The following is an 85,498-nucleotide window of genomic DNA, read 5'->3' as shown; positions in this document are numbered from 1 at the left end:
TAGCAAGAGTGAACCACCTGATCCCTTCCCGAACTCAGAAGTGAAACCTCTTAGCGCTGATGGTAGTGTGGGGTTACCCATGTGAGAGTAAGTCATCGCCAGCTCATTATTCGAAAACACCCCCTGATATCTCAGGGGGTGTTTTTTTTTGTACGGTGAAAAAGGGAAAGAGGGAAGAAAAATGGAGAGGGAAATAGAGTGAAATTAATAATATATCAAACTAAATAATTCATTTATAAGGCGAATTGTTCCTAATAAAAGAATAAATTAGCTGAATAATGAGTCTACAAAAGACAAAAAATCGGGCGTTCTGTTCAAAATTATGCTATAAAAAATAAAACGGCATAAAAATTGCTTATAAAGTGCGGTTAATTATAGGGGGAGTTATTAATGAAATTAGCGATGGGGTTAAAGGTTGCCAATTCCTTATCATTAACACCTCAATTACAACAAGCTATTCGTTTATTACAGCTTTCAAGTTTGGAATTGGAACAAGAAATTCAAATCCAACTCGACAGTAATCCTCTATTAGAGAAAGTTGAAGAACAGAATACCGTTGAAAGTTTAAATAGCTTGCAAGAACAAGAACGGGAAAATAAAGACTTAACCAATGAATTAAATGCCGATCATTTACCTGATGAGTTACCAGTGGATACAGAATGGGATGATGTATATACCCATCAACCCACAAGTTTAGGTGCTGCTGAATTTGAAGAGCGCGAAGATAATCGGCAGGGGCATCAAAGTTTACAAGCGCATATGCTTGAGCAAGTTAATCTTTTACACTTTTCTGTGATCGATAAATTAATTGCGCACTGTATTGTCGATGCACTAGATAACAAAGGTTTTTTAGATTGCGAATTAAATGAAATTACACAATCGGTTCAGCATCTTTTAGACTCTATGGATTATGAAGAAGAAGTCGAAGATGACGAAGTTTTGGTGGTTTTAAAGCATATTCAGCGTCTAGATCCTGTAGGGGTAGGCTCACGTAATCTTGCTGAATGTCTAATGGTACAAGTTGAAAATCTTCCTGAGCATATCGAATATCGATATGAAGCTATTTTATTATTGAAAAATTATGAATTGCTGATTAGTAATGAATTACCCAAGTTGATTAAGCAAACCGGTTTAAATACGGAACAGCTTAAACTAGCCATTTCTTTGCTAAAAACATTAAAAGCGCATCCAGGGCAAGAATTTGAAGATAAAGATTCAGACTATCAAATTCCAGATGTTGTGGTCTTAAAAAAGAATGAACATTGGTTGGTTCAATTAAATCCTGATGTGATGCCAAAACTGCGGGTAAATTCTTTTTATGCCAATATGATCAAGCGTGCAGATCAAAGTGATGATAATCAATATTTACGTAATCAAATGCTTGAAGCTAAGAATTTCATTAAAAGCATTGATGAACGACATAAAACTTTATTAAAAGTAGCAACCTGTATTGTGGAGCATCAACGAGCGTTCTTTGAACAAGGTCCTGAGGCAATGAAGCCTTTAGTACTACGTGACATTGCCGAAGAAGTCGAACTCCATGAATCCACAGTTTCCCGTGTAACCACAAATAAATATATGCTCACACCACGTGGATTATTTGAGTTGAAATATTTCTTCTCAAGTCATGTTGGAACGTCATCGGGTGGGGAAGCGTCTTCGACTGCAATTCGTGCAAAAATTAAAAAGCTGATTGCAGAAGAAAATACACGTAAGCCTTTGTCTGATAATGCAATTGCAGTTTTGCTTAATGCGGAAGGTATTGATGTTGCTCGTCGTACGGTTGCGAAGTATCGTGAATCGTTACATATTCCATCATCTTCAGAGCGAAAAGTGTTGATCTAAAATTGAAAATCTGACTATTCTAGAGGTTCATTATGACGAAATAATGAATCTCTTTTTTATATAAGGAATAGCCGAAATGATCTGATCGTGTAAATGTATGCTTCGCATATTGAGTTGGATAATTCGGCTTGAACTTTTCAGGTCCTGAAAGAAGGTGAGGGATAGAATTATGCAGATTACAATTCGTGGCCACCATTTAACAATTACGCCAGCAATAGAAGAAAATATTCGTCTTAAATTTGCGGAAATGACCAAACATTTAGATCAGGTCAATAGTATGCAAGTTAAGTTGACTAAAGATCATCAAGTTGATAAACGTTCAAAAAAAGGCAGTGATAATCATATTGCAGAAGCGATTATACGATTACCCGGGACCGAACTTTTTGCGCAAGCTTGCGCTGATGATATGTATACCTCGATCAAAAAATTGTCTGAAAAATTAAAAAAACAATTGCATAAACATCGAAAAATGCAGCTCATTTATATGCCTTTAACGGTTTAGATTGTACATTGTACAAAAAGAGGTTTTTTATAACCTCTTTTTTTATATATATAATGTATGTGACTAATGAATTATTTTTTAGATTTATAGTAAAATGACGGGTTTTACACCGTTAGTCCTATATGGGGTCTTGTGATGAATAGTGAACAGCTCACTGAAATTTTAAAAGCTGCTTTTCCAGAAGCTGAGGTTGCAGTTAGTGGGCAAGGCGGCAAATTTGATCTTCGCATCGTCGATGATCAATTTGAAGGCAAACGTCCTGTTGCTCGTCAACAATCTGTTTATGCACCTTTGAACTCCTACATTGCCAGCGGTGAAGTACATGCAGTAACAATTCGTGCAATGACCAAAGAAGAATGGCGCAAAGCAAGCTTATTCGGAGCTTAATAATTAATGGATAAATTTCTGATTCAGGGCGGTACTCAGCTCGAAGGTGAAGTTCGTATTTCTGGTGCGAAAAATGCTGCATTGCCATTACTCGCTGCAACTATCCTTGCGGATACACCTATTACATTAACCAATGTTCCAAATCTAAAAGATGTGAACACCTTAGTGAAATTGATCGCAGGTTTAGGTGTTCAAATCAGTTATGAAGGTGATACGGTTAAGGCAGATACTTCTAGCTTAGATAACCAATTTGCACCATATGAACTCGTGAAAACCATGCGTGCATCTATTTTGGTGCTTGGGCCGTTATTGGCGCGCTATGGTAGTGCAAAAGTGTCTTTGCCGGGTGGATGTGCAATTGGTTCACGCCCTGTAGATCAACATTTAAAAGCTTTAGAAGCACTTGGTGCTGAAATTGAAGTTGAAGCTGGCTATGTGCATGCCAAAGTGGATGGTCGTCTAAAAGGTGGCGAAGTTGTCTTTGATATGGTCACAGTTGGTGGTACTGAAAATATTCTAACTGCTGCGGTTCTTGCAGACGGTGTCACCACGATTCGTAACGCGGCTCGTGAACCTGAGATTACTGATCTTGCTAATATGTTGATCAAGATGGGTGCAAAAATCGAAGGTTTAGACACAGATACTTTGGTTGTTACAGGTGTTGAAAGCTTACATGGCTGTGAATATGCCGTTGTTGCAGATCGTATCGAGACAGGTTCTTATCTTGCTGCTGCGGCAATAACTGGCGGTAAAATCAAAACCACGCATACAGATCCAAACTTGTTGGAGTCTGTGCTGGATAAATTTGAAGAAATGGGCGCGGAAGTTACGCGCGGTGAAGATTGGATTGAACTGGATATGATGGGTAAACGCCCGAAAGCAGTAAGTTTCCAGACTTTACCACACCCAGAATTTCCAACCGATATGCAAGCACAGCTTATGGCGGTGAATGCAATTGGTCGTGGTTTTGCCACAATTTCAGAAACGATTTTCGAAAACCGTTTCATGCATGTACCTGAATTAGCACGTATGGGTGCCAATATTCAGGTTGAAGGTAATGATGCTGTTGTTACAGGTGTAGAGAAATTATCTGCTGCACCGGTGATGGCAACTGATTTACGAGCTTCTTTCTCATTGGTTTTAGCAGCACTTGCCGCTGATGGGGAAACGTTGATTGACCGTATCTATCATATTGACCGTGGTTATGAAGATGTTGAAGCGAAGTTACAAGGTTTAGGTGCCCAAATTAAGCGAGTAAGTTAATGAGCGATATGAGAAACGATGATCCCAATTTTGACGTAATGGGCAATTTTGATCATGGTTTAACTTTAGCATTAAGTAAGGGACGTATCTTAAAAGAAACTTTGCCATTGTTGGAGACAGCTGGCATTAACTTATTGGAAGATCCGGATAAATCTCGTAAGTTAATTTTTCCAACGACCCATAAGCACGTACGTATTTTAATTTTACGTGCTTCTGATGTACCAACTTATGTTGAAAATGGTGCTGCAGATATTGGGGTGGCAGGTAAAGATGTGCTGATGGAACATGGTGCACAAAATGTGTATGAACCATTGGACTTAAAAATTGCCAACTGTAAGTTAATGACGGCTGGTAAAGTCGGCATGGTTCGTCCGAAAGGTCGTTTAAAGATTGCAACTAAGTACGTCAATTTAACCCGTCAATATTATGCAAGCTTAGGCGAGCAAGTTGATGTGATCAAACTGTATGGTTCTATGGAACTTGCACCTTTGGTTGGTTTAGGTGATTACATCGTCGATGTTGTGGATACAGGGAACACTTTACGTGCCAATGGTTTAGAGCCTTTGGAAGAAATCTGTAAAGTGTCTTCACGTTTAATCGTGAACAAAGCAAGCTTTAAACGTAAACAAATTTTGTTGAATCCAATTCTTGCACAGCTAGAAAAAGCCGTGGAAGAACGCGAGCAAGCAAAAAAAGCATAAGTTGTTAAGTTTCTAGCTATGCTGATCAAACCGCTCAAATTTGGGCGGTTTTTTTATGAAAACTGAAAAATAATGATAAAACTGTATTTTCATCAATTTTAACGAAAGTTATTTTCAATAAAACTCCACATGAACACATGCGATAGATGTCCACAAGCTGCTGTAAAACAGGTAAACTAATCTTTTCCAATAGATTACCTTGTGGGTAAATTGATGCGACGTTTATCGACTCAAGATCAAAACTTCAAGCAAGCTTTTGCTGACTTGTTGGCTTTTGAAACTGTGAATGATCCAGAACTTTTAAAAACCGTTGACCAAATCATTGCTGATGTTCGTCAGTATGGTGATGCTCATGTTCTTAAATTGACACAGCAGTTCGATCGACATCCAGCGCATCAATTCTCAGAATTAGAGCTGACGCAAGCACAACTGAAAGCAGCATTTGAGGGTTTAAGTTCAGAAGTGCGTGAAGCCTTAGAACTTGCTGCGAACCGTGTTCGTGAATTTCACCAAGCGCAAAAGCAAGACGGCTGGACCTATGTTGATGCTTTAGGAAATACCCTTGGTCAAAAGGTCACACCGCTGGACCGTGTAGGTATCTATGTACCAGGCGGTTTAGCTTCTTATCCGTCTTCTGTATTGATGAATGCTGTACCTGCGCATGTTGCTGGCGTGCCTGAAATTATTATGGTGGTGCCTGCGCCGAATGGTGATTTGAATCCATTGGTTTTGGCAGCAGCTTACTTAGCCGGCGTACACCGTGTATTTACCATTGGCGGCGCGCAAGCGGTTGCAGCATTGGCTTATGGTACACAAACCATCCCATCTGTGGATAAAATCACAGGCCCGGGCAACCGTTTTGTTGCTGCAGCAAAACGTGCGGTATTTGGTCAAGTCGGTATTGATATGATTGCAGGGCCATCCGAAATTTTGGTCTATGCAGAAGGTCAAAACAACGCTGAATGGCTGGCTATGGATTTGTTGTCGCAAGCGGAACATGACACTGTGGCTCAAGCGGTGTTCATTACGCCAGATGCGGATCTTTTAGATCAAGTGGAACAATGGATTGAAAAGCATTTAGAAGCGTTACCAAAAGCGGATATTGCGCGTACTTCAATCGAAAACCGCGGCGCATTGGTTTTAGTCAAAGACCGTGCTGAAGGCGCCGAATTGATTAACCAAGTTGCGCCTGAACATTTGATGCTGTGCTTAGATGAAGCTCAAGAAATGGCTGAAGATATCCGCCATGCCGGCGCGATTTTCATGGGGCGATATACACCGGAAGCGATTGGTGATTACTGTGCAGGTCCAAACCACGTGTTGCCTACATCGGGCACAGCGCGTTTTTCATCACCGCTCGGTGTTTATGATTTCCAAAAGCGTTCAAGTTTAATCATGTGCTCTGAAGATGGCGTGAAAACTTTAGCGAAAACGGCTGATACATTAGCACAGCAGGAAAATTTAGATGCGCATGCGCGATCTGCGAGATATCGTTATTAGTAATAAAATATAGACTAGGTGAAAAACTTAGTTTTCCAAAACTATAAACCTCTCCCTAACCCTCTCCTGAAAGGAGAGGGAGTTTTATACTGTTAAAAACTGAAATAGATCGAAAGCTATTTAAAAGTATATTTGAAGATTCCTCTCTATTTGGGAGAGGTTAGGAGAGGGTGAAAAAGAGCAAAATAAAATGCCAAATATTACCTCTGAACAAATGCGTTTTTGGAGCCCTAATGTACGTGAATTAGAACCGTACACACCGGGTGAACAGCCTAAAATCCAAAATATTTTAAAACTCAATACCAATGAAAACCCATATCCGCCATCGCCAAAAGTGGTGGAAGCTGTACAAAAAGTGTTAGCAAATTCTGCTGATGTTTTACGTTTATATCCAGATCCAGATGCGTCTGAGTTAAAGCAAGCGATTGCAAAACAGCAGCATGTGCCTGTTGAACAGGTCTTTGTTGGTAATGGTTCGGATGAGGTGCTGGCGCATATTTTTAAAGCCTTTTTTGTGCAAGAGCTGCCGGTTTTGTATCCAGATATTACCTACAGTTTTTATCCGGTTTATAGCCAATTTTTTGGCATTGCGGCCAATACTAAAATTTTACCGCTCAATGATGCCTTTGAAATTGTGGTGGATGACTATAAACAGCCGAATGGCGGCATCATTATTACCAATCCGAATGCACCAACCAGCATTGCTTTAGGTTTGTCTGCAATTGAGGAAGTGTTGCAAGCCAATCCAAATTCAGTGGTTGTGATTGATGAAGCGTATGTCGATTTCGGTGCGGAATCTGCTGTGGCTTTGGTTGCGAAATATGAAAACCTTGTAGTTTGTCAAACCACGTCTAAGTCGCGTTCACTTGCTGGTTTGCGTGTCGGTTTCGCGATTGCACAGCCGCATTTAATCGCAGCGCTTGAGGCGGTAAAAAATAGCTTTAACTCTTATCCGATGGACCGTTTTGCGATTGCAGCAGCCGTGGCGTCATTTGAGGATCAAGCCTATTTTGAAGCGCAAAATGCCAAGGTGATTGCGAGCCGTGAAAAACTTGTAGGTCAGCTGTCTGAGCTGGGCTTTAAGGTATTGCCGTCTGCGGCAAACTTTATTTTTGCCTCATTGCCAAATAAAGATGCAGGTGAGTTGGCTGCTGAATTGCGTGAACGCGGGATTATTGTGCGTTACTTCAATAAGCCGCGGATTAATCAATTCCTGCGGATCACCATTGGCACAGATGAACAAAATCAGCGCCTTGTAGATACTTTGAAAAACGATATTTTGGCTTGATTGCTGCAAGTTACTATAAATTTAAATCTACCCTAATCTTCCTTTCGAAAAGGTGAGAAGCACTGCTTCGCAAGGGGAGGGTTATAAAAAAGCGATTCAATTGAATCGCTTTTTTGTTTAATCTTCCGTATACCACGTGTTTAACAAATCCAGCATCGCTTCGACTTTATCAAAGCATTCTTGATATTCAGCATCGCAATCAGACGCGATGGTGATTCCGCCACCTGCCCACAGCGAAACCTGATCTTGGTATTTTTGAATAGAGCGGATTAAAATATTCCAAGAGCCCGTGCCATCGTGATTAAAATAACCCATCGAGCCGCAATAGGCGCCGCGAGGAGCACCTTCAAGTTCATCAATGATTTGCATCGCGCGAATTTTAGGCGCGCCGGTAATCGAACCGCCCGGCAGTGCTGACATCAGAACCTCAAAAGGGTTTACATCGGTTTTCAGCACGGCCTCAACTTCACTGACCATGTGATGCACCTGATTAAAGCTTTCAATATCAAAAAGTTTTGGTGTTTTTACAGAGCCTGTTTCAGCATAAACACTCAAATCATTACGCAGTAAATCGACAATCATGACATTCTCAGCCATATCTTTTTCAGATGATTTTAATCGTTGTTTTGAGTGCGCATCTAAAACTGGATCTTCATAGCGAGGCATCGTGCCTTTGATTGGTTTAGTAATAATCTTGCGTTTAGGCTTAAAATCTATAAAAAGTTCAGGCGAACAACTTAAAATTTCAAAATCATTAATACGTAAGTAGCCTGAATATGGTGCATCAGTCAGTGACCAAAATTCTTGAGCGGTATCTAAGAGTGAACCGTTTGCTTGAGCTGTGAATTCTTGTGTTAAATTAATTTGATAGCAATCGCCCGCTTTAATATATTCCTGAACTTGATCAAAGGCTTTTGTGTAGTCTGACTTGGACCATCTTGCAGTACATTTTTGCGTTAATTTAAATCGATCTTGAGCGATTTCGGTTTGAATTAGGTGATCAATGTAGTCGTAAATCTTAGCTGCAGAATGATCAGAACTATAAAAATACCAACCATCATTTTCTAGTCTTAAGAAACTAGAAAATTGTCCTAAAAACAAGCGAGGTTGCGCTTTGGCATGCAGGTAAATCTGTTGCTGCGCTGCATAATCATAGCTAATAAAACCAGCCCAGCCCCCAGAAAACCCGCTGCCTAAGTTTGAACATAAATCTTGGAAGGCAATATTTTGCAAGGGCTGAGTATCAGATTCCTCATATTGATCTAAATTGGTACGGACATAAGCTTTAAGTTCATCATTCTTCAATTGTTGATATTGATTTGCCAAAAAGCAAATAACAGGTTGGTTTTGATCTTCTAAAAAAATCACATGTGACAAGGGTGCAAGCGCTTGCAAAATATTTTGAGCACTAACATTTTGTTTGAGAATAAATTTTTTAAAAGAAATCGGTTTTTGCATCAACAGAGAAATTAAATTTAAAGACTAAAATGGATTTTATACCATTCCTAATTCATTTGGTTTGCAAATACCGTTTATCGGTAAGAATTAGATTGCGACCAACGACAGTTGAACAAATTTCAGCTTGGATATAATTTAATCGAGCGAGCAAACAACTCAAGGAAAGATTTAACAGTTGTCACAAAATAATATTACAGCTGAATAAATCGAGTGGTTGAAAATCAAAAAAAATAAATACTCTTGGGAGAGTACCGTATGAAAAATTTCACTAAATTAGCTCTAGTTTCTTCAATCGCATTTAGTGCGAATGCTATGGCTATGCAAGCAATGGACGATGCTGCACTTAGTTCAACCACTGGTCAAGATGGTATTAACATCGGGATTGGTATTTCTAAAATTGAAATTGAAAAGCTTTTCATTCACGATAACGATGGTTTAGCTGCAAAAGGCACAGCAGGTGTTAATGCTGGTTCGGGCGGTACAAGCACTGCTGGTGCGATCGTTATTCAAGGTAACGGAATTGCTGGTGATGCATTAGAAAACAAAGGTATCATCATTGGTGCAAACTATGATAACGGTGGTGCTTATCTTCTAGCTTCTCGTAATTTAGCTGATTTACGTATCGATACTGATGCGGGTACTGGTGCAAATGGTGCATTCATTAACATCGCAGCGGATGTGTCTGGTTTAGATATCAAAATTGGTGAAATTGGTGTAACTGCATCTGGTACAGCGGGTACTACGGGTATTCGTCGTGGCGGTGATGATAACAACTACAATGCAATTTTATCTGGCCTTTCTCTAAAAACGGGTCCAATGACTGCAAATGTTCAGTTGGGTGCTGCTCCACAAGGTGCAATGATTAAACTGAGTACAACTATGACAGGTGGCTTAGAAATTAAAGATCTAGGAATCCTTGATGCATCAACTAAAACGGCTACACGTGAAGCAGGTGAAATCTTCATTGAAAGCATCAAAGTTGCTGATGCGGGTAAATCTGATTTAACCATTAACCAAGATGTTCGTGTTTATGGTAAAGAAGGCACAAACAATGGTTATATTCAAATGGTAAGCAACTCTGGGCCAATTGATAACTATGTGAAAGGTGTTCATCTAGGTAGTAAAGACGCTGGTTCAATCGGTGATATCGAAGTTCAAGGCTTACAAACGTTCTACAGCCCAGCTATGGGTGTATATAACCAAGGTTCTGTAATTACAATTTCTAGTAAATAATCTAGAATAAAAATAAGGCGCGTGTTGATCACGCGCTTTTTTTTACAAAAAAGTGCGGAATGACCCAATAAAGCATAAAAAAATGCTGTTTTTTTATAAAAAAAAAGGTATCTTGCATAATACATGGATGTAGAGCATTAGCTCTAAAAAATAATGAAAAAAGGCACATCATTGCCGATAACTAAAAGTTAGAAGATATGTTAGAGATAGCTGTAGGCTCGGCATTGATGTATTACTTTGCCAAAGAGTCCTTCGATTTAAAAGAAAAGCCAGTCGGAACAGTTCACTATACTGAAACATTGGATTCACGAAATGATTCCTTTACTCGGATGCACCGTGAATCTGTAAAAATTAAACCTGCCATAGAAGATCAATTTCGAGGCATCGTTCGGCAAGCCTATGACTACAGTTGTGGTTCGGCGGCCTTAACCACTTTATTAAATGGTTATGTCGGGACACAGCTAACTGAGCAACAGACCATGAATGGTTTGCTGAAATTTGGTGAAACTGAAAAAATTATCGAACGTCGAAGTTTCTCCTTATTAGACATGAAACGTTTTGTCGCTGCTGTCGGGCTAGACAGTGGGGGCTACAAAGGTGAGTTTTCAGATCTAGTTAAGCAAGGTCAGCCTGCGATTGTTCCCATTTCATATGCTGGTTTTAAACATTTTGTGGTTTTTAAAGCCTATAAAGATGGGCGTGTTTATGTTGCAGATCCAGCTCTGGGCAATATCAGTTTCGATGAAGTTAGATTCCAAGAAATATGGGAAAACAACACATTATTCTTAATCAACGTTGCGCCTGAGCAACGTAAAAATTTATTAGCTTTGCAAGATTCAGACTTGCGACATGTTGAAGATGCAACCGTGAACCGTTATGCATTGGTTGATATTCAATATCCGCAGTTTTACATGGAAAAAATTGCAGACAAGGCATCTACGATACGACTTGATAAAAACATGAATGAAGAGTCGGAGTCTTATGGTAAATCGAATTACAACTTTCTAAGGCTTTACTACAAGAGTAAATAATTAGATGAATGCGTATAACAAAGTGTCAGGATTAAAAAAATAAAAACGGTGGGAAGGAACATGAATCGTAAATGGATGAACAAAACACTACTAGCCATGAGTATTCAGGTGGTGATGGGGGTTGCCTATGCAGCTGAAGAGCCAAGCCTTGGAGAATATGATCCGGTTGAACAAGAGACAGTCGTAGAAGAGTCTGTATCTCCTGCTGCTGTAACTCAAGCTGATACTGCACAAGAAGCTGCTGCCGAGCCAGAAATTGGACAGTATGAATCTGTTGAAGAGCCAGTACAAGCTGAGGCACCACAAGTAGAAAGTGCTACTGCCACTGAAAAGGCATCGACAGCACTTCAACAGCAAGAGGGTGATGCGAGTCAAGAAGCTAACTTACAGGAAGTATTTAGCTCGAATGAACGTCAGTATTCATTGATTAAAAAAGGTGAAATATCATCTTTTTACGATATCGATTATACCTATTACCGTGATACTCAACTTGATATGGAAATGGCACAAGGCCAACTTTATCAACTCCGTGTACAAGAGAATGCAACACACTCAATGAACAATACATTTACCGTGCAATACGGTGTAATGGACAATTTGACATTCTCTGCATCTGTGCCGTTAGTGGCGAAAACTGATTTATTAAAAGATACTTCAACTGCTGGTTTAGGGGATATTTCTTTAGGCGCACGTTGGGAACCCTTCCCATTGAAGCAAGGTCGTTTGCCACTGATTTTATTTGGTAATTTATCTACGAAAACAGGTGATAGTCCATATGAAGTCAACGCGGTAAATGATCTAGCAACAGGTAAAGGTTACTATTCGGCAGGTATCGGTGCGAGTACGCGTAAATATATTGACCCCGTTGTGTTGTTTGCATCTGTCTCAGCTAACTATGGTTTCAAAGAAACGGGTTTAAACCAACGTCGTGGTACGCGTGTCATTGAAGAGTTTGAACCGGGAATTAGTGGTGGTTTTGCATTCGGTTTTGCATACTCGTTTAACTACGATGTTTCCCTCACCATGTCATATCAACAAAGTTTCAACACTGGCGCAGAATTTACGTATAGCAGTGGCGAATCCTATTCACCTGCAGACCAAACCAGTTCAACTCTAGCAATTTCTTTAGGTGTACGTGTATCTCCAGATACGATTGTGAATGGTACGGTGGGGCTAGGTTTAACTGAAGATGCACCAGATGTGTCATTAGGACTTTCTTTCCCGTTAGATATTCTAGGTTTTGGAAAAAAACTTCGTTAAGAGGGCTGTCGTATGCGTAAAATTCGACTCAGCCCACTTGTTAGTGCGATCGTTTTAACGGGCTGTTCTAGTGCTGCTTTTGCACAATTGGGTACCAATCTTTCAGTTGATGTACGGTCACTTGCATTAGGGAATGCAGTAACTGCTGATCCTCCGGGGATTAGTGCCGTGCATTTTAACCCTGCAGCATTAACCAAAATTGAAGGTTTGCAAACCGATATGCAGGGGATCATTGCAAACTTTGATATTCAACGTGAATTTACCGTCCCTGCGGGTTATAACGTCTTTGGTTATTCTGATGACCCAATGGTCTGTAATGATGGCCCTGAAGTAACGGCAGATATATGTACGGACTTTAAAGATAAGGTTTCTGGTGATGTTGAATATGCATCCCTATATGTACCTGTCTTAAAAAAGATGGTGGATTTTGGTGCCGGACAACCCATTGCCGCGCCAACGATGGGAATTGCCTACAATCCACCAGGTTCTAAAGCAACATTTGCATCAGCCGTTTATGCGCCTTTGATTGCGGGTTTTGGTGCTGAAAATGGCAACCCAGGTAATTTCATGGGGCAACAAGTTGCTCTAGAGCGTATTACTTATCTATCGCCAACTGTGGGTTATCAAGTTAGTGATGAGTTATCGATTGGTGGTGGTGTAGGGATGTCCTATCAAGCCATTGGATTGAAATCAGATCTACGATTTCCCAATGAGTTGATCGGTATGTTAAGGATGATTGATGAAGTCGTCTGTACGCCATTCAAGGAAAATTCGGACATTATTACCGACATCTTGCTATTGGGGATGTGTAATACCGAAGAAGGGATGAACCCATTTGGCAAATTTGGTCAGATGGAATTGGCTTTAGAGCAGTCACTGAGCCCAAGTTATAACTTAGGGGTTTTGTGGGAGCCACGCGAAGATTTTAGTTTTGGTATGGTGTACCAAAGCGCTGCGAAAATGCGCATGAAAGGCCGTTATCGCATTCATAATGCAAAAGCGCCTCAGGAGATGATTAAGGGATTAATGTCATCACCAACAGGTCAAATTTTAGCTGCCATTTTAGGTTTCCCAAATGCCGTGCCTAACTCGGAGTCGGGTTTGGTTTCGATGGATTTTGAGTATCCCCAGCACGTACAGGCCGGGATCAAATATAAGGTCATGCCTGATTTACAAATCAATTTTGATGTGGGCTGGACCGATTATCGTGCTTGGGACAAATTCCGTTTTGAATTCGACCGTCAAATTTCAGCGCTGAAAATTGCAAAATTATTATCTGAAAATGTGACCGATAATTCTTTGGCCTTACCTTTGAAATTTACATCGCCTTGGAACTGGGGTATTGGTATTGAATATTCTGCAACAGATCGTTTGAAATTACGTGCAGGCTATGAACCACGAAGTACGTCTATTCCTGATGGTAAGCGAAATACCATGGTCCCAATTAATGGTGCGCAGCTCTTTGGTATGGGGATTGGATATCGTTTTGATGCAGATACGGATTTAGATTTATCAATCGGCTTTTTACGCAGTAAAGATAACATTCCAGCGAATACTAGTAGTCTTGCAAACTTAACCGGTGTGAATAACTTACTTTTAAACCCATATGCTGGACTGAATGTAAAAACCGATACGAAAATCACCATCCTAGGATTAAATTACAGAACTCGTTGGTAGGATAAGCAGACAGAATGAAAAGGATTTTATTCATAAAAACGTTACTTGCACTGTCTGTGGTGCAAGTGTCGTATACCAACGCTGGGGCGTTTCATACCATTATTGGGCCAGATGGGCGCCCAATGGTGGTACAAGTGCAAGAAAAACCAGCAAAGAAACCTAAAGAAAGTCCAACTGCTAAAACGATAGACTCTCAACCTGTACAACAAATTATTCAACCATCCGTAAGCATTAGTCCGTCTCAAACCAAGACACCGATGACACGTCAAATGAATCCAATAGCACAGGCTGTTGGACCGGTGAATTCTCAACATTTAAGTATACGCGAGCCGGAAAAACGGGATGAAATTAAAGCTGTCACAGTAGATAAAATTAAAGACGTCTCAGGGGATAAAGTTCGCAAATCTGAAAAGTCAGCACAAGCGGCAGATACGACAGCAAAAGTGGTACCTTCAACCGCATGGACAGAAAATTTACAGCAATCAGAGCTAGCCCAACCTCGTGAAGCGTATCAGTCCAAAGTTCTAGCTGGAAAAGATAAACCTGTCGTTGAGAAAAAGATCCTTGCTGAGAAAGTAGTCAGTACTGATCAATCCGTACGATCTTCAGGTGAAAACTTAGAAAATAATCCTTCAAAACAATCGGCTAAGGCAAAACAAGAGCAAGGCTTTTCGACCATGGCTGGTGAAAAGTATGTCAATAATGAATATCTTGAAGATAAAGAGTTTAACTTAGAAGGCAAAAAGCGCTTTTACACCATGCCCGAAGGCGTTATTGATAGCAAGATGGGGCAAACGCGGATGCAAACCATTGAACGTGAAAAAGGTGTCAGTCGCTCCGTCATTGATAATTTATTTAAACGTAATCAACCCGAAGATACAGGCCCAATCACTTTAGCCACATCATATTATCGGGTGTCACAAGCTGACACCATTCAAGGTTTAGGTCAGCAATGTTTTTCGAATAAAAAAATGAAGAAAGCCAAAGAGCTCGACTTAGCTCAAGATATTAACTTATGGCCTCGAGCACCATTATCTGACGAATTTGACTATGAAGTCGTAAAACTAAAATCACCATTACAAAATATTCGTATACATTCATTTGCATCCAAAGTACAAAATCCTACATTTTATTGGCCATTTGCGGTATTTTTAGACAAAAATGGATGTGTCATGGAAGGCGCAGGTGGATTCAAAAATAACCAAGGTGAAGCGGATCATCTTTACCATGAAAAAATTGAAGGCGTGATTCAAGTGCCTAAAGGTAGCCAGTATTTATTTTTAACGCCTTTAGCAACAGCAATTGACGTCGATGGTCGCGTATTAACCAATCAAGGCCAACTTAAATTAACAGCAATCCGTTAAGGACATAAAAAAGAGAATTAGGATGAAAAATAAAATTTTATTACCGTTTGCTTTAACGGCATTGGTTGCAGCGCTCAGTGGCTGTGGCGGTGAAAGTGCAAATGTGAATCCTGAAATTTATGATACCAGTACAACCAATGGTACCTGTAAAAGTAATACCGAAGGCTGTGTTGAGTTCGTTTTAGATTATCCAATTGAAGGTCTGAATTTTAATTGTTCGAGCGACGTTAAAAATACCTACATTACTTTATTTGATCTAAAAGAAGGTGTTTCGACAGGTGCCTGTAAAATTGGCGATACGGTGACTTTCTTTGTTCAAGGTGAAAAATCACGTCGAATTGATTTGGGTAAAGTAGATTTGAAACAAATTTCAAATGTAGCCAGTGGTACGACACCCCCACGTTTGACCTTATTGGATTTGGCTGCCGGCATCGCGGGTAAACCTGCTGCAACGATTTCAAATACCGACGCAACAGTTAAAGTGGCCATGCGTTTGGCTAAAATTATTCAAGCCTTGGCTTTGAAAAATAACAGCGCAGTTACAGCTACAGATATCCAAGCGGTTTATATCAACAATGCAGATAAAGTATTGATTGATCAAATCATTCGAAATGTCGCGACAGCAGATTTCAGTATCAGTTCAGATACGGAATTTAATGACCTGTTTACACCTTGGCTAGACCTGTCCGAAGTCAGCAATGAAAATGCATTTACCTTAGTTTCAAAACTCATGAATATCTCAACGGCTGCGGTATATCAGCCTGAGTTTGCGTTATTTTCAACTGATGGCGTAATTACCAATGCCAGTGGTTCAAATGGACTGGTCGGCTGTGACAAAAATGAATGTTTGCCGACCGATAGTTCAAAAGTCAATTTATTTGGTCATTTCATGTTAATGACGGACCGCCAAGGCATGACTTTTGGTAGTGGTTTACAGTGGAAGGGCAAAGTTGATCAACAGTTGAGTACCATTGGTGGTGTGAATGTCTTGCTCTTGACACAGGTACGACCAACACGTTTAACAGCAACGCCACAGGACAATTGGATCGATCCGCTTACCAAGCAAATTGATAAACCTGGCATTCTGGGTTTCCGTTTTGATGCAGAAGAAGCCAACTCTGGCCCTTTGATTATTAAACAAGGGACGCTACTTGCCGACAAAATGGTGGTCGGTACAGGTGGAAGTTTATATAAAACGTTAACGGCTAAAAAAGATGATTATGTTCTGACGGCCGATGATAAGAAAAAATTAGGTCTTTGGGAGCAAAATATTAACCAAGTGCAATTTAAAGGCACGATGGATTTATACAAGCTTTATCCGCTGTCGTATTTAGACAAAAAAGTCTTTAAGTCTGTTGAAAATGTTGCTGCTGGACAAAATTATATCTTCCCCTTGTATGCAGATTTAACCTTTAAATTTACCGATACTTCGATTAAAACAGTGAAATTGGGTGTGGTGATTGACCGTAATGGTGATATTCGCACAAATATAAAATCTGGCGTGCCAGACGATGTATTTACTCGTCAAGATAGCCAAATTGTCGATTTGTCTACACACGCGACGGAAGGCTGTAGCGGAAAGGATGTGCTCGATCCACTGCTAATGAAAGATGAAAAAGGTGTACAGCAATACCGTATTGGAACGACAACACGGACATTTACGCCTGAAGGAAATATCAATCCAAATACCATTTCGATTCGTATGATTTTAGCTGACCCATATTTCCATACCCTTGATGGCGCGCTGATTGGAATGAACTCAAGTGTGAAAACTTCAGCGGATACCACAATGGTTGTGGGCGGTGCTTTAGTGCAGTTACACAATATGATCAATGCCAATGCAGGCACGCGTCCATCTGGCGTTGCTTTGACAGATTCGGATAATAAAGTGGTGAAGTGGGGGAACAGTTTGGCCAGCTTTAGTTATATTTATAGCTTAAAAAATCCAAATGATACTGCTGCGGCTCAAACAGCGAAGTTAAGCGGTGGTGATATTTCTTTAGAATTGGCCCCGTGTTACACCATCAAGGCTAAATAATCGTCAAATATGAGTAAAATAAAAAAGCCCATCAGTGATGGGCTTTTTTAATATTGAGAGCAGCAAATTAACCTGTGTGATCGAGTCGCGTACCAAGGGTTTCGAGATGCATTTCAAACTGACCAGTTTTGCGGTCAGCAAAATAATGCCGCAGCGTTCTTTCCACACTTGGAAAGGCTAAATCATCCCATGGAATTTCTTCTTCACTAAACAAACGGGATTCAATGGTTTCATCACCCGCACCAAATTCTCCATTGATTAGTTCAGATTTGAACAAGGCATAAATTTGCCCAATACGGGGAATGTTATACATGCAATATAGTTGCTCAATGTTGACTTCTGCTTCAGCCTCTTCGCGAGTCTCACGCGCTGCACCTTGCTCCATCGTCTCATAGAGTTCCATATAGCCAGCGGGTAATGTCCACAGCCCATAGCGAGGCTCAATCGCACGACGGCAAAGTAAAACTTGATTGTCCCAAACGGCTAAAGCACCACAAATGACTTTAGGATTCACATAATGAATAAACCCACATGCGGTACAAATACGGCGTATCTGATGATCTCCAAGCGGGATCGCTTCTTTTGTTTTTTGTCCGCAGTTTGAGCAAAAGTTCATATTCATCGTCATGGATTGTGTGAACCGCCAGAATAACTTAAAAATAAAACTTTGGCATCATTTCTAACCAGCTTAGCCGAAATTCAGCTATGATGAAAATAAGATAATTATAAGGGTGTAATGTGGATGGATGAGGGTTTATTGACTCAGCGATTGCAGCAACGTTTACGTTTTTCTAAGCGTATTCAACCTGCACATGCTGCTGTATTGATTGCGATTACCCAAGAAGATAATCCACGCATTTTATTGACCCGCCGCTCACTCTATATGAATAATCATGCCGGTGAGGTGTCCTTTCCCGGTGGCAAACGTGATGCCCAAGACACCAGTAATATCGTGGTGGCGTTAAGAGAAGCTCAAGAAGAAACCGCTCTAAATCCATTTGACGTGCAACTTTTGGGTGATTTACCAATGCAAAAAGCACGGAATGGAATGTTAGTTAAACCGATCGTGGGATTGATCCCGCCTGACGTAAATTTAATACCTCAACCAACTGAAATTGATCGTATTTTTTTTGCATCATTAAGGCAGCTTTTAGAAACACCGCCAACGCCGTATGAAGTTCGTTTTGCCCAGCAATCGCTTTATTTTCCCAGTTTAAGAGTCGAAAACGAAATCGTATGGGGCTTGACTGCACGGATGCTGATTTCCTTATTTCAATATGGTCTGAATTATCAAAAAGAATGGCCTTTTTTATTAAATTCTCCTTCATTTCATTTGGGCCGTGAGCCATAAATCATTTTTAGAAAGTCAAAATAGGATGTTTGATCATGTTGTACAAATTTCAAGGATATAGCCCGAAAGCCACGCATCAACCTTGGGATGGTTGGGTTGCAGAAAATGCAACGGTCATTGGGCAAGTTGAATTAGGCCGAGAAGTGAGTGTCTGGTTCGGAGCCGTCATTCGAGGGGACAACAGTCGTATCAAACTGGGTGATTTTACCAATGTACAAGAAAATGCGGTGCTGCATACCGATGCGGGCATTGAAATGATCATTGGTGATTATGTCACGATTGGGCATCAAGCCATGCTACATGGATGTACCGTAGGAGATAATAGTCTGATTGGAATCAATGCCGTGGTTCTAAATCATGCTGTGATTGGTAAAAATTGCATCATTGGTGCGAATGCTTTAATTCCAGAAGGGAAGGTGATTCCGGATAATTCTGTTGTGATGGGTTCACCGGGTAAAGTCGTCAAGACTTTAGATGAACAAGCCGAAGCACGTCTAAAAATGAGTGCCATGCACTATGCCGCTCATTTTAAACATTTTACTCAACTCGAAGTCGCTGAACTTTAGAACGCTATACATGGCAAGCAAAAAAGCCTCGACGTTTGTCGAGGCTTTTTTATGGATTAAATGCAGAAAGCGCTGTGTCTGAGGTGGAAAATCTCGCGAACTGCGATGGAGTGGAGTATCATATTCAACGTTTTTTAAGATTAACTTTAATTAAGGTTGCGCATGAAATTACTGGCATTGGAAACTGCCAATGAGCAGTGTTCCGTCTCGATTGTAGATGAAACTCAAGAGCTTTATTTTCAACTCGATTTACGGGCAAAAGCGCAGACACAAACCATTCTCCCAATGATTGAGCAAGGGCTTAATCAAACTGCTATTGAGTTAGCGGGTTTAACTGCGATTGCATTTAGTCGTGGGCCTGGCTCATTTAGTGGTGTCCGTATTAATGCAGCGGTAACACAAGCCTTGGCATGGGCCAATGACGTACCTGTTGTTCCAGTATCGACTTTGCAAGCTTTGGCTCAAGCGGCGCATCGTCTACATGGTTTGACTGAAATAACTGCAGTCCTTGATGCACGCATGCAAGAAGTGTATATCGCAAGCTATCAACTCGATGCCAATGGCATTATGCAGGCTGTAGATGAAGAACAATTATTAAGCTACGCAGATGCCACACCACAGATCAAATTTACTGTCGTGGGTTCTGGTAGTGAGCTCATTCAATCAGAACAAACACAATACAAAGACTTAAGTGCAACAGCACAAGATATTGCTACTATTGCCCGCGAAGCGGCGCAAAGAAAAGCATGGGTGAGTGCTGAACTTGCATTGCCCGTATATTTACGAGATAACGCCTGGAAGAAAATTTCAGAACAAGGCAAGCCATAATTAGGGTTATATATGGATCTTCTACTGCTGCTCAAAGCGGCAATCATGGGTATTGTTGAAGGTATTACCGAATTTTTACCGATTTCAAGTACAGGGCATTTAATTCTGGCTTCAGAATTAATGAACTTTTGGACCAAAGAAAAAAGTGATGTTTTCGTGATCGCAATTCAAATGGGTGCGATTGCGGCGGTGATTTATGAATACTGGGGCCGCCTGTGGGGCGCAGCAACCGGTATGGTGACTGGTGAAGAAAAAGGTCGCCGTTTAGGTTTTGGCTTAATTCTCGCTTCGATTCCAATCGTGTTGATTGGTTTGACGTTTGGTCAGACGGTGAAAGAACTGCTGTTCAATAACATTGCGATTGCTATGGGGTTGATTATCGGTGGTTTGATCATTATTTGGATCGAAAAAAATCCACCGCAGGTGCGTGCCAAAGAAGTAGAAGATTTAACCATTAAAGATGCGATTTGGATTGGTTTAATTCAAGTTTTGTCTTTAATTCCAGGGACTTCACGTTCAGGCGCAACTATTATTGGTGCTATGTTCTTGGGTGTTTCTCGTAAAGCAGCCACTGAGTTTTCATTCTTTTTGGGTATTCCTGTTATTGTCGGTGCAGGTTTGCTGGATTTATATCAAAGCTATGATGTATTTCAAGGCACTCAAGATTGGACTGTGATCGCCGTTGGTTTAATCGTTTCATTTGTCTCTGCATTGATTTTAATTCGTGCGCTTGTCGCTTATGTGGCAAAACGTGATTTCATGATTTTTGCGTGGTATCGAATTGTTTCAGGTTTATTGATTTTATTGTTCGCATTTACAGGCTGGAAATTATGGTAAGCGAAATCCGCTTATACACAGAACAAGAGTTTCATGAGAAAGCACAGCAGTATTCTGCTGTGCTTTCTTCACGTGGTGTATCTGTAAATATTGAATTGATTGAAAAATTAAACGCGCGTTTTTTACGTTTAAACTCTGAACTCAGTTTGTGTGTCGACGCAGATGGTTTGTGGTTAGCGGCCAATGGCATGAAGATGCAACCCGATTGGAAAGCAGAAGTGGGGCGTTTAAAGCGAGCATCCTTAAAGTCTGAGATGATTGCACGTGCGTGTAATTTGGCTGAAAAGCCACAGCTTGTGGATGCAACCGCAGGGCTAGGGCACGATAGTTTATTGATGGCACATCTGGGTGCGCATGTGACCCTTGTGGAACGTCATCCAATTTTATTTACCCTATTGGAAGACTCACATCAACGCGCGCAGAAAGATGCATTTTTAAGTTCGGTTGTGGCACGAATTGAATTGGTCTTTTCAGATTCGGCAGACTTTTTGAAACATTTGTCGACGACCAATCAAATCTTTGATGTGGTTTATCTCGATCCGATGTTTCCACAGCGAGATCAAAACCAGCAAGCCGTCAAAAAGCAAGCTCAGGTCAAAAAACAAATGCAATTATTGCATTTGCTGTTACCTGAAGATGGTGAGATGGATTTAGGTGATAATTTACTGGATTTAGCACAAAAAATTGCTAAACGTGTCGTGGTTAAACGTCCACGATTGGCGGTTTTTTTAGCGAATCAAGAGCCACAACATCAGTGGCAAGGTGATGCTTGTCGCTTTGATGCATATTTCCAACATGATCTTGTGACTTAAAATGATATTTGCTTCAATATTGTTCAAAGATTTGTTATATAGTTAAAAAATAGCATTGCTAAAAACGACATCAGGCATAAAATTATTTGTGCAATTAAGCGAGCCAAGGCCACCATTAGAACTCTATGATTGATTTCAAACCCTCCATCAATTTTTGGCATGATTTTAAAAGCAACCAAACTGCGGGGATGTGGTTATTTTTTGGGTCTCGTCGTTCTTTACAAATCGTTCGTCCATCGATTTTACAATTGGTGTTTTGGGGGATTTTAGGTGGTTGTGCCAATAGTTTATTTAGTTGGCTCAGCACGGGGCGTATTGGTGAATTTAACGCTCAAGGTCTTATAAGTTATGCATTGTGGCCATTTATTGCTTTAATTGTGGGGATTTTCCTATCACAACGTGTAAATAATCCACGGTTAATGTTGGTCCCTGCATTGCTTTGGTTGGTGCTTGATACGCACATCATGTTGTTTCAATGTTTGATTCAATATTTGGGAGATCTCGATTTTCTCCCATATTTTCTGTATGACTACATTCCAACGTTATTCATTATTCTATTTGTTTGGCAAAGTTTGGCTGTCGTTTGGGTGTTTTCACGTGAGCTGAAATGGCCATGGTGGGAGCGTGCACTGATTATGGGTGCGACGCTATTTACTTTGGTCGTGTGGCAAGTCTCAGTCAAAGATCAGCCGATTTGGAAAGTAGAAGAAGTTCCTCCAAGCTTTGCTGAAGATGCATTTTATGCACAAAGCCGTTTACTCAATAAATCCTTAGATGCAGTGGAATATGGTGAATTTGCCCAATCCCATTGGTACTTCTTAGGGGTGGCGGGTGCGAGTTATCAAGATGTTTTTAAACTGGAAATTGAACGGATTAAAGAACAGTTTGATACACGTTTTGGCACCTATGGGCGTTCGGTTGAGCTGATCAATAACCCTGCAACGCGCACTGAAATTCCGCTGGCATCTAAAACCAGTATGGAGTTGGCGCTGCGTCGTATTGGTCAACAGATGAACCGAGAAAGTGACGTCTTATTTTTATATATGACCTCACATGGTTTACCAAATGTCTTTGAAATGGAAAATGCACCTTTGGATTTGGCGCAAGTCGATCCTAAATGGTTAAAAGAAGCCTTGGATGCATCCGGAATTCGTTGGCGTGTGATTGTCATTTCTTCATGTTATTCAGGCAGTTTTATTCCAGCACTGCAAAATGATAATACTTTAATCATTACTGCATCGGCAGCTGATCGACAGTCTTTTGGCTGTTCGAATGAAGCTGAATACACCTATTTTGGTCGTGCGTTCTTTGATCAGGCGATGCGTGAGCAGACCAGTATTCAAGCGGCATTTAATGAAACCAAAGCGACTGTAGCGAAATGGGAAGCAGCGCAAGGTTTCGAACCTTCTGAACCACAGTGGTCGATGGGGAAAAACATGGCATTAATGTTGCCTCAATTAGAACAACGATTGTTCCCGCCGACGACTACTGCACCGGCTACGACGGTTACGCCTTAAAAGATCAAAAAAGTTTAGGATAAAGATCATGGAATTAGTACAACGAAATACCTGTTTTGCGGGTGAGCAGCGCATTTATCAATTGGATTCTTCAAGTCTAAAAACCCCAACAAAGTTTGGTATTTTTCTGCCAGAAGCAGCCTTGCAAGGCCAAGCGTGTCCTGCATTGTTTTATTTGGCGGGATTAACCTGTACTGAAGAAACCTTTGCCATTAAAGCGCATGCTCAGCGTTTAGCTGCGCAGCTCGGCCTGATTTTAATCAGCCCTGATACTTCTCCACGTGGGGAACAGGTAGCGCAAGGCGATCATTGGGATATTGGGCAGGGTGCGGGCTTTTATATTAATGCAACGGAACAACCGTGGGCCGAGCATTATCAAATGGAACGTTTTCTTACTGAAGAATTGTATTCGCTGGTACAGGCTGAATTTCCGGTACAAAAAGCTGCGATTGGCATATTCGGACATAGTATGGGCGGTCATGGTGCATTAACTTTAGCGTTGAAGCATCCTGACCTGTTTAAATCGGTTTCTGCTTTTGCACCGATTTGTGCGCCGAGTCAGTGTCCATGGGGCGAAAAAGCTTTTAGTCAATATCTAGGTTCAGACCGTCAGCAGTGGCTTCAGCACGATGCTACAGCTTTAGTGCAATCCAAAGGGGCTTTGTTTAAAGCCATTTTGATTGACCAAGGCATTGATGATCAATTTTATAGCCAGTTAAATCCGGCTTTGTTTAAGAAAGCGTGTGAGCAAGTTGGGCAGCCACTCGAACTGCGTGAACATGCAGGCTATGATCATGGTTATTATTTTATTCAAAGTTTTATGGACGATCATTTGCAATTTCACGCTGTCCAATTGCAAACAGCGGTTCATTAATTCTAAAGTCAGTGGTTAAAAATATTGAGGCATAGCTTGCTTTGATATACGTATAAATAAAGCATGGTGATGAGCATTGCCATGCAAATGAATAAATTCGACATACCAAAAAAAATAATTTAGGGTACTTATGCAAAATTCACAAATTGAAACGCCGCTTCCGCCAGAGCTGCCCGTGATGAATCCACCGAGTCTATTTGGTGAGACAGAACAGGCTAATGTTTTGGGACGAAATTATCATTTTAGGTTTAAAGGTAATGCGTCTGAATATTTCGGTATTTGGATCGTGAATATCTTACTGACAATTGTCACGCTTGGACTTTATGCGCCTTGGGCAAAGGTCCGCCGTTTACGTTATTTTTACGGTAATACTTGGGTATTTCAGCGTCGTTTTGACTTTACTGGTTTGCCTACAAAAATTTTAGTTGGGCGCATCATTGCGCTAGTGGTCTATGGTGGTTTCTCTTTTGCTGCAAAATATTCTTGGGAAGCTTTCTTAGCGGGCTTTGTCCTGATCTTTTTCGCAGTTCCTTGGCTCATTCGATCTACGATTCGTTTCCGTGCTCGCAACAGTAAGTTTAGTAATAGCCGATTCTTTTTTTCAGGGACGAATAAAAGCGCGTATTGGTGCTTTGTTAAATGTCTTGCGGTGGTTGTCTTTACCCTTGGGTTGTTTACACCAGTTGCGGTCTGGCTATATAAACGTGAATGTCTGAATCATTTGTATCTGGGGCAGTTGAAATTTAATCTGAATAATACGTGGGGCGATTATATGCGCGCCATGTATGTGCCTTTATTTCTGTTTATGGGTTTTGGTGCATTGCTGGCAGTGATCTTTGCGATATTGTTTGGTAGCTCAGATGGTTTAAATGACGCATCTTATGTCTTCATTATTTTTGGTATGTATTTGATTGGCTATATGTTTATTTGGCCACTCACAGCTGCACGTATTTTTATTACCACTTGGAATAACACCACGTTGAGCCGCAGTCAGTTTCATACGGACTGTAATCAATGGCGCTATGCATGGATTGTCTTGAGCAATTGGTTGGCTAAAGTGATTAGCCTCGGTTTACTGACACCATGGGCAGTTGTACGACTATATAAATATCAGACGGAATCTTTGCATTTAATGTTGGTCGATGATCCTGATCAATTACAAAATCAAATGCAGCAAGATCACAATGCAATTGCTGAAGAATTATCCGATATTTTTGACCTAGATATTTCCTTATAACGCAGGTGAATTACATGAAAACATCAGTAGTGAATGCAACCTATTATGATGGGAAAGTGTCAAAACCCTTTGTTGCTCAAATCAGCGCAGATGGGGAACATGCTGTGATTGTGCGTTATGGTCAAGACCTAGAACAAACGCAGCATTACACCTATCAAGATATGACGCTGATTGGTGCTTTAGGGGATATTCAGCCGGTGATCGAGTTAAAGGACGATGCTCGTTTAGAGTTTCATCAGCCTTTGCCAGAGTGGTTCAATCTCGATGTAAAGTCGCGTTGGCATTCGATTTGGAAGTTAGAGCGTTCTCCCTCCTTAATCATTTTTAGTGTGATTTTCGTGGTGGCTTTTGCTTTTGTATTGATTAAATGGGGCATACCTGCGGCGTCGCATGTGGTGGCCAATCAACTGCCTGAGACAGCGTTAAAGAGTTGGGGCGATCAGGCGGAAAAATATATTATCGATATGACTGAACCCACAAAATTGCCGCAAGCACGTCAAGACAAGTTGAAGCAAGAATATCAACAATTGGTGGCTGAAAATCGTCCTGCGAAGTTGTTATTCCGCGGTGGTGCCAGCATCGGTGCAAATGCATTGGCGATACCCAATAACACCATTATCGTGACAGATGAGTTGGTTAAATTAGCGAAAAATGATTATGAGCTCATAGGTGTGCTTGCCCACGAACAGGGGCATTTAGTTCAACGCCATAGTTTGCAGCAAAGTTTGTCAGGTTTAGGCATCAGTATTATTTTGTTGATGATTACAGGGGATGGCTCAGATATTCTCACCAGTTTACCGGTTGCTGCGGTGGGTGCGAGTTACTCACGAGACTTTGAATCTGAAGCAGATTTATATGCCTTAAAACAACTTTCAAAACATCAAATTCCAACGGCACATTTTGCAAACTTCTTACAACGTATGGAAAATGAAGCTGATGGTGAAACAGCAAAAGAGAAAGGTGCAGAGGATGAAACTGCAAAAGATCAGAGATCTTGGACAGACTTCTTTGAGTCACACCCAGCGACGAAAGCCCGTATTGATGCAGTTAGAAATTATCAATCCCATCAGCATTGAGTGAAAGGCTTTGACAATATGGCGACGTAGACTACGGTTCGCGTTGCCATGTTGCACTGAGTTCTTCTTGTCCCATGCGGATCAAATGATCTAATACCACATGTTCCAATTGATCTAGATTTGTACTTGGATCTTGGGCTGAAATCACCACATCTAAAAATGCAGCTTGTGGTAAAAGACTGACCTCTGCAGAGGGCAGTTGAATCTTGAATGCAGTATTTTCTCCAATGATCTGTTCATTGACTTCAAATTTATGTTTCCAATGATTGACTAAGCGCTTAGCAACACGTGCTGCTTGGGCGGTGGTGATGTGTGTTGAGCTTTTCATAGATGCAATTTTATTGTGGAGTCGTCAGTCCTTTAACTTAGCAAAGTACATAGATACCCGTTAAGTCTAAAAATGCAACGCTGTGTTTCTATCCCAGAGATCTTTATCCATATTAATCACGGATGTTACGCAAGCAAAAAATAATTTTGCATTTTTAAAATGATATTTAAGTCAATTCGCCGGAGTCTTACATCTAGGGCTTAAATAAAGGGATTAGCCTTCGGCTGGAGGTACTCTTACGAAACGACGTTTCGCATTAGGCAAAATGAGCAGCGAAGCTTCGCAAGGAAACCATCCTGCAGAGCAATGCTCCTCACCGCAAAACTCGCTCTCTAGCGTCTATTTATTTAAAGTATTGCAAAAACATTTTTGATGAGAAGTCGTGCTGTCTCAAACAATTGCGGATGACGTTACCGCGTATCGTTTTTTTATTTGAATCAAATTTCGCGTCTGATATTACTGCGTAACATCAGTTCATCCTAGGTTTTTTTATTATAGAGATCTCAATCATCAGTATCGAAAAAACGACTGAGGGCGTGGGCAGCGAATAGGGGGACAATTTGCTATAATGCGTCAATCACTCCCTTTTCAAAGCTAGGTTTTTCATGTCCAAGCCATTCTTAATAGCACCTTCAATTTTGTCAGCAGACTTTGCGCGCTTAGGTGAAGAAGTTGAAAACGTTCTAGAAGCCGGTGCAGATGTTGTTCATTTCGATGTCATGGATAATCATTATGTACCGAACTTAACTTTTGGTGCGGGCGTTTGTAAGGCATTGAAAAAATACGGCATTAAGGCGCCAATTGATGTGCATCTAATGGTTTCACCGGTAGACCGTATGATTGGTGATTTCTTAGACGCTGGCGCAGATATCATCACTTTCCACCCAGAAGCGACTGACCATATTGACCGCTCTTTACAGTTAATCAAATCTGGCGGTGCGCAAGCGGGCTTGGTGTTTAACCCTGCGACACCTCTGCATTATTTAGACTACGTTTTAGATAAAGTTGACCAAGTCTTGTTGATGAGTGTGAACCCAGGTTTTGGTGGTCAAAAGTTCATTCCAATGACCTTGGAAAAGCTGCGTCAAGCACGAAAAATTATTGATGCTTCAGGTCGTGATATTCGCTTAGAAGTAGATGGTGGTGTTACTCCAGCCAATATTCGTGACATTGCTGAAGCCGGTGCAGACATGTTTGTTGCAGGTTCAGCGATTTTTGGTAAGCCTGATTATAAAGCTGTGATTGATGACATGCGTTCAGAGTTGGCAAAAGTGCATGCTCAAGAGGCTTAAGCCTTTGGGTATAAGTTATTCCTCACTTGTGGATAACTATATGGATAACTGTATGGATATCTGTGTAGATAACTATATGGATAACTTGGGTAAATTATAAACGATTGTGCATCAATGGTTTAATAATTAGACGTATTAAGTATAAAAAGGACTCAATTGAGTCCTTTTTTTTATGGGGTAAAGTGTTTGAAATGCTGTATGTTTATTAATCTATGGTAAATAATTAATCAGTTTAAAAAATAACTTTTATGTTTTAACTGGAAGATATGCGCTGATTTTTATGACAGCGCAATAAATTTAAAACTGTTGTGAATAACTGCACAATTAATTATGCTGTTAGCAACTATTGAGATACGCTGCGACTGGCAAAACACATCATAGATCGCACTAGATAGTGCTTTTAGATATTTCTGAATGTATCGTTCATGATGGATAAATCGGTCGAGTTGCATGTCATGTTGATACAAATGTCATGTGATTGCATTTGAATCGTAAATAATATCATCATGGTGTTTCATGCGGATTTCGGCTGAACTGATCGCGTGATGTTTCTAAAGATGTGTTAATAGGGATATGTTGTCACAGTGCATCATTGGGTTGAATTAGGATACTAAATTGTTCAATTTTTTGCGTAAGCATCTTGGCTTTGCTTGGCTCATGGCGTTTGTCATGGGGTGGAGCAGTGTGGTCAGTGCTCAGCAAAATTTTCAACATCAACAAATGATGAACGCAAATGCCCATCAGGCATCAGTTCATGCAGCACATGCTGATCCTTCGCATTTAAATATGACAAATTGCCATCAAAATCAGCGGCAAGCTGCTCCTGAGCATGCAGTACATCATGGCAAGCAAGCAACACCTGAAGTCATTTTAACGATGGATTGTCATCAATCTTTAGATTCGCCATCTGCACTGCAAGATGGTCAGGCGCATCATTCAACGACACAAAGTGCAGACTGTCAGGACTGTACACTCGCACATTGCCAAATCAGTACCTCTTATGTCGATAGCGCCTTGGTCGCATTGCAGACCTTCCATGTGCATCACTATGCAGAACCCCCTCGTTTCATTTTTGCTGGACAGCATTTAAAAGGCTTTTGGCAAGAAATTCTAAGACCTCCGCAAGCTTAACCTGAGTATTAAATACGTTTTTTCGTTATTTTATAAAGGTTAAGTCATGTCTAATTTATTTAAATCAGGCCTCGTGCTCGGGGTATGTCTGCTGTCTCCAACGTGGGCGTTTGCAGCCATTAAAGAATATCATCTGAATATTGATGAAAAGACCATCAATTTGACTGGTAAAGCGGTCAAGAAAATCAGTGTCAATGGTCAGTTTCCAGCGCCTTTACTGGAGTTTGAAGAAGGCGATGATGCGGTCATCCATGTACATAATCAGCTCAAAAAACAAAATACCTCGGTGCATTGGCATGGTCTATTGCTGCCCGGCTTAATGGATGGTGTACCCGGCTTTAATGGTTTTAATGAAATTCAGCCTGATGGTAGCTTTACTTATAAATTTAAAGTCCGTCAAAGCGGAACCTATTGGTATCACGCGCATTCCAAAGGTCAAGAACAAGACGGATTGTATGGCGCTTTAGTGATTTATCCGAAAGGTAAACAATCACTTGCCGCACATGAACAGACACAACGTGATTATGTGGTCATGCTGTCGGATTTTCATGAATCATCTAGCGCTCAGATTATGGCAAATCTGAAAAAGTCTGCCGAATACTATCAAAATCAGCGTGAAACAGTTTCAGATGTATGGACGCAAATTCAACGAACAGGTTTAAAAAACACTTGGCAAGATCGTTCGATGTGGAATCAGATGCGAATGCTGAAAACGGATTTGTCTGATGTCACGGGTTATACGTTTTTAGTGAATGGCAAAACACCACAGCAGAACTGGACGGGGATGTTTAAGCCCAATGAAAAAGTCAGACTTCGTTTTGTAAATGCTGCGGCCATGTCGTTTTTTGATGTGCGTATTCCTCAGCTCAAAATGACGGTGGTCAGTGCAGACGGCCAAGCGGTAAAACCGGTCAATGTCGATGAATTCCGAATTGGTGCTGCGGAAACCTATGATGTGATCGTAGAGCCTAAATCTGCGCACTATCAGATAGAGGCTGAGTCGATCGATCGGACAGGATTTGCGATAGGTACTTTACATGATGAAACGCAGCCTCAGCACTCAGGCATTCACATGCCAAAAGCTCGGCCACGCGCTTTGCTGACCATGGAAGATATGGGGCATGGTTCAATGTCAGGTATGGACCATAGCAACGTGGGACATACTGCTACAGGTTCAACCCAAACTTCAGCAAGCCAGCAAGCGAATGCTCATGAGCACAGCGCGCATACTGTCAATCCATCAAATATTCAGCCGAATCAAGTTCATAATCATGCAGCTATGGGACATGACATGGACCATTCTCCAGTGACTGCGCATACTACTATGCAGCATCCAGATATGCATAAACAGAATATGTCTGATTCAGCGCATGCCAATATGGATCATAGTGTGATGGATCATTCATCTATGAACCACTCCTCAATAGATTCATCCATGAAACATGATATGCATACAGCGATGGAGCATGCACAGTCTAAAGAGGAGAAGCAGGCAGTTGAAAATTCAGCAAAGGTTATGGGTTGGGCCAATGCTTCTACTCCTGTCGGTGATAAGGCACTTCAATATAGTGATTTAAAAGCGTTAACGCCACAGCCTGATACACGTGAACCGACGCAAGATTTAGTCATTCATTTGGGTGGAACGATGGAACGCTATATGTGGACCATGAATGGCAAAAAATTTAGCGAAGCTGAACCACTAAAAGTGAAATATGGTGAGCGAATCCGACTGAAATTTGTCAATGACAGCATGATGGCGCATCCGATGCATTTACATGGCATGTTTATGCAATTGGAAAATGGGCAAGTGTCTTCTGAAATGCCAAATAAACATACGGTGATTGTGCCGCCGGGGAAAACAGTGACGGCTCTGTTAACGGCCAATGAATTAGGGGAATGGGCGATTCATTGTCACTTGCTGTATCACATGTCCGCAGGGATGATGAATAAACTTGTGGTCGCAAATGTCGCGGAGAATACGAAAACAGCATCTGTGCCGAAAAAGGAGGTGTCTCATGCGCATCATTAAATCATGCACATATACAGTACTGAGTTTAGGTTTGGCATCGGTCACTCAAATGACCATGGCGCAAGATGCACATCACAGCATGCCGATATCATTTCAACATGAATCGCATTCCTCACATGATTCGTCGCATCAAGTGATGCAAACAATGATCGAATCGAACAAGATGGAGCATACTGCAGAACATGCAGAACATGCAGAACATGCAGAACATGCAGAACATGCAGAACATGCAGAACATGCAGAACATGCAGAACATGCAAATGCATCATCTATTGCGTCACGTGCTGCTTCTGCGCAGCATCCCATTGATCATAAGCGTGAACATGGTGGACAGATTTATCAAGCGACTGAGATAGACAATCGATGGCTCAATAATGCCGATGGCAGTGGAAGTTTAAAGACCGAAATTGAGAGTCGAATCGGGACCGATGAAAATAAGCTTTTCATCAAATTACATGCGGATAAAGCAGAATCTCAAGACGCTGATTATGCGGCTCAAGTGATGTATAGCCGTATGATCTCAGACTTTTGGGATGCGCAAATTGGTGCACGTTATCGGGTAGATGAACATCAAGTGACGGACAAAGAACAGTTAGATGCTGCGGTGGGTCTGCATGGTCTGGCACCGTATTTCTTTGAAACCGATGCTTATTTATATCTTGGTGCAGATAAACAGGTCAGTTTTTCTTTAGAAACCGAACGTGATTTGCTGCTGACGCAAAAATTGATTTTAAAACCATATTTGAACCTAGATGTGGTGCTGAGTGATGACTCTGCTTATGCACAAAAAACAGGACTCAGTTCTGTATGGCTAGGGCTAGAAACACGCTATGAAATCAATAAAAAGTTAATGCCATTTATCGATGTTGCTTACAGCTACGAAAAAGGAAATCAGCATACGGCATGGCAAGCTGAAACTGGAAGTGAAAAACAATGGTGGTATGGCGCAGGACTTCGTCTGAAGTTCTAATCGGCCAATAGACCGAATAAAGAGGGCATCATCAACAGGTTTTGGTGATGCCTTTTTTATTTATGAATCTGTCCTTTGAACAGACATGCTATGTTTTGGCGCAAATCATCTGCACTAGAGTTTTACTCAACTGAATAACGCCCTGAATTTGGTCAAAAAATGTAAAGACTGCACTAAAATTCAGCATATTTGCTATACTGAGACAATATTCGGAGGAACGACCTCCCTTACATCTTTGATCAAAGCCAGTAAGAAAAATCGTCAGGACGACCTGACTCTACTAATATGGAGGAAGGCATTATGGCCTGGGTTGTTCTGGTATTCGCTGGTATTTTTGAAATCGTTTGGGCCTATTCGATGAAGCTCTCAGAAGGCTTTACAAAACTTGGCCCAAGTTTAGTTACTTTATTTTTTATGATCCTGAGCTTTGGTTTATTGGCCTATGCCATGATAACGTTGCCTCTAGGAACGGCTTATACCATTTGGACAGGAATCGGTGCGATTGGCTCATTCCTCGTGGGTATTTTTATACTCGGTGAGCCTGCAACTGCCATGCGGATGTTAGCCGCAATACTGATCATTTCTGGTCTAATCTTGATGAAATTATCTTCAAGTTAATATGTTCTAAAGCACAGAGCTCATTGACCTCTGTGCTTTTTTTATGGGTAAAAATATGGCTTGGGTTTTATTAATTGTAGCGGGATTGCTTGAGGTGGTTTGGGCCTATTGTATGAAAGTCTCTGAAGGCTTTAGCAAACTGACGCCAAGTATTTTGACCATTGTTTTCATGATCGCAAGTTTCGCTTTATTGTCTTATGCAATGAAATCCTTACCGCTGGGTACAGCCTATACCGTGTGGACAGGGATTGGTGCAGTGGGATCATTTATCCTCGGCATCGTTGTATTGGGTGAGCCCGCAAATGCCATGCGCATGCTAGCTGCGGTCCTGATTATTTCAGGACTAGTCTTGATGAAATTATCGTCCTCCTGAATAATGAAGTGCTGCGATTTTGAGCTTGGAGTATGTCATGCAACTTTCTTATCAGTTTTTAGATTCACCCGTTGGACAATTAAAACTTGTTGCACATGAAACCGCATTGGTGGCCGTCCTTTGGGAAAATGAAAACCCAAATCGTGTGCGATTGGCGGCTTTGGTTGAAGATCTACAACACCCGATTTTGCTCAAAACCGCACAGCAATTAAATGAATATTTTGCGGGTAAAAGACAGCAATTTGACTTGCCGCTAGACTTTGAAGGCACCGCATTTCAGCAACAAGTTTGGCAAGCTTTACTGACGATTCCTTTTGGAGAAACTCGCAGCTATAAACAAATTGCAGAGCAGATCGGCAATGTCAAAGCCGTACGTGCTGTCGGTGCAGCCAATGGTAAAAATCCAATTTCAATTATTGCACCCTGTCATCGTGTCGTGGGGGCGAATGGAAAATTAGTGGGTTTTGCGGGTGGTCTAGAAAATAAAGAAATATTGTTAAAAATTGAGAAATTACAATAAAATAGAAAATATAATTATTTAAAATAATGAATCAAATTAATGAATATTTCTCAAATCTTTGCACCCTTCATTTCGACGTTGTGGTGGCTAATTCCATTGTTACTGATTGTGGGGGCAATCAAAGCATTTAAACCTTATTTAAAGGGGAAAATGGGGGAGTTTGCTGTCGCCGTTCATGTCAAACTTTATTTGAAAGACCATTATATATTGTTAAATGATTTGACCTTACCAGATGGCGAAGGAGCTACAACTCAAATTGATCATCTTCTGTTAAGCCCATTTGGTGTGTTTGTGATTGAAACTAAAAACTATAAGGGCTGGATTTTTGGGAGCGATAGACAAAAACATTGGACGCAAAAAATTTATAAAAAAAGTTTTAAATTTCAAAATCCAATTCACCAAAATTATAAACATATGAAAGTGTTAGAACAGGTGTTGAGCGATATTGTGGATAAAGACAATATGCATTCTGTGATTGTTTTTATGCCTGAAGCAGTGTTTAAAACAGAGATGCCGTCGAATGTATTTCGGGGTACAGCTTGGGTGGACTATGTTCAAACCTTTCAGCAACCCGTGATTTCTGAAATGAAACTTAAACGAATACAGTTGCGTTTAGAAAAAGAAATTTTAGAAAAATCGTGGAAAACAAATCGACAGCACGTTGAAGATTTAAATCAACGGCATAATTCATAAACTTCCTGTATGCTGTGGATTGTGAACAGTATCTGACTGATAAAAATAGACGGACAATAACAATGAACGACACGCTTCAACATCTTTATGAATCGACTTTAGATCATCCTGAGCAATACCAAGACTTTTATCAGCAACTTTTAGCCAGCCAAGTATATTGTTTGGGTGAGCGTGATACAGAGCAGCATTTACATTTTCAATTGATGGAAACGGAACAGGGCGAACAAGCCATTCCATTTTTTCTGAGTCTTGCGATGCTTCAACAGGATGTTGGTGCAGATGCAGAGTTTGTCATGATCAGTGCTGAAAAATTATTTGCCATTACCAAAGGCGCAAGCTTGGTGATGAACCCGACTTCGGAACATCCTAAAGAGTTCTTGGCAGATGAGATCGACGCAATTTTAGAGTTTGCCAAACAACAAAGCCTTTGAACACTGTAGGTATAATCAAAGGCTCTGCGGCTACGCTTAGATAGGTGTTTTCACACTTTTTCGTTTTAACATTGGGCGATGTGTTTTAAAACTCAAATACCGGCTTTGAGTTTTTGCACGATTTCATCGAGTGGTTTGACACGTTTTACTTCATCCCAAAGGACTTTGGCTTCTGGGTAATGTTTCGACATCATACCGAGCCATTGTTTATAACGACCGACCATATTCATTTCTTTTTTATACGAGCCGTTTAAGAAACGAATTTGTAATCCAAGTAGTTCATGCCATGTAATCAGCGGCTCATCGGTATTACGACGGATACACTGTGTAATGTCAGGAGTGGTCACCGCAGCACGACCAATCATTAGGTCTTCACAACTGGATTCGAGTTGGCACTGTTTGGCATCGGCATTATTCCAAATTTCACCGTTGGCAATCACATTGATTTTCAATGCTTTACGAATGGGTTGCAACTGATCCCAAAAGGCAGGCGGGGTATAACCATCGGCTTTGGTTCGCGCATGGACTGTAACCCATGCAGCTCCAGCATCTTCGATGGCATGCGCATTTTCCATAGTGAAGTTACGGTCCATATAACCCAAACGCATTTTTGCTGATACAGGAATATGACTCGGAACAGCATCACGCACAGCTTTGACTAACTCATACACCACTTCAGGTTCATCTAGCAGAACTGAACCACCACGGTGGCGGTTGACGGTTTTTGCAGGACAACCAAAGTTCATATCAATCGCAGGGGCACCAAGTTCTACCGCGCGTACAGCATTTGCCGCGAGCATAGTGGGATTGTTACCTAAGAACTGCACATGAACCGGTGTTCCTGCTGCAGTTTTACCTTCATTGTTTAGTTCAGGACAATAGCTATGATAAATATGATCGGGCAGGACAGAGTCCGTGACACGGATAAACTCGGTTACACACCAGTCAAAACTCCCCACATGCGTCAACACATCTCGCATAATTGGGTCGGTTAAGCCTTCCATCGGCGCAAGAACAAGTTTCACGGTCACACAGCCAAAAATTGAAAAACGGAGTTATACGTGGTTTTGAAAGGGATGTCTAGGTTTTGTGCTTAAGGTGACGCGGAATACGAAATGACAAGATTTTATGTAACTATTTGGTGAAATTAGGACCAAAGTCGTAAAGTATTGACTGACATAAAACTTTAACAATAAAATGAGTAAATACATATGGATAGTAATAATAAGAAGATGGCTTATACTGTTGTTTTTTAATGGAATCAACAACATATACTGTGCTTGAATCTTTTAAGATTTCATGTATGATGGCTGCAACTAGAAAAAAAGTATTGTTTCGTAAATTTTCTTTAAGTATCGCAGTGTTAGTCATAATCCTTCGTTTTTTACAGAAATGAAGTTCAATTCTTTATTATTTTCCAAGTTATAGTCAGTCATCATCCAATGGCTAAATCAACAAATTAATAGGTATTATTATGTCTAATACAGTTACTGGTACAGTTAAATGGTTCAACGAAACTAAAGGTTTCGGTTTTATTGCACAAGACAACGGTCCTGACGTTTTTGCTCACTTCAGCGAAATCACTGGTTCTGGCTTCAAAACTTTGCAAGAAGGCCAAAAGGTTTCTTTCAGCATCGCTCAAGGTCAAAAAGGCCCGAATGCTGTAAACATCGTTGCTCTATAATTTAGACGTAATGAAAAAAAAAGCGCTGTATAGCGCTTTTTTTATGCCTGTTGTTTTTATGTGAATAATCAAGATATAAAAAAAGAGAGCCGTAGCTCTCTTCTTAATAAAACTTAAAATCGTTTCATCGTCGACTTAGCGGCCCAAAACCATTTCTAAAATAAACTTAGATCCAATAAAGCCGACTGCCAAAAGACAAAAACCAATAATGGTAAAGCGAATAGCTTTTTGACCACGCCAGCCAAATCGATAGTGTCCAATAAGCAAAGCTCCATAGACGAACCATGAAATAATGCTAAAGGCTGTTTTATGTGCCAAATGCTGTGCAAAGAAGTTATCGATGGTGAAGAAACCAAACCCAAGCGCCACGGTCAGTAGTGCAAATCCAGCAATCAATAAATCAAATAGCAAAGATTCCATGGCTTGGAAGGATGGAAGCAGGCTCACCCATACACGCTTTTTCTGCTTGTTTTTTAGTTCACGGTCTTGTAAACGCAAAATAACCGCTTGAATTGTTGCCATCAGCAGGACGGCATATGCGGAAAGTGACAAAATAATATGGATGTCTAAACCCAGTGAATGTTGTTCTATAAATTGATTTTGTCGACTAAATGCAAAGCCCAAAATCAATCCTGTCGCTGCCACAGGAATGCCCAACAGGTTCATTGCAAGCACAGGTCGATAGGTACTAAATAACACACTGAGTAATAGCATGAGACCTGAAGTAAATGACATCAGGTTGAACACGTCATAGTTCACCCCCATAGGCGTCAACATGTCGTTATATAAAACACCTGCATGCAATAACATGCCTAAACCAAGTACAACACCAATAAACCAATGGTTCGGCGCACGTTTAGACATTAAATGGCTGAATAAATACCAAAAAGACGTGGTATAAGCGATTAATGCTAGGATCGTGTAAACCAAGGGGAGACTGATCATGTCAAACCTTTTTCAGGATGTTGAATATTCATTTATATAAATTCTGCAAGAACTAAAGTATCCTATAGCATTCTATGCATAAATTTTCTATTTTAAGAAACAATTTTTTGCTCATGGCTATTTTAAGCGGATTTTGCAATGTTTGATACCTTAACAGAACGACTCACGCAGAGTTTAAGAAATGTTACTGGCTCAGGGCAGCTAACCGAAGACAATATTAAAGATACGTTACGCGAAGTACGTATGGCACTTCTTGAAGCCGATGTTGCGTTACCTGTAACTCGTGAATTCATCGCGAAAGTTAAGGAAGAAGCATTGGGCCAAGAAGTGATGACTCAGTTATCACCGGGGCAGGCTTTCGTCAAAATCGTTCATGACGAATTGACCAAAATGATGGGTGAGGCGAATGAAAGCCTAGACCTAGCGGCAAAACCACCAGTTGTTGTGCTTCTTGCAGGTTTGCAAGGTGCGGGTAAAACAACCACTGCGGCAAAACTTGCACGTTTCTTACAAGAACGTCAAAAGAAAAAAGTAGCCATGGTATCTGCCGACGTTTATCGTCCAGCAGCGATTAAACAGCTGCAAACCGTTGCGGGTGAAGTCGGCGCGATTTTCTTTGAATCGAATGCCAATGAACGTCCAATTGATATTGCTAACCGTGCGATTGAACAGGCAAAAATCCAGTTTGCTGATGTCCTGATTGTCGATACTGCAGGTCGTCTGCATGTCGATGATGAAATGATGGACGAAATTAAAGAGCTTCATGCTGCCATCAAGCCAACTGAAACATTGTTCGTGGTTGATGCCATGACTGGTCAGGATGCGGCGAATACTGCAAAGGCCTTTAACGATGCCTTGCCTTTGACGGGTGTGATCCTGACAAAAACAGATGGCGATGCACGTGGTGGTGCGGCACTTTCTGTTCGTGCCATTACTGGCAAGCCAATTAAATTCTTGGGTATGGGTGAAAAACTCGATGCCCTAGAGCCATTCCATCCTGAACGTATCGCACAGCGTATTTTGGGTATGGGTGACGTACTTTCTTTGGTCGAAGAAGTTGAACGTAAAATCGACAAAGAAAAAGCCGAAAAAATGGCGAAAAAACTGCAAAAAGGCGGTAGCTTCAACTTTGAAGATATGCTGATGCAGTTTGAACAAATGAACAAAATGGGCGGCATGATGGGCTTCTTGGATAAACTTCCAGGCATGAGCAACTCAGGGATTCAAGATGCAATTGCACAAGCAAATCCTGAAAAGCAAGTGAAGAAAATGGAAGCGATTATTCAATCGATGACCATTAAAGAACGTCGTAACCCAGACTTGATGAATCCAAGCCGTAAAAAACGTATTGCAGCAGGCTGTGGTATGGATGTTGCAGAAGTGAACAAACTCATCAAACAACATGCGCAAATGGCGAAAATGATGAAGAAATTTGCCAACCCAACGGGTATGGCAAAAATGATGAAATCATTGGGCAATATGCAAAAGCAATTTGGTGGCGGTGGCATGGGACCATTGTTCGGCAGCAAAGATCCGAAGTAATTTGGACTTAAAAAAGGGCGCATTCAGCGCCTTTTTTTATGGCTGTAATTTGATGAAACCGTGCGCTCAAGCAAAGTGGTAGAGTGCATTTGATAGCAAGTGATGAAATAAAGGATTTGTTGACCACTACAAAAAAAGCTCCTACTCTATTTTAGTAAAGGGCTACATATAAAACACTTAGGTAGTTAGATGGAAAGTTATGATTGCTGGATTACAGTATATTCTTGTATTTATTAAATTTTAATAATTTCTTTAAGCTTGAATTCTATCTTTTTTATTAAGGATAAGATTAATAAAGTTTTGGCTTTTTTTGCCTTTACTGGTCTTTACTCTTTTATTCTAAGTTACTTTTTTAGTTATGCTTATATTGGGTATATAGAGCAAGAGCCAATGGCCAGATTTATTTATGAAGGTTTTAGATCATATCTATTCTTTGGAAACATATATATAGTTTTTAGTGTCTTCATTTTTATTACATTGTTGATCAGACTTTTTATAAATAAAATAAAAAAGCCCCTATATAAGTAGGGGGCTTTGGTTCATTCGTAGTGATAGCGACAAGCAATTATCGTTATCTCTGCGTCTGTTACTGCATAAACTAGCCTATGCTGTTCATCTATCCTTCTGCTCCAGAATCCCGATAAATCACCGAGTAAAGCTTCGGGTTTTCCAATACCTTCAAAGGGTGTACGTTGACATTCCTTTATAAGGTTATTGATTCGCTTGAGAGTCTTTTTATCTTGGCTTTGCCAATATACATAATCATCCCAAGCTGAAGGGGTAAAGCTAGTCTTCCTTTTCATCTAAAAGTTCTCTTTCGATTGCTTTAGATGCACGGAACTCTGCAATTGAGTTTGCAAGGTGTGCTGCATTCTTTGGAGAAGACATTAAGTGCAATGTCTCCATTACACTGTTGTAATAGTCTTGACCCATCACAACGGCATGTTGACCCTCTTTGCGAGTAATAATAGCTACATCTGCATCTTCAATTACAGTATCTAAAACGGATTTTAAATTCTGGCGTGCATCAGTGTATGTAAATACTTGCATGTCTTGCATTTCCTAATTAAATATTTAGCCTTAAACAATATATGGTCACTTCATTGATCTAGCATTAGTTGGTTGGCACATTGGCTCATAGATTTGCTATAGATACTTTATATGGACACTTAAATTTCAAATTGGCTGTTTTGGGTGATGTCTGCAAAAAAAACATGATTTTGTACAATATTTTGTACAACTTAAATGTACAGGATACTGTACATTATGTAAAGTAGAAATAAAAAATCGGCCATTTTTACGTTCTATAGAATAAGAATTCCTTTAATTTTTAGGTTCATACCTATGAAAAATATAGCCAAAACAAACTGAACAACAATTTTTATAATTGGAAATTTATTTCTTAAAGACATTAATATCTTGTTACTTGTTAGAAGTTCAAATTTCACATATATACAAAATTACTGATTTAAGCTCCGATCAATGGTTTGATTTTGCAGAATCTCCTACTTAAATCTTAAGAGAAATTTTACATTTAGATCCTTTTATTTTGAGGAGGAGTATCTTGTCGAGCTAAATTACGTTCAGTTACACCAGCCGATAAATACCGAACTGAGCTAAATCATTACAAAAACATGCCAAATTGAGATTGAGACCGTGTAGATGACAGGTCTAAAACAGAGGTGAAAGTTTGCCTAACTGCAAATTGAAAGCTTTACCCAAAATAAGAATCAAATAATGAATACACCTTATACGCCAGAGAGCCAAAACATCTATCTGATTCATGCTCATCAGGCTTCCCCTAATGAGTATTAGTTTCCTTATTGAGACAAAAGCAGCAAGGGGTAGGACATTATTCTTGGCGCATTGATATGGCAAATGCAGTACAACCAGATTTTGACGATTGTTAGAAGTTTATTTCCCTGCAAATACCTAAGCTCGATGAAAATAAAATTATTATTGCGCACAGTTTGGGTTGTCTGACAGCGCATTTCAGCCAGCGGTAAGGCAAGATTTAAGCGGACATTTTTATTTCTGGATTTGTGTATTCCTTTAATTTTTTCTGAATTAGGCAGCTTTATTTTAAAATGCTAATTGAACCGTCATATGCTGCATCAGCATTTGCCGTTGGCCGTGCGCATGCTGTCCAGCAATGATCCTTTTGTTCCGCCACCGTTCACGCTGAAGTTATCAATTGTGATCCAAGGGTGGAACACGGAAGGGAAAATACAGGACTTTTACGGCTTCATAATGTTTCCAGAATTGCTGGATATTTTGAATCAGCTCATGAAAGTGTTCTAGCAAATAGTCAAGTTTTGCAAAAATTCACAATTGTTTACCCTCAATCTCTAATTTTTATTTCAGACTGAATTCAAAAAGAGGAATGGAGCATGAAATGGCGCAAGTAATTGTGGTGCATGGCTATACCGCGAGCCCTGAAGAGAATTGGTTTCCGTGGATCGCGCAAAAGGCAAAAAAAGCGGGCGTCAGCCTCAAGGTGCTTCGGCTTGATCCATCCGAAACACCCGTCTTAAATGTGTGGATGAAGCAAATGGATGCGCAGATTGACGCATTAAATGAAAACTCTATATTAATTGCCCATAGTTTGGGATGTATCGCTGCACTGCATTATCTGTCGCAAAAACTGCAGCATCAGAACATAAAAGCTCTTGTGCTTGCGGCCGGTTTTAATGGCCGCTTGGGACGTCTAGAGCAGGTGAATCCTTTTATTGATGCGGCTAAAATAGATTTTGACTTGCTAAAACAGAAGGTTGAGCATCGGGTAGTGATCTATTCAAAAGGCGATGAGCGAGTGCAACCCGAATTCAGCTTGGCTCAGGCAAAAAGCCTAGATGCAGAGGTGATTGAAGCGCGTCATCAGGGGCATTTTATTGACTCTGAAGGCTGTACCGAATTGCCCGAAGTCTGGGATGCTGTGGAGCCGTATTTGATCCGCGCTTAATCTACGGTTGTTGGCCAATATAGCTTTGCAGGCCTTTTAAAAGCAGATCATTATGGACTTCAGGCGTAAAGCGCTGTAGGTATTTGGCAAATAGCGCAGCATCGCCCCCAGTTAAAATTAAGCGACTGGGATATTTATCAAGCACCTTTTCAATGGTGCTGACCAAACTGAGCAATATGCCATGATGAACAGCGTCGATGGTATTTTTACCAGGAGACAGCTCGTCAAAGATGGCATCTGGAATTTTAATGCCTTTGGTGTTTTGGATGAGCGAATCACGTTGCAAATATAAATTTGGCAAAATATAGCCACCTAAATGTTGTAATCCATCCGTTAAGTCAATGGTGAGTGCTGTTCCACAGCTAATCACACAGTATTTTTGTGTAGGGTCTTTGACCACAGCCAGCATTTGCAGCCAACGGTCGATCCCGAATTTACTGGTATCTTCGTAGGCACAGCGCAAGCCCGCATATTCGGCATGAACTTTGGCAATGGTGACAGGAACGGCTAAAAATTTAAGAATTTTTTGAATCCGATCATTATTTTTCTTGTCGAGTACCGAGGAAATCCCGACCTGATCTAAGTCCAAACTTTTAAAGTGCTGGATCAAACCGAGTAGAAGTTCCGCAGGCGACTGTAGATGCAGTTCCGCAGCATGTTCTATGATTTGATCGTGTTCAGTAATCCAGTATTTCAGCCGAGTATTACCGACATCGAGCCATAATTTTTTCATCAGTAGGCCTTTGCAATCCTGTTTATGATTGATCTGCTAAACGTAAGCGACCTTGGAAATGATTTTCTAAGCGCTGCGAAGTTTGGATGTTGATCGAACCATCATTTTCAATACCGAGAAAGAGACCTTGGCTTTTGCCTTGCAGGTGTTCAAGCTCAACAGGCTGTTGCATAAATGCAGCATAATGGTTGAATCGTGCAGCGAGGTTATAGCAGTTATGATCGAACCACTCACCTGCAAGTTGAATCGCTGCATAGAGTTCAGCGATTAACTGTAAACGGTTTGGTGAGGGGAGTCCGAGTTCAGATAACGAGGTTGCACGTTGCTCAATTCCTGCGGATGGAATCGGAAATAAGTTCATCCCAACGCCGACAATCGCTTGATGTGGCGAAATCGGCTCAATCAAGATCCCGCCCCATTTGCCTTGTGGGCTATACAGGTCATTGGGCCATTTCACTTGTAATGCGAGATTTTGCAAACTTGGCATTTGCAAGATATTTAAGGCAATTTCGAGTGCAAGCCGTCCATCTATTGCTGTCTGTAAATTCAGCAATGTGCTTAAATAGATATTACCAACGGGTGAGACCCATTGATGATCGCGTTGCCCACGCCCCTGAGTTTGCTCTTCACTGCATACCAAAACATGTTGAATGCCTTTTTTGGCAATCTCATGGACATCGTCATTGGTCGATGTAGTAATGGGCTTCAGTAATAAAACTTCAGGCGGTTGAGGTACTGTGCTCAGCAATTGCTGTAAGTGTCTGGTCTCTAAATCCATTTGAATCTGAGAGTTGTGGAATAATATTGATGGAGTTAATCATATATTTACTGATTGGTGCAATCGCTGGTTTTGCTGCGGGGCTATTTGGTGTTGGCGGTGGCCTGATTATTGTGCCGATTTTATTCATCGTCTTTACCCAACTTCAGTATGACCCCAGTGTGATTATGCACATGGCGGTGGGCACCTCTTTGGCCACGATTATTGTGACTTCACTCAGCTCGGTTTCGGCGCATCATAAAAAAGGTGCAGTGCTGTGGAATGTCTTTCGGAATTTGGCACCAGGTTTGGTGATCGGTTCATTTCTCGGTGCAGGTATTGCTGATTATCTCTCAGGGCAGGGTTTGCAACTGTTAATTGGCTTTTTTGCGGTCTGGGTGGCCTTTAAAATGTTTCGCGGTGCAGCGACACCAGTCGATCCGAATAAACATTTACCCTCACAAGCCATGCAAATGGCAGCAGGCGGTGGTATTGGGATTGCCTCTGCGATCTTCGGTATTGGTGGTGGCAGCTTAACCGTCCCGTATTTGAATAAAAACGGCGTCATTATGCAAAAAGCAGTCGCAACGTCTGCTGCATGTGGTTTACCAATTGCGATTGCTGGGGCCCTCGGCTTTATGTGGTTTGGTCATCAAGCCGATATCGTGGTTCCCAATACCATTGGTTATATCCATATTTATGCATTTATCGGGATTAGTGTAATGAGCTTCATTACTGCGAAATTGGGTGCGAAAGTGGCTCATATGTTGTCGCCATTTATGCTAAAGCGTTGTTTTGCATGTTTATTAACAACAGTCGGCTGCTATTTTATTTACCAAGGTATGCAAGCCTTTGGCGCATGATTGTCCGTTTTGACTGAAAAAATTGGCTTTGTTGACACAAGATTGTCAGACAATGTCATGTTCAATTAGGTTGCTTATCGTTTCTAATGCAAATAGATTGAGTGTAAATCTGAACATTGCATCTTATAAAAAAAAGATAGGAACAGTATGCAACAACAAGAAGCGGACAGTTTGTCAGAACAAATTGCCAAACACATCGGTGAACAAATCATTCGCGGTGAGTTGGTCGAAGGCGAGCGTATTCAGGAACTTAGAATTGCGGCCGAATTGGATGTGAGCCGTGGCTCTGTTCGTGAAGCTTTATTGATTTTAGAACGGACCCAACTCATTGAAATCTACCCGCGACGTGGCGCCTTAGTCTCTGAAATGTCGGCTTTACAAGTGCGCTCATTATTTGATATTGCAGCATTATTGTTGGGCCAAATTGTGCATCGTATGGCGGAAACGTGGCGCAGCCATGAAGCTGAGCGTATTCAGTTATTACTTGAACAATTAGACGTGGAAACTCGCCAAGGCAATACCGAAAAGTTTTATGATCTGATTTTTCAGGGCATGGCTCGTCAGCATGAAATGGTGGGAAATACTTACCTGATGCGTTATTACCAAGAATTGTTGCCATCACTCAGACGTAGTTATTTCCTGACACTGAATATTTCACGACGTGAATTACAAGAATCTTTTGATTTGTTTAAATTAGTGACTGATGCAGTTTTAATCAGAAAATCACATCAAGCCACTTTATTTATGGAAGATTTTTGTCGACACTTACGCAACCTTGTGTTGGAATCACTAACACGGATGAAACAAATCGAATTAGCGTGGGCGAGACGTTCACGCCGCTGATCAGGACATTATGCGTTTAAGCAGTTTAAAACTTTCCGGCTTCAAATCTTTTGCCGATAGCACAACTCTAAAATTTGAAGGCAACCGTAGTGCGGTTGTTGGACCGAACGGCTGTGGTAAATCCAATGTGATTGATGCCATTCGCTGGGTTATGGGGGAGTCCAGTGCCCGTCAATTGCGTGGTGGCACCATGCAAGATGTTATTTTTACCGGAACGGCAAAGCGTAAACCAGTCGGGATGGCGAGTGTTGAACTGCGTTTTGATAATACCTATGGCAAGCTAGGTGGCGCTTATAATGCCTATACTGAACTGGCAGTTCGTCGTCAGGTCAATCGTGATGGTAAATCCGAATATTTCCTCAACGGCACCAAATGCCGCCGTCGTGATATTACCGATATTTTCTTAGGTACCGGTTTAGGTCCACGTTCGTATGCGATTATTGAACAGGGCATGATCAACCGTTTGGTCGATGCCAAACCTGAAGAAATGCGTGTGTATATTGAAGAAGCAGCTGGGGTTTCTCGCTATCAAGCTCGTCGTCGTGAAACTTTACAGCATCTAGAACACACCACTCAAAATTTAGAACGTCTCGAAGACATTGCATCAGAACTGAAGTCTCAGTTGAAAACCTTAAAGCGTCAGTCTGAAACGGCGGTGCAATATAAAGAATTAGAAACCCAAATTCGTACTATTAAGATCGAAGTGCTGTCTTTCCAATGTGAGCAAAGTAAACGTTTACAGCAAGAATACACGCTTCAGATGAATGAGCTCGGGGAAACCTTCAAACTGGTTCGTTCTGAGCTGAATACCTTAGAACATGACTTATCTTCCACCAGTGCTTTATTTCAACGGCTTATTCAACAGTCCACTCCTTTACAAAGTGAATGGCAACAGGCGGAAAAGAAACTGTCTGAGTTGAAAATGACGCTGGAGCAAAAGCAGGGTTTATTTGCACAAAATTCGGCAAGTTTGGTGGAGCTTGAGAAGCAAAAAGCTCAAACCAAAGAACGTTTACAGTTATTAGAGTTACAACTGGAAACGCTGCAAGAACAACAAGATGGATTTGTTGAGCAGTTACAGCGCCAAGAAAGCAGTTGTCAAGATCAGACTCAGCAGTTAGCCGATTTGAAAGCTCAGCATCAACAAGCGGTTCAACAATTTGAACAATGCCGTGGGCAAGTCGAAAAGCAGCAACAGCAAAAGCTACAGATGTTGGCGCAGAGTGAACAATTGACCAAAAATATTGGTCGTATTGAGCAACAGCGTGAGACCCTGCAGCAGCAACGAGGTCAAATTCAGCATCAGGCGCAGCAAGATGAGCTGGAGCAGTATCAGCAAGATAAGCAACAGCTCGAACAACAAATTACGCAACAAGAGCAGGTGATTGCCGAAACTCAAGCACAGCTTGCAGCTGCACAAGAACAGCAGGCACAGCATAAAAATATGGTGCTGCAGCTAAAGTCAGAAATACAGGTGCTGTTGTCAGAGCAGAAAAACCTAAACCAATTGATGATTAAAGCCAGTCCAAAGCAGCAAAGCCAGCGTCAACATTTAATGCAGAAGTTGCAGTTGAGCACACAAGGTAAACAGCATGCACAACTGGTCGAGAAATTTTTGTCTAAATGGCTGAGTGCCCAAGTCTTAGGACACAGTGATAATTTTCAAGATAGTATTGCACGTCAGGTCAAAGGCAGTCATCACACAGCAGCACAAATCGTTGGATTAGAAGCTTTGGCGACGTGGATTGAAGCCCCTCAACTTTCGATCTGGCAGCAAGTCGCAATTGCCGAAACATTGACAGTGGCATTGAGCCATCAGGCTAAACTGGCCGCAGGTCAGTCAATACTCACGCTCGATGGTTATCATGTCGGTGCAGATTGGGTGATTGGTCTAGATTATGATGAGGACAGCCAAGCAGGGCAAGGTGCATTGAGCCACCGTATTCGCTTAGATGAATTGACTGAATTACTTGCAGCGCAGCAGCCAAAGCTGACACAACTAGAAGGCCAATTGCCTGAGTTGCAAAATGCCGTACAAGCTTTACAGCAAAATCTGCAACAGCAACATAGCCAATTAAAAAATTGGCAAAAAGACATTCAAAATGCTGATGTTGCCATTGCGAAGGTACAAAGTTCCAATCAGGCTTTTGCCTTACAAAAGCAGCAGTTAGAAGATCAATTGCAGCAACTTGAAGCACAGCTTGAAGAAGATGCCATGCAAAAAGACGATTTGGAAATTGATTTGCATGCGCTGACGATGAAGCTTGAGCAAGCTTTGCCCAATTATAAAACCTTGCAATTCCAAGTTGAAGAGTTGAGTCTAGCACTGGAAAGTGCTCAGCAAGTGGCATTACACAGTCAGCAAGAATTGGAAATTGTGCGTCGTCAGTCTGTACAGACAAAACAACAGATTGAATTATTAGAAAAAGACACGGTCTTTTTGAAAGCGCAAACTCAGCAAATTATTGGACAGATGGAGCAGGCAAAGAAATTTGTCGATCCGGTACAGTTAGAATTGCCTGCGCTTGAGTCACAGTATTCAGAGCAGGCTCAAGTCACTGAACGTTTACAAAAAACCTGGAATGACTGGCAGCTTGAACTCAATAATGTTCAGAGCAAACAACAGACATTGACGGAACAACGCCATTCACATCAACAGCAAGATGAAAAATTGCGTACGCAATTGGAAGAAAAGCGTCTGGCTTGGCAATCTGCGCAGTCTGATTTACAGCATTATTCTGAACAGCTGAAAGAAATGAACAGCGAAATGCTGACAGGTTTAAGCATTGATGTGGTATCCCATCAGCAAAAACTAGAAAAAGCACAGCAGCAGTTTGATAAATTGGGTGCAGTCAACTTGGCTGCGGCAGAAGAATATACTGAAGTTTCTAAACGCTTTGATGATTTAAGCCACCAAATTGATGACTTGCAAAAGACCGTTGAACAACTGCAAGCTGCGATGAAAAGCATTGATCAGGAAACGCGGAAGCTGTTTATGACCACTTTTGATAAGGTCAATACAGAACTTCAAGCGTTATTTCCGAAAGTATTTAATGGTGGTGAAGCAAGCTTAAGCCTTGAAGATGGTTGGCAATCGGGTGTAAAACTGATGGCACGACCACCGGGTAAACGAAATAGCTCTTTGGCATTATTGTCAGGTGGTGAAAAGGCACTGACCGCATTGGCTTTGGTTTTTGCGATTTTCCGCCTAAATCCTGCACCATTTTGCGTTTTAGACGAAGTCGATGCACCTTTAGACGATGCAAATGTAGGAAGATTTTGTAATCTTGTAAAAGAGCTTTCAGAACAAGTGCAATTTATCTACATTACACACAATAAACTGGCTATGACAATGGCAACTGACTTACTTGGTGTGACCATGCCAGAACCAGGAACTTCAAAATTAGTGACTGTGAATATAGAGCAAGCCAAAGAATACGGTTTAGCTGCGGAGGCATAACATGGAAATCACCACTATAGTTGGGATTGTAATCGCTGTAATTATCATGGTTGTGGGCATTCGAATGATGTTTCGTAAACCTGCAGATGCAGCGCCATCACTTGACACCGAATTACATATTGATCCTGATAGTCAGCAACCTGTTATTCCGCGCCATGTACGCAATCAGTTAAATACACCTGAAACCATGCAACGTGTAGAGCCGACTTTGGCTGAGGAAAAAGTCACAGCGGTTGAAACGACTGAAGCTGTTCAAGCGAATGTAACGCAAGAAGCAACGGTAACGGAACAAGTAGAGGAGAGCGCTGAGGCTACTGCAAAGACTGAGGCGACAACGACGGATCCCGTTTCAGTTGAAAACGCTCAAACTGCAACAGAAGACAGTACATTGTCTACAGAAGCAACTGAATCTACAACGGTTGCATCTATAGCCGCCGATGCCAATCACGCAGCGACTGCTGCGACACACGTTCAGGCTGACGCTGTTCCTGCGGAAAAAGCGCCAGAGTTTAGTGTAAATAGCGCAATTGAAAAAGCTGAAATCAGCGATTTTGATGAAGAAAGCAGTATTTTGGATGCGCATTTACATGAACAAAAAATTGTTGATGAAGAAAGTGCTTTAGCAACTGCGGAAACTTATATCGCCTTAAATGTGTTCCCAGATAGCCGTGCCTTGTCGGGTGAAAAAGCATTAAAAGTTTTACTGAAATACGGTTTACGCTTTGGCGAAATGGCCTGTTTCCATCGCTATGATGAAGAAGGTACAAAGTTATTATTCTCTGTATTGCAAATGAATAATGATGGCGCTGCGCAAGGTTTTGATCTTGAAACTTTATCGACTGAAGAAGTAAAAGGTTTGGCTTTCTTCTTAGCGCTGCCACACAGCGATGTACAAAATGCCTTTGATACCATGGATAGCATTTCACGTCTAATTGCCCGTGAAATTGACGGTACTGTGTATGATCAAAATAACCAAGAATTTACACCGCAGATGCGTGAACATTGGCGTCATCAAGCGATTGATTATCGTCAAGGTCAAGCTATCGAAGTCTAAACGTCTTTGATTGAAACTCACCGAGTGGGTTTCTATAATAGCAACAGATAATGAAATTTGAGGGCGGAGCATGAACCGCCCTTTTTTATGGTGAATGTATGACACAACAATCCACTGTCGTTGCACAGATGCGACAACTGATTCAACTATTGGCGAAACATAACCATGCCTACTATGTCATGGACACGCCAGAAATTGAGGACAGTGAATATGATCAACTTTTTCACCAATTAAAAACCTTAGAAGAGCAACATCCTGATTTAGTGCAACCTGATACACCAACCACAAAAGTGGGTGGAAAGGCCTTGTCTAAGTTTGAATCTGTAACCCATGCAGTACCCATGTTGTCATTGGGTAATGTGTTTAATGCAGAAGATTTATTTGCCTTTGCCCGTCGTGCGGAAGAGCGCTTACCGAATCAAAAAATTGAATATGATGTCGAATTAAAATTTGATGGACTGGCGATTTCTCTCTGGTATGAAAATGGCATTTTAGTCCGTGGTGTGACACGGGGTGATGGTGAAACTGGGGAAGACATTACCCAAAATGTAAAAACCATTCGTAATTTACCTAAAGTACTGACTTCTACACAGACTGATATTCCAAGTCTGCTAGAAGTCCGTGGTGAAGTCCTGATGCCAAAGTCAGGCTTTGAAAAGCTCAATGCTGAAAACGAAGCCAAAGGTGAAAAAACCTTTGCCAATCCACGAAATGCAGCAGCAGGCAGCCTACGTCAACTCGACCCTGCAATTGCGGCTTCACGTCCTTTGGCTTTTTATGCCTATGGCATTGCACAGTGCGAACCACATCATGGTCAAACCACCATGTCTGCTAGCTTAGAATGGCTGACACAGTTTGGTTTTGCTGTCGGTGAACGTCACTTTATTTGTGACAGCATTCAGGACGTACAAGCTGCGTATGAGCAAATGATTATTGATCGTCCAAGCCTGAGTGTTGAAATTGATGGCATGGTGATTAAGGTAAACAGCCTGAAGCAACAGCAAACACTGGGCTTTTTAAGTCGTGAACCGCGCTGGGCAACGGCATATAAATTCCCTGCAGTTGCAGCGCTGACGACAGTTGAAAATATTGATTGGCAAGTGGGGCGTACAGGCACTTTGACCCCAGTCGCACGTTTAAATCCTGTTGCAGTCGGTGGCGTAACGGTTTCCAATGTCACTCTACATAATATTGGTGAAATTCACCGTTTAGATGTTCGTGTGGGTGATACAGTCAGTGTCTACCGTAGTGGCGATGTGATTCCAAAAGTGGAAAAAGTATGGCCTGAATTCCGTCCTGTAGATACGGTAAAAGTTCAGTTACCTGCATATTGCCCAGTCTGCTCATCTCCAGTGGTGATGCCCGAAGGTGAAGCCTTGGCACGTTGTTCAGGTGGTTTGTACTGTGCTGCACAGCGTATTGAGGCGATTCGTCACTTTGTATCGCGTAAAGCTATGGACATTGAGGGCTTAGGCGACCGTTGGGCGGAATCTCTTTTACATTTGGATCTGCTCAAAGATGTTGCTGATATTTATAGCTTGCATAAGCATCGTGAAAAATTACTGGCCATTGAAAAAATGGGCGAGAAGTCGGTTCAAAACCTCATCGATTCTATTGAAAACAGTAAGAAAACGACACTAGGTGCATTTATTTATGCACTCGGCATTCGAGGCGTGGGTGAAACCACGGCACGCATGCTCGCCAATACCTTCCAAACCTTTGATGCGATTCGTCATGCAGATCTCGAATCCTTGAAAAAAACGCCAGACGTTGGTGATATTACCGCTGAATGGATTGTCGATTTTTTCCAAGCGCCGCATAACCTCGAAGTGGTTGATCGTTTGTTGGCAGCTGGGATTCATTGGGATGCACCCGTTGCACCAAGTCGTCAGCCGCTGAATGGCGAGAGTTGGGTGATTACTGGGACATTGAATACCATGGGGCGTGATGAAGCGACGCAAATGCTTCAAGCCTTAGGCGCACGTGTCAGTGGTAGTGTTTCGGGTAAAACCAAATGTGTAGTTGCAGGTGAAAAGGCAGGTTCTAAATTAGAAAAGGCTGAAAAGTTAGGTGTACCTGTGATGAGTGAAGAGGAGTTTATTTCCTTTGTACAACAGCAAAATGCTTCTTAAGTATTGAAAATCAAACCTGAAAAGGTGGTTAATTTTGAACAAATGCCTGATGCATTGCATTGGGCGTTTTTATTTTGCTGCTTAACATGATTGCGTCAGCCTATCAGTTGTTGATGATAGATCAGACATCATTTCTCAACATCACTCACGAAATATTTTGCTAAAGCGTGAATGTATTGAGATACAATTTTAGCCATAAAAAAAGCAGCTCTTATGCTGCTCTTTTTATTCAGTGATCACATTATTCTTGATCAACTTTCATCGGTTTTACATCCATTTCTTGATATTGAACCAACTTGGTTTTGTGTTTCCACTTATAACCGAACCAAATGGCAAGGAATAAGAAAATACCAATATAGGTAGAAACAACGGCTAACCACTCACCATCTAAAACGGCTTGATAGTTCTGACCAAGGACCACGATGGCACACAAAATAAAGGCAAACCACGGTGCAAATGGGAAGAATTTTGCACGGTAAGCAAGATCTTCTAATGTATTGCCTTGAGCCAAGTAGCCTTTACGGAAGCGATAATGTGAAACTGCAATACCGAGCCACACAATAAAGCCACACATACCTGACATGTTCAGTAACCAGTTAAATACCGCTTGTTCACCGATAAAAGTGGTTAAGAAGCACAGTGCCGCAATCGCCGTTGTTGCATAAAGCGCATTCATCGGTACGCCACGTGCATCTAAGCGACCAAAGACTTTCGGTGCACTTCCTTTACGTGCCATATCAAACAGCATACGAGTAGAGGAGTACATACCAGAGTTACCCGCTGATAAAATCGCAGTTAAGATCACCGCATTCATCACCGATGCAGCAAAGGCAAAACCTGCTTTTTCATACAGTAAGGTAAATGGTGATAGTGCAATATTTTCAGTAGATGCTGCTTGTAATAAACGTGGGTCATCATAGGCAATGAGAGTGCCGATAATGAAGATACACACGATATAAAACAACAAGATACGCCAGAAAATTTGCTTGATGGCAATAGGAATGGTCTTTTCAGGATCTTTCGATTCACCTGCAGCCACACCAACCATTTCAGTCCCTTGGAAAGAGAAACCGGCAATCATGGCCACACCAATCAAGGCAGATAAACCGCCGACAAATGGGGCTTCACCCTTGGTCCAGTTGGCAAATGTTTCTACGCCCGGTGTCAGCATGATTTTGCCAATCATAAACAGGCCGATAATGATAAAGGCAACAATTGCGAGCACTTTAACAAGCGAGAAGAAGAATTCGGATTCACCGAAGCCTTTTACGGTCAGTGCATTAATGGCAAAGACGATTGCGAGGAAAATCGCACTCCAGTAGAAGCCCGGAATATCTGGAAACCAGAATTTCATAATGAATTGGACTGCAACCAATTCAAATGCCACGGTAATCGCCCAGTTATACCAATAGTTCCAACCCAAAGCGAAGCCGAAACCACTCTCGACATATTTGGTGCCGTAGGTAAAGAATGCACCCGAAGTTGGGTTATGTGTTGCAAGCTCACCTAAGCTGGTCATCAAGAAGTAAATCATGATACCAATTAAGCAGTATGCGAGCAGGGCGCCACCCGGGCCTGCATTGGCAATGGTTGCTCCAGAGGCTAGAAATAAACCTGTACCAATTGATCCACCAATTGCAATCATGTTGAGATGGCGAGCACCCAACTTACGTTGAAGTTGAGCTGGTTTTTGAATTTCGCTCATCATTGTTCCTTAAGATTTTTTTGCGTGCTCGCAAACAAGACTTTAAATCCTTGTTGGTCGGCTTTGATTGTACATTGACCGTAATGTTGCTCAATTAAAGTCGGATAATTGAGGAATCGGTTGGCAACAATCCAAAGCTCACCCCCAGACTTCAAATGTCTGCGCGAAGTTTTGCATAGATTTTCACTGGCATTGTAGTCGGTTTGAATCCCTTGATGGAAGGGTGGATTGCTGACTATGGCATGTAAAAATAATGGAGCATCCTCGATTCCTGTGACCGCTTTAATCTCAAGTTGTTCAGGTTCAAGCAAATTTTGTTCAAATGTCATTTGTGTAGACGCCAGTGCAAAGGCATCTACATCCATGGCGAAGATACGATTTTTAGGATTCAGTTTGGCTAAATAAGCACTGATAACACCCGCACCACAGCCAAAATCTGCAATTTTGCCCGAAGTCACCTGTGATAAATAAGGCAATAAGGTAGCCGTACCCACATCTAAACGGTTCTGGCTAAATACACCCGGCAGTGCGCAAATCGTAAGCTCACCATTTGGGGTCTCTACTGGATATTTTTGCACCCATTCTTGCAGTGGCTTGAGTGTGACAGTTTTTTCCAATAGGGTTTGCCACATTTGACAGTGACGCGCACTATCAATTTTTAGGGTTTTACCAAAGGGTTGTAATTGTTTTGCTGCGCGTTCAACACCGCCTTTTTTCTCACCCACGAGGAAAATAGACGCACCTTGAGCAAGATGACTTGCGACATTTTGTAATAAATAATTTAGCAGTTCTTTTGATTTCGGAACAAAAATAACCGCTTGATCAAACTGACCTTCAGGAAAATCGACACCAAAATGGACGTTTGACTGTTGATTTTGAAAGTACTGAAAATCATTAAAATTCCAGCACCAAATTGATGGCTTAATATTGTCATTCAATTGACTGAGTAAGTCATCTGTCGGTGCATTTACGAAAAGCACGCGATCTTGTAATAAATCGATCTGTCGTATAACGACTTCACTTGTGAGATCCATAGATTTCTCCATCATAAAAAACACTGCCTAGGGCGGAACCTAGGCAGTGTTCTTTGACAAATGAACTTACTTCTTCACTTCAGGAAGAACAATATTCAAAATAAGGGCAGCGATACCACCAGTGGCAACGCCTGAACTGAAGATATTACGGAACAATTCAGGAAGATGTTCAAGGATTTGTGGTACTTGTGCAACACCTAGACCCAATGCCAATGAAATCGCAATGATTAATAGTGCGCGGCGGTCTAAATGAATGCCCGATAAGATATTAATACCAGAGGCAGCCACGGCACCAAACATGACCATTACAGCACCACCGAGTACGGCTTGTGGAACCGCCTGAATGACACCTGCTACAGCAGGAAGTAAGCCTAAAATAACCAATAAGGCAGCAATCCAAATGCCTACATAGCGGCTTGCAACACCTGTTAACTGAATAACACCGTTGTTTTGCGCAAATACAGAACTTGGGAATGTGTTAAAGATACCGGCAAGGAATGAGTTTGCACCATTCACCAATACACCACCTTTAATACGCTTCATCCATTCAGGGCCATCTACAGCTTGATTTGAAAGCTTAGAAGTCGCGGTAATATCGCCAATCGCTTCTAAAGATGTCACAAGGTAGATAAATGCCATTGGAATAAACAAGCTCCACGAGAAGCTTAAGCCAAAGTGCATCGGTGTTGGAATTTGAACCAGTGGCGCATCTTTTAAACCATCAAAGTTTAAATGACCCATAAAGCCTGCAAGGATGTAACCCACGACTAAGGCAATTAGGATGGCAGAACTTTTTACCCATGTAATACGCACACGGTTCAATAAAATGATCAGTGCCAAAACGGTACATGACATGATGAGGTTGTCTGCATTGGCAAATGTTTTATCGCCCATGGCTTGATAACCACCACCCATGCTGATCAGGCCTTCTTTAATTAAAGTCAGACCAATCAATAGCACTACAATACCTGTTACCAATGGGGTAATCAGTTTTTTCACCCACGGTAAGATCCGTGACACACCCATTTCAATGAATGAACCCGCGATCACTACACCAAAGATAGATGCCATGACTGCTTCTACAGGTGTGCCTGCTGCAACCATCGCAGAACCAATACCGATAATAGGACCAATAAAGTTAAAGCTGGTTCCTTGTACAATCAGGAGACCTGCACCAAATGGGCCGACTTTTTTACATTGTAAAAAAGTTGCGATACCAGAGATCACCAATGACATCGAAAGAATCATATTGGTGTCTTCTTTTGATACACCAAGTGCTAAACAGATCAGCAAACCCGGCGTCACAATCGGGACAATAATGGCCAATAAATGTTGGAACGCAGCGAGAAAAGCAATAAAAGGTTTTGGTCGATCATTCAATCCATAGACTAAATCGAGTTGATCTTTTGCTTCGGGAGATTGGTTTAAATCAGACATGCGGCACTGAAAATTAAGGCTAGGTGGCGCTATTCTAATCTGTTTACACAGCTTTACAAAACCAAAAGCGTACCAGTCGTCAAAAAAAATGCGATTGTCAATAAACTGTCACTACTAAAATCTATATTTTTTCTGTATAATTTGCCCTCAAACTTTAGGCGTATCGAATTCACATGTCAGATATTAAAACTCTCCGTAACATTGCCATCATCGCGCACGTCGACCATGGTAAAACTACTCTTGTAGACAAACTTTTACAGCAATCAGGTGCTCTTGGCGATCGCGCAGGCGAGATCGAACGTGTAATGGATTCTGGCGCTATTGAAAGTGAACGTGGTATTACCATTCTTGCAAAAAACACTGCAATCAAATGGTTAGACAAGCGTACTAACACTGAATACCGTATCAATATCGTGGATACCCCGGGACACGCCGACTTCGGTGGTGAAGTAGAACGTGTAATGTCAATGGTTGACTGCGTACTTCTTCTTGTTGACTCTCAAGAAGGCCCAATGCCACAAACTCGTTTTGTAACGCAAAAAGCGTTCGCACGTGGTTTGAAACCAATCGTAATTATTAACAAAGTCGACAAGCCAAACGCTCGTCCAGACTGGGTAATTGACCAAGTATTCGATTTGTTCGACAACCTTGGTGGTTCTGACGAACAGTTAGACTTCCCAGTTGTATATGCTTCAGGTCTTCGTGGTGTGGCTGGTCCATCTCCAGAAGAACTTGCTGAAGACATGACTCCATTGTTCGAAACAATTGTAGACATCGTTGAACCACCAGCGGTTGACGTTGACGGTCCATTCCAAATGCAAGTGTCTTCACTTGACTATAACAGCTTCGTAGGTGTTATCGGTGTTGGTCGTATTCAACGTGGTTCAGTGAAATTAAACACTCCTGTAACTGTAATCGACAAAGACGGTAAAACACGTAACGGTCGTATCTTAAAAATCATGGGTTACCATGGTTTAGAGCGTATCGATGTTGAATCAGCTTCTGCTGGTGACATTGTTTGTGTAACGGGTATTGATGAACTTCATATCTCTGACACAATCTGTGATCCAAAAGCAGTTGAAGCTTTACCTGCACTTTCTGTAGACGAACCTACAGTATCGATGACTTTCCAAGTAAACAACTCACCGTTTGCTGGTAAAGAAGGTAAATTCGTAACTTCACGTAATATCCGTGAACGTCTAGATCGCGAATTGATTCACAACGTAGCATTACGTGTTGAAGATACTGACAGTCCTGACCGTTTCAAAGTATCTGGTCGTGGTGAGCTTCACCTTTCAGTTCTTATTGAAAACATGCGTCGTGAAGGCTTCGAAATGGGCGTATCACGTCCACAAGTAATCATCAAAGAAATTGATGGTGAAAAACAAGAGCCATACGAAAACGTAACGTTTGACGTTGAAGAGCAGCACCAAGGCGCTGTAATGGAACAAATGGGTCACCGTAAAGGTGAAATGACCAATATGGAAGTTGACGGTAAAGGCCGTATCCGTATTGAAGCAACAGTTCCTTCACGTGGTTTGATTGGTTTCCGTTCTGAATTCTTAACTATGACTTCAGGTACAGGTATCATGACTTCAAGCTTCTCGCACTACGGTCCAATGAAACAAGGTACTGTTGCGAAACGTCAAAACGGTGTGTTGATTTCTATGGTTCAAGGTACTTGCTTGGGCTATGCACTATTCAGCTTACAAGACCGTGGCCGTCTATTCGCTAAACCTCAGTTAGAAGTTTATGAAGGTATGATCGTTGGTATTAACTCACGTTCAGACGACATGACTGTTAACCCAACTAAAGCGAAACAGCTAACTAACGTACGTGCTTCTGGTACTGATGATGCGTTGACTCTTGTTCCGCACATTGAATTTACGCTTGAACAAGCGCTTGAATTTATTGAAGACGACGAATTAGTTGAAGTAACGCCTAAGTCAATCCGTATCCGTAAACGCTGGTTGACTGAAAACGAACGTAAACGTAACCGTAACGTTTAATTTTACAGTTTCAAAAAAACCGCTGACTTAGGTTAGCGGTTTTTTTATGCATGGGCGTTTTGAATAAAAATGCAAAAATTGAATGACTTTATTCATTTAATTCGACATGCATAATTTTGATAAATCCTTTTTAATAGAATGTATTACCAAAATCAAAAATGTTTTGTGTGAATTTTTATACATGGCATTTAGAATCTAATAAAAACCAAGTAAATTAGGTGGAAATAGTTATATAGATATAATGTATACTTCGTCACAAAATTAAAGCTGAAAAAAATTTCTGGAGATCACATGAGTATTATTCAAGAATTTAGAGAATTTGCCGTAAAAGGCAACGTGATGGACTTGGCTGTCGGTGTCATCATTGGTGGTGCTTTCGGTAAAATCATCGATTCAATGGTAAAAGACATTATCATGCCTTTTATTTCTTGGATCCTTGGTGGTGACGTTGATTATTCAAATTGGTTCTTAGTATTGGGCGATAACCCAAACAATTTAACCACGCTAAAAGCAGCACAGGATGCAGGCCTTAATGTTTTGGCTTACGGTAACTTCCTAACCATCTTAATCAACTTCTTGCTTTTGGCATGGGTCGTATTCTGGTTAGTGAAATTGATGAACAAATTGCGCCGTCAAAAAGTTGAAGAGCCAGCTCCAGAGGCGACTCCAGAAGATATCGAATTACTTCGTGAAATTCGTGATGAATTAAAACGTAAAGGTTAATCCTTTAGCAGTGAAAACGGCGCTTAAAGCGCCGTTTTTTATTGTGAATTTTGTTGAGGCGTCATTTTCATAAACTTAGGTTCTGATGTCGAAAAAACAATGCCATTTCGAATGCCTGTAAATACTTCATTTGCTTCTTCAGGTGATTCGGGTGCGCAGGCTTGTTGACCTAATATAAATAAGACTAAAGGGTGATTTTTGGATAATTTGCTAATTTGCTGTATCGCATCATACCATTTTGATTCATCGTTACGATTCCCATCTAAATCTAGTGCCAACTGGACTTCACCATGAGGGTTCATATCTTGATCATCATATAATGCTTGGATAAGTGCATGCTTTCGTTCACCTCGAATGATTGTAAAATCTGTTGTATCGACAGTGCCAAGACGAAAATAGTTGTAATAGCCCAATGGAATGTCCTTTATTTATTATTAAGTAGAATTGATTTAGTGCAATGTTATCTGGTTGCTATGATTTATATTATATGATTGAAAACCGCCAGCCAATGTTCTGAACGATTGAAAAAAATACTGGGATTATGTGCTTTAAGATGAAAAGCACATATTCGCGATATACTCGTTATAGCATGTTCAATGTGGGTGCTATGTTACATCCGAAACTTAATTTCTAATAAATGCCAGCCAAATTGGCTTTTGATCGGACCATGCAGTTCACGTTCGGGTAGGGTAAATACCGCCTTATCAATTGGACCAACCAGTTGGCCTTTTTTAATGTCGCCAAGCTCACCGCCTTTTTTACCCGAAGGGCATGTCGAATGCTGCTTTGCAATTTTGGCAAAGTCCGCACCGCCTTTGATTTTCTTTTTCAGTTGCTCACATAGTTCTTTATCTTTGACTAATATGTGGCGAACAATCGCAGACTTCATGCTTTATTTCCTTTCACGGTTTTCTTAGTCAGCATTTTAACCTTTTTTAAAGGCTGACACTCTGGGCAAAACACCGATGCACGTTGCCCTAGTTTGATATTGTGCAAGATGGTTTCACAGTTGATGCACATTTCACCGGCACGTCCGTAGGCGAGCAGAGTTTGTTGGAAATAACCATTTTCGCCCATCGCATTGGTGTAATCACGTAACGTCGAACCGCCTAAATCAATTGCCTGTTTTAAAATACGTTTGATTTCGATGACCATTTTTTCAACTTGTTCAAAACTCAAACTTGATGCAGGCTGCGCAGGGTGTATGCCTAAGTTAAATAAGCTTTCCGTTGCATAGATATTGCCGACACCAACCACAATATGATTGTCCATGATCGATACTTTGATACTGGTCTGCTTATTTTTAAATTTTTGGAATAAGTATTCAGCATTAAAGTCATCACTCAGCGGTTCAGGGCCAAGCGTGTCAATCAGTTTGCTTTGAGATGATGCATCTAACCATAAAATACAGCCAAAACGTCGTGGATCGTGATAGCGTAATTGCATATCTTCAAAATGAATCACCAGATGATCATGCTTTCGTAATGCTTCATCACCTTCACAAATCCGAAAACTGCCAGACATGCCCAAATGCCACAGCATACTGTCCTGTTCAAATTCAGCCAAAATATATTTTGATCGACGGCTGAGCTGAAGCAGCTTTTGTCCGACGAGTTTTTGAATGTCGTCAGGAATAGGCCAACGCAGGCTCGACTGAAAAACCTCAACTTTGAGAACCTTTTCATTCAATAATGGCAATAAACTGGTTTTAGTGGTTTCTACTTCTGGTAATTCAGGCATAAAGGTCGAAGCAATGGATCATTCAAGTTATGCATACTATTGGGTCTAGCCCTACAGAATGCAAGTTTCATCGCGGCCTAAGGGAATGTATGAATAGGTTATTGATTATTAATTGTGAGAATAATAAACCAACAAGTCACAATAATGAGTTTGAAAAAGCGATCAGAAGTTAAACAATTGAATTAATAGATATATAAGATATTGAAAAATAATCACTAAAAATATTGCATAACAATAGATTTATTTAAAGTCACTTATTGATAAATTAAAGTTTGGTGAATGATAAAAATAATGCTGAGATAGAACGTGAAAAATTATGTAATTTTTGTGACATTAGATTTCAAGCCTTGTGGCTTGTCTAGAGACTCTCTCCAGATTTAGGTTTTACCATGAAAAAATACAGTCTAGCTCTTCTACCTGCATTTGTTGCAGCAGCCATGACACATGTTCACGCCGCAGAAGCATTCGACACTAATGGTCAGTACATGCTCGGGGATTGGGATGGTAAACGTACCGAACTTGCACAACAAGGTGTGAAGTTTGAGGCCAATATTGCTGCTGATGCTGCCTATCTTGCCGATGGCGGTCGTAATCCGGGACATTCAGCAACGGTAGCCAGCCAATTGTGGTTAGGTACACAGCTTGATATGGAAAAACTCGCAGGTTGGGATGGCGTGACTGTGCGTGCTGTAATGACTGCTCGTCAAGGTCAAAGTACCTCAGTTCGTGATTTGCAAGGGGATGTTCCTCAATTGGCAAATGCACAAGCCAATTTTGGCCGTGGTAACCAAGACAGCCGCTTAACCGAGCTTTCGATTGAAAAGAATTTCAAAGAACAAGGCATTAGTATAAAAGCAGGTCGTTTAGGTCTAGGTATGGACTTTAACGTGATGGCATGTGACTTTGCCAGCACCGCATTTTGTGCAGCGCAAATGGGTAAATGGCAAGGTTCTATGTGGATGAATACTCCAGTTTCACAATGGGGTGGACGTGTGAAATACCAAGCAACGCCAGAACTTGCGGCACAAGTCGGTGTTTACGAATTTAACCCTGACAATGGTAATGCCAAAGCAGAAGGTCAAGGTTGGAGTCTAGATACAGATCATGCTGATGGCGTAACTATTCCCGTAGAATTGGTTTGGACACCAAAATCATTGGTCAATGGCTTACCGGGGAGCTACCGCTTTGGTGCGATGTACAACACCGCAGATAATGTCAAAAATCAAAAAGACATTATTTCGGGCGAAGCAGAAGATCGTACCTTTGGTGGTTGGGTCGCGATTGAGCAACAGTTAACGTCTACAGGTGAAGGCAAACGTGGTTTGCATAGCTTTGCCAATTTTACTTGGCATGATCGTGTCACCACAAAAGTTGATAACTCACAGCAGCTAGGTTTGAAATACATTGGATTGGCCGATCGTTTGCCTAACGATATGGTTGGCTTGGGCGTGAACCGTGTGCATGTCAATGATCGACTTTCTGCTGAAAAATTTGATGCAAGCGCAGAATATAATGTCGAGTTGAACTATAGCCATAACCCTACGAAATGGTTGATGATTCGCCCAAGTTTACAATATGTGATTAACCCAGGCTCAACAAATCGGGTTGATGATGCTTTCCTAATTGGTTTAAGCTCTAAGGTAATATTCTAATGTCAAAATAGGTGCTCTATGCAAAGTAAATTTAACGTCACATCATTTAAGACACATTTACTTTGCCTGACGGCATGTATTAGCCAACAGTTGTATGCAGAAACAGGTTCTACGGAACCTGTTTTACTTCCTGAGATTACCATTGAAGCACCACGAACCAATACCACATGGTTAAAAACACCGGCATCGGTATACCGGGTACAGCAGGCTGAAAATAATAACAATACGGGTGTGAATCTGTCTGAAACCTTAAAAGGTGTGCCCGGACTACAACTGAATAACCGTGAAAACTATGCACAAGACTTGCAACTGTCTATGCGAGGCTTTGGCGCACGTTCAACATTTGGTGTGCGTGGTATCCGTTTATATGTTGATGGAATCCCTGCGACCATGCCGGATGGTCAGGGACAGACATCAAATATCGATATGAGTAGCTTAAATCATATCGAGGTATTGGGTGGGCCATTTTCCTCTTTATACGGTAATTCTTCGGGTGGGGCAATCTTAACAACAACCAAGCAAGGTACTGGAAAAGACTCTATCGAACTCGGCTATTCGGGCGGCAGTCATCATAAAAGTCGTGCTGATATTGTGCTGCAAGGTGGCTCAGAACGGGCCAATGAGCCTAGCTATGTTGTCAGTTCTTCTTATTTTGAAACTGATGGTTACCGTGATCATAGTGCTGCAAATAAGGTACTCAGCAATGCAAAACTGACTTGGGATCTGGATGATGGTTCCAAGGTTAATTGGATTGTGAATCATGTGGATATCAATGCCGATGACCCACAAGGTCTGAATCGGGAGCAATTGCGTCAAAATCCGAAACAAGTTAATGATGCCAATAATACTTATGATGTACGTAAGGAAATTAGCCAAACTCAAACTGGGTTGACGTGGAAAAAACCATTGAATGATCAGCATGAACTTAATGCAATGGTATATATGGGGCAACGTGATGTGGTGCAGTATCAGTCCATCCCCAAAAATCCACAAAATAATGCGCGCCATGCAGGTGGTGTGATTGATTTTAGCCGTGATTATTATGGAACAGATATTCGCTGGACAGGCAAAGACCTCTTGCCGAATACGCGTTTTACTGCAGGCCTTGCCTTTGATTATATGGATGAAGACCGTAAGGGCTATGAAAATTTTGATGCCAATGGAAATTTTGGCAAGAAAGGCAATATTCGTCGAAATGAAAATAACACCTTGTGGAATTTAGACCCCTATGTCCAAGCTTCGTGGAATTTTTTACCCAATTGGACTTTAGATACAGGGCTACGATATAGCAATGTTCATTATGAATCTGACGATAAATATGTCGTGGGTTTAAATAAGGATGACAGCGGTAAAACTGACTATGACAAAGTTTTACCTTCAGCAGCAGTAAGCTGGAATATTGCGCCTCAACTGAATGCCTATGCCAGTTATGCCAAAGGTTTTGAAACACCAACCTTTACAGAAATGGCCTACTCCAAAGATGACGGCATGAATTTTGATTTAAAACCAGCCAGTAGCGATAACTACGAGCTTGGGCTTAAATCACAAAATGCATGGGGGAATTTCACTGCAGCAGTATTCCAAAGTAAAACCCAAGATGACATCGTCTCTGCAGGAAGTATCAATGGTCGTGCAACCTATAAAAATGCCGATAAAACCTTACGTGAAGGTGTTGAGCTTTCATGGAATAAACAGCTATGGCGAGATTTAAGCGCGCAAGCAAGCTACAGTTATATCGATGCCACTTTTGATGCTGCAATTCCTGACAGCGATGTCGTCAAAGGCACCTATATACCGGGTATCGCCAAAAACCAAGCGTTTGCCGCACTGAATTGGCAGCCAGATATTGGCTTTAATGCCGGCCTAGATGTTCGCTATATGGATAAAGTCTATGTCGATGATGCCAACAGTGATGCCGCGTCGAGCTATACCGTGGTTTCTGCCAACGCAGGTTATGTGTGGAAACAAGCAGATTGGAAAGTCAAAACCTATGTACGTGCAGATAATTTGTTTGATGAGAACTATGTCGGTTCAGTGATCGTCAATGATGGAAACGGACGCTTCTTTGAACCCGCGGATGGGGTGAATTGGAGTGCAGGATTGAGTGTGACCAAAGCCTTCTAAAAGGAGAGTGATGTGGCGTTGTTATTTCAACCAATTCAGTTTGGAACATTGGGGCTGAGTAATCGAATCGTGATTGCACCCATGTGTCAATATTCTGCCAATGAGCAAGGGGAGTTAAGCTATTGGCATGAGCAACAATGGGCGAATTATGCATTGTCAGGTGCTGGACTTTGTATCGTCGAGGCAACAGCTGTACAGGCAGAGGGGCGCATTAGCTATGCAGACCTCGGCCTTTGGAATGATATGCAACGCGCACAGATGAAGGCACTATTGGCCAAGGTGAAATCACTTTCCCCTATGCCATTTGCTATCCAACTGGCACATGCGGGTCGTAAGGCATCGACAGATAAACCTTGGGCAGGACGTGGACAATTACCCCCAGATCATCCTCAAGGATGGCAAACTGTTTCAGCAAGTGATTTGCCCTTTAATGCCACAGATCATGCACCCCATGCTTTAAGCCGAGATGAAATCCAGCAGATCATTCAAGACTTTGCCGATTCAGCAAAACGCGCGGTAGATGCAGGCTTTGACTTAATTGAACTACATGCTGCACATGGTTATTTGCTGCATCAATTTATGTCGCCATTGTCGAATCAGCGTAGTGATGAATATGGCGGCAGTCTGGAAAATCGCATTCGGCTGACGCTTGAAGTGTTCCAAGCCATGAAAAATGCCGTGCCTGAAGATTATCCAATTGGGGTGCGTATTTCCGCAACCGACTGGATGGAATATACTGAAGCACCGAGTTGGGATCTAGACTCTGCTGTTGGTTTGTCAAAAGCGCTTGCACAACTAGGCACAGCCTATATTCATGTTTCTAGTGGCGGCTTAGATGTTGCGCAAAAAATTCAATTACAAGCCAGTTATCAAGTGCCTTTTGCAGAAGCCATTAAGCAAGCCGTTCAGGTTCCCGTAATTGCTGTGGGTTTAATTACCGAAGCAATGCAAGCCGAAGGCATCTTACAATATGGTCTGGCAGATGCGATTGGTCTTGCTCGTGCAATTCAATATGACCCGCGTTGGCCATGGCATGCCGCTGCTGAACTCGGTGAAAACCTAAAAATTTCTCCGCAGTACTTACGCTGTCAGCCGCATGCACAAAGAAGTCAATTTACGGCTTTCTAATTTTCAAAATTTATAGCGGTCCTATCTACACTCTCAGGTTGAGGGTGTGGATAGAAGAGTCTATTACACAGGATATTTCGTATGGTCTTTGAGGTGATTGGTCCAATCTTTTTTCTTTTGGCCTTGGGATATCTGTCTGTAAAATGCAGTTTATTGAGTAAAGAACAGGTCGGAACCATTGGTGCATTTGTGATTAAGATTGCACTGCCGGCTTTGTTTTTTCAGTCATTAGCATCTAAAGATTTGCATCAAATTTGGTATCCCGGCTATTTCTTTGTTTATACCGGAGTCACATTTTTATTGTATGGCATGGCCTATTGGCTATTGTCGACACATTTTAAAAATAATATGTCGCAAACAGCGGTACTTTCACTAGGCGCTGGCATGTCTAATACAGGTTTAATTGGCACTGCAGTCCTAAGCTTATTGGTCGGTCAAAATGCGATGACCTATACCTCACTAATCGTCATTATTGAAAGTGTGCTACTGATTCCAACGGTGCTGGTCCTTGCGCAATTAGGAAGTTCACAGCAAAAAGCCAATATTGGCGACATCATCAAAAATACCTTAATGACCCTGTTAAAAAATCCATTGTTTGCAGGGGTAATGTTAGGGATTGGATTTGCAATTTTCCAAATCCGTTTGCCACCTCAAATCAATGATGTACTGGCGATGTTAGGTCAAACAGCTTCACCATTGGCGCTGTTTGCAATTGGTGGGGGAGTTGTCGGTATGAGCTTAAAGTATGTGAATGCTCAGAGCTTCTATTTGGTGATTTCAAGCAACTTGGTTATGCCTTTACTGACTTATTTAGGCTTACGCTATTTGACCGATGTCAGCCAAGAGATGTTATATGCAGGGACGATTATTGCCGCATTGCCGATGCCGACGATTTTTGCCATGCTTGGGCAAGTTTATGGCTTAAATGAAAAGACCTTAACGCCTTTGTTGATGAGTACCATCTTGGGCTTTGTCGTAACAGGCATATTAATCAGTTTGTGGTGGGCGTGATTTTGATCAGCTCAAGATTTGCTAAACCCATGAAAAAGCCCTGCATGTGCAGGGCTTTTTTTAATGCTCAATTAACTCTTTTTCGCATTGGCTTTAGGTGCTTTGGCTTGTTCAGCAATCATTTTATCCACGGTTGCCAAAGATTCTTTCGCTTGCGGAATATTTTCGTTGGCTAATGCACTAAATATTTTTTTAGCTTCAGGCAAATTTTGCGGGATGATATTGCCATTTACAAACATATTGCCCACTGCCATCAATGCAGGGACATAGCCTTTTTTCGCTAACTCTTGAATGCTATTCAGACCTTGCTGAATAGGCTTTTCATTTTTAGCTTTAAAGCCTGCACTGATGTCATAAAGTGCTTTGGCATGAATCGCAGGGTAGTTGCCTTTTTTAATCAGTGGATCAAGTTTGCTGAGTGCCAATTTATCTGACTCAGGTTTATTTTCTGCAAAAAGTAAAATGGCATAGTCGATGGAGGCATCGTCAAACCCTGCCGAAGATGCGCGTTCTAAATATTGTTTGGCCTTGTTGGTGTCTTGTTTTAAGCCCAGTGTGCCCGTTGCATAATTTTTACCTAAAACATAGTTAGCAACTGGGTAGCCTTTGGCTGCAGCCTGTTCATAGAGTTGGATGGCTTTTTTCTCATCCTTCGCTACGCCTTGACCTGTTTGAGTAAGATAGCCCAAATTATAAATGGCCTGAGCATTACCTTTTGCTGCAAGCTTGCTCAGTGTTTGGTAGGCGCCATTCATATCTTTGGCCTTGACCATAGCTTCCACTTTAGCAAATTCAGGATCGACGGCATCTGTTTTAGTTTCAGCAAAAGCGAATTGAGTGCTCATTGCCAAAATGCTTGCAAGTAGGATTTTTTTCATCTTGAAACCTTTTGTAAATCATACACATAATTCCATTTATGTGTTTTGGTGGTTATTTTTGTCGGTTTTTACATCATAGGTAGATTTACGTAAATGTAAAGTGAGGAATTGTGATTTAAAGCGTTTTTATAAAATAAAGTTGATTGCCGTTAGCGCGTTAAATGCCATGACTTAATTGCATTAAAAGCCTTTGCAAAAAAGCAGGACTCTGATTTAATCGCGCATTGTTATTTTCTCAGAGGCAGCGCGATGTTTATTAAAGGCATTAAACGCAATTACGATAAAATTAATGCAGATGAATCGATTGCAGATGAAGATAAAATTGATGCGCTTTTGATGAAACTGGGCGCAGAGTTTTTAGTCAGTAAAGAGGATCGGGTTTATATTTTCAAAAAAGGCGATTTGGAAGCTAAATTTGATGCCAAACATGCGCGCGCCTATCATTTTAAAGAATATGTATGCAAAGACATGAATAAGCTGTTTCATGGATTTTGATTAAAATCATGATTTAAAAACGAAGAAGTGAGGGGGAATAAAGTTCCTCCTTATTTTTGTTTGTTGTGTACTGCACCAGCGTATATGATTTAAAAAACCTTAATTTTCAAAAGTATAATATTTTCTAAAAATATAAATTGAATAAAATAGATACAAGGCATCTATGATGAATACAGATATACATGATTCATTGAGATGTATTTAAATATGATAAAAATAAGTGCCATCTTGATCCTTAGTTTCGTCTGTTCAATAACCAGTTGGGCTCAACAACCCAAGCTTGTTCCGCATCCAATCCATTTAAAAAATGGCAAGCAGTTTTCTTTAAATTTGCCTGCAAATTTCGAGATCATTCCTGCTGCTGAAGGTCTCAAACGGGTACGCTTTTTTGCGCAAGCGCCTGATCGCAGAATGTTTGTCACGGATATGTATGATCTAACAGATAATAAAAAAGGTACTGTGTATATATTGGATGATTGGAATGCTGATACCGGTAAATTTGGCAAAATCATTCCTTATCTGACCGGTTTGAGAAATCCAAATTCAGTTCAGTTTTATACTGATGCTCAAGGACAGGATTGGCTCTATTTGGCGGAAACGCACCAACTGACACGGCAAAAATTTAGTAGAGGAGAAACTCAGCCTTCGAGTAAGGCTGAAGTTTTAGCGACATTTCCCGATTATGGTTTGAGTTATAAATACGGCGGTTGGCTTCTGACGCGGACGATTGCTATTGGTGGGAATGAAAAAGTTTATGTGTCGGTTGGTTCGAGTTGTAACGCCTGTGTAGAAAAAGGAAAAGTGCGAGCATCCGTCATCGAGATGAATCCTGATGGTTCAGAGCAACGGATTTATGCGACAGGTTTGCGTAATGCTGTTGGGCTAAAATGGATCGGCAGATTTCTATTTGCAACTAATCAAGGTTCTGATCATTTGGGACGTAAAAAGCCAGATGAAACTTTTTATGCGTTAAAACGGGATGTCGATTATGGCTGGCCCGCATGTTATTCATGGCAGGGCAAAGTATTAGCGGATCCTAAATTTAAACGTGCATCTGGCTGTAAAAATGTTCCATCGCCCTATACTTATTTCCCTTCACATTCCTCTGCATTGGGTTTTGATTATTTTGATAACCCTCATACCGATTCCACCATTAAAAATGCTTTTTTAGTGGCTTTGCATGGCTCTACCGACGAGGCGATTGGCCATGGCTATCAAATTGCAATGATGCGTAAAGGACAAAAACTTGAAACCTTTATGGATGGCTTTTTAGTCGGTAAAACGGTGCATGGGCGACCTGCTGATATTTATAAGGTCGATGAAAAATCTTTTTATTTTTCAGATGATCGGGCAGGGGTGATTTATTATGTGAGGGAAAAAATGAGTGATTAAAAAGCCAAAGTTTTTAGGCTTTGGCTTTGAGTGCTTAGGGATGGTCAGAAGATTTAGATGGTCACACCTGATGTCAGAATTCTAGTTTATATACGGTCAAAAATGGCTAATCATAGCGTTTCAGTTCTAAGTCTTCATTCTTGAAATGGGCAATCGAAATATGATTATTTGCTGCAATATTCTTAAAGCGTAACCATAGAAAAAATTCAATAAGATTGATTCCAATTCCCCAAAAAGATGTATTTAAGAGGGTGAGTTGGGTGTCGTAGGCAACATGAAACTCGAAGCCTGTGCTACTGAAGCCAAATGAGCTTTGCATAAAGAGAAAAAAGCCAGTTGTTACTTTTGGATAGTAAATGACTAAGGGTGTGATAATAATCGGGACAAGGCTTAAGCTGATCCAAAACAGTATTTTCAAGCCTAGAACATCTCTTTTCCAATATTTGATAGCGCCCATTAGCATGAAAAAGAGTTGGGCATACAGTACAAGAATAATAATCAAAACAAGTAGAGATAGCTGAATTGAAAGCAATTGATTGCCGAGTATGACCATGCCTAGAAGGGCAAAAATTCCGTAATAAAGGGCAATGATCTTGTGCTTTGGGTCTTGAAATTGTGTCTGATGCATCGTTATATAGTTTATTGTTAAAATTCGGAGTGCATTTTAGTTTAAAAATAGTCAAATTAACATGATGAATTTTAAAATTTAAAACTTAGATTTGTTATAAAAGAAGATAGCTAAATGTAGCTATCTTCTGAATTTATTTAAGCTGACTGCGGACGTGCCACATCACCATTCAATGCATCAGGCAAGGCTAAAACTGTCACATCTAACTCTTCTAAAGCTTCTGGGCGTGCCACAACTAAAGCTACATAACCATTTTCTACAGCCGCACTATTGACCACTTGTACGCCTTTATTCAGCTGTTCGCCTTGTGCAGGCGCAGTTCCTGTGCCTTGAATTGCATGCAACCAAGCTTTTGGTTTGGCTTTAAACCATAAACGTGCAATCACTTCCTGACCCAAATAACAACCTTTGTCATAGTGGACGCCTTCACGCTGATGTAGACGTAACTCTTGCGGTTGGAACACATGTTCAATGGCTTGGTCAATATAGGCCTGACCCGCTTGAATCGCTTGAACTTCCCATGCTGCAACATCCGTCGGTTCCGAAGCAAATGTCGTTTCATCACCGACTAAACTAGGAAAAACTGCACCAGTTTCTTCAAGTTTCATCTTAGAAAATGCACCATATTTTTTAATATGTTTGGCAAATTCTTCGGCTTGATCTGCTGTAGTGACAATAGAAAAACTTTCAGCACTGTGTTTGGTGAGCCATAAACCAAAATGAATACGGCCTTTGAGGTCGCAGATTGCGGTATAACGTGTTGCATTTTTTTCAAGGCGTTCAACATGCAAAGTCACTTGCCCTTGTAGAAATTTTTGTGCATCGACACCGTTGAGAGAAAAAGATGTGAATGCCATAGAAGTTGTCATGACCAGCCTCAGTATAAATTTTAGATATCATTAATCATGTTATTTTGCAGCAAGCCGCAGTGTTAGGCAAACAAAAAGCCCATATTGATATGGGCTTTTGTACAGCAGAGATCGGTCTTAGTGATTGTGTGTAGGCATATCGCTTGCAGTCATATCCATAGTGGAATGATGCGAAGGCGGTTCACTATTACAATCATATTGATCGCCACAAATACGCACGGTTTCCATCATGCCTTGATCTTCATGGTCTAAAATATGGCAGTGCAGAACGAAGTCGCCTTCAAATTTTTCGTACTTACTGCGTACAAAGATTTTATAGCCCTGTTTGACGAAGAGCGTATCTTTCCAAACGCCTTTCATTCCATGATATTGCGAGTCAATATTACCCGCACCATCTTTATCTGAGCTGCCGATCGCACTGACATCGACACCATTTTCATTCAATATTTTCACGACTTGGAATGGATTGACATGAATATGGAAGGGATGACTGGCAACATTACTGCTTAACTCCCACTCTTGAGTTTGCCCGATTGGAAGCTTGCGGACATAGCTATGGTGGGTATGGTCTTCATCATGGTAGGCATCGCCAAAGCTGATCAAGGTACCTTCTTCGGCATGACGAATACCAAATTTAAAGCTGCCATCTGTATTGAACAGAATGTCAAAGTTGGTGATTTGCTTCGCCATCGTTTTGAGCATTTCATCGACTTCAGCAGTCATTAAACTCGCATGAGAGATAAAGGCTGATAAATCACCCTGTTCGAGCTGCGCAATCACTTCTGGTGCCAGTTTTAGTTGGGTGGCCTGACTTTTTAAGAAGTTAAACGGCGTTTGCTGCGGTAGTTGAGTTGCTTGCACATTGACCCAACCGAGGAGCTGTGTATTGAGTTTTTCTTCTGGTGCGCGACGAAGTAACGGACTTGATTCAGGCGCATTAATTTCATCTTCTAGATTCAGCTTGGTATCGTATACACAGTATTTATTGGTGGTCGGGAAGGAGAGCATGGCATCAAAGCGATAACCCGGCTGAAAAATTTCAATCCCGTGCTTTTGGATTTTCCTCATGGTCAAGCCGTCTTGTGCAAGGGTATATAACGGTAATGTTTTCAGCGTTTTAAACTGTGAAGACATCGACTTGCTTTGATACTTTTGACATTCGCTCAGGGTTTGCTCTGCGGTAAAGAGCGCAGAATCAGGCAGTTCTTTGATGGTCAAACCAATGGTGTCACGGATACCGCCGTGAATCATGCGCCAGCGGTGGTATTGGTTCTGATCCACCTTAATTTCACCAAACATTTTGCCATTGATACTGGTAAAACGATTTTCATCCGCCCAAGAGGTCGGTATATCCAGTTTTGAATAATCTTCTAAGCTATAGATGCAGGGTGTGCCATTTACTTGGCTCAACGTGCTGTCGCAATCTTCGTTGTATTGAATTTGCTGGAATAGCATGATTTTTTCATGGTCATACTGCTGGGTTTTTTGATTTTTCCATAAGATGTCCAAATCACCAGTCTGTTGAATTTGCCCCTGACGAATGACAGGTTTCCGCTCGCCCTCAATAATCAAAGGGCCAGCCATGCCACTTGAGACCTGAATCGCGGTTGAACCATGCACATGTGAGTGATACCAAAATGTTCCCGCAGGATGATTCGGTTCGATCTTAAATTCGTAATGAAAATCTTGCTGAGGTTTTAAGCTCAAAAATACGTTGTCACTATTTCCTTGCGGGCTAACCCAAAGACCATGTGTATGTAAATTTGTGGTGTTAAAACAGTTCCCTTGGTTAATATTGGTCACTGGACTTGGACAGGTCTCCGTCGATTCAACAGGGAGGTGATTGACCAGATGAATTTTTAAATTGTCACCTTGTTTCGCACGAATTTGTGGGCCAACCAACACATCCGAAACACTGCCATCGCTATTTTTCGAGTTCCAGAGTTCAGGTTTAGTCAGATAGCCTCTGACCTGTAATAGGTCATTTTCACCCGTTTCAGGGTCGTATAAGGCTTGGTGTTTATAGGCAATCAGCAGTTCATGCTCACCTTGTGCATTGGCTTTCAAACGTGGTGGATTCGAGATGACAGTCGGTGAGTCTACTTCCTCTTCTTGAGTCGTCGAATCTGTTGTCGATTGGTCGTTGTCGCCACAGGCAATGAAGCTGAGACAGCTTAAGAGGCAGCCAGCCCCAATGATAGTTTTAAATTTTGTCATGATCTTTCCCCAAAGCATAATGACGGTAGAACAGTAATCGCAGATTTATTTAGCTAAGGTTTTGTAAATATTGTGATTATTTTGGCGAATACAGTGAATTACTGTGCTTGTATGTCGTGCTTTTATTATCTGAGAGTGGGGTGATTCGACGCTATCCCTGCAAATAGGGATAAATTGAGAATTAAGATAAAATAAATAATAAAACTGTGTTTTGATTCACATTATGGCTTTAAGGCGCAATGAGCTAATGAAGTAATTTAATGCCTTGATTATTAAATACTAAAATTGATAAGACTGATTTTTAATCAATTTGGTTGATATTTAGATTAAATATTATGCAGTGCAATTTACCTTAGACTAAAGAATGAGGCGGATTTGCAGCTATTTTTCAAAAAAATTCATATTTAGAGCCAATATTCCAAAGTTAGTGTAACTAAATATTTCAAAAACCCCTGTTTTTATATTTAACCCTATGAAATATATGAGATTTGGGAAATGGGTTTTCGGCAGTGTAGTATGCCTATCGAACAAAGATGAATTGTCTATGAAAAAGACAACGCAAAAAAATGAAAGACCGAGGGCAGGAACGCTATGAACAACAACTACCGTAAACCGCTGCAAGGCACCCAGCTAGAATACTTCGATGTACGCCAAGCCGTAGAAGATATTCAGCCAGGCGCATACGCAAAACTCCCATATACATCTAAAGTCCTTGCAGAGCAGTTGGTTCGTAAATGCGACCCTGCAATCTTAGAACAATCTTTAAAAGAGCTGATTAACCGCAAACAAGACCACGATTTCCCTTGGTACCCTGCACGTGTGGTGTGCCATGACATCCTCGGTCAAACCGCATTGGTTGACCTTGCAGGCTTGCGTGATGCGATTGCAGATCAAGGTGGCGACCCGTCAAAAGTTAATCCTGTTGTTCCAACACAGTTGATTGTTGACCATTCTCTAGCTGTAGAGTTTGGCGGTTTTGACCCAGACGCTTTTGAGAAAAACCGTGCGATTGAAGACCGCCGTAACGAAGACCGCTTCCATTTCATTGAATGGACTAAAACAGCCTTTGAAAATGTCGATGTGATCCCTGCGGGCAACGGTATCATGCATCAAATTAACTTGGAGAAAATGTCTCCAGTGATTCAAAACCGTGATGGTGTCGCATTCCCTGATACCTGCGTGGGTACAGACTCACATACGCCGCATACTGATGCATTGGGCGTAATTTCTGTTGGTGTCGGCGGTCTAGAAGCTGAAAACGTGATGCTGGGACGTGCGTCTTGGATGCGTCTGCCAGACATCATTGGTGTAGAGCTTGTCGGTCAGCGTCAAGCAGGCATTACCGCAACTGATATCGTGTTAGCGCTTACAGAATTCTTGCGTAAAGAACGTGTAGTTGGTGCGTATTTAGAATTCTTTGGTGAAGGTGCTGACAGCATGTCAGTGGGTGACCGTGCGACGATCTCAAACATGACCCCTGAATATGGTGCAACGGCTGCGATGTTCTACATTGACCAAAACACCATTGATTACCTGACATTGACAGGCCGTGAAGCGGATCAAGTGAAATTGGTTGAAACCTATGCCAAAGAAATTGGTCTTTGGGCGTCGGATATGACAGCGGCAGAATACCCGCGTGTACTACGTTTTGATTTATCACAAGTCACTCGTAATATTGCAGGTCCATCGAATCCACATGCACGTGTATCAACCGCTGATTTAAAAGCGAAAGGCATTGCAGGTAACTTAGAAGCGGTTAAAGCTCAGGAAGCTGAAGGTTTAATGCCTGATGGCGCAATCATCATTGCAGCAATCACCTCATGTACAAACACTTCTAACCCACGTAATACCGTGGCAGCAGGCTTACTTGCACGTAAAGCAAATGAATTAGGTTTAGTGCGTAAACCTTGGGTGAAATCATCATTTGCACCGGGTTCTAAAGCAGCCGCTTTATACCTAGAAGAAGCAGGTGTACTCGGTGATTTAGAAAAACTGGGCTTTGGTATCGTGGCATATGCATGTACCACGTGTAATGGTATGTCAGGTGCGCTCGATCCAGTGATTCAGCAAGAAATTATTGATCGTGATTTGTACGCAACTGCGGTACTTTCAGGTAACCGTAACTTCGATGGTCGTATCCATCCTTATGCAAAACAAGCGTTCTTGGCTTCGCCTCCACTCGTTGTGGCGTATGCCATTGCAGGGACGATTCGTTTTGATATCGAAACCGATTCACTGGGTAATGACAAAGACGGTAATCCAATTTACTTAAAAGACATTTGGCCGTCTGATGCTGAAATTGATGCATTGGTGAAAAAAGCGGTGAAGCCTGAACAGTTTAAGAAAGTGTATATCCCAATGTTTGATTTGGGTGAGCGTGAAAAAGCGGCAAGCCCACTATACGACTGGCGTCCGCAAAGTACTTATATTCGCCGTCCGCCGTATTGGGAAGGGGCTTTGGCTGCACCACGTACACTTGCAAATATGCGTCCGCTTGCGATCTTGCCTGACAACATCACCACAGACCATTTATCGCCATCGAATGCGATCATGATGGATTCGGCTGCAGGTGAGTATCTGCATAAAATGGGCGTGCCTGAGGAAGACTTCAACTCATACGCAACCCACCGTGGTGACCATTTGACTGCACAGCGTGCGACATTTGCTAACCCGAAATTGTTCAATGAAATGGTGGTTCGTTCTGACGGTACGATCAAGCAAGGTTCAAAAGCGCGTGTAGAGCCTGAAGGCGAAGTGATGCGTATGTGGGAAGCGATTGAAACTTACATGAACCGTAAGCAGCCGCTCATCATCATTGCAGGTAAAGACTATGGTCAAGGTTCAAGCCGTGACTGGGCAGCTAAAGGTGTGCGCCTTGCAGGTGTAGAAGTGATTGTGGCGGAAGGTTTTGAGCGTATTCACCGTACAAACCTTGTAGGTATGGGCGTGTTACCGCTTGAGTTTAAAGCAGGGACTGACCGTAAAACTTTGAAGCTGGATGGTACTGAGCTGTATAGCGTGATTGGCAATATTGCGCCTCGTTCTGACCTGACTTTGGTGGTTGAGCGTTCAACTGCAGACGGAAAAAATGAAATCATTAAAGTGCCTGTGACTTGTCGTTTAGACACTGAAGAAGAAGTGCATGTGTATGAAGCGGGTGGTGTGTTACAACGCTTTGCACAGGACTTTTTAGAAGGGAATGTGTAATTAAGTCTTTAATAAAAAAAGCCTCCTGAATAGGAGGCTTTTTTTATTAGTCTAAAGAGGAGATTACATTTTGAATATCTATATTTTTCTCACGTAGATATTTAATTAAAGTAATTTCATCTTTACCAAGCGTGGGTTGTAAAGATATACGCTCATATTCAGCAAAAACATTTGGCTGATATTCTTTTAAACACTTGAACCAAAAGTCCTGTTTGTCTAAGCCTAGTTTTTCAGCAATTAAACCTGCTTTATCCAAAGGGATTTTAGTTTTCCCCTGTTTTAGCATTGAGATAACATTAGGTGTAGAAAAGCCAGCATATTCTGCTAAATCTTTTTGTGTCAGACTTTGATTTAAATTAATTGCATCAGCTAAAATTTTTGCTACTTCGCGTTCATCAAAAAAGAGATTCATCGTGTTTTCCTTAAAAATATTTATACTCACTTAATTTGTTAAAAGAGCATATTCATTAGGATAAAAGGTTTGCATAACTTGTTTAAACAAAATTGGATATGGAATTTCATAAGTTTTAGCTATTAGAGGTAGAAAATTTAAAGGTAATTCAAAAATTCCTAACTCTAATTGTTCAATAACATTAGAACAGCTACAAGCATTTAATAATTCCTCGGGATTAAAATTTTCTTCGAGATGTAATCTAGCCTCTTTAAGCATGGTTGCAAAAGATGTAGGGGAGTTGAAAGAAAAATTTTGCGTTTGTTTTACATAGAAAGTTGGTTTAAATCCTTTTCTTTTAGATAGCCAATGCTTGAGTGAGGCAGAGGAAAGTTCATGTTTTGAAAAAGCTTCTATTTCTCCTGCACTGATAGCATTTTTTAAAGTGCGAAGATCAATATCTGCTAGATGTGCAATGGCTAAGGGGTAGTTGCACGTTTTTATATTGTAGAACATTACTTCACTATCATGTTCAAGAGCATGTCGAGCTAAAGCCATTGTAATAATGTCATTTGAACCATTAGATACATGAAAGTGATCAGAATGCAAAATATGAATAAAATCAACACAATCAGTTATTTCATCCATACTGCATCTACTTGCATCACCATTGACCGCATATTCATAGATACATTCAAAAGGACTCCAAATTAACCCATTCATAAAATGATTTTTTGCTAATTTGTCTTCAATTTCTGTTGAAAAGGTTGGTAGATCATAGGCGGTACCTAAATTTTCTATATTGTTAACTCCAAAGACCTGTCCCATGATGCCATGAATGCCCATATGCCCTTCCATTGTTGAAAAGTTACCGAGTGCACATGTATAAATATTTTGGAAAAATTCCTCTTTTGAAATAACTTTTTCTTTAGCCATTTTCTGCTTAATCAGTTGAAGATTTAAGGACAGTCTATCATGTTTGTGTGTTTTTCAAAGAAAAACACACAAATTCCTTGCAAATGAAAGCCTTTTTGATTATGATTATTTCATTGAAAAAATCATTTTAAGGTGTTTTTAATGAAAGCGGTTATTAACAAAGCAAATCTAAAGAATGATCATATTTATTTAAATTCGATGATTTCAGTGTTTCCAACAGATTGTATCGGAGGAGCTAATTCCAAAAATAAGGGAACAGAATTAAAAATTAGCTATAAATGTGGTAGTGGAACTAAGTCATTTATGAGTGATATTGCTGGGGATAAAAACATTCTACGCAAGCGTGGAAAGCAATCAGGAACAGGAATGTTATTAGCAGATTTGGATGTGAAAGATGGTGATGTTTTAGAATTTAGAAAGTTGGATGTTTATCACTTTGAAGTCGTGAAAGTTTCTTAAAGTTAAGCGCTACCTTGTATATGTAGGGCCAATGAAGTGGACTTACCTTTGTCCTGTTTCGAGTAGTAATTGGTAAGTGTGTAATATACAAAAAACAATGCAGTAGTGTGATGTTTGGAGCCGCCTTTTAGCTTTTTAAAAGGCGGTTTTTTATGCTTGGTAAATTTCACATAACACATAAAAATAAAGGTTGCACTAAGTATAGTTTAGCCCTTTCTTTAAACAATAGTTGAAGCTGATTATAAATTTAAATCAGCTACTTTTATTATGTCTCAATTGAATGTAGTGCTAAAAGAAAAAAGCAGTAAATACGAATAACAGGCTAGTTGAAAGATATGCAATAACAGATAAACAAAAACCGATGGCGTGATACTGAGTTAAAAACCAGTCCCATTTGATCAGCTTTTTTAAAGTTTTGGTGCAGATGCCAGAAGACTTTACTGCAAATGGATAATTGGCTCAGCAAATCGCTGTAAACCCACCAAAATTTCCATTCGAAATTATGCTTTGCCTAAATGCCATTATCAATTGTCGAAATGACCAATAGACATTCATCACAAGAGGGTTATACTGAATCTACCATTTCTAAAAACACATGGAGAACAAAAATGGTTACTGCTGGTCAAAAACCCGGAACAGGCTTCTATTTTTGTGTTCAATGCGGACACCGCGTCTACTTAGAAATTGGTACTGATCGTTTACCACCGTGTACCAAATGCCAAGGCAATCAATTTAACAATAAGAATGCCTAAGCTGCAAAACACTAACAGTTATCCGCTGTTTAGAAAGAAAAGCCCTATCACTCGATAGGGCTTTTTGCTAACGTATAACACAGCATAAATAAAAACAAATTGCACATTTAACTGTTCGGAGAAGCCCATGGAAACAATATTAGGACTGTGTATTGGTATTGGCTTAAGTGCTGCCTGTGGCTTCCGTGTCTTTGTACCTTTATTGGTGATGAGTGTTGCTTCCATTTTAGGATTATTCGAACCAATGAAAGGATTCGAATGGTTGTCTATGCCTGCGGTTTGTATTGGCTTAGCAATTGCGACGGTTTGTGAAATCGCCGCATACTATATTCCTTGGGTAGATAATGCCCTCGACACCATTTCAACACCTGCAGCCATGATTGCAGGGACCATCGCTACAATGGCAGTAAGCTCAGGTGAAATGTCACAGTTTGCCAGTTGGGCGGCAGCAATTATCGTGGGTGGTGGTACAGCAACAGCAGTGCAAATGAGTACCGTCGCTGCACGTGGCGTATCTACCGCAACCACAGGTGGTGTTGCAAATCCAATCTTATCTACAGGGGAATGGATTGGTGCTGCAGTCTTGTCAGTATTGGCCTTTTTAGTCCCATTTTTCGTGGTGATCTTAGTGATTGCAATCGTGATCTGGTTGGTTCGCCGCATACGCCAAAAACGAACTGTACAGGTCGATACCCCTTTATAAACCAATCAATATTTCACTCTAAAATGAATCCATCTTTTAGAGTGGGTGATCTGCGTTTTGTTTAATAAATATAAAATTAAAAATCAGAAACTGAGTATTAGCAAAGTTTGATAAAGATTATAAAAATTATAAGAAGCGCTACTGATACACAGACCATCATACAGTTAGAGACAGTACTTTCGGTTGTGTGATTTGGACGCCGTATTTGTTGATGTCAGTTCGAGTGAAAAATACCTTTACTCAACATTCCAAGCACTTGGCTTAAGCGCAAAAAATGCAATCGAGCAATCAATCGCACCTATCCGTCCTAAAAGAGCACATCATTATGCGTTTAAGTCATCCAAGAGACGCCTAAAAAAATCTTTAAATTCGATTGATTTTTGAACAATAAAGGCATAATTTTAATATGTGATTATAAATCACATAATTTTTATATGGATTTATTAATCTTTTGAATTTTATAAAAAATAAAGAGGGGAATGGTAGATGATTAAATTTATAGTGGATGAAAATGCCTTATCGAATGGCTCGCATTTAATTCACAATGGCACGCAAGGATGCGTAGATATGCCACAATTTGACCAGCAAATATTGATTGGTTATTTTGCCAATTTCGAACTCGCTTATAAGCGTGCACGTATGAGCTGGCCAACAGAAAAAGTTGTTGGTTGCGATAAATGCTGTAATCAAAACTAGAAATTCAACATGCATTAACCTTGAAATAACGCTGTATATCCAAGAAAAATGGCGCAGAAATTGCTAACTAAAACAGGTAATCGCGTTATTTATAGGATATGCAGCATGACCACAGAAACCATCCGTTCTACAAAATATCCAGCACAGGCACATACCTATGCAGCATGGCCTTTGATCCTGATCATCATTGGTGGTGCGATTGGACTGGTATATGCTGTGATTGCTTATCTGATCAATCTCAAAATATATGCATCAGACCTCAGTCCAATGAATAAAATTTTGGCCAATTTACTTTGTGGCATGGCGGCATATAGTGGTTGGTGGTTTAGCGCACAGTGGGTACAAAGCTATTTAGCTCAATGACCAATCATGCGTTGAAAAGATCAACCCTAATATCTGCAGAACATGGATAGGCTTAGATCTCTACTCAAAGGGCGGAGTTTTGTATGAAGTTAAGGGATGAATGTTCAGCGGCGATATATTTTTAAATTTGACGCTGTGTTTGGACGTTTTGTCTGTTGTAAAAGAAAATTTTCTTATAATTGGGCAAATCTGCAGATAAAAAACGCTGAAATGAGCTGAAAAGATAAAATATCCTGCTAAACCTAAAATGGCTGAAAAAATTTGCTGAATTTGCAGAAAATTAGAAAAACTTAGGAAATTAATCCCGATCCTCTTTGGTTAAAGTATATATCAAGGGTGTGATAGAGATTGAAAAGAGTAGCATGCTGTCAGTGGTGCAAAACACGAGTACAGTACTCACCCAAAAGGTCTCGATTCAGCTTAGGACGCTATAAACCAGAAGTTTATAGGCTATAAGATCATGACTTACAAAGTGATGATAGTTGAAGTAAACAATATTGTTTTCTCTTATACCACCCCAAAAATTTAAGCCAAAATAAAAAAGAATAATGAATCATTACTCCTTTAATCCGCATAAAACAAACCACACCAGTTTAATCACCATAAGCTTAAAGATCATCAGGCATCTCCCGTAAAAATAGTCCTAAGCCAAGTGTTAAATCTGAACGAATTTCATTTTCATCACATTGAATAGCTTCTGTGCTTTTTGCTACTTTTTTCAAGCACACCTCAATTTTCAAATCTCGCTGTGGTATGCATTATTGACTCTTAATCCAGTTGGAGAACTCATTTCAATACAAGTTCTCATTGGTTAAAAGTCCTGTCTAGAATTCAACTGATCCCGATGGTTTGAGTGCTAAGCTATGGCGAAAATTCTCGGGAAAAGTCATTTATCAGATGGAAAAAATGCTAAAACATGATGCAAGAAGAAAATATTTTCAATATATCTTTAAATGTGAAAAATATTTTTAAAATAAGCCAAAAACAGTGATTTTCAGGGAAACAATCCCTCATCGATACTACTACTATATATCTCAAGGGTGTGATAGAGATTGAAAAGAGTAGCATGCTGTCAGTGGTGCAAAACACGTGTACAGTACTCACCCAAAAGGTCTCGATTCAGCTTAGGACGCTATAAACCAGAAGTTTATAGGCTATAAGATCATGACTTACAAAGTGATGATAGTTGAAGTAAACAATACTGTTTTCTCTTACACCCTAAAAAATTTTTAAGAATTAAATCGAATAATAAATCCTTCCATCTTTTTCAAAATTCCAAACTTCGTATTCATTCCCAACAAATTTTGATCACTGCTGATGTAATAAATATCACTCAGAACAACTCAAACTTAATCTAAGCTTCGGATTGTCCTTTTTCACAAAGTTGTTATGCTTAACTATCTAAATTTTAAATAATTTTATTATGGGTTATCTTGATCAATTGATACAGGATTGTCTGCAGGCACAGCAGACTAAAGCTGAGCGTATATTTGAGTTTTCAAGCTTTGATGATCTTGCTCAACACGCACATTATATTTATGTGATACAGCAAGTTGGTGGGGATATACAGCAGACATATCAGGACTATGCTGCATTTAAGGCATTGAAAACCCATGCCTGTGCCAAGTTAAATCAACCCAATCACATTCTGTATGTCGGATCATCACGGACAGGTATAAAGAACCGTTTAAAACAGCATTTAGGTCTTGGGCCTAAACAAACCTATGCCTTGCATTTATCGCAGTGGTTTCAGGGCAAATATCGCATCACACTACATCAGTATCCTTTAACCACGAGTGCAAGCATCTTACAGTTACTGGAGGATGATTTGTCTCATTCATTAGCACCAGCCTTTGGTAAATTGGGGACCAATAATCGTTAGGGTTAGACCTGATCGGTTAAAGTCGATTGACAGCGAATTAGTCAGTTGTTATTTTGCCGACATTCTCCCAGTACACAGTCTGTCCATGCCTTTAGATCCCAACTTTGTCTATGCGCCGCCTCAAGGTCCTCTACGTATTTTGTATGAAGATGCAGACTTGGTTGTCATCGAAAAACCAGCGGAATTGCTGTCGGTTCCGGGACGTTTGCCTGAGCATCATGACAGTGCCTATCTTCGAGTTTTGCAACAGTATCCAGCAGCAAAGATTACCCATCGTTTAGACATGGCAACATCAGGCATTTTGATGTTTGCGAAACACCGCGATGCAGAAGTGGCGGTGAGTAAAATGTTCCAAGCGCGAACGGTTCAAAAGCAATATGTAGCTTTGGTTCAGGGCAAGCTAGAAGGTGAGGGCAGTGTTGAAGTGCCCCTCATTACGGACTGGGAAAATCGCCCACGTCAGATGGTGCATTTTGAATTAGGCAAACCTTCAAAAACCTTGTATCAAGCCATTAGCTATGACGCAAGCAAGGATATTAGCCGAGTATTATTAACACCAGTGACAGGGCGTTCTCATCAGCTACGTGTACACATGATGCATATTGGGCACCCCATTACAGGGGATCAACTGTATCACCCAAATGCCAAACATAGCTCACTCGGACGGATGGCATTGCATGCTTGCGATCTGGCATTTACCCAGCCCTTAACCCAACAAGCTGTTCATATTCATTGTGCGGCAGAATTTTAAAGCATATTCATGTGAATACTCATTGTTCATAAAATCTGCTGTGTTGAATTGAAATCTTTATGCAGCTTAGCAAGCTAAGAATAATTACAGCTTTAAATAGGTTTTTCTGCTTAAAAATGAATCACCACATGCACTATATCCCCAATTCTGGGGATTTATAATTACTCCAAATATCTCTATAAAATGTATGAAATATTTACAAATAATGGTATTAAGTTGATTTGTATCTTTTAGTAAATAAACACCTTTTTTAAATTATTATTCTATTTTCTAAAGTATATTGATTGAATATTTTTTAATATGAAAATTTTTTATTAAAATGATTTAAAACAGTATTTTAGTTAAATAGTGTTCAAGTGTGTATTTGGTCAGATAAATACGGTTTTTTGCATTTGTTCTGCTAATATGAAATGAATTATAGATTTTAACTTTTGTAACTTAGGTTTGTTTTGGGGGATAAACTTAAATTATTGAAGCTTATTTTGAGGATTGGCAAATGATCAATATTGCTTTAATCGTCCTTATCATCCTATTAATTGTGGCTCTCCTTTTTGTATATAACCGCAAATTGAAAAATGATAAAACCCTACGTTCACTGCAGGAAAACTTCGATCGTGCGCGGTTAAAACTGGCTGAAACAGAGTCTCAGCAAGATGAATTGAATTATGCAATCAGTCAATTACGTATTCAAAACTGTGGGCTCAAAATCCAAGTCGATAAAGTAGCAAAATATCAACATATTGTAGAGATTGAACAATATGTTGAGTATCGAACTTTACAGGCTGATGGTTTGGTGGAAGTCACCAAAGCCAATGCCGATATCATGTTGAATGATATTCGCGCACAGATCGAACAAGTGCGTCAGTATTTGAGCAAATATCAAGAAAGAGCTAAATCACAAATACAGGAACAAGCCCGTGCCGAGTTAAAGGGTTTGTATAGCCAAGCGCTGGATCAGCAGCATTTGGAAAACATCAACCGTGCTTTGGACAACAAAATACGGGGCTATCAGTCAGCGTTCTTTTTGCCATTACAGAGTATTTTAGATCAGCTGATGGATGGCATGAATGAATCTGCGGCAAAGCAAAATTTGACTGCGGTACGTTGCAAAATGATTGATGCAATGGAGCAGCAATCGACTGCAAAATGTAATTATGTTGATGAAGAACGTCGTTTGGCTGCGATGCAATTATTTACATTGGTGTTTAATAGTCGTGCTGATTTGTATTTAGCCCAATTAAATACCAAAAACTTAGGTGAGCTATTGCAGGCTTTGGCGGATGATTTCACCTTGCTCAATGCGCATGGTGTACATTTTAGTCAGGCACGGGTACTCGACAGTTATCTACAATTACGCTTAGAAGAATTGAAAATGGCAGCTTTGGTTTTACATCTTAAAGAAACTCAGGCCCACATGGATGTTGTGGTTTAATTTGAATTGTTATCAGAAAGATCACTTCGGCGGTCTATTTCTGATTAAAGAGATTTAGCTAATGCAAATTGCAACAATTATCCGTTAATCTAAGTCAACAGAATAAAATTCATAAACAATAAGGGAAAGTACAATGACTCGTGATTTTAAACAATTTCCAGATGATGATAATGGCAATGTGCTGTGGCAGATGCAGCAAGATGGTGATGATTTATCTGTGCCGCACGAAATCGAATATTCAATTGCCTTTTCGAACGAAGCGCAGGCTGAACAGTGTGCATTGTATTTATTGAAAGAAGAGCAAAAAATTTCGTTGTTCCAAGATGAAGAATCAGATCGCGTGGAATGGATTATCACGGTCTATGTTTATATGGAGCCTGATTATGAAGATATTGTCGATTTAGAGCAGTGGTTTATTAAAATTGCAGAACAACATTCAGGCGAATATGACGGTTGGGGTTGTATGGCTTATATCTATGAAGATGATGATCTGGATGAAGATGAAGCACAATTGAGCTAAGTCTCAGTATTACATCGAAAGTGACAAGAACCCAGTGATTCAACTGGGTTTTTATTTTTTAAATTGTAGGAATATTTGGTTAAGTATTTATTTTTAAACAGTTTAAATTTAAGTTAATATGAATGCAGCTCACAAAACATAACAAGGCGTTGCATTAAAGTGATGGGATCAATCTGTAGGATTCACTATAGTATTGAACAGCAATGACCTTTCTCGCACGTCTCAAGGCTGTCTCATTTAGAACGTTTCAGTGTGATAAAAATGGACGATAAAGCGAGGGTGAATGCATGTGGATGATTCAGTGAAAACAATGACAAAAGGACATCATCATGAGCAATACTGTTCGATTACATCGTGTT

At 40.8% G+C, this 85,498-nt stretch carries 80 protein-coding genes, 1 rRNA gene and 1 pseudogene (1 of these 82 cut by a window edge); 61 read left to right on the top strand and 21 right to left on the bottom strand.

Features of this window, described 5'->3' with window-relative positions:
* The 8 genes from rrf to hisC form a co-directional block, all read left to right on the top strand.
* A 5S ribosomal RNA gene (rrf, locus tag FTU02_RS06575) occupies positions 1–104 on the top strand; the annotation flags it as partial.
* 286 nt (positions 105–390) lie between these two features.
* Positions 391–1,845 carry an RNA polymerase factor sigma-54 gene (locus tag FTU02_RS06570; protein WP_180156392.1) on the top strand — a complete coding sequence of 485 codons (1,455 nt, stop codon included), beginning with the start codon at positions 391–393 and terminating at the stop codon, positions 1,843–1,845.
* 169 nt (positions 1,846–2,014) lie between these two features.
* Entirely contained in the window at positions 2,015–2,347 is a 333-nt protein-coding gene (gene hpf / locus FTU02_RS06565) for a ribosome hibernation-promoting factor, HPF/YfiA family (protein ID WP_078191195.1), read from the top strand.
* A 135-nt stretch (positions 2,348–2,482) separates the two neighbouring features.
* On the top strand, positions 2,483–2,734 hold the full coding sequence (ibaG, locus tag FTU02_RS06560; RefSeq protein WP_078191194.1) for a BolA family iron metabolism protein IbaG: 252 nt from the start codon (positions 2,483–2,485) through the stop codon (positions 2,732–2,734).
* 6 nt (positions 2,735–2,740) lie between these two features.
* Positions 2,741–3,997: a UDP-N-acetylglucosamine 1-carboxyvinyltransferase gene (gene murA / locus FTU02_RS06555; RefSeq protein ID WP_180156390.1), complete on the top strand. Its 1,257-nt coding sequence runs from the start codon at positions 2,741–2,743 to the stop codon at positions 3,995–3,997.
* Positions 3,997–4,698, top strand: coding sequence for an ATP phosphoribosyltransferase (gene hisG, locus FTU02_RS06550; protein WP_180103104.1), 702 nt, complete (start codon positions 3,997–3,999; stop codon positions 4,696–4,698). The genes murA and hisG overlap by 1 nt, the downstream gene beginning before the upstream one ends.
* Before the next feature lie 201 nt (positions 4,699–4,899).
* Positions 4,900–6,198 carry a histidinol dehydrogenase gene (gene hisD / locus FTU02_RS06545; protein ID WP_180156388.1) on the top strand — a complete coding sequence of 433 codons (1,299 nt, stop codon included), beginning with the start codon at positions 4,900–4,902 and terminating at the stop codon, positions 6,196–6,198.
* 190 nt (positions 6,199–6,388) lie between these two features.
* A complete protein-coding gene (hisC, locus tag FTU02_RS06540; RefSeq protein ID WP_180156386.1) occupies positions 6,389–7,486 on the top strand; it encodes a histidinol-phosphate transaminase in 1,098 nt (365 codons plus the stop codon).
* A gap of 117 nt (positions 7,487–7,603) precedes the next feature.
* Here hisC and pabB read toward each other — a convergent pair whose 3' ends face one another.
* On the bottom strand, positions 7,604–8,944 hold the full coding sequence (gene pabB, locus FTU02_RS06535) for an aminodeoxychorismate synthase component I (protein ID WP_180120400.1): 1,341 nt from the start codon (positions 8,942–8,944) through the stop codon (positions 7,604–7,606).
* Positions 8,945–9,199: 255 nt separating this feature from the next.
* Between pabB and FTU02_RS06530 the strand changes: the two genes are divergently transcribed.
* The 6 genes from FTU02_RS06530 to FTU02_RS06505 all read left to right on the top strand — a co-directional run bounded on the left by FTU02_RS06530 (position 9,200) and on the right by FTU02_RS06505 (position 17,547).
* A complete protein-coding gene (locus FTU02_RS06530; protein WP_180156384.1) occupies positions 9,200–10,177 on the top strand; it encodes a DUF6160 family protein in 978 nt (325 codons plus the stop codon).
* Positions 10,178–10,374: 197 nt separating this feature from the next.
* Entirely contained in the window at positions 10,375–11,208 is an 834-nt protein-coding gene (locus FTU02_RS06525) for a C39 family peptidase (protein WP_111884773.1), read from the top strand.
* 60 nt (positions 11,209–11,268) lie between these two features.
* Entirely contained in the window at positions 11,269–12,468 is a 1,200-nt protein-coding gene (locus tag FTU02_RS06520; RefSeq protein WP_180156382.1) for a hypothetical protein, read from the top strand.
* 12 nt (positions 12,469–12,480) lie between these two features.
* Positions 12,481–14,145 (top strand): OmpP1/FadL family transporter, encoded by a 1,665-nt coding sequence (locus FTU02_RS06515; RefSeq protein ID WP_078192369.1) that lies wholly within the window; start codon positions 12,481–12,483, stop codon positions 14,143–14,145.
* A 14-nt stretch (positions 14,146–14,159) separates the two neighbouring features.
* Entirely contained in the window at positions 14,160–15,509 is a 1,350-nt protein-coding gene (filE, locus tag FTU02_RS06510) for a putative pilus assembly protein FilE (RefSeq protein WP_180156380.1), read from the top strand.
* A gap of 22 nt (positions 15,510–15,531) precedes the next feature.
* The gene (locus FTU02_RS06505; protein WP_180156378.1) at positions 15,532–17,547 is read left to right on the top strand and encodes a hypothetical protein; all 2,016 of its coding nucleotides are present in this window, start codon (positions 15,532–15,534) and stop codon (positions 17,545–17,547) included.
* 67 nt (positions 17,548–17,614) lie between these two features.
* Here FTU02_RS06505 and FTU02_RS06500 read toward each other — a convergent pair whose 3' ends face one another.
* The gene (locus FTU02_RS06500; protein ID WP_180009934.1) at positions 17,615–18,163 is read right to left on the bottom strand and encodes an NUDIX hydrolase; all 549 of its coding nucleotides are present in this window, start codon (positions 18,161–18,163) and stop codon (positions 17,615–17,617) included.
* A gap of 126 nt (positions 18,164–18,289) precedes the next feature.
* On the opposite strand from FTU02_RS06500, the gene FTU02_RS06495 reads away from it, so the two are divergent.
* From FTU02_RS06495 to FTU02_RS06455, 9 genes are all read left to right on the top strand, one after another.
* Positions 18,290–18,898: a CoA pyrophosphatase gene (locus tag FTU02_RS06495; protein ID WP_180156414.1), complete on the top strand. Its 609-nt coding sequence runs from the start codon at positions 18,290–18,292 to the stop codon at positions 18,896–18,898.
* 35 nt (positions 18,899–18,933) lie between these two features.
* The gene (locus tag FTU02_RS06490; RefSeq protein WP_078192364.1) at positions 18,934–19,464 is read left to right on the top strand and encodes a gamma carbonic anhydrase family protein; all 531 of its coding nucleotides are present in this window, start codon (positions 18,934–18,936) and stop codon (positions 19,462–19,464) included.
* A gap of 162 nt (positions 19,465–19,626) precedes the next feature.
* Positions 19,627–20,292, top strand: a complete 666-nt coding sequence (gene tsaB, locus FTU02_RS06485) for a tRNA (adenosine(37)-N6)-threonylcarbamoyltransferase complex dimerization subunit type 1 TsaB (RefSeq protein WP_180103096.1) — start codon at positions 19,627–19,629, stop codon at positions 20,290–20,292.
* A gap of 12 nt (positions 20,293–20,304) precedes the next feature.
* A complete protein-coding gene (locus FTU02_RS06480; RefSeq protein ID WP_078191179.1) occupies positions 20,305–21,129 on the top strand; it encodes an undecaprenyl-diphosphate phosphatase in 825 nt (274 codons plus the stop codon).
* A complete protein-coding gene (locus FTU02_RS06475) occupies positions 21,123–21,941 on the top strand; it encodes a class I SAM-dependent methyltransferase (protein ID WP_218948634.1) in 819 nt (272 codons plus the stop codon). The genes FTU02_RS06480 and FTU02_RS06475 overlap by 7 nt, the downstream gene beginning before the upstream one ends.
* Positions 21,942–22,066: 125 nt before the next feature.
* Positions 22,067–23,458 (top strand): C13 family peptidase, encoded by a 1,392-nt coding sequence (locus FTU02_RS06470; protein WP_180021433.1) that lies wholly within the window; start codon positions 22,067–22,069, stop codon positions 23,456–23,458.
* 28 nt (positions 23,459–23,486) lie between these two features.
* Positions 23,487–24,332: an S-formylglutathione hydrolase gene (gene fghA, locus FTU02_RS06465; RefSeq protein ID WP_180103095.1), complete on the top strand. Its 846-nt coding sequence runs from the start codon at positions 23,487–23,489 to the stop codon at positions 24,330–24,332.
* A gap of 130 nt (positions 24,333–24,462) precedes the next feature.
* On the top strand, positions 24,463–25,569 hold the full coding sequence (locus FTU02_RS06460; RefSeq protein ID WP_180103094.1) for a YjgN family protein: 1,107 nt from the start codon (positions 24,463–24,465) through the stop codon (positions 25,567–25,569).
* 14 nt (positions 25,570–25,583) lie between these two features.
* Positions 25,584–26,645, top strand: coding sequence for a M48 family metallopeptidase (locus FTU02_RS06455; protein WP_180103093.1), 1,062 nt, complete (start codon positions 25,584–25,586; stop codon positions 26,643–26,645).
* A gap of 31 nt (positions 26,646–26,676) precedes the next feature.
* Here the strand turns inward: FTU02_RS06455 and FTU02_RS06450 are convergent, their stop codons facing one another.
* Positions 26,677–26,973 carry a DUF2218 domain-containing protein gene (locus FTU02_RS06450; protein ID WP_111884782.1) on the bottom strand — a complete coding sequence of 99 codons (297 nt, stop codon included), beginning with the start codon at positions 26,971–26,973 and terminating at the stop codon, positions 26,677–26,679.
* A 605-nt stretch (positions 26,974–27,578) separates the two neighbouring features.
* Here FTU02_RS06450 and rpe point away from each other — a divergent pair.
* From rpe to FTU02_RS06405, 9 genes are all read left to right on the top strand, one after another.
* Positions 27,579–28,265, top strand: a complete 687-nt coding sequence (gene rpe / locus FTU02_RS06445; protein ID WP_168378513.1) for a ribulose-phosphate 3-epimerase — start codon at positions 27,579–27,581, stop codon at positions 28,263–28,265.
* Between the two features lie 615 nt (positions 28,266–28,880).
* Positions 28,881–29,396: a hypothetical protein gene (locus FTU02_RS06440; RefSeq protein WP_180156376.1), complete on the top strand. Its 516-nt coding sequence runs from the start codon at positions 28,881–28,883 to the stop codon at positions 29,394–29,396.
* Positions 29,397–29,442: 46 nt separating this feature from the next.
* Complete coding sequence (locus FTU02_RS06435; RefSeq protein ID WP_180156375.1) at positions 29,443–31,425, top strand: multicopper oxidase domain-containing protein; 1,983 nt, start codon at positions 29,443–29,445, stop codon at positions 31,423–31,425.
* On the top strand, positions 31,412–32,395 hold the full coding sequence (locus FTU02_RS06430) for a copper resistance protein B (protein ID WP_180156373.1): 984 nt from the start codon (positions 31,412–31,414) through the stop codon (positions 32,393–32,395). The genes FTU02_RS06435 and FTU02_RS06430 overlap by 14 nt, the downstream gene beginning before the upstream one ends.
* Positions 32,396–32,695: 300 nt before the next feature.
* The gene (locus FTU02_RS06425) at positions 32,696–33,013 is read left to right on the top strand and encodes a multidrug efflux SMR transporter (RefSeq protein ID WP_180133840.1); all 318 of its coding nucleotides are present in this window, start codon (positions 32,696–32,698) and stop codon (positions 33,011–33,013) included.
* A gap of 55 nt (positions 33,014–33,068) precedes the next feature.
* Entirely contained in the window at positions 33,069–33,386 is a 318-nt protein-coding gene (gene sugE / locus FTU02_RS06420; protein ID WP_078191206.1) for a quaternary ammonium compound efflux SMR transporter SugE, read from the top strand.
* A gap of 37 nt (positions 33,387–33,423) precedes the next feature.
* The gene (locus tag FTU02_RS06415; RefSeq protein WP_168378519.1) at positions 33,424–33,906 is read left to right on the top strand and encodes a methylated-DNA--[protein]-cysteine S-methyltransferase; all 483 of its coding nucleotides are present in this window, start codon (positions 33,424–33,426) and stop codon (positions 33,904–33,906) included.
* A 39-nt stretch (positions 33,907–33,945) separates the two neighbouring features.
* Complete coding sequence (locus FTU02_RS06410; protein WP_180133839.1) at positions 33,946–34,599, top strand: nuclease-related domain-containing protein; 654 nt, start codon at positions 33,946–33,948, stop codon at positions 34,597–34,599.
* A gap of 62 nt (positions 34,600–34,661) precedes the next feature.
* Complete coding sequence (locus FTU02_RS06405) at positions 34,662–35,030, top strand: SseB family protein (RefSeq protein WP_180023108.1); 369 nt, start codon at positions 34,662–34,664, stop codon at positions 35,028–35,030.
* Positions 35,031–35,122: 92 nt separating this feature from the next.
* Here FTU02_RS06405 and FTU02_RS06400 read toward each other — a convergent pair whose 3' ends face one another.
* Complete coding sequence (locus tag FTU02_RS06400) at positions 35,123–36,055, bottom strand: tRNA-dihydrouridine synthase (RefSeq protein WP_180156371.1); 933 nt, start codon at positions 36,053–36,055, stop codon at positions 35,123–35,125.
* 449 nt (positions 36,056–36,504) lie between these two features.
* Here FTU02_RS06400 and FTU02_RS06395 point away from each other — a divergent pair, with 449 nt between their 5' ends.
* Complete coding sequence (locus tag FTU02_RS06395) at positions 36,505–36,714, top strand: cold-shock protein (RefSeq protein ID WP_067761877.1); 210 nt, start codon at positions 36,505–36,507, stop codon at positions 36,712–36,714.
* A gap of 135 nt (positions 36,715–36,849) precedes the next feature.
* Here the strand turns inward: FTU02_RS06395 and FTU02_RS06390 are convergent, their stop codons facing one another.
* Positions 36,850–37,659: an inner membrane protein YpjD gene (locus FTU02_RS06390; RefSeq protein WP_078191164.1), complete on the bottom strand. Its 810-nt coding sequence runs from the start codon at positions 37,657–37,659 to the stop codon at positions 36,850–36,852.
* A 138-nt stretch (positions 37,660–37,797) separates the two neighbouring features.
* Here FTU02_RS06390 and ffh point away from each other — a divergent pair, with 138 nt between their 5' ends.
* Positions 37,798–39,201 carry a signal recognition particle protein gene (gene ffh / locus FTU02_RS06385; protein ID WP_180156369.1) on the top strand — a complete coding sequence of 468 codons (1,404 nt, stop codon included), beginning with the start codon at positions 37,798–37,800 and terminating at the stop codon, positions 39,199–39,201.
* A 539-nt stretch (positions 39,202–39,740) separates the two neighbouring features.
* Here ffh and FTU02_RS06380 read toward each other — a convergent pair.
* Complete coding sequence (locus FTU02_RS06380; protein WP_180107261.1) at positions 39,741–40,004, bottom strand: Txe/YoeB family addiction module toxin; 264 nt, start codon at positions 40,002–40,004, stop codon at positions 39,741–39,743.
* Positions 39,988–40,251 (bottom strand): type II toxin-antitoxin system Phd/YefM family antitoxin, encoded by a 264-nt coding sequence (locus FTU02_RS06375; protein WP_180107263.1) that lies wholly within the window; start codon positions 40,249–40,251, stop codon positions 39,988–39,990. The genes FTU02_RS06380 and FTU02_RS06375 overlap by 17 nt, the downstream gene beginning before the upstream one ends.
* A gap of 1,056 nt (positions 40,252–41,307) precedes the next feature.
* Here FTU02_RS06375 and FTU02_RS06370 point away from each other — a divergent pair.
* Positions 41,308–41,502, top strand: coding sequence for a hypothetical protein (locus FTU02_RS06370; protein WP_180107265.1), 195 nt, complete (start codon positions 41,308–41,310; stop codon positions 41,500–41,502).
* 94 nt (positions 41,503–41,596) lie between these two features.
* A complete protein-coding gene (locus FTU02_RS06365) occupies positions 41,597–42,163 on the top strand; it encodes an alpha/beta hydrolase (RefSeq protein WP_180156367.1) in 567 nt (188 codons plus the stop codon).
* Between the two features lies 1 nt (position 42,164).
* Here FTU02_RS06365 and FTU02_RS06360 read toward each other — a convergent pair whose 3' ends face one another.
* Together FTU02_RS06360 and FTU02_RS06355 are read right to left on the bottom strand one after the other, a co-directional pair.
* Positions 42,165–42,896, bottom strand: coding sequence for a type III pantothenate kinase (locus FTU02_RS06360; RefSeq protein ID WP_111884792.1), 732 nt, complete (start codon positions 42,894–42,896; stop codon positions 42,165–42,167).
* 22 nt (positions 42,897–42,918) lie between these two features.
* Positions 42,919–43,674: a biotin--[acetyl-CoA-carboxylase] ligase gene (locus FTU02_RS06355; RefSeq protein WP_180156365.1), complete on the bottom strand. Its 756-nt coding sequence runs from the start codon at positions 43,672–43,674 to the stop codon at positions 42,919–42,921.
* 29 nt (positions 43,675–43,703) lie between these two features.
* Between FTU02_RS06355 and FTU02_RS06350 the strand changes: the two genes are divergently transcribed.
* From FTU02_RS06350 to ligA, 5 genes are all read left to right on the top strand, one after another.
* Positions 43,704–44,516: a sulfite exporter TauE/SafE family protein gene (locus FTU02_RS06350; RefSeq protein ID WP_168378525.1), complete on the top strand. Its 813-nt coding sequence runs from the start codon at positions 43,704–43,706 to the stop codon at positions 44,514–44,516.
* A gap of 147 nt (positions 44,517–44,663) precedes the next feature.
* Positions 44,664–45,359, top strand: coding sequence for a GntR family transcriptional regulator (locus tag FTU02_RS06345; protein ID WP_078191157.1), 696 nt, complete (start codon positions 44,664–44,666; stop codon positions 45,357–45,359).
* Positions 45,360–45,369: 10 nt separating this feature from the next.
* Positions 45,370–48,819, top strand: coding sequence for a chromosome segregation protein SMC (gene smc, locus FTU02_RS06340; RefSeq protein ID WP_180156363.1), 3,450 nt, complete (start codon positions 45,370–45,372; stop codon positions 48,817–48,819).
* A 1-nt stretch (position 48,820) separates the two neighbouring features.
* Positions 48,821–49,873: a cell division protein ZipA C-terminal FtsZ-binding domain-containing protein gene (locus FTU02_RS06335; protein WP_180156361.1), complete on the top strand. Its 1,053-nt coding sequence runs from the start codon at positions 48,821–48,823 to the stop codon at positions 49,871–49,873.
* 98 nt (positions 49,874–49,971) lie between these two features.
* A complete protein-coding gene (ligA, locus tag FTU02_RS06330) occupies positions 49,972–52,005 on the top strand; it encodes an NAD-dependent DNA ligase LigA (RefSeq protein WP_180156359.1) in 2,034 nt (677 codons plus the stop codon).
* Between the two features lie 241 nt (positions 52,006–52,246).
* On the opposite strand, the gene FTU02_RS06325 is transcribed toward ligA, so the two are convergent.
* From FTU02_RS06325 to FTU02_RS06315, 3 genes are all read right to left on the bottom strand, one after another.
* Positions 52,247–53,710 carry an amino acid permease gene (locus tag FTU02_RS06325; protein WP_180156357.1) on the bottom strand — a complete coding sequence of 488 codons (1,464 nt, stop codon included), beginning with the start codon at positions 53,708–53,710 and terminating at the stop codon, positions 52,247–52,249.
* Complete coding sequence (locus FTU02_RS06320) at positions 53,710–54,744, bottom strand: methyltransferase (RefSeq protein ID WP_180156355.1); 1,035 nt, start codon at positions 54,742–54,744, stop codon at positions 53,710–53,712. Before FTU02_RS06320 ends, FTU02_RS06325 begins: the two co-directional genes overlap by 1 nt.
* Positions 54,745–54,810: 66 nt before the next feature.
* Positions 54,811–56,181 carry a uracil-xanthine permease family protein gene (locus FTU02_RS06315; protein WP_078191151.1) on the bottom strand — a complete coding sequence of 457 codons (1,371 nt, stop codon included), beginning with the start codon at positions 56,179–56,181 and terminating at the stop codon, positions 54,811–54,813.
* 173 nt (positions 56,182–56,354) lie between these two features.
* Between FTU02_RS06315 and typA the strand changes: the two genes are divergently transcribed.
* Positions 56,355–58,190 carry a translational GTPase TypA gene (typA, locus tag FTU02_RS06310; RefSeq protein ID WP_078192340.1) on the top strand — a complete coding sequence of 612 codons (1,836 nt, stop codon included), beginning with the start codon at positions 56,355–56,357 and terminating at the stop codon, positions 58,188–58,190.
* Between the two features lie 291 nt (positions 58,191–58,481).
* Positions 58,482–58,913 carry a large conductance mechanosensitive channel protein MscL gene (gene mscL, locus FTU02_RS06305; protein ID WP_078192339.1) on the top strand — a complete coding sequence of 144 codons (432 nt, stop codon included), beginning with the start codon at positions 58,482–58,484 and terminating at the stop codon, positions 58,911–58,913.
* 38 nt (positions 58,914–58,951) lie between these two features.
* On the opposite strand, the gene FTU02_RS06300 is transcribed toward mscL, so the two are convergent.
* The 3 genes from FTU02_RS06300 to mutM form a co-directional block, all read right to left on the bottom strand.
* Entirely contained in the window at positions 58,952–59,326 is a 375-nt protein-coding gene (locus FTU02_RS06300; protein WP_005007840.1) for a hypothetical protein, read from the bottom strand.
* 197 nt (positions 59,327–59,523) lie between these two features.
* Entirely contained in the window at positions 59,524–59,802 is a 279-nt protein-coding gene (locus tag FTU02_RS06295) for a peptidylprolyl isomerase (RefSeq protein ID WP_078192338.1), read from the bottom strand.
* Positions 59,799–60,653, bottom strand: a complete 855-nt coding sequence (gene mutM / locus FTU02_RS06290; protein WP_111884801.1) for a bifunctional DNA-formamidopyrimidine glycosylase/DNA-(apurinic or apyrimidinic site) lyase — start codon at positions 60,651–60,653, stop codon at positions 59,799–59,801. Before mutM ends, FTU02_RS06295 begins: the two co-directional genes overlap by 4 nt.
* 389 nt (positions 60,654–61,042) lie before the next feature.
* Here mutM and FTU02_RS06285 point away from each other — a divergent pair, with 389 nt between their 5' ends.
* The 4 genes from FTU02_RS06285 to FTU02_RS06270 all read left to right on the top strand — a co-directional run bounded on the left by FTU02_RS06285 (position 61,043) and on the right by FTU02_RS06270 (position 66,568).
* Positions 61,043–62,305, top strand: a complete 1,263-nt coding sequence (locus FTU02_RS06285) for a carbohydrate porin (protein WP_180156353.1) — start codon at positions 61,043–61,045, stop codon at positions 62,303–62,305.
* A gap of 18 nt (positions 62,306–62,323) precedes the next feature.
* Positions 62,324–64,429 carry a TonB-dependent receptor gene (locus FTU02_RS06280; RefSeq protein WP_180156352.1) on the top strand — a complete coding sequence of 702 codons (2,106 nt, stop codon included), beginning with the start codon at positions 62,324–62,326 and terminating at the stop codon, positions 64,427–64,429.
* A 12-nt stretch (positions 64,430–64,441) separates the two neighbouring features.
* Positions 64,442–65,557, top strand: coding sequence for an NADH:flavin oxidoreductase/NADH oxidase (locus FTU02_RS06275; protein ID WP_180156350.1), 1,116 nt, complete (start codon positions 64,442–64,444; stop codon positions 65,555–65,557).
* Between the two features lie 81 nt (positions 65,558–65,638).
* Positions 65,639–66,568, top strand: coding sequence for an AEC family transporter (locus tag FTU02_RS06270; RefSeq protein WP_180156348.1), 930 nt, complete (start codon positions 65,639–65,641; stop codon positions 66,566–66,568).
* A 71-nt stretch (positions 66,569–66,639) separates the two neighbouring features.
* Here FTU02_RS06270 and FTU02_RS06265 read toward each other — a convergent pair whose 3' ends face one another.
* A complete protein-coding gene (locus tag FTU02_RS06265; protein WP_180130288.1) occupies positions 66,640–67,446 on the bottom strand; it encodes a tetratricopeptide repeat protein in 807 nt (268 codons plus the stop codon).
* Between the two features lie 249 nt (positions 67,447–67,695).
* Here FTU02_RS06265 and FTU02_RS06260 point away from each other — a divergent pair, with 249 nt between their 5' ends.
* Positions 67,696–67,941: a hypothetical protein gene (locus FTU02_RS06260; protein ID WP_078191141.1), complete on the top strand. Its 246-nt coding sequence runs from the start codon at positions 67,696–67,698 to the stop codon at positions 67,939–67,941.
* Between the two features lie 207 nt (positions 67,942–68,148).
* The gene (locus FTU02_RS06255) at positions 68,149–69,333 is read left to right on the top strand and encodes a sorbosone dehydrogenase family protein (protein ID WP_180156412.1); all 1,185 of its coding nucleotides are present in this window, start codon (positions 68,149–68,151) and stop codon (positions 69,331–69,333) included.
* A gap of 106 nt (positions 69,334–69,439) precedes the next feature.
* On the opposite strand, the gene FTU02_RS06250 is transcribed toward FTU02_RS06255, so the two are convergent.
* From FTU02_RS06250 to FTU02_RS06240, 3 genes are all read right to left on the bottom strand, one after another.
* On the bottom strand, positions 69,440–69,961 hold the full coding sequence (locus FTU02_RS06250) for a hypothetical protein (RefSeq protein WP_078191139.1): 522 nt from the start codon (positions 69,959–69,961) through the stop codon (positions 69,440–69,442).
* A 137-nt stretch (positions 69,962–70,098) separates the two neighbouring features.
* Positions 70,099–70,830, bottom strand: a complete 732-nt coding sequence (locus FTU02_RS06245) for a folate-binding protein YgfZ (protein ID WP_180130290.1) — start codon at positions 70,828–70,830, stop codon at positions 70,099–70,101.
* Positions 70,831–70,947: 117 nt separating this feature from the next.
* Positions 70,948–73,047 (bottom strand): multicopper oxidase family protein, encoded by a 2,100-nt coding sequence (locus tag FTU02_RS06240; protein WP_180156346.1) that lies wholly within the window; start codon positions 73,045–73,047, stop codon positions 70,948–70,950.
* 591 nt (positions 73,048–73,638) lie between these two features.
* On the opposite strand from FTU02_RS06240, the gene acnD reads away from it, so the two are divergent.
* Entirely contained in the window at positions 73,639–76,254 is a 2,616-nt protein-coding gene (acnD, locus tag FTU02_RS06235) for a Fe/S-dependent 2-methylisocitrate dehydratase AcnD (RefSeq protein WP_180130294.1), read from the top strand.
* A gap of 46 nt (positions 76,255–76,300) precedes the next feature.
* Here acnD and FTU02_RS06230 read toward each other — a convergent pair whose 3' ends face one another.
* Both FTU02_RS06230 and FTU02_RS06225 read right to left on the bottom strand, forming a co-directional pair.
* Positions 76,301–76,666 (bottom strand): helix-turn-helix domain-containing protein, encoded by a 366-nt coding sequence (locus FTU02_RS06230; protein ID WP_180130297.1) that lies wholly within the window; start codon positions 76,664–76,666, stop codon positions 76,301–76,303.
* A 30-nt stretch (positions 76,667–76,696) separates the two neighbouring features.
* Positions 76,697–77,581 (bottom strand): hypothetical protein, encoded by an 885-nt coding sequence (locus FTU02_RS06225; RefSeq protein ID WP_180130299.1) that lies wholly within the window; start codon positions 77,579–77,581, stop codon positions 76,697–76,699.
* 141 nt (positions 77,582–77,722) lie between these two features.
* On the opposite strand from FTU02_RS06225, the gene FTU02_RS06220 reads away from it, so the two are divergent.
* From FTU02_RS06220 to FTU02_RS06170, 11 genes and pseudogenes are all read left to right on the top strand, one after another.
* Positions 77,723–78,040: a hypothetical protein gene (locus FTU02_RS06220; RefSeq protein ID WP_180130301.1), complete on the top strand. Its 318-nt coding sequence runs from the start codon at positions 77,723–77,725 to the stop codon at positions 78,038–78,040.
* Between the two features lie 515 nt (positions 78,041–78,555).
* A complete protein-coding gene (locus FTU02_RS06215; protein WP_143221616.1) occupies positions 78,556–78,792 on the top strand; it encodes a hypothetical protein in 237 nt (78 codons plus the stop codon).
* A 127-nt stretch (positions 78,793–78,919) separates the two neighbouring features.
* Positions 78,920–79,495 (top strand): DUF4126 domain-containing protein, encoded by a 576-nt coding sequence (locus FTU02_RS06210; protein ID WP_111884815.1) that lies wholly within the window; start codon positions 78,920–78,922, stop codon positions 79,493–79,495.
* A 178-nt stretch (positions 79,496–79,673) separates the two neighbouring features.
* Positions 79,674–79,760 (top strand): annotated as a pseudogene (locus tag FTU02_RS16500) (DUF2569 family protein); the annotation flags it as partial.
* Between the two features lie 221 nt (positions 79,761–79,981).
* Positions 79,982–80,191: a hypothetical protein gene (locus FTU02_RS06200; RefSeq protein WP_180009877.1), complete on the top strand. Its 210-nt coding sequence runs from the start codon at positions 79,982–79,984 to the stop codon at positions 80,189–80,191.
* Positions 80,192–80,296: 105 nt separating this feature from the next.
* Positions 80,297–80,554 (top strand): hypothetical protein, encoded by a 258-nt coding sequence (locus tag FTU02_RS06195; protein ID WP_180009876.1) that lies wholly within the window; start codon positions 80,297–80,299, stop codon positions 80,552–80,554.
* A gap of 1,423 nt (positions 80,555–81,977) precedes the next feature.
* Positions 81,978–82,436 (top strand): GIY-YIG nuclease family protein, encoded by a 459-nt coding sequence (locus FTU02_RS06190; protein WP_180156344.1) that lies wholly within the window; start codon positions 81,978–81,980, stop codon positions 82,434–82,436.
* 85 nt (positions 82,437–82,521) lie between these two features.
* On the top strand, positions 82,522–83,187 hold the full coding sequence (locus FTU02_RS06185) for a pseudouridine synthase (protein ID WP_180156342.1): 666 nt from the start codon (positions 82,522–82,524) through the stop codon (positions 83,185–83,187).
* Positions 83,188–83,683: 496 nt separating this feature from the next.
* Positions 83,684–84,619, top strand: a complete 936-nt coding sequence (locus FTU02_RS06180) for a hypothetical protein (RefSeq protein ID WP_180156340.1) — start codon at positions 83,684–83,686, stop codon at positions 84,617–84,619.
* A gap of 133 nt (positions 84,620–84,752) precedes the next feature.
* Positions 84,753–85,139 carry a ribonuclease E inhibitor RraB gene (locus tag FTU02_RS06175; protein WP_111884820.1) on the top strand — a complete coding sequence of 129 codons (387 nt, stop codon included), beginning with the start codon at positions 84,753–84,755 and terminating at the stop codon, positions 85,137–85,139.
* A 329-nt stretch (positions 85,140–85,468) separates the two neighbouring features.
* Positions 85,469–85,498: the start of an SRPBCC family protein gene (locus FTU02_RS06170; protein WP_180156338.1), read on the top strand. Its footprint extends 417 nt past the window's final position; 30 of the gene's 447 nt are visible here — the first part of the coding sequence; the start codon lies at positions 85,469–85,471; its stop codon lies beyond the right edge, outside the window.

The sequence above is a fragment of the Acinetobacter sp. YH12045 genome, assembly GCF_013419925.1.
GTDB lineage: Bacteria > Pseudomonadota > Gammaproteobacteria > Pseudomonadales > Moraxellaceae > Acinetobacter > Acinetobacter amyesii.
The sequence above is the reverse complement of the archived record's forward strand: the minus strand, read 5'-3'. Positions and strand labels throughout refer to the sequence as shown.

What these genes read in the sequence shown, in the direction of transcription:
- FTU02_RS06570 (WP_180156392.1), top strand. Translation starts at nt 391, where the DNA reads ATGAAATTAGCGATGGGGTTAAAGGTTGCCAATTCCTTATCATTAACA.
- hpf (WP_078191195.1), top strand. Translation starts at nt 2,015, where the DNA reads ATGCAGATTACAATTCGTGGCCACCATTTAACAATTACGCCAGCAATA.
- ibaG (WP_078191194.1), top strand. Translation starts at nt 2,483, where the DNA reads ATGAATAGTGAACAGCTCACTGAAATTTTAAAAGCTGCTTTTCCAGAA.
- murA (WP_180156390.1), top strand. Translation starts at nt 2,741, where the DNA reads ATGGATAAATTTCTGATTCAGGGCGGTACTCAGCTCGAAGGTGAAGTT.
- hisG (WP_180103104.1), top strand. Translation starts at nt 3,997, where the DNA reads ATGAGCGATATGAGAAACGATGATCCCAATTTTGACGTAATGGGCAAT.
- hisC (WP_180156386.1), top strand. Translation starts at nt 6,389, where the DNA reads ATGCCAAATATTACCTCTGAACAAATGCGTTTTTGGAGCCCTAATGTA.
- pabB (WP_180120400.1), bottom strand. Translation starts at nt 8,944, where the DNA reads ATGCAAAAACCGATTTCTTTTAAAAAATTTATTCTCAAACAAAATGTT.
- FTU02_RS06530 (WP_180156384.1), top strand. Translation starts at nt 9,200, where the DNA reads ATGAAAAATTTCACTAAATTAGCTCTAGTTTCTTCAATCGCATTTAGT.
- FTU02_RS06525 (WP_111884773.1), top strand. Translation starts at nt 10,375, where the DNA reads ATGTTAGAGATAGCTGTAGGCTCGGCATTGATGTATTACTTTGCCAAA.
- FTU02_RS06520 (WP_180156382.1), top strand. Translation starts at nt 11,269, where the DNA reads ATGAATCGTAAATGGATGAACAAAACACTACTAGCCATGAGTATTCAG.
- FTU02_RS06515 (WP_078192369.1), top strand. Translation starts at nt 12,481, where the DNA reads ATGCGTAAAATTCGACTCAGCCCACTTGTTAGTGCGATCGTTTTAACG.
- filE (WP_180156380.1), top strand. Translation starts at nt 14,160, where the DNA reads ATGAAAAGGATTTTATTCATAAAAACGTTACTTGCACTGTCTGTGGTG.
- FTU02_RS06505 (WP_180156378.1), top strand. Translation starts at nt 15,532, where the DNA reads ATGAAAAATAAAATTTTATTACCGTTTGCTTTAACGGCATTGGTTGCA.
- FTU02_RS06500 (WP_180009934.1), bottom strand. Translation starts at nt 18,163, where the DNA reads ATGAACTTTTGCTCAAACTGCGGACAAAAAACAAAAGAAGCGATCCCG.
- FTU02_RS06495 (WP_180156414.1), top strand. Translation starts at nt 18,290, where the DNA reads ATGGATGAGGGTTTATTGACTCAGCGATTGCAGCAACGTTTACGTTTT.
- FTU02_RS06490 (WP_078192364.1), top strand. Translation starts at nt 18,934, where the DNA reads ATGTTGTACAAATTTCAAGGATATAGCCCGAAAGCCACGCATCAACCT.
- tsaB (WP_180103096.1), top strand. Translation starts at nt 19,627, where the DNA reads ATGAAATTACTGGCATTGGAAACTGCCAATGAGCAGTGTTCCGTCTCG.
- FTU02_RS06480 (WP_078191179.1), top strand. Translation starts at nt 20,305, where the DNA reads ATGGATCTTCTACTGCTGCTCAAAGCGGCAATCATGGGTATTGTTGAA.
- FTU02_RS06475 (WP_218948634.1), top strand. Translation starts at nt 21,123, where the DNA reads ATGGTAAGCGAAATCCGCTTATACACAGAACAAGAGTTTCATGAGAAA.
- FTU02_RS06470 (WP_180021433.1), top strand. Translation starts at nt 22,067, where the DNA reads ATGATTGATTTCAAACCCTCCATCAATTTTTGGCATGATTTTAAAAGC.
- fghA (WP_180103095.1), top strand. Translation starts at nt 23,487, where the DNA reads ATGGAATTAGTACAACGAAATACCTGTTTTGCGGGTGAGCAGCGCATT.
- FTU02_RS06460 (WP_180103094.1), top strand. Translation starts at nt 24,463, where the DNA reads ATGCAAAATTCACAAATTGAAACGCCGCTTCCGCCAGAGCTGCCCGTG.
- FTU02_RS06455 (WP_180103093.1), top strand. Translation starts at nt 25,584, where the DNA reads ATGAAAACATCAGTAGTGAATGCAACCTATTATGATGGGAAAGTGTCA.
- FTU02_RS06450 (WP_111884782.1), bottom strand. Translation starts at nt 26,973, where the DNA reads ATGAAAAGCTCAACACACATCACCACCGCCCAAGCAGCACGTGTTGCT.
- rpe (WP_168378513.1), top strand. Translation starts at nt 27,579, where the DNA reads ATGTCCAAGCCATTCTTAATAGCACCTTCAATTTTGTCAGCAGACTTT.
- FTU02_RS06435 (WP_180156375.1), top strand. Translation starts at nt 29,443, where the DNA reads ATGTCTAATTTATTTAAATCAGGCCTCGTGCTCGGGGTATGTCTGCTG.
- FTU02_RS06430 (WP_180156373.1), top strand. Translation starts at nt 31,412, where the DNA reads ATGCGCATCATTAAATCATGCACATATACAGTACTGAGTTTAGGTTTG.
- FTU02_RS06425 (WP_180133840.1), top strand. Translation starts at nt 32,696, where the DNA reads ATGGCCTGGGTTGTTCTGGTATTCGCTGGTATTTTTGAAATCGTTTGG.
- sugE (WP_078191206.1), top strand. Translation starts at nt 33,069, where the DNA reads ATGGCTTGGGTTTTATTAATTGTAGCGGGATTGCTTGAGGTGGTTTGG.
- FTU02_RS06415 (WP_168378519.1), top strand. Translation starts at nt 33,424, where the DNA reads ATGCAACTTTCTTATCAGTTTTTAGATTCACCCGTTGGACAATTAAAA.
- FTU02_RS06410 (WP_180133839.1), top strand. Translation starts at nt 33,946, where the DNA reads ATGAATATTTCTCAAATCTTTGCACCCTTCATTTCGACGTTGTGGTGG.
- FTU02_RS06405 (WP_180023108.1), top strand. Translation starts at nt 34,662, where the DNA reads ATGAACGACACGCTTCAACATCTTTATGAATCGACTTTAGATCATCCT.
- FTU02_RS06395 (WP_067761877.1), top strand. Translation starts at nt 36,505, where the DNA reads ATGTCTAATACAGTTACTGGTACAGTTAAATGGTTCAACGAAACTAAA.
- FTU02_RS06390 (WP_078191164.1), bottom strand. Translation starts at nt 37,659, where the DNA reads ATGATCAGTCTCCCCTTGGTTTACACGATCCTAGCATTAATCGCTTAT.
- ffh (WP_180156369.1), top strand. Translation starts at nt 37,798, where the DNA reads ATGTTTGATACCTTAACAGAACGACTCACGCAGAGTTTAAGAAATGTT.
- FTU02_RS06380 (WP_180107261.1), bottom strand. Translation starts at nt 40,004, where the DNA reads ATGAAAAGGAAGACTAGCTTTACCCCTTCAGCTTGGGATGATTATGTA.
- FTU02_RS06375 (WP_180107263.1), bottom strand. Translation starts at nt 40,251, where the DNA reads ATGCAAGTATTTACATACACTGATGCACGCCAGAATTTAAAATCCGTT.
- FTU02_RS06370 (WP_180107265.1), top strand. Translation starts at nt 41,308, where the DNA reads ATGCTGCATCAGCATTTGCCGTTGGCCGTGCGCATGCTGTCCAGCAAT.
- FTU02_RS06365 (WP_180156367.1), top strand. Translation starts at nt 41,597, where the DNA reads ATGGCGCAAGTAATTGTGGTGCATGGCTATACCGCGAGCCCTGAAGAG.
- FTU02_RS06360 (WP_111884792.1), bottom strand. Translation starts at nt 42,896, where the DNA reads ATGAAAAAATTATGGCTCGATGTCGGTAATACTCGGCTGAAATACTGG.
- FTU02_RS06355 (WP_180156365.1), bottom strand. Translation starts at nt 43,674, where the DNA reads ATGGATTTAGAGACCAGACACTTACAGCAATTGCTGAGCACAGTACCT.
- FTU02_RS06350 (WP_168378525.1), top strand. Translation starts at nt 43,704, where the DNA reads ATGGAGTTAATCATATATTTACTGATTGGTGCAATCGCTGGTTTTGCT.
- FTU02_RS06345 (WP_078191157.1), top strand. Translation starts at nt 44,664, where the DNA reads ATGCAACAACAAGAAGCGGACAGTTTGTCAGAACAAATTGCCAAACAC.
- smc (WP_180156363.1), top strand. Translation starts at nt 45,370, where the DNA reads ATGCGTTTAAGCAGTTTAAAACTTTCCGGCTTCAAATCTTTTGCCGAT.
- FTU02_RS06335 (WP_180156361.1), top strand. Translation starts at nt 48,821, where the DNA reads ATGGAAATCACCACTATAGTTGGGATTGTAATCGCTGTAATTATCATG.
- ligA (WP_180156359.1), top strand. Translation starts at nt 49,972, where the DNA reads ATGACACAACAATCCACTGTCGTTGCACAGATGCGACAACTGATTCAA.
- FTU02_RS06325 (WP_180156357.1), bottom strand. Translation starts at nt 53,710, where the DNA reads ATGAGCGAAATTCAAAAACCAGCTCAACTTCAACGTAAGTTGGGTGCT.
- FTU02_RS06320 (WP_180156355.1), bottom strand. Translation starts at nt 54,744, where the DNA reads ATGGATCTCACAAGTGAAGTCGTTATACGACAGATCGATTTATTACAA.
- FTU02_RS06315 (WP_078191151.1), bottom strand. Translation starts at nt 56,181, where the DNA reads ATGTCTGATTTAAACCAATCTCCCGAAGCAAAAGATCAACTCGATTTA.
- typA (WP_078192340.1), top strand. Translation starts at nt 56,355, where the DNA reads ATGTCAGATATTAAAACTCTCCGTAACATTGCCATCATCGCGCACGTC.
- mscL (WP_078192339.1), top strand. Translation starts at nt 58,482, where the DNA reads ATGAGTATTATTCAAGAATTTAGAGAATTTGCCGTAAAAGGCAACGTG.
- FTU02_RS06295 (WP_078192338.1), bottom strand. Translation starts at nt 59,802, where the DNA reads ATGAAGTCTGCGATTGTTCGCCACATATTAGTCAAAGATAAAGAACTA.
- mutM (WP_111884801.1), bottom strand. Translation starts at nt 60,653, where the DNA reads ATGCCTGAATTACCAGAAGTAGAAACCACTAAAACCAGTTTATTGCCA.
- FTU02_RS06285 (WP_180156353.1), top strand. Translation starts at nt 61,043, where the DNA reads ATGAAAAAATACAGTCTAGCTCTTCTACCTGCATTTGTTGCAGCAGCC.
- FTU02_RS06280 (WP_180156352.1), top strand. Translation starts at nt 62,324, where the DNA reads ATGCAAAGTAAATTTAACGTCACATCATTTAAGACACATTTACTTTGC.
- FTU02_RS06270 (WP_180156348.1), top strand. Translation starts at nt 65,639, where the DNA reads ATGGTCTTTGAGGTGATTGGTCCAATCTTTTTTCTTTTGGCCTTGGGA.
- FTU02_RS06265 (WP_180130288.1), bottom strand. Translation starts at nt 67,446, where the DNA reads ATGAAAAAAATCCTACTTGCAAGCATTTTGGCAATGAGCACTCAATTC.
- FTU02_RS06260 (WP_078191141.1), top strand. Translation starts at nt 67,696, where the DNA reads ATGTTTATTAAAGGCATTAAACGCAATTACGATAAAATTAATGCAGAT.
- FTU02_RS06255 (WP_180156412.1), top strand. Translation starts at nt 68,149, where the DNA reads ATGATAAAAATAAGTGCCATCTTGATCCTTAGTTTCGTCTGTTCAATA.
- FTU02_RS06250 (WP_078191139.1), bottom strand. Translation starts at nt 69,961, where the DNA reads ATGCATCAGACACAATTTCAAGACCCAAAGCACAAGATCATTGCCCTT.
- FTU02_RS06245 (WP_180130290.1), bottom strand. Translation starts at nt 70,830, where the DNA reads ATGACAACTTCTATGGCATTCACATCTTTTTCTCTCAACGGTGTCGAT.
- FTU02_RS06240 (WP_180156346.1), bottom strand. Translation starts at nt 73,047, where the DNA reads ATGACAAAATTTAAAACTATCATTGGGGCTGGCTGCCTCTTAAGCTGT.
- acnD (WP_180130294.1), top strand. Translation starts at nt 73,639, where the DNA reads ATGAACAACAACTACCGTAAACCGCTGCAAGGCACCCAGCTAGAATAC.
- FTU02_RS06230 (WP_180130297.1), bottom strand. Translation starts at nt 76,666, where the DNA reads ATGAATCTCTTTTTTGATGAACGCGAAGTAGCAAAAATTTTAGCTGAT.
- FTU02_RS06225 (WP_180130299.1), bottom strand. Translation starts at nt 77,581, where the DNA reads ATGGCTAAAGAAAAAGTTATTTCAAAAGAGGAATTTTTCCAAAATATT.
- FTU02_RS06220 (WP_180130301.1), top strand. Translation starts at nt 77,723, where the DNA reads ATGAAAGCGGTTATTAACAAAGCAAATCTAAAGAATGATCATATTTAT.
- FTU02_RS06215 (WP_143221616.1), top strand. Translation starts at nt 78,556, where the DNA reads ATGCCATTATCAATTGTCGAAATGACCAATAGACATTCATCACAAGAG.
- FTU02_RS06210 (WP_111884815.1), top strand. Translation starts at nt 78,920, where the DNA reads ATGGAAACAATATTAGGACTGTGTATTGGTATTGGCTTAAGTGCTGCC.
- FTU02_RS06200 (WP_180009877.1), top strand. Translation starts at nt 79,982, where the DNA reads ATGATTAAATTTATAGTGGATGAAAATGCCTTATCGAATGGCTCGCAT.
- FTU02_RS06195 (WP_180009876.1), top strand. Translation starts at nt 80,297, where the DNA reads ATGACCACAGAAACCATCCGTTCTACAAAATATCCAGCACAGGCACAT.
- FTU02_RS06190 (WP_180156344.1), top strand. Translation starts at nt 81,978, where the DNA reads ATGGGTTATCTTGATCAATTGATACAGGATTGTCTGCAGGCACAGCAG.
- FTU02_RS06185 (WP_180156342.1), top strand. Translation starts at nt 82,522, where the DNA reads ATGCCTTTAGATCCCAACTTTGTCTATGCGCCGCCTCAAGGTCCTCTA.
- FTU02_RS06180 (WP_180156340.1), top strand. Translation starts at nt 83,684, where the DNA reads ATGATCAATATTGCTTTAATCGTCCTTATCATCCTATTAATTGTGGCT.
- FTU02_RS06175 (WP_111884820.1), top strand. Translation starts at nt 84,753, where the DNA reads ATGACTCGTGATTTTAAACAATTTCCAGATGATGATAATGGCAATGTG.